Origin of the sequence: Motiliproteus coralliicola, assembly GCF_003345655.1 — a bacterium.
In the GTDB taxonomy this organism is placed as follows: Bacteria; Pseudomonadota; Gammaproteobacteria; order Pseudomonadales; family Balneatricaceae; genus Motiliproteus; species Motiliproteus coralliicola.
On record NZ_QQOH01000001.1, the window covers coordinates 980418 to 1095760 of the forward strand.

The 115343-nt window shown below is 56.6% G+C and carries 96 protein-coding genes (2 of these 96 cut by a window edge); 41 read left to right on the plus strand and 55 right to left on the minus strand.

Features of this window, described 5'->3' with window-relative positions; translation table 11 throughout:
- Positions 1 to 155, minus strand: partial view of an asparagine synthetase B family protein gene (locus DV711_RS04365; protein ID WP_165839998.1) — the 5' end (the start) only. It extends 1591 nt beyond the left edge of the window; 155 of the gene's 1746 nt are visible here — the first part of the coding sequence; its start codon is at positions 153 to 155; its stop codon lies beyond the left edge, outside the window.
- Between the two features lie 229 nt (positions 156 to 384).
- Between DV711_RS04365 and DV711_RS04370 the strand changes: the two genes are divergently transcribed.
- From DV711_RS04370 to DV711_RS04410, 9 genes are all read left to right on the plus strand, one after another.
- Entirely contained in the window at positions 385 to 1419 is a 1035-nt protein-coding gene (locus tag DV711_RS04370; RefSeq protein ID WP_243633725.1) for a FemAB family XrtA/PEP-CTERM system-associated protein, read from the plus strand.
- 10 nt (positions 1420 to 1429) lie between these two features.
- Positions 1430 to 2986 carry an exosortase A gene (gene xrtA / locus DV711_RS04375; protein ID WP_114694415.1) on the plus strand — a complete coding sequence of 519 codons (1557 nt, stop codon included), beginning with the start codon at positions 1430 to 1432 and terminating at the stop codon, positions 2984 to 2986.
- Positions 2987 to 3005: 19 nt separating this feature from the next.
- A complete protein-coding gene (locus tag DV711_RS04380; protein ID WP_114694416.1) occupies positions 3006 to 4595 on the plus strand; it encodes an acyl-CoA ligase (AMP-forming), exosortase A system-associated in 1590 nt (529 codons plus the stop codon).
- A 75-nt stretch (positions 4596 to 4670) separates the two neighbouring features.
- A complete protein-coding gene (locus DV711_RS04385) occupies positions 4671 to 5903 on the plus strand; it encodes a pyridoxal-dependent decarboxylase, exosortase A system-associated (RefSeq protein ID WP_114694417.1) in 1233 nt (410 codons plus the stop codon).
- A gap of 443 nt (positions 5904 to 6346) precedes the next feature.
- Positions 6347 to 7420, plus strand: a complete 1074-nt coding sequence (locus DV711_RS04390) for a TRAP transporter substrate-binding protein (protein ID WP_114694418.1) — start codon at positions 6347 to 6349, stop codon at positions 7418 to 7420.
- Between the two features lie 185 nt (positions 7421 to 7605).
- The gene (locus DV711_RS04395; protein WP_114694419.1) at positions 7606 to 8142 is read left to right on the plus strand and encodes a TRAP transporter small permease subunit; all 537 of its coding nucleotides are present in this window, start codon (positions 7606 to 7608) and stop codon (positions 8140 to 8142) included.
- Between the two features lie 2 nt (positions 8143 to 8144).
- A complete protein-coding gene (locus tag DV711_RS04400; RefSeq protein ID WP_114694420.1) occupies positions 8145 to 9434 on the plus strand; it encodes a TRAP transporter large permease in 1290 nt (429 codons plus the stop codon).
- 90 nt (positions 9435 to 9524) lie between these two features.
- Entirely contained in the window at positions 9525 to 10880 is a 1356-nt protein-coding gene (locus DV711_RS04405) for a cache domain-containing protein (protein WP_114694421.1), read from the plus strand.
- Positions 10881 to 10901: 21 nt separating this feature from the next.
- Complete coding sequence (locus tag DV711_RS04410; RefSeq protein ID WP_114694422.1) at positions 10902 to 11567, plus strand: response regulator transcription factor; 666 nt, start codon at positions 10902 to 10904, stop codon at positions 11565 to 11567.
- Positions 11568 to 11593: 26 nt separating this feature from the next.
- Here the strand turns inward: DV711_RS04410 and DV711_RS04415 are convergent, their stop codons facing one another.
- From DV711_RS04415 to DV711_RS04425, 3 genes are all read right to left on the minus strand, one after another.
- A complete protein-coding gene (locus tag DV711_RS04415) occupies positions 11594 to 14056 on the minus strand; it encodes a putative bifunctional diguanylate cyclase/phosphodiesterase (protein ID WP_114694423.1) in 2463 nt (820 codons plus the stop codon).
- 21 nt (positions 14057 to 14077) lie between these two features.
- Complete coding sequence (locus DV711_RS04420; protein WP_114694424.1) at positions 14078 to 15715, minus strand: FecR family protein; 1638 nt, start codon at positions 15713 to 15715, stop codon at positions 14078 to 14080.
- Between the two features lie 353 nt (positions 15716 to 16068).
- Positions 16069 to 16767: a substrate-binding periplasmic protein gene (locus DV711_RS04425; protein WP_243633726.1), complete on the minus strand. Its 699-nt coding sequence runs from the start codon at positions 16765 to 16767 to the stop codon at positions 16069 to 16071.
- A gap of 149 nt (positions 16768 to 16916) precedes the next feature.
- Here DV711_RS04425 and DV711_RS04430 point away from each other — a divergent pair, with 149 nt between their 5' ends.
- A complete protein-coding gene (locus DV711_RS04430; protein ID WP_114694426.1) occupies positions 16917 to 20036 on the plus strand; it encodes an AraC family transcriptional regulator ligand-binding domain-containing protein in 3120 nt (1039 codons plus the stop codon).
- A gap of 34 nt (positions 20037 to 20070) precedes the next feature.
- Entirely contained in the window at positions 20071 to 21114 is a 1044-nt protein-coding gene (locus DV711_RS04435; RefSeq protein ID WP_114694427.1) for a response regulator, read from the plus strand.
- A gap of 131 nt (positions 21115 to 21245) precedes the next feature.
- Here the strand turns inward: DV711_RS04435 and DV711_RS04440 are convergent, their stop codons facing one another.
- From DV711_RS04440 to DV711_RS04465, 6 genes are all read right to left on the minus strand, one after another.
- A complete protein-coding gene (locus tag DV711_RS04440; RefSeq protein ID WP_165839999.1) occupies positions 21246 to 23429 on the minus strand; it encodes a putative bifunctional diguanylate cyclase/phosphodiesterase in 2184 nt (727 codons plus the stop codon).
- A 309-nt stretch (positions 23430 to 23738) separates the two neighbouring features.
- Positions 23739 to 24119, minus strand: a complete 381-nt coding sequence (locus DV711_RS04445; RefSeq protein WP_114694429.1) for a hypothetical protein — start codon at positions 24117 to 24119, stop codon at positions 23739 to 23741.
- A 201-nt stretch (positions 24120 to 24320) separates the two neighbouring features.
- The gene (locus DV711_RS04450) at positions 24321 to 29117 is read right to left on the minus strand and encodes an NAD-glutamate dehydrogenase (protein ID WP_114694430.1); all 4797 of its coding nucleotides are present in this window, start codon (positions 29115 to 29117) and stop codon (positions 24321 to 24323) included.
- 185 nt (positions 29118 to 29302) lie between these two features.
- Complete coding sequence (locus tag DV711_RS04455) at positions 29303 to 29734, minus strand: universal stress protein (protein WP_114694431.1); 432 nt, start codon at positions 29732 to 29734, stop codon at positions 29303 to 29305.
- A gap of 64 nt (positions 29735 to 29798) precedes the next feature.
- The gene (locus tag DV711_RS04460; protein WP_114694432.1) at positions 29799 to 32426 is read right to left on the minus strand and encodes a TRAP transporter permease; all 2628 of its coding nucleotides are present in this window, start codon (positions 32424 to 32426) and stop codon (positions 29799 to 29801) included.
- 130 nt (positions 32427 to 32556) lie between these two features.
- Positions 32557 to 33549 carry a TAXI family TRAP transporter solute-binding subunit gene (locus DV711_RS04465; RefSeq protein ID WP_114694433.1) on the minus strand — a complete coding sequence of 331 codons (993 nt, stop codon included), beginning with the start codon at positions 33547 to 33549 and terminating at the stop codon, positions 32557 to 32559.
- A 321-nt stretch (positions 33550 to 33870) separates the two neighbouring features.
- Here DV711_RS04465 and DV711_RS04470 point away from each other — a divergent pair, with 321 nt between their 5' ends.
- A complete protein-coding gene (locus DV711_RS04470; RefSeq protein ID WP_114694434.1) occupies positions 33871 to 35490 on the plus strand; it encodes a sensor histidine kinase in 1620 nt (539 codons plus the stop codon).
- On the opposite strand, the gene DV711_RS04475 is transcribed toward DV711_RS04470, so the two are convergent.
- Entirely contained in the window at positions 35487 to 36452 is a 966-nt protein-coding gene (locus DV711_RS04475) for a TAXI family TRAP transporter solute-binding subunit (RefSeq protein ID WP_114694435.1), read from the minus strand. The two genes, DV711_RS04470 and DV711_RS04475, sit on opposite strands and share 4 nt — an antisense overlap.
- Before the next feature lie 329 nt (positions 36453 to 36781).
- Between DV711_RS04475 and DV711_RS04480 the strand changes: the two genes are divergently transcribed.
- Positions 36782 to 38140 carry a diguanylate cyclase domain-containing protein gene (locus tag DV711_RS04480; RefSeq protein WP_114694436.1) on the plus strand — a complete coding sequence of 453 codons (1359 nt, stop codon included), beginning with the start codon at positions 36782 to 36784 and terminating at the stop codon, positions 38138 to 38140.
- Positions 38141 to 38202: 62 nt separating this feature from the next.
- On the opposite strand, the gene DV711_RS04485 is transcribed toward DV711_RS04480, so the two are convergent.
- From DV711_RS04485 to DV711_RS04500, 4 genes are all read right to left on the minus strand, one after another.
- The gene (locus DV711_RS04485) at positions 38203 to 38556 is read right to left on the minus strand and encodes a hypothetical protein (RefSeq protein ID WP_114694437.1); all 354 of its coding nucleotides are present in this window, start codon (positions 38554 to 38556) and stop codon (positions 38203 to 38205) included.
- A 44-nt stretch (positions 38557 to 38600) separates the two neighbouring features.
- Positions 38601 to 39812: an adenylate/guanylate cyclase domain-containing protein gene (locus tag DV711_RS04490; protein ID WP_114694438.1), complete on the minus strand. Its 1212-nt coding sequence runs from the start codon at positions 39810 to 39812 to the stop codon at positions 38601 to 38603.
- 254 nt (positions 39813 to 40066) lie between these two features.
- Positions 40067 to 41065, minus strand: a complete 999-nt coding sequence (locus tag DV711_RS04495; RefSeq protein WP_114694914.1) for an ABC transporter substrate-binding protein — start codon at positions 41063 to 41065, stop codon at positions 40067 to 40069.
- Positions 41066 to 41330: 265 nt separating this feature from the next.
- Positions 41331 to 42257, minus strand: coding sequence for a DMT family transporter (locus DV711_RS04500; RefSeq protein ID WP_114694439.1), 927 nt, complete (start codon positions 42255 to 42257; stop codon positions 41331 to 41333).
- Between the two features lie 195 nt (positions 42258 to 42452).
- Between DV711_RS04500 and DV711_RS04505 the strand changes: the two genes are divergently transcribed.
- Positions 42453 to 43334 (plus strand): LysR family transcriptional regulator, encoded by an 882-nt coding sequence (locus DV711_RS04505; RefSeq protein WP_114694440.1) that lies wholly within the window; start codon positions 42453 to 42455, stop codon positions 43332 to 43334.
- A gap of 157 nt (positions 43335 to 43491) precedes the next feature.
- The gene (locus DV711_RS04510; protein WP_114694441.1) at positions 43492 to 44418 is read left to right on the plus strand and encodes a bestrophin family protein; all 927 of its coding nucleotides are present in this window, start codon (positions 43492 to 43494) and stop codon (positions 44416 to 44418) included.
- Positions 44419 to 44455: 37 nt separating this feature from the next.
- Here the strand turns inward: DV711_RS04510 and DV711_RS04515 are convergent, their stop codons facing one another.
- The 4 genes from DV711_RS04515 to DV711_RS04530 form a co-directional block, all read right to left on the minus strand.
- The gene (locus tag DV711_RS04515; protein WP_114694442.1) at positions 44456 to 45190 is read right to left on the minus strand and encodes a sulfite exporter TauE/SafE family protein; all 735 of its coding nucleotides are present in this window, start codon (positions 45188 to 45190) and stop codon (positions 44456 to 44458) included.
- Positions 45191 to 45447: 257 nt separating this feature from the next.
- Positions 45448 to 46197, minus strand: coding sequence for a DUF3726 domain-containing protein (locus DV711_RS04520; protein WP_114694443.1), 750 nt, complete (start codon positions 46195 to 46197; stop codon positions 45448 to 45450).
- The gene (locus DV711_RS04525) at positions 46197 to 47918 is read right to left on the minus strand and encodes a type 2 periplasmic-binding domain-containing protein (RefSeq protein ID WP_114694444.1); all 1722 of its coding nucleotides are present in this window, start codon (positions 47916 to 47918) and stop codon (positions 46197 to 46199) included. Before DV711_RS04525 ends, DV711_RS04520 begins: the two co-directional genes overlap by 1 nt.
- A gap of 920 nt (positions 47919 to 48838) precedes the next feature.
- Complete coding sequence (locus DV711_RS04530; RefSeq protein ID WP_243633727.1) at positions 48839 to 49825, minus strand: zinc-binding dehydrogenase; 987 nt, start codon at positions 49823 to 49825, stop codon at positions 48839 to 48841.
- Between the two features lie 85 nt (positions 49826 to 49910).
- On the opposite strand from DV711_RS04530, the gene DV711_RS04535 reads away from it, so the two are divergent.
- A complete protein-coding gene (locus DV711_RS04535; RefSeq protein WP_243633728.1) occupies positions 49911 to 50837 on the plus strand; it encodes a LysR family transcriptional regulator in 927 nt (308 codons plus the stop codon).
- A 282-nt stretch (positions 50838 to 51119) separates the two neighbouring features.
- Here DV711_RS04535 and DV711_RS04540 read toward each other — a convergent pair whose 3' ends face one another.
- On the minus strand, positions 51120 to 52025 hold the full coding sequence (locus tag DV711_RS04540; protein ID WP_114694446.1) for a LysR family transcriptional regulator: 906 nt from the start codon (positions 52023 to 52025) through the stop codon (positions 51120 to 51122).
- A 106-nt stretch (positions 52026 to 52131) separates the two neighbouring features.
- Between DV711_RS04540 and DV711_RS04545 the strand changes: the two genes are divergently transcribed.
- From DV711_RS04545 to DV711_RS04565, 5 genes are all read left to right on the plus strand, one after another.
- The gene (locus tag DV711_RS04545; protein ID WP_114694447.1) at positions 52132 to 53577 is read left to right on the plus strand and encodes an aldehyde dehydrogenase family protein; all 1446 of its coding nucleotides are present in this window, start codon (positions 52132 to 52134) and stop codon (positions 53575 to 53577) included.
- 27 nt (positions 53578 to 53604) lie between these two features.
- The gene (locus tag DV711_RS04550) at positions 53605 to 54603 is read left to right on the plus strand and encodes a dipeptidase (protein WP_243633729.1); all 999 of its coding nucleotides are present in this window, start codon (positions 53605 to 53607) and stop codon (positions 54601 to 54603) included.
- Between the two features lie 130 nt (positions 54604 to 54733).
- Positions 54734 to 56323, plus strand: coding sequence for a BCCT family transporter (locus DV711_RS04555; protein ID WP_114694448.1), 1590 nt, complete (start codon positions 54734 to 54736; stop codon positions 56321 to 56323).
- Positions 56324 to 56447: 124 nt separating this feature from the next.
- Positions 56448 to 56825 (plus strand): RidA family protein, encoded by a 378-nt coding sequence (locus tag DV711_RS04560; RefSeq protein ID WP_114694449.1) that lies wholly within the window; start codon positions 56448 to 56450, stop codon positions 56823 to 56825.
- 182 nt (positions 56826 to 57007) lie between these two features.
- The gene (locus tag DV711_RS04565) at positions 57008 to 57721 is read left to right on the plus strand and encodes a DUF599 domain-containing protein (RefSeq protein WP_207802529.1); all 714 of its coding nucleotides are present in this window, start codon (positions 57008 to 57010) and stop codon (positions 57719 to 57721) included.
- Between the two features lie 48 nt (positions 57722 to 57769).
- Here the strand turns inward: DV711_RS04565 and DV711_RS04570 are convergent, their stop codons facing one another.
- On the minus strand, positions 57770 to 59134 hold the full coding sequence (locus tag DV711_RS04570) for an MATE family efflux transporter (protein WP_207802530.1): 1365 nt from the start codon (positions 59132 to 59134) through the stop codon (positions 57770 to 57772).
- Positions 59135 to 59508: 374 nt separating this feature from the next.
- On the opposite strand from DV711_RS04570, the gene DV711_RS04575 reads away from it, so the two are divergent.
- The 3 genes from DV711_RS04575 to DV711_RS04585 all read left to right on the plus strand — a co-directional run bounded on the left by DV711_RS04575 (position 59509) and on the right by DV711_RS04585 (position 62650).
- The gene (locus DV711_RS04575; protein ID WP_114694450.1) at positions 59509 to 60882 is read left to right on the plus strand and encodes a sensor domain-containing diguanylate cyclase; all 1374 of its coding nucleotides are present in this window, start codon (positions 59509 to 59511) and stop codon (positions 60880 to 60882) included.
- A 63-nt stretch (positions 60883 to 60945) separates the two neighbouring features.
- Positions 60946 to 61656, plus strand: a complete 711-nt coding sequence (locus DV711_RS04580; protein ID WP_114694451.1) for an AraC family transcriptional regulator — start codon at positions 60946 to 60948, stop codon at positions 61654 to 61656.
- A gap of 133 nt (positions 61657 to 61789) precedes the next feature.
- The gene (locus DV711_RS04585) at positions 61790 to 62650 is read left to right on the plus strand and encodes a DMT family transporter (RefSeq protein WP_114694452.1); all 861 of its coding nucleotides are present in this window, start codon (positions 61790 to 61792) and stop codon (positions 62648 to 62650) included.
- Positions 62651 to 62689: 39 nt separating this feature from the next.
- Here DV711_RS04585 and pntB read toward each other — a convergent pair whose 3' ends face one another.
- Positions 62690 to 64072, minus strand: coding sequence for a Re/Si-specific NAD(P)(+) transhydrogenase subunit beta (pntB, locus tag DV711_RS04590; protein ID WP_114694453.1), 1383 nt, complete (start codon positions 64070 to 64072; stop codon positions 62690 to 62692).
- A gap of 2 nt (positions 64073 to 64074) precedes the next feature.
- Positions 64075 to 65637, minus strand: coding sequence for a Re/Si-specific NAD(P)(+) transhydrogenase subunit alpha (locus tag DV711_RS04595; protein WP_114694454.1), 1563 nt, complete (start codon positions 65635 to 65637; stop codon positions 64075 to 64077).
- Between the two features lie 454 nt (positions 65638 to 66091).
- On the opposite strand from DV711_RS04595, the gene DV711_RS04600 reads away from it, so the two are divergent.
- Positions 66092 to 68011 (plus strand): sensor domain-containing diguanylate cyclase, encoded by a 1920-nt coding sequence (locus tag DV711_RS04600; RefSeq protein ID WP_165840000.1) that lies wholly within the window; start codon positions 66092 to 66094, stop codon positions 68009 to 68011.
- 93 nt (positions 68012 to 68104) lie between these two features.
- On the opposite strand, the gene DV711_RS04605 is transcribed toward DV711_RS04600, so the two are convergent.
- The 7 genes from DV711_RS04605 to DV711_RS04635 are packed head-to-tail and all read right to left on the minus strand — an operon-like array spanning position 68105 to position 75344.
- Positions 68105 to 68641, minus strand: a complete 537-nt coding sequence (locus DV711_RS04605) for a nuclear transport factor 2 family protein (protein ID WP_165840001.1) — start codon at positions 68639 to 68641, stop codon at positions 68105 to 68107.
- A 2-nt stretch (positions 68642 to 68643) separates the two neighbouring features.
- Positions 68644 to 69483 carry an SDR family NAD(P)-dependent oxidoreductase gene (locus DV711_RS04610; RefSeq protein WP_114694457.1) on the minus strand — a complete coding sequence of 280 codons (840 nt, stop codon included), beginning with the start codon at positions 69481 to 69483 and terminating at the stop codon, positions 68644 to 68646.
- Positions 69480 to 70328, minus strand: a complete 849-nt coding sequence (locus tag DV711_RS04615; protein ID WP_133297396.1) for a DUF6134 family protein — start codon at positions 70326 to 70328, stop codon at positions 69480 to 69482. The genes DV711_RS04610 and DV711_RS04615 overlap by 4 nt, the downstream gene beginning before the upstream one ends.
- Before the next feature lie 23 nt (positions 70329 to 70351).
- Positions 70352 to 71731, minus strand: coding sequence for an MFS transporter (locus tag DV711_RS04620; protein WP_114694459.1), 1380 nt, complete (start codon positions 71729 to 71731; stop codon positions 70352 to 70354).
- The gene (locus tag DV711_RS04625) at positions 71697 to 73097 is read right to left on the minus strand and encodes an SAM-dependent methyltransferase (RefSeq protein WP_165840002.1); all 1401 of its coding nucleotides are present in this window, start codon (positions 73095 to 73097) and stop codon (positions 71697 to 71699) included. Before DV711_RS04625 ends, DV711_RS04620 begins: the two co-directional genes overlap by 35 nt.
- Positions 73078 to 73938: a DUF1365 domain-containing protein gene (locus DV711_RS04630; RefSeq protein WP_114694461.1), complete on the minus strand. Its 861-nt coding sequence runs from the start codon at positions 73936 to 73938 to the stop codon at positions 73078 to 73080. The genes DV711_RS04625 and DV711_RS04630 overlap by 20 nt, the downstream gene beginning before the upstream one ends.
- A complete protein-coding gene (locus DV711_RS04635) occupies positions 73938 to 75344 on the minus strand; it encodes an NAD(P)/FAD-dependent oxidoreductase (RefSeq protein ID WP_114694462.1) in 1407 nt (468 codons plus the stop codon). Before DV711_RS04635 ends, DV711_RS04630 begins: the two co-directional genes overlap by 1 nt.
- A 202-nt stretch (positions 75345 to 75546) precedes the next feature.
- Here DV711_RS04635 and DV711_RS04640 point away from each other — a divergent pair, with 202 nt between their 5' ends.
- Together DV711_RS04640 and DV711_RS04645 are read left to right on the plus strand one after the other, a co-directional pair.
- A complete protein-coding gene (locus tag DV711_RS04640) occupies positions 75547 to 76134 on the plus strand; it encodes a sigma-70 family RNA polymerase sigma factor (RefSeq protein ID WP_114694463.1) in 588 nt (195 codons plus the stop codon).
- Positions 76131 to 76796 (plus strand): ChrR family anti-sigma-E factor, encoded by a 666-nt coding sequence (locus DV711_RS04645; RefSeq protein ID WP_114694464.1) that lies wholly within the window; start codon positions 76131 to 76133, stop codon positions 76794 to 76796. The genes DV711_RS04640 and DV711_RS04645 overlap by 4 nt, the downstream gene beginning before the upstream one ends.
- Positions 76797 to 77011: 215 nt before the next feature.
- Here the strand turns inward: DV711_RS04645 and DV711_RS04650 are convergent, their stop codons facing one another.
- Positions 77012 to 77902 carry a LysR family transcriptional regulator gene (locus tag DV711_RS04650; RefSeq protein WP_114694465.1) on the minus strand — a complete coding sequence of 297 codons (891 nt, stop codon included), beginning with the start codon at positions 77900 to 77902 and terminating at the stop codon, positions 77012 to 77014.
- A gap of 116 nt (positions 77903 to 78018) precedes the next feature.
- On the opposite strand from DV711_RS04650, the gene DV711_RS04655 reads away from it, so the two are divergent.
- Together DV711_RS04655 and DV711_RS04660 are read left to right on the plus strand one after the other, a co-directional pair.
- Positions 78019 to 79206: an acyl-CoA dehydrogenase gene (locus tag DV711_RS04655; protein WP_114694466.1), complete on the plus strand. Its 1188-nt coding sequence runs from the start codon at positions 78019 to 78021 to the stop codon at positions 79204 to 79206.
- Positions 79207 to 79274: 68 nt separating this feature from the next.
- Entirely contained in the window at positions 79275 to 80492 is a 1218-nt protein-coding gene (locus DV711_RS04660) for a CaiB/BaiF CoA transferase family protein (RefSeq protein WP_114694467.1), read from the plus strand.
- Positions 80493 to 80566: 74 nt separating this feature from the next.
- On the opposite strand, the gene DV711_RS04665 is transcribed toward DV711_RS04660, so the two are convergent.
- From DV711_RS04665 to rpoS, 4 genes are all read right to left on the minus strand, one after another.
- The gene (locus DV711_RS04665) at positions 80567 to 81010 is read right to left on the minus strand and encodes a YtoQ family protein (RefSeq protein ID WP_114694468.1); all 444 of its coding nucleotides are present in this window, start codon (positions 81008 to 81010) and stop codon (positions 80567 to 80569) included.
- Between the two features lie 30 nt (positions 81011 to 81040).
- Positions 81041 to 81814 (minus strand): SDR family oxidoreductase, encoded by a 774-nt coding sequence (locus tag DV711_RS04670; RefSeq protein WP_114694469.1) that lies wholly within the window; start codon positions 81812 to 81814, stop codon positions 81041 to 81043.
- A 45-nt stretch (positions 81815 to 81859) separates the two neighbouring features.
- Positions 81860 to 82261 (minus strand): PaaI family thioesterase, encoded by a 402-nt coding sequence (locus DV711_RS04675; RefSeq protein ID WP_114694470.1) that lies wholly within the window; start codon positions 82259 to 82261, stop codon positions 81860 to 81862.
- A 129-nt stretch (positions 82262 to 82390) separates the two neighbouring features.
- Positions 82391 to 83335 (minus strand): RNA polymerase sigma factor RpoS, encoded by a 945-nt coding sequence (gene rpoS, locus DV711_RS04680; RefSeq protein WP_114694471.1) that lies wholly within the window; start codon positions 83333 to 83335, stop codon positions 82391 to 82393.
- Positions 83336 to 83693: 358 nt separating this feature from the next.
- On the opposite strand from rpoS, the gene DV711_RS04685 reads away from it, so the two are divergent.
- On the plus strand, positions 83694 to 84482 hold the full coding sequence (locus DV711_RS04685; RefSeq protein ID WP_114694472.1) for an enoyl-CoA hydratase: 789 nt from the start codon (positions 83694 to 83696) through the stop codon (positions 84480 to 84482).
- 19 nt (positions 84483 to 84501) lie between these two features.
- On the opposite strand, the gene DV711_RS04690 is transcribed toward DV711_RS04685, so the two are convergent.
- Positions 84502 to 84723 carry a hypothetical protein gene (locus tag DV711_RS04690; protein ID WP_114694473.1) on the minus strand — a complete coding sequence of 74 codons (222 nt, stop codon included), beginning with the start codon at positions 84721 to 84723 and terminating at the stop codon, positions 84502 to 84504.
- Between the two features lie 192 nt (positions 84724 to 84915).
- Between DV711_RS04690 and DV711_RS04695 the strand changes: the two genes are divergently transcribed.
- Positions 84916 to 85530, plus strand: a complete 615-nt coding sequence (locus tag DV711_RS04695; protein WP_114694474.1) for a flavin reductase family protein — start codon at positions 84916 to 84918, stop codon at positions 85528 to 85530.
- A gap of 224 nt (positions 85531 to 85754) precedes the next feature.
- On the opposite strand, the gene DV711_RS04700 is transcribed toward DV711_RS04695, so the two are convergent.
- Positions 85755 to 86921, minus strand: coding sequence for a phosphoglycerate dehydrogenase (locus DV711_RS04700; protein WP_114694475.1), 1167 nt, complete (start codon positions 86919 to 86921; stop codon positions 85755 to 85757).
- 115 nt (positions 86922 to 87036) lie between these two features.
- Positions 87037 to 88158, minus strand: a complete 1122-nt coding sequence (locus tag DV711_RS04705; protein ID WP_114694476.1) for a phosphoserine transaminase — start codon at positions 88156 to 88158, stop codon at positions 87037 to 87039.
- 159 nt (positions 88159 to 88317) lie between these two features.
- On the opposite strand from DV711_RS04705, the gene DV711_RS04710 reads away from it, so the two are divergent.
- Positions 88318 to 88545: a hypothetical protein gene (locus DV711_RS04710; RefSeq protein WP_114694477.1), complete on the plus strand. Its 228-nt coding sequence runs from the start codon at positions 88318 to 88320 to the stop codon at positions 88543 to 88545.
- Positions 88546 to 88644: 99 nt separating this feature from the next.
- On the opposite strand, the gene DV711_RS04715 is transcribed toward DV711_RS04710, so the two are convergent.
- Positions 88645 to 90834 carry a malate synthase G gene (locus tag DV711_RS04715; RefSeq protein ID WP_114694478.1) on the minus strand — a complete coding sequence of 730 codons (2190 nt, stop codon included), beginning with the start codon at positions 90832 to 90834 and terminating at the stop codon, positions 88645 to 88647.
- 203 nt (positions 90835 to 91037) lie between these two features.
- The gene (locus DV711_RS04720; RefSeq protein ID WP_114694479.1) at positions 91038 to 91985 is read right to left on the minus strand and encodes a LysR family transcriptional regulator; all 948 of its coding nucleotides are present in this window, start codon (positions 91983 to 91985) and stop codon (positions 91038 to 91040) included.
- Between the two features lie 279 nt (positions 91986 to 92264).
- Between DV711_RS04720 and DV711_RS04725 the strand changes: the two genes are divergently transcribed.
- The 4 genes from DV711_RS04725 to DV711_RS04740 all read left to right on the plus strand — a co-directional run bounded on the left by DV711_RS04725 (position 92265) and on the right by DV711_RS04740 (position 95446).
- Positions 92265 to 93860, plus strand: coding sequence for an isocitrate lyase (locus DV711_RS04725; RefSeq protein WP_114694480.1), 1596 nt, complete (start codon positions 92265 to 92267; stop codon positions 93858 to 93860).
- Positions 93861 to 94018: 158 nt separating this feature from the next.
- Complete coding sequence (locus tag DV711_RS04730) at positions 94019 to 94579, plus strand: hypothetical protein (protein ID WP_207802531.1); 561 nt, start codon at positions 94019 to 94021, stop codon at positions 94577 to 94579.
- A gap of 66 nt (positions 94580 to 94645) precedes the next feature.
- Complete coding sequence (locus tag DV711_RS04735; protein ID WP_114694482.1) at positions 94646 to 94930, plus strand: hypothetical protein; 285 nt, start codon at positions 94646 to 94648, stop codon at positions 94928 to 94930.
- 78 nt (positions 94931 to 95008) lie between these two features.
- Complete coding sequence (locus tag DV711_RS04740) at positions 95009 to 95446, plus strand: hypothetical protein (protein WP_114694483.1); 438 nt, start codon at positions 95009 to 95011, stop codon at positions 95444 to 95446.
- Positions 95447 to 95509: 63 nt separating this feature from the next.
- Here DV711_RS04740 and DV711_RS04745 read toward each other — a convergent pair whose 3' ends face one another.
- Complete coding sequence (locus DV711_RS04745; RefSeq protein WP_424398983.1) at positions 95510 to 95848, minus strand: HopJ type III effector protein; 339 nt, start codon at positions 95846 to 95848, stop codon at positions 95510 to 95512.
- A 412-nt stretch (positions 95849 to 96260) separates the two neighbouring features.
- Between DV711_RS04745 and DV711_RS04750 the strand changes: the two genes are divergently transcribed.
- Entirely contained in the window at positions 96261 to 97586 is a 1326-nt protein-coding gene (locus DV711_RS04750; RefSeq protein ID WP_165840003.1) for a TIGR03013 family XrtA/PEP-CTERM system glycosyltransferase, read from the plus strand.
- A 200-nt stretch (positions 97587 to 97786) separates the two neighbouring features.
- Positions 97787 to 98038, plus strand: a complete 252-nt coding sequence (locus DV711_RS04755; protein WP_114694486.1) for a hypothetical protein — start codon at positions 97787 to 97789, stop codon at positions 98036 to 98038.
- 13 nt (positions 98039 to 98051) lie between these two features.
- Here DV711_RS04755 and DV711_RS04760 read toward each other — a convergent pair whose 3' ends face one another.
- Positions 98052 to 98753: a TIGR01621 family pseudouridine synthase gene (locus tag DV711_RS04760; RefSeq protein ID WP_114694487.1), complete on the minus strand. Its 702-nt coding sequence runs from the start codon at positions 98751 to 98753 to the stop codon at positions 98052 to 98054.
- Positions 98754 to 98834: 81 nt separating this feature from the next.
- A complete protein-coding gene (locus tag DV711_RS04765) occupies positions 98835 to 99125 on the minus strand; it encodes a hypothetical protein (protein WP_133297398.1) in 291 nt (96 codons plus the stop codon).
- Positions 99126 to 99275: 150 nt separating this feature from the next.
- Between DV711_RS04765 and DV711_RS04770 the strand changes: the two genes are divergently transcribed.
- On the plus strand, positions 99276 to 99980 hold the full coding sequence (locus DV711_RS04770; RefSeq protein ID WP_114694489.1) for a type 2 periplasmic-binding domain-containing protein: 705 nt from the start codon (positions 99276 to 99278) through the stop codon (positions 99978 to 99980).
- 42 nt (positions 99981 to 100022) lie between these two features.
- On the opposite strand, the gene DV711_RS04775 is transcribed toward DV711_RS04770, so the two are convergent.
- From DV711_RS04775 to DV711_RS04800, 6 genes are all read right to left on the minus strand, one after another.
- The gene (locus DV711_RS04775) at positions 100023 to 101015 is read right to left on the minus strand and encodes a glycosyl transferase family protein (RefSeq protein ID WP_114694490.1); all 993 of its coding nucleotides are present in this window, start codon (positions 101013 to 101015) and stop codon (positions 100023 to 100025) included.
- A 149-nt stretch (positions 101016 to 101164) separates the two neighbouring features.
- Positions 101165 to 102004 (minus strand): metallophosphoesterase family protein, encoded by an 840-nt coding sequence (locus DV711_RS04780; protein WP_114694491.1) that lies wholly within the window; start codon positions 102002 to 102004, stop codon positions 101165 to 101167.
- Positions 102001 to 103407 carry an SLC5/6 family protein gene (locus DV711_RS04785; RefSeq protein ID WP_243633731.1) on the minus strand — a complete coding sequence of 469 codons (1407 nt, stop codon included), beginning with the start codon at positions 103405 to 103407 and terminating at the stop codon, positions 102001 to 102003. The genes DV711_RS04780 and DV711_RS04785 overlap by 4 nt, the downstream gene beginning before the upstream one ends.
- Before the next feature lie 181 nt (positions 103408 to 103588).
- Positions 103589 to 104245 carry a bactofilin family protein gene (locus DV711_RS04790; RefSeq protein ID WP_114694492.1) on the minus strand — a complete coding sequence of 219 codons (657 nt, stop codon included), beginning with the start codon at positions 104243 to 104245 and terminating at the stop codon, positions 103589 to 103591.
- Entirely contained in the window at positions 104155 to 105123 is a 969-nt protein-coding gene (locus DV711_RS04795; RefSeq protein ID WP_114694493.1) for a M23 family metallopeptidase, read from the minus strand. The genes DV711_RS04790 and DV711_RS04795 overlap by 91 nt, the downstream gene beginning before the upstream one ends.
- A gap of 182 nt (positions 105124 to 105305) precedes the next feature.
- Entirely contained in the window at positions 105306 to 105515 is a 210-nt protein-coding gene (locus tag DV711_RS04800) for a cold-shock protein (protein WP_114694494.1), read from the minus strand.
- Positions 105516 to 106076: 561 nt separating this feature from the next.
- Here DV711_RS04800 and DV711_RS04805 point away from each other — a divergent pair.
- Positions 106077 to 107870, plus strand: a complete 1794-nt coding sequence (locus DV711_RS04805) for a methyl-accepting chemotaxis protein (protein ID WP_114694495.1) — start codon at positions 106077 to 106079, stop codon at positions 107868 to 107870.
- A gap of 69 nt (positions 107871 to 107939) precedes the next feature.
- Here DV711_RS04805 and DV711_RS04810 read toward each other — a convergent pair whose 3' ends face one another.
- The 4 genes from DV711_RS04810 to DV711_RS04825 all read right to left on the minus strand — a co-directional run bounded on the left by DV711_RS04810 (position 107940) and on the right by DV711_RS04825 (position 111599).
- Positions 107940 to 108680: a YebC/PmpR family DNA-binding transcriptional regulator gene (locus DV711_RS04810; protein WP_114694496.1), complete on the minus strand. Its 741-nt coding sequence runs from the start codon at positions 108678 to 108680 to the stop codon at positions 107940 to 107942.
- 103 nt (positions 108681 to 108783) lie between these two features.
- Positions 108784 to 110547: an aspartate--tRNA ligase gene (gene aspS, locus DV711_RS04815; protein ID WP_114694497.1), complete on the minus strand. Its 1764-nt coding sequence runs from the start codon at positions 110545 to 110547 to the stop codon at positions 108784 to 108786.
- Positions 110548 to 110616: 69 nt separating this feature from the next.
- Positions 110617 to 110853 carry an FmdB family zinc ribbon protein gene (locus DV711_RS04820; RefSeq protein ID WP_114694498.1) on the minus strand — a complete coding sequence of 79 codons (237 nt, stop codon included), beginning with the start codon at positions 110851 to 110853 and terminating at the stop codon, positions 110617 to 110619.
- Positions 110854 to 111095: 242 nt separating this feature from the next.
- Positions 111096 to 111599 carry an HIT domain-containing protein gene (locus DV711_RS04825; RefSeq protein WP_114694499.1) on the minus strand — a complete coding sequence of 168 codons (504 nt, stop codon included), beginning with the start codon at positions 111597 to 111599 and terminating at the stop codon, positions 111096 to 111098.
- 404 nt (positions 111600 to 112003) lie between these two features.
- Between DV711_RS04825 and DV711_RS04830 the strand changes: the two genes are divergently transcribed.
- Positions 112004 to 113161 carry a GNAT family N-acetyltransferase gene (locus tag DV711_RS04830; protein WP_114694500.1) on the plus strand — a complete coding sequence of 386 codons (1158 nt, stop codon included), beginning with the start codon at positions 112004 to 112006 and terminating at the stop codon, positions 113159 to 113161.
- 26 nt (positions 113162 to 113187) lie between these two features.
- On the opposite strand, the gene DV711_RS04835 is transcribed toward DV711_RS04830, so the two are convergent.
- Both DV711_RS04835 and gcvP read right to left on the minus strand, forming a co-directional pair.
- Positions 113188 to 114069: a DMT family transporter gene (locus DV711_RS04835; protein ID WP_114694501.1), complete on the minus strand. Its 882-nt coding sequence runs from the start codon at positions 114067 to 114069 to the stop codon at positions 113188 to 113190.
- Between the two features lie 106 nt (positions 114070 to 114175).
- Positions 114176 to 115343, minus strand: the 3' portion of a protein-coding gene (gcvP, locus tag DV711_RS04840; RefSeq protein ID WP_114694502.1) for an aminomethyl-transferring glycine dehydrogenase. Its footprint extends 1727 nt past the window's final position; only the last 1168 of its 2895 coding nucleotides appear in the window; its start codon lies beyond the right edge, outside the window; the stop codon is at positions 114176 to 114178.

Genomic DNA, 115343 nt, shown 5'->3' on the forward strand with positions numbered 1-115343 from the left:
GGCAGGCCAAAGCAGTAAACTTCGATCTCCGGGCGGATACAGACCTGATCCCCCGACAGTGATTCGGCGACCACCACAATCGGACGCTGACCGTGCTGGCTGCCCTTTTTCAGATCGGTCTCTTCGGCTAGTGAATCAGAGTCGTTGTTATTCACTGGTCTGGCCATCCTTATCCTTATTGGGTCGATAAATACACCCTGATCGGCACAAGCTGCGCCGGTTTATGGCTTCGCGGCCGAAAGAAACGATTAAATAGCTTAATGTTTGCGTTACATCAACTACGTTTTTCCGCAGCCGTGCAAAACAAGGCCCCGTTAGCGGCTTGAGTTTGGAACTAATTCTGCTAGGTTTGAAGCTCCTTGAGCACCGTAAAGGGAATTTATTTTGGTTGCCATCCATAACCTGACCGATAAAGCCGCTAACGATTCAGCGCGCTGGGATCGATTCGTCGACGCCAGCGATGCAGCCACCTTTTTTCATCGTGCAGGTTGGATGCGGGTTATCGCGGACAGTATCGGACATCGTCCCCATTATCTATTCGCAGAACAGGATGATGAAATTACCGGCATCCTGCCGCTGTTTGAAGTTAAAAGCCTGCTTTTCGGCCATTCTTTAGTATCAACCCCGTTCTGTGTCTACGGTGGCGTTGTCGCAAGCAACGACGATGCCCGCCGCTCGCTGCTGGGTCATGCACAACAGTTGGCGGAACGGCTCGGGGTCGATTTTCTGGAACTACGCCACCGTACCCCACAGACCGACGGCTGGCCCAGCAAGAGCAAACACTCCACCTTCCGTCGAGAGCTCGATCCGGAGGAGGAGCCAAACCTGATGGCGATGAAGCGTAAGCAGCGCGCGGTGATTCGCCAGAGCATCAAAAATGATCACGAAGCTCGTCTGGAACAAAATCTCGACAATTTCTTTGAGATCTACTCTACCAGCGTCCGAAATCTCGGCACCCCCGTGTTCTCACGTAAGTTCTTCAAGGCTCTGCAACAGGAGTTTGGAAACGACTGCGAGGTGGTCACGGTTTATCAAGATGACCAGCCCCGCTCCAGCCTGATGAGTTTCTATTTCCGTGACGAAGTGCTGCCATACTACGGTGGAGGATTACCGGAATCACGGGGATTGAAGTCGATGGATTTCATGTATTGGGACCAGATCCGCAGAGCCGTCACCAAAGGCCTGAAAACCTACGATTTTGGTCGCAGCAAGAACGACAGCGGGCCCTATAACTATAAGCGTCACTGGGGGTTCACCCCCGAGCCACTGGTATACGAATACCATCTGGTTAAGGCCGATCAGGTACCTGACATCAGCCCCAACAACCCCAAATACAAATACTTCATCAGTGCTTGGCAGAAGCTCCCCTTAAAGCTGTCCCAGCAACTGGGGCCACTGTTGTCCAAGTATCTGGGTTAAAGTAGCGGTTATGAATCAATCCTTGAAGCAGCCGCCGTTAACATCGGACAGCACTCCCCCTGCAACCAGTCCGCAAGGTTTGCGGCCGCTATTGGTATTGCTCGCAACCCTGACAGTCTACGCTTGGGTCTTCTGGCCCAGCCTGAGTTCAATGGCGGCTATCTGGTGGCGTTCTGACACCTTTGCCCACGGTATGTTTATTCCGCTGATCAGCCTGTGGCTGGTGTGGCGCCAGCGAGACCGACTGCCCTCCATTCCACTGGGCAGCTCCTGGCTTGGGTTAACAGCGATCCTGATCGGCTGCCTGGTTTGGCTGTTGGCGTTGGCAACCGACATCGCCGCACTGCATCAGCTGGCCGCCGTCGGCATCTTGATCTGCTTGATCCCAACTCTGCTGGGCTTGAGGTTGTTCTGGGCGCTACTGTTTCCCATTCTCTACCTGCTTTTTATGGTACCGATCGGCGAAGAACTAACCCCGATGCTGCAGCAGGTAACCGCCGATATTACAGTCAAGGCGCTACGACTAAGCGGCATTCCGGTCTATATCAACGGCCTGTTTATCGAGATCCCGACCGGTAAATTTGAGGTAGCCGAGGCCTGCTCCGGCATCCGCTACCTGATCGCTTCGCTTGCGGTTGGCACACTGTACGCCTACCTCAACTATACTCGGGCCAGAACCAGGCTGATCTTTATGCTGGCCTCGCTGCTGATACCGATTCTGGCCAACGGTGTGCGCGCCTACCTGATCGTTATCATCGCCCACCTGTCGGAGATGAAATATGCCACCGGGGTCGATCATCTGGTCTACGGCTGGCTGTTCTTCGGCCTAGTGATGGCGCTGATGTTCTGGCTCGGTAGTTTCTGGCACGACCCCAAGCCCAGCAATGACCTGCAAACGCAAACACCGGTGACTCCGGTAGCCAGCAGCCATTATCTGATTACCGTATTCACCCTGGCACTGTTTATCGGTGTCGGATGGCTTGGTTTCCAACTGCAGCATAGCGATGCCAAAGCCCCCCTTGCCGAGCTGCAACTACCGCAATCTCCCTGGCAGTCAGTCGCCGGATTGAGTAGCCCTTGGAAGCCTGACTATCTGGGCGCCGACGAGGTCGTACATCAGAGCTACAAAGCAGGGAGAGACCCGTCCAATAAGCTCAGCGCCGTTGGGCTCTATATCGCCCGCTATCGCAACGAAAGTCAGGGCAAGGAGCTAATCAACCAAAACAACCGGATCGAAACCGCAGCGGCTTGGACGATGGCAAGCCAACAGGTTCGCCAGGTGCAGATAGACAATCAGCCCTTTGCCGTGGTCGAAACCGAGCTGCGCCACCTGCTCGGCACCCAACGCCGGACCTGGCATTGGTACGGTGCCAACGGCCAAACAGCAACCAACCCTCTGCAGGTCAAATTGCTTCAGGGTATCAACCGCCTTAACGGTAACCAGCACCCGAGCCAGGTCACCCTGATAAGCACCGACTACGAGGACTCGACTCGCGCGGATCAACGGATGCAGCAGTTTGTCGAGCAGTTGGATCGACAGTTACTCAAGCAACCCAAATCTAGTTAACAGCCCGACGGAAACCGGTATGTATTTCTTGTTCCACCACCTGCTGGCTCAACAGGCCCGTCTACGCCCCGATGGGGAAGCCCTGGTACATAAGCAACAGACACTGAGCTACGCTCAGCTATGGCAGCAGACCGAACAGATAGCGCAGGCACTGTTGGCTCAGGATCTGCAGCGCAACGAACGGGTCGCCGTCTATCTGCCCAAGCAACCGGAAACGGTCGTCTCACTGTTCGCTGCCAGCGCTGCCGGTGGCTGCTTCGTACCGGTCAATCCGGTGCTCAAAGCGCCCCAGGTGGGTCATATTCTGGCCGACTGCAATGCCCGTGTTCTGATTACCAACCGAGCCCGGGCTCAGCAACTGCTGCCACAACTGCAGCACTGCCACGATCTACGCCTGATGGTACTGGTTGACGAGGGCGAGCTTGAGCAACCGCAAGCGTTACCCTTCTCGGTATTGAACTGGCCGGCGTTGTTGGATACCGACACAAAACCCGCGGCATACCCGAGCGCCACCGATAGCGACCTTGCGGCCATCCTCTATACCTCAGGAAGCACCGGCAAGCCCAAGGGCGTCGTGTTATCCCATCGTAATCTGGTGGTCGGCGCTCAGAGTGTTGCCAGTTACATCGGCAATCATGAGCAGGACCGGATTCTGGCGGTACTGCCGCTGAGTTTTGATGCCGGTTTAAGCCAGATCACTACCGCCTTTGCCAGCGGCGCCTGCTGCATCCTGCTGGATTACCTGCTACCCAACGATGTGATGAAGCAGGTGGTGAAACATCGGGTCACCGGCATCACCGCGGTACCGCCGCTCTGGCACCAGATCGCCAACCTAAAGTGGACCGAAGAGACCGCCGCCTCGATACGCTATTTCGCCAATACCGGCGGCCATATGCCCCAGTCCCTGCTGGACAAGCTGCGAGCCACCTTTTCCAACGCCGAGCCTTTTCTGATGTACGGGCTGACCGAAGCATTCCGCTCCACCTATCTGCCACCGGAAGATGTCGATCGCAAACCGGGCTCGATCGGCAAAGCGATCCCCAATGCCGAAGTGATGATCCTGCGGCAAGACGGCTCTGAATGTGAGGCCAACGAGATCGGGGAACTGGTCCATCGCGGTCCGCTGGTCAGTCAGGGCTACTGGAACGATCCGGCCCGCACCGCCGAGCGGTTTAAACCGATTCCAAGGCCTGCTGGGGCGGTATTCGAGGATATCGCTGTCTGGTCCGGCGATAGTGCCAAGCGCGACGATGAGGGCTACCTGTACTTCGTCGGGCGCCAGGACGAGATGATCAAGACCTCCGGTTACCGGGTCAGCCCCAGTGAAATTGAAGAGGTGGCCTACAGTTCCGGCCTGGTCGAGGATGCCGTAGCCCTGGGGTTGCCCCACCAGACCCTGGGCCAGGGTATCCTGGTGTTGTTTAGCCCGCAGCCCGACTCGGATAACCCCTGTGCCGAACTGGCTAAACGCTACCGTAGTGAGCTACCAAACTTTATGCATCCTCAAGCGATCATCGAGATTGATGGACCTTTACCACGCAATCCCAATGGCAAGTTTGATCGCAAGCAGCTAGCCGAACGCTACGCCGACCAATTCGATCATGGATAGCACCGGCATCTGAGTTCGTCAGATCGCATCGGTCCAATAACCGAAATAACATCGCTACAACCGCAGAGAAACCTAATGACCACCAGCAAGCCAAGCCATCACAGTACCTGGAATCAGCGCCAAGATGGTGCTCCACTGGTCAACGGCCATACGCTGACACAGGTGGCGGCGATAGCCGGGCAAACTCCCTACTACGTCTACGACCGCAGTCGCATCAACGAAACGGTAGCCAACCTTCGGGCAGCCCTGCCGGATGCTATCAAGCTGCACTACGCCATCAAAGCCAACCCGATGCCAGCACTTGTACAGCACCTGGCTTCACTGGTGGACGGTCTGGATGTGGCCTCTCAACGTGAGCTTCGGGTTGCGTTGGCAACCGGTACCGAACCGGCTGAAATCAGCTTTGCCGGCCCCGGCAAATCCAGCGGCGAAATTGAAGCAGCGGTTGCCGCCGGTATCGTCGTCAACTGCGAATCGATGCAGCAGATCCGCCAAGTTGGCGCCGCTGCCGAACATCTGGGACTGAGTGCCCGCCTGGCACTACGGGTCAACCCGGCGTTTGAACTCAAGGCTTCGGGAATGAAGATGACCGGTGGAGCCAAACCCTTCGGCATCGACACCGAGCAACTGGCTGACGCGATCGCACTGGCCAGAGAGCTTGGCATCGAGCCGGAAGGTCTGCACCTGTTCACCGGCTCACAAAACCTCAAGCCGGAAGCGATCTGTGAGGCCCACAGCGGCGTGATGCGACTGGCCGGCGAACTCATCGAGCAGCATCGGTTAACCCTGAGGTTCGTCAATATTGGGGGCGGTTTGGGCATCCCCTATTTCCCAGGCGAGAAACCGCTCGATCTGGAACCGGTCGCCGCCAACCTGGCATCCGAGCTAGCCAGCTTCCAGGCGATCGCACCCAAAACCGAAATCGTGATGGAGCTGGGCCGCTATCTGGTCGGCGAGGCAGGTCTCTACGTCTGCCAGGTGATCGATAAGAAGGTTTCTCGTGGCACCACCTATCTGATTACCAACGGCGGTCTGCACCACCACCTGTCTAATTCCGGCAACTTCGGCCAGGTGATCCGCAAGAATTACCCGGTCGAGGCGACTTCCATAAACCCGAGCGGTGAGACTGAACTGGTCACCGTGGTCGGCCCACTGTGTACCCCGCTCGATATTGTCGCGGACAAGGTTGAACTTCCTCGTTGCGAGGTGGGTGATCTGATAGTGGTACGCCAGTCTGGCGCCTATGGTTTCAGCGCCAGTCCACAGGGGTTTCTGAGCCACCCTGAAGTGGTTGAGGTCTTTCTCTAACTCACTCCCGTATCCGAGTAGCGTTCGGCGCTCAATACCCGACGTTGAGCGTTAATTCTCTAAGACCGGTGAAGCCGTTTAGTTCGAATTACCGGTGATGAAGGTTGAATCGGTCACCCTTCCCCCTTTATTAGCACATGATATGGCTTAAAACCGTTAAGCCATATCATGTGCTGTGGCCCTTATACCCTGCTAGATAAACGCACTACCGAGACTGTCGCCCACCTCTTCTCAGTAAAACTACGTAGTCAGCTACGTAATAACCCGCAACCCCTGCGCAATTCTACGAATACTTTTTCGCCATGCTTATTGGGACGATAGGCTCACCGAGCTCGATTCAGTACCCACCTGGCTCTGCTCTGACTAAACCTAATTGGGTCGGGCTCGGAATAACAATAAGTTCGCCTAGGCGAATCGTTCGATCCGATGAGGAAATAATCACAATGCTAAAAATGAAACTCACCAAGCTGGTTGCTGCAGCAGCCTGCGCAGCCGTGATCGCACTACCGGCCCAGGCCGCAGACAGGGTCTACCGCCTCAAGCTGGCGGAAACCTGGGGCCCGAACTTCCCGATTTTCGGCGATGCCACCAAAAATATGGCGGCAATGGCCGATAAGATGTCCAACGGTCGTCTCAAGATCACCATCGACTCTTCCAACAAGCACAAAGCCCCGTTCGGGGTTTTCGACATGGTTCGCGCTGGCCAGTACGACATGGGCCACTCCGCGTCCTACTACTGGAAGGGTAAGGTTCCCAATACCCTCTATTTCACCACCATGCCGTTCGGCATGATCGCCCCGGAACAATACGCCTGGTTCTACCACGGTGGCGGTATGGAGCTGATGCAGAAGGTCTACGAGCCGTTCGGACTGATGTCATTCCCAGGGGGTAATACCGGCAACCAGATGGGCGGTTGGTTCCAGAAGGAGATCAACTCGCTGGACGATCTGCAGGGCCTGAAGATGCGTATTCCTGGTTTTGCCGGCGAAATTTTTGCCAAAGTCGGTGCCAGCCCGACCAACATCCCTCCAGCCGAACTTTATACCTCACTGGAACGTCGCACCATCGACGCCCTGGAATGGGTAGGCCCCTCTCTGGACCTGCGGATGGGTTTCCACAAGATCGCCCCGTATTACTACACCGGTTGGCATGAGCCGAGCACCGAACTGCAGTTCCTGATCAACAAGAAGAAGTGGGATCGCCTGCCGGCCGACCTGCAGGAGATTCTGCGTGTCGCCATGCGTACCGCCGCCTACGACATGTATACCCATTCGACCCACGCCAGCAGCGAGAACTGGGCCAAGATGAAGACCGAGTTCCCGAACATCCAGGTGAAGACGTTCCCGGCTGAAGTGATGAACGCCATGCGCAAGGCGAACGACGAACTACTGGCCGAGCATGCCGCCAAGGATGCACTGGCCAAAGAGATTCTGGACTCCCGCAAGGCATACCGTGAGAAGTCACGGGTCTGGTCTGAAATCTCCGATAAGGCTTACCTGGACAGCATGTCCAACTAAGCTGTTTCTAACGACCGAGCCTTAAGGTTCGGCCCCCGCTCCCGCTCGTTCTAAGCCGGGTGGGAGTTGGGGACCAACGAACATGTCTTTTTAAGGGTCGCATGGCCAAGCCTGATAAGCGCAACTGCGCGGTCGAAGAGGCCTGTTCGAACGCTCCCAATTAACCGATCCGAATGAGTACGGTTATGCAATTTCTGTTAAATCTAGAGAACGGTATCAACCGGGTGTGCGACTGGCTCGGCAAACTGACCGCCTTGTTGTTTGTACTGATGCTGTTGAACGTGTTCTGGGATGTCGTCTCCCGCTACCTGTTCAACGAAGTCTCCATCGGCATGCAGGAACTGGAATGGCACCTGCACGCGACTATCTTCCTGCTGGGGGTTCCCTACGCACTGCGTACCGGCGGCCATGTTCGGGTCGACCTGATCTACGAGAACCTCAGTTCAAACAAGAAGGCCTGGGTCGACCTGTTCGGTACCATCGTATTCCTGTTCCCATTCTGCGCCCTGGTGGTCTGGTACGGCTATGACTTCGCCAAAGAGGCCTATGAGCTGGGTGAGCAAAGCGGCGATCCGGGTGGGTTGCCCCATCGCTGGATCATCAAGAGCATGATCCCGATCTCTTTCAGTTTCATGCTACTCAGTGGCCTCGGGTTGCTGCTGACATCCATTAACACCCTGCTGGGACAACACGAGCAGCCCTACAAGCACACGGAGTTGTAATCATGGTTGGTATCTACATGTTCGGTGCAGCGCTGTTGATGCTGCTGCTCGGTTTTCCTGTGGCGTTCACCTTCGGCGGTGTTGCCCTGTTGTTTGGTGTCTGGGCCGAAGGCGCTGAGATCTTCGCGTTCATGCCGTTCCGGATCCAGAGCATCATGGAAAATACGGTGCTGATGGCGGTCCCCCTGTTCGTCTTCATGGGCATCGTGCTGCAGAAGACCCAGCTGGCGGAACAGCTATTGGAAGCAATGGGTAAACTGTTTGGCGGAATCCGTGGCGGTATTGCAATCTCCACTATTCTGGTGGGGGCGCTACTGGCGGCATCCACCGGCGTTGTCGGCGCCAGCGTGGTGGCCATGGGCCTGATCTCGCTACCGGTGATGCTCAAGTATAAGTACGACAAGAGCCTGGCTTGCGGCACCATCTGTGCCTCGGGAACCTTGGGACAGATCATTCCACCATCGATCATTCTGATCATTCTCGGCGACGTTCTGGGGATCCCCGTCGGGGACCTGTTCAAAGCCGCTGTCGGCCCCGGTTTTGTACTGATCGGCCTGTATATCCTGTTTGTCCTGATCTACGCCTGGTTGAAGCCAGAGAAAGCCCCTGCCATCCCGGCAGATCCAGACGCAGGAACCAAAGGCGAGCAGATCGTCGAAGCCCTGAAAGCGATCGTACCGCCACTGGCGCTGATCATCGTGGTATTGGGTTCCATCTTTACCGGCATCGCTACGCCAACCGAATCCTCGGCCCTGGGTGGCGTGGGTGCGCTGATCCTGGCGGCTTGCTACCGCCAGCTGAACTGGAGCGTGATCATCGAAAGTGCCCAGGAAACCGTCAAGGTGACCGCGATGGTCTTCGCTATCCTGCTAGGGGCAACCGCCTTCTCGATGGCCTTCACCTACACCGGCGGCGACTATCTGGTCGAGGAGTGGCTGCTGCAGCTGCCCGGTGAAAAGTGGGGCTTCCTGATTCTGTCGATGGTGATCATCATGATCCTCGGCTTCTTCATCGACTTCGTCGAGATCAGCTTTATCATCGTGCCGATTCTGGCGCCGGTGGCCGAGGCACTGGGAATCAGTATGCTGTGGTTTGCGATTCTGGTGGCGATGAACCTGCAGACCTCGTTCCTGACCCCTCCCTTTGGTTTCAGCCTGTTCTACCTCAAGGGTGTAGCACCGCCGGAAGTCCGCACCAAAGACATCTACCGCGGTGTCATGCCCTACATCGCCATCCAGGCCATAGTCGTGGTTTCGATTCTGCTGCTGCCGGCCTTCTACGGTCTGGACTAACCTCATCGTCCCGAAACGGCCCCGGAAATGGGGCCGTTTTTTTATGGTATAACTGGACGTTCTACGTTGATGCGATTTCATAGCCCGACAATGCAGCTAAAAACAAAAATTCTGCTGCTGGCGATCCTACCGCTGTTGCTGCTCACCGCCGGCGTCACCCTGGTGGCGTTGAACCAGGCTCGAGCACTGGGCGAACAGGAGATCCAGACCTTCGAGCGCAACCTGATCGCCTCCAAAGAGCAGGCTCTGCGTGACTATGTCAGCCTGGCGCTGACCTCCATCAGCCACCTTCACGGTCATCAGGATCTGGATCCGGAAGACGCCCAGGCCCAAGTCAAGGCGATTCTGCGGGACCTGACCTACGGAGATGACGGCTACTTTTTTGTGTACGACGATAACGGGACCAACCTGGTTCACCCGGTACAGCCTGAGCTGGAGGGCCATAACCTGATCGAGCTGACCGACGACAACGGCACCAAGATTATCGTCAGCCTTCTCGATTTGGCCCGCAGTGGTGGAGGCTTCCTCCGCTACCAGTGGCTCAAACCCTCTCTCAATCGCGCCGAGGACAAGCTCAGTTACGTGGTCCAGTTAAAGGACTGGGAGTGGATGCTGGGAACCGGACTCTACCTCGATGACATCGCCCAGGAAGTCACCAAGATCCGTGAGCAGGTCAATCGAAACATCCGCAACACCTTCTTCACGGTGTTGGTATTTACCGCCGTCACCGTCATTCTGATCGTGATGATCGGTATCGCCTTTAACGTCCATGAGCATATGCTCGCCGATGCCAAGCTGCGTGATCTGGCCCGCCGTTCGATGCAGTTTCAGATCAGCGAACGGCGCCGCTTTTCCCGAGAGCTACACGACGGTATCAATCAGCTGATGGTCTCAGTCAAATACCGCCTCGAACTGGCTCAATCGACCCTCAAGAAGCAACAGTCCGGCGCTGAGGAGCACCTGAGTAAAGGCCAGGAGGTCCTGAACGACGCCATCCGCGAAGTCCGGCAGATCTCCCACGATATGCGCCCAACCGTCCTTGATGATCTGGGCTTGCTACCGGCCCTGAAAAGCCTGCTGGGTGAGTTCGCCGAGCGAACTGGCGTGCAGGTGGAGCTTGATGTCGACCTGGCCCAACGCCAACTGACCGAAGAGATCGATATCACCTTCTATCGAGTGGTGCAGGAAGCCCTCACCAATGTCGAGCGCTATGCCGATGCCAGCGTCCTGACCCTGAAGGGTTACTGGAACGGCAATAGCTTTCGGATCGAGATCCGTGACAATGGCTGCGGCTTCGACCTGACCGACAAGATCCGCAGTGACGGTATCGGCCTGCGCAATATGCGCGAGCGGATCGAATTACTGGGGGGGCGTTTCAACATGGAATCCACCCGCGGCGGCGGCACCTGGATTAGCGCACAACTGCCGGTCGAGCTATATAGTTAAGATCATCAAAGGAGCAGCAGTTTGACACCACAACAGCGCGATGGCGCCAACATCAAAGTTCTCCTGGTCGATGACCACCCGCTGGTACTCGATGGCATCCAGGCCCGGCTTGAAGCAGTCCCGGGAATTGAGGTGATCGGCCTGGCGGGCAACGGTCGTGAGGCCCTGGCACTGAGCGCCGAACTCAAGCCGGACGTGGTGCTGATGGATGTCAGTATGCCGGTGATGAACGGCATCGAGGCCAGCAGCCATTTCCAACGCGATTTTCCCGATATCCGGGTACTGATCCTGAGCATGCACGACAGCCGCGAGTACATCATGCAGCTGATGCACAGCGGTGCACGGGGCTATGTACTCAAAGACGTTGGTTGCGAAGAGTTGATCAAAGCGATCGAGACGGTACATCAGGGTAACACCTACTTCAGCCAGGGCGCATCACAGAGCCTGTTCAATCCCGACGCCGAGGCCTCCCCGACTCCGGATCAAAGTCCGTTACTGACCAAACGCGAACAGACCGTACTGCGATCGCTGGCCCAAGGCAGCAGCAACAAACAGATAGCGCGGGAGCTGAATATCAGTGTGCGGACGGTGGAAACTCATCGACAGAACATCAAAACCAAGCTGGGAATCCAGACCGCAGCCGGGTTGGCCCGCTATGCGATCGAAAATAATCTGGCCGGTCCCTGAACCCAAGCACGGTAACGTGGCCCTTACTAACGATTACTTCGCAATAACTGCTCTATTTTTTCAGCATCCATCGGGCGCCCGTACAGATAGCCCTGAAATTCATCACAACCGTGCCAACGTAGGAATTCCGCCTGTTCCTCAGTCTCGACCCCTTCGGCGATCACCTTCAGGCCCAACCGGCGACCCATGGCCAGAATCGTCAACGTAATCTCGGACGAGTCATGACTGTTACCGATCTCCCGGGTAAAGGCCTGGTCGATTTTGAGCCGATCGAGGGGGAAGTTACGCAGATTACTCAACGACGAATACCCGGTACCGAAATCATCGATTGCCAGCTCCATTCCCTGCTGTTTGATCCGCCGCATCACCGTGATCGCCCGGTCCACCTCCGACATCAACGAACTTTCAGTGATCTCCAGTTCCAGATCAGCCGGTTCAATGCCGGCGCGATCCACAATCGCTCGGATACTTAGTTCCAGATTGGGATCAGCAAACTGCAGCGGCGAAACATTGACCGCAATACGCGGCGGGTTAAGCCCCATATCTCGCCATTCCCGCAGTTGGCGACACGCCTTATCCAGAACCCAATAGCCGATATCGATGATCAGGCCAACGTGCTCGGCCACCGGAATAAAGGTCTCCGGTGACACCCAGCCAAGCTGTGGGTTGTTCCATCGCAGCAGCGTTTCAAAGCCCACCAGATCACCACTGCGGGCACAAACCTGGGGTTGGTAATAAAGCGAGAATTCATCCCGTTCCAAGGCGAGAATCAACGACTGTTCCAACTGCGAACGAACCTTCAACTGGCGTCCGATATCATCGGAATAGATACACAGGTTATCGCTATCATCGATTCTGGATTTGAACATCGCCGTATAGGCGTTTCGCAACAGCCCCATGGCATCCTGGCCATCGCTGGGCCACACACTGACCCCGATCTGCGGTGCCAGCAACATTAACTCCTGCTCCATCTGCATCGGCTGACGCAGTTGTTCCAACAGCCTGGAAGCTAACTGACGGACCTGCACCGGCTCATCCAAACCGGTCAGCAAGACCCCGAAATCATCGCCGTTGAGGTGAGCGACAAACTGATCCTCCCCGGCCAACTGACGCAGCCGTTCTCCGATCTTGAACAGCAGCTCATCCCCCAACGGCCGACCCAGGGTGGTACTGGCCGTGCCGGGCCAATCGAAATGGATCACCATCAACCCCGCCACCGGATGCCCGGCCCTGGTGCCGCTCTCCAGACTCTGGAGTCGATCTTCCAACATGGCGTGATTGGGCAAACCGCTGGCCAGATGGTAGTGGGCTTGGTGCTCGAGCTGAGCCTGTAACTGATGGCGCAAGCGTAGATCCACCCCCTGTTGCCAAAGGCTCCACAGCGGCCAGCCGATCAGGCTTACCGCCAATGCCGAGGCTGGGGCAAACCATTGGCGCTCCCAGATCAGCAGTGCCAACGATAACGCCAGGGTCGAAATTGCTGCCAGCGCTGAGAGCAGCAGCCCGATACGCAACGGTGATAGGATCACCGCCAGGGCAATAGCGATGGCGAGGCAGCCGGTGATGACCCCACTGAGCGAGTCTGACAGAGGTTGAATCCTATCGTTCTGCAGCAGGGCATTGAGAATATGGGCGTTGAGCACCACACCCGGCATCAATTCATGATCATCAGCGCCCGGGGTTGCCAGAGCGTCACCCAACCCCGCGGCGGTTGCACCCAGCAACACATATCGGCCACGAATCTGCGCCGGTCGGATACGACCCTCCACCACGTCGATCCAAGAATAGATCTTAGGCGGGCTTGAACGATCGGCAAAAGGGATCAACAGGCTATGTTCGCGGGTCCAGGCTTCGCTGATCATCGGCTCTGCCCGATCGGAAGCTGCGGTTGCCAGCTCCGGAGCCGTTCCGGCCAGCTGCAGCATCGCCAGCGTCAACGCCGGCCAACGCGCATCGCTCAAGCCGCTATACAGAAATACTCGCCGACAGAGTCCGTCCAGGTCCAGCTCGGCATCCACATGCCCGATAGCCGCAGCCTGGGCGGCCAACTCCGGTAGCGGCAGAATCTCTGCAATCAATTGCCCGGGACGATACAAGCCCGGGGCGACGCTGAGCACCGTACGGCCGTTACGGGCCAATGCCTGGCCAAATAACCGATCTGCGTCGGGATCATCACGCTGGGGTTCGGAGAACAGCACATCGAATCCAACCGCCACCGGTTTCATCTCGGTCAACGTATCAAGCATCTCGGCATGGCGCCGCCGCGACCAGGGCCAGCGTCCAAGCTGTTCCAGGCTTGCATCATCGATGGCGATAATGACCACACGATCGCTCATGGAGCCGCTGTGTAACGGCATCAACAGATCGTAGATCAGCAGATCCATCCGCTCCAGGCTACGGCTCTGGTTCAGCCCAACACCGACAGCCAGCAACAGCAGCGATAGCAGCAGCGCATAAACCGCGCTGCGCTGGGATTCGGACAGTTTCATCGTGCTCGCCTTTCGACAAACCTACAGTAGCAACAGCAAGCCGAGGGCTGCGTTGAACAGGATCATCGGCGTCCAGTTCGGTGTCGGCAGCACTCGTTGCACCGCTCCCCAAGGGCCGGCAAAGCCATCCGGCTCCACCGCCCGGACCCTTAGATAGCGAGAACCGCCGCTGAAGGGCTCAAAACGATAGCTGGGAGACTCCAGTAGCTGATCGACGATCAACTGATTGAATTGCGGATCCTGAGCCATCTGCAGTTGATAGCGCTGCCCTTCCAGCCCCGCAGGCCAACTGGCCACCAGTTTACCGTCATCGGTGCTCTGCATCTGGGTATCGACGGCGGCCGGTATCGCTTTGACCTGCCAACTGCGCACCGTTCCCACCGGACCCTGTTCACCGTCGGCGGCAATGCTGGTCAAACGCCAGAAGTAGGTACCGGGTATCGGCAGTTCGGCGGTATCAAAGCGAGTCGCGGCGAGTTGATCCTGGTTGACCAGCAGCTGCTCGAACTGGGCATCCGCCGCGATCTCAAGCCGGTAGTGATCCGCCTCTTGGGAGGCGGTCCAGCGCAACGTCGGTGACTCGCCGCGATAAAGCTGCTGATCGTCGGGTTTAAGCTGAATCGGTGCCTGGGGACGGGCATCAAGCAGTAGTTCCTGGACCGCATTGTGCCCTTCCAGGCCCAGCGAATCGACGGCTCGAATGCGGGCGAAATAGCGGCCATCGGGTAGATCGGGTAACGCCGCACGGTGATGGACGCTAAGCTGCTGCCACAACAGCGTATCAAAACTGCGTTGCTCGGCGATCTCGAGGCGATAGGCATGGGCACCTTCCACGGACTGCCACTGCAGGACCCAGTTGATCGAACGGATCGCGCCTTCAACCGGTTTCAGCGCGGGTGCCGGCAACAGTTTACGGGGCGGTAACGGCGCCTTGCCCTCGGCCACCCGGGTACCGAAACCCGCCTTGATCAGGCTCTGCTGATCCGCACCTTTGACGGCGACCGACCCTTCCAGCACTTCGATACTGGAAACCTGTCCGTTGTCACTAACGGCCGCCCGGTACTCGGTGCCTCGGACCGCGCTGATCGCCGAGGGCGTTTGAATCTGAAAGCGCGAGCCCGGTCCTTTGGCGGGAATCACTCGCGTATCTATCCGCCCTTCGAGCAAGTTCAGGCGCGAGTCCACCATGCCGGTACGGCCATGGGCACTGAGATGATCAAAGCGGATCAGGCTGTCTTCATGAAGAGTCAGGATGGAATCGTCGGCAAAGCGGATCGCCACCGAGCTGCCCCTTGACGTTCGGACCTGGTCGCCCAGGTAGATCAAACTGTCCGGTCCCAGCGGCGCCTTACTACCGTCGGCCCGACGCAGCTCCACATCACCCCGGATCGCCTCAACGGCAGCCGGAACCGGATTACTGCGAATCCATTTCAGCGGTATCCGAAGTCGGGTACCCGGGCGCATCTGCTTGGGGTTCTGGATGCCGTTGATCCGTTGCAGCTGTTTAAACCGCATCACCGAGTCGAGATGCTGCTCGCTCAGGTTCCAGAGATTGTCCCCTTCAACCGTGGTGTAGACCCAGTCTTGCGCCTGAAGAGACTGGGTCATGCCCATCAACAGCAGGCACAATGCCCAACCGGCAAATCTATTTGCATTCATCTCAGCATACCTCCTGTGTGCTCCATTCCATGATACTTTCGGCACCGATACCACTAAACGACACTCCATCGGTCGCAGTACCAACACCTCAGCGAACTGAGACGGCTCTGGCGACAAGACACATAGATCTTGTAGCTAAAAAAATAGCTTATCTTTCAACCAATAGGCAGCATTAAACATAAAATAATTGATGAAATTTTCTATTCCATTAATGGAATATATCGCTACAACGCAGAACCTGCGGATCGAAGAATAGTTGTCAGTGGAGAATCGGTTTGAAGCGTAAATTGCAGCACTCAAAAAGCCGCTGCGATTGACAAAACCGTCACCGGGACGGCAACGACTCCGTTACTTCAGTTATCGGTGTTGACCCCACACAGATACTTACAGACCACCCGCTCCAGCTCACCTTGTTGCTCCAACTTATCGATGCTGGCATTCATACCGGCAAGCAGTTCGCTGCGGCTTCGGTGTAGGCGGAAGGTGACCGGATGACTGACATAGGGTAGCGAGATTTCAAAATTCAACCGGCCTTCGCGTCGATAACGTAGCGCGCTGACCTCCTTCATCAATCCGATCTCGTTCCAGCCCCGGTGGACCCGCTGGGCGATCTGCCACTGGCTGGAAAAATCTTCCCGGATCAGATTATCCGGAACCGAACTTCCCCGCACCGTAGCGACCCGCTTCCCTTTCAGGTCCTTCAGAATAAACACCGGAAACGAGAGTTCGGGACGGTAGATGATCACCTCGTTGACCAGCCCGAAGGGGCGGCTGTAGAGCGACACCTGTTTGAGTGACTCGGAGGTTTCCAGATTTACCGGCACCCCGGCTTCCAGATCGATCTCCCCGGCCACAAAATGACGTCGCAAACGGGCCTGGGATAACGGGATAAACTGCAGCTCCACATCCAAGTCGGCGGCGATCAGGCGCAGGGTGTCGGCATAAATGCCTTCAAATTCCCCCACTTCATTGCGCCATAAATAAGGCACCTGCCCCGGTGAAGGCATTCCGACCCGCAGGATTGGCTGGGATCCCTGATCAGCCTCCGCCATAGGTCCCAGCAGCAATAGCAGACTAAGCAAAGCTGCATTACGGATCCTCGGGTCAGCACGGAATATGGCGGCAATGGCACGCAAGGACAACAACCTCATGACTTTGTGATAACCTGCGTTTTTCTCATCGAGCCCAAAGCACTCTTTTCATGCCAACCCCTACCGTCTCCGCTCGCCTGTTAGAGCCGGTGCTGCAACTGGCACGTCACTTCCGTACCGATGGCGGTCAAAGCCCGCACGCCCAATTGTTGCAGATCGCCGGTTTAACCGAATCGGAGTTTACCAAACCGGGCTCGCGATTTCCGTCGATCAATTACCCCGGGGTGCTGGAGCAGTTAGTACAGCTGAGCAACAATCCGTTGATCAGCCTTAGCCTGGGTGAAGCGACTCAACCCCGCATGCTCGGATCGGTGGGATTTCTGATGTCCACATCCGACAACCTGGAACAGGCTTATCGCAGCTTGATCGACTACCTGCCGTTGCTGCACGAAGAAGCCGTGCTGGAATTGCAGCAGACGTCGCAGGCTACCGTGCTGACGTTGGAGCTAAACCGCAACGACCCGGCCATCATCGATTACCTGCTGGCCTGTCTGATCAACTGGCCGCGCTGGTTAACCGGGCACCAGGTGGCAGTACAGAAAGTTCGGCTGTCCCACCCCGAGCCGGATGATAAGCGTCCCTACCAGCAGTTTTTTGCCGCCGAGACCGAGTTCGGCTCGACCCAAAACCAGCTCTGGCTCAGTAGCGATTATCTCAGTCTGCCCTGCCTCGACGCCAACGCCGAGATGCATCAGCTGCATCGCGAATTTGCCGATGCCCTGTTAAGTCAGAGCGGCCAGCAGGGGGCGCTGATTGCGCAGACCCGCAACCTGGTTCGACAGCAGTTGATTGAACACCAGCTCTCAGTCAGCCGCGAGCAGGTCGCCGAGCAGTTGGGGATGAGCCTGCGCACGCTGCAGCGCAAACTGGGTCAGCTTGAAACTAGCTTTCAGGAGGTTCATGACCAGACCCGACGCGATCTATGCCTGCAGATGATCCAACGTGGCGAACTTAGTTTCGGCGAGATCGCCTATCAGCTCGGTTTCTCCAATCAGTCGGCGTTCCAGAAAGCATTCAAGCGCTGGATGAAGCAACCTCCCAGCGAATACCGAAAACAGGTTCGCCCGCTGCCGCTGGAACCCTCGGCGCACCAGCCTGACAACCCGGTCGATACCGGCTGGCTGCAAGGTTCCGATCACGCTCAGCAGATTCAGCAGCGCCTCAAGCAACTACCGGATCTGAGCCGCGAACTGCTGGACTGGGCCTCGCTGCTGGAGGATCCGTTCAGTCTCGGCGAACTGTCCGATGCCACCGGAAGTCCATTGGCACGACTGGCGATCCATCTGTGGCCGGCGGAACAAGCGGGACTGATCGAAGCCACCAACACTGACAATACCCGCTACCGCTTCACCGATCAGCGTATCCGGCAACAACTCGACACCCGCTTACAGGCCTCGACCAGAAAGCGGATGCACCACCGCTTTGCCGAACTGCTGCAGCACGCTGTCCCCGCTTCGGGCGACGACCTCGAACCATTGCAACAGCTCCAACAGCAGCAACGCTTACTGCGGCATCTTAGCCAGGCAGAAGTCAGCCCAAAACTGATCCATCAGATAACCCTGGCAACCGCCAAGACGGCCGCCTTGTTGGGCGACTTCAACGTCGCAACACAGCTCTTGGATTCAATCTGTCGTCTTACCCAACCCGACTCGCAAAATTACTCACTCTGGTTGCGGACCGCCAGGATGCAGCTGCAGGCCGGCGAACCCGACTCGGTAGAGACCCGATTGAGTGCGCTAAGCGACGTAAGCCTGCCCGTCACGGCTCAGATTGAGATAGCGCTGCTACAGGCTGGAGCCCGCCAGCACCGGGGCGATGAAACCGGAGCTCTCGAGATTTTGTTGCAACAGCTGCAATGCCTGCAGCAGCCGCTACCCGTTCGCCGCGACGAACTTCTGGATCTACTGTTGAACCAACTTCAGCAGATCAGCGATAGCGTCAACAACGGCGAGCTTGACCGCCCACTGCCATCGGCCGGGCAGGAGCGTCTTGGGCTGATGGAACTGCTGCAACGGCTCAGCCTGCTGGCCCGCCACCAGAGCCAGCCCTTACTGGCGGCTTGCGCGATTGGACGCATGGCTCAACTCAGCCTGCGCCAGGGACAATGCCAACAAACCCCGTTCGCCTTTATCAGTTATGCCTGGGTCTGCAGCTGGTTCTGCGCCGACCTGACCCTGGCCCGACGCTTTGCCGATCGCGGTTTGCAGCTGGCCAACGAGGCCGAACTTTTACAACAGCAGCAGCTACAACAACAGCAGGCCTTTACGGCAGTAGACGCAGCCCAGGACCCGCCCTTCTCTGCCGTCGCTGCGCGCCTGGTCCAGTACGCTCAGGTACAGCATTGGTACCAACCGCTGCCACGTCTGGGCAAACAGCTGCAAAGCACCGCCGAACAGGCCGCCGAACAGGGGCTCTGGTTACAGCAGGGCCAGTGCTGTCTGCTGCAGGCGCAACTACAACTGTTTAGCCCTCTACCGCTGCACCAACAGCGCCAACAGTTGCAACAGCAACAACAACAGCTGCGACAGCGCCAGCTAGCTGAACCGGCCGCTCAACTGGATCAATCCAGCGACCTACTGATCGGTCTGTTGTGCGGGGATCGCCCCTGGCCGGAACAACTTGACTATCGACACGGTTGGCACGCCATCGCCATGACCCAGGCCGCGCTGCTGCTCAATCGGCAACCCTTATGGCCGCAGATCTATCGCTGGGAAAGTCGCCTGGAGAATGAGATGCCAGGCTATTTCGGGGTCAGCGAAATGCTGTTCTGCACCGCATTGATGCGGCTGATGCAAGGGCAGCAGCAACGCGGTATGAGTCCCCGTCGTCAACTGGAAACCGAGCAACTGCTGTCACGCTTTGAACTCTGGGCCCGCCACTGTCCGGAGAACTTCGACTGCCAGCGATTGCTGCTGCAAGCCGAGCTTTGTCGCCTGAAGGGGCGTCCGGCCGCCGTACTGTTCGAGCAGGCACTGAGGGCCGCAGAACGACAACAGTTCAGTTACCAGCGTGCTCTGGTACAGGAACGCTACGCCGATCTGTTGCTGGAGCAACAGCAACCGAGCCTGGCGCACTATTGCCTTGAGGCAGCCCGAGCCTTCTATCGCGACTGGGGTGCGCAAGCCAAAGCCAAACAGCTGGAACAGCAACTGGCTTTGCTGGCAGAATAGCCGACTCTATAACGATAATGACCCGTAGTAGTCCATGACCCCCTGGAAAGTTCTGATCGTCGACGATGAGGAAGGCATTCACGGTATCACCCGAATGATCTTCCGTGGTTACGAGTTTGAAAAACGGCCGATCAAGTTAATCAGCGCCATGAGCGGCGCGCAGGCCCGGGAGTTGCTGCAACAACATCCGGATATTGCCGTAGCGCTGCTGGATGTGGTGATGGAGACCGACCATGAAGGTCTGCAACTGGTCAACCATATCCGTGCAGAACTGGACAACCCGGATATGCGAGTCATTCTGCGCACCGGCCACCCCGGCTATGCCCCCGAGGCCCAGGTGATCGTCAATTACGATATCAACGATTACCTCAGCAAAGCCGAACTGTCCGCCTCACGGCTACTGACCTCGGTGGTTGTGGCGTTACGCTCATTCCGTGATATCAAAACCGCCCGCCAGCAGCAGGATCCACAAGCCGAGCCGCAGACGACCGGCCAGCTTGCCGCAGACACGACAAAGCTGCTGCAAACCCAGATCGAACCGATCGTCAAACAGGGACGGCGACTGCAGTCGCTGGAGCTGAATCCGGTCGCCCACGATCTCAGCGGCGAACTGCACGCCCGCCACCAACGACTGGCCAACACCATCACCCTGCTGGACAGCCACCCCCTCAGTGCCAATCAGGAAGCCCTAACCCTGGCGCCGCTGCTGGACTCGGTTCTGAAGGTATTTCTGCCGCTGTCCCGCCAACAGGGTTGGTTGCTCGATTACCGGATCGGGGAACAGGTTCCTTCGCAGATCCAATCAGATCCCGAGTTGCTGCAACGGTTGCTACTCGGCGCAATCGAACTGGTGGCCCGTCAAGCCAACGGCAGTGATCTGAAACTGTCGCTGGATGGAAACCAAGAAACCGGCAAACTGATTGTCGAGATCGCCCCCACCGACGGTCAACCCACCCTGGGCCATGACGACTGGGTCAATCACCTGCGCGGTCAACTGGACCGACTTTGCGATGCCCTGCAGGGACAGCTGCTGGAGGCTGGGGATGAAGGGGTGGTACGTTTCAGCCTCTTAGGCTAATACGCTGAATCGGGGCATACAGCTCTCAGCTAAGTCGAACGCCATTGGATTCCTTATGGGCCGGAGTTTGAAGCTCAGTTCGGTCCTCGCAAGCCGCTGCTCTGCAAACCGAAAAAGCTGCTGACTGTCGCTTAATTCTCAGTTTGAGCCTCCATCTCATCAACCTGAAGAAAATCCAACAAGTCGTTGTATGGCATAGGCTTTCCATAGAAATAGCCTTGAGCATAACCACAGCCATGGGATTGCAGGAACGCATGCTGCTCTTGTTCTTCGACACCCTCGGCAATAATGTCTAATCCGAAGTTTTTCGCCATGGCGATGATGGTCCGTGTCAGCGAAGCATCGTTAGCATTGTTGCCGATACCGCCGATAAAGGAGCGATCAATTTTCAACGTATGCACATTAAATCGTCTCAGATAGCTAAGCGCTGAATAGCCTGTACCAAAGTCATCGATAGAGAATCGAACACCCAACTGACTGAGAATATCGATCATATATTGGGTTTGCGCTTGCTCATCGATAAACAGGCTTTCGGTGATTTCCAGCTCAAGATACTCATGGGCCAATTGCGTCTGAGCCAAGGTGGTGTTGATCAACTCGATAAAGCCTTTATGGCGGAATTGTTGATAAGACACGTTGACAGCCACACGCACGGGGTGACCCAACTGCTGTAACTGCCGAGTGGTGGAACAGGCTTCTTTCAACACCCACTCCCCCAGCGGCAATATCAAACCACTGGCCTCTGCGATCGGAATAAATTTTTCTGGGGAGACCCAGCCCATCTGCGGATGGTTCCAGCGCGCCAACGCTTCAATCCCGACAACTTGTTGTGTTTTAACCTCGACAACCGGCTGGTAATAGACCATCAATTGCTGCTGCTCAATCGCCTGTCGTAGTTCCGCTTCCAGCTCCAAACGCTCCATCAGTTTTGCATTCATCGCCCTCGAGAAGAACTTGAAGTGGTCGCGACCGGCATCTTTGGCCGAATAAAGCGCGGTATCCGCGCTCATCATCAACTCGTTTAGGCTTTCACCATCACGTGGGTAGATTGCGATACCAATACTGGAACTCATTGAGCGCAACTGCTGTTGCTCACTGGTACCTAACACGAATGTGTCCTGAAATGACTTACAGATCCGCTCTGCGACAACCGCAGCATCCTCCTCTTTGCTGATTTCCGGCAATATCACCATAAACTCATCACCGCCAATTCGGGCGACCATGCTTTCACTTTCTTGTTTGGCTACCTCATATGTTTTGGCTTGACGTCGCACAACACTATCGCCGGAACGAATCGATTCCGATAATCGCTTGGCGACTTCTTGCAGCAACTGATCACCCATCCCATGCCCAAGGCTGTCATTCACCTCCTTGAAGTTATCGAGATCGATAAACATCACCGCGGCATGCTGATGATGGCGTTTGGCCTGGTTGATGGATAAGCGCAGAAACTCCAAACCCACCGCGCGATTGGGCAGACGGGTCAGATCGTCAAACTGTGCATCGTGAAGGCTGTCGTCGATATGAGCCAACATCTCGTTAAATGCATCGATAACCCGACCAAGCTCATTTTTCGGAGAGCGATTAACGATTCTCGAACGGTAGTAGTCATGCTCCTTGTTCGCCCGTTTCACATGGGAATAAAGGTCTATCACAGGGCGCAAGACCTGCTGACTAAGCACCAGCATCGTGGCGGCGGTCACAAAAAGACTGATAATGGCTATCAGACCGATGATCCGCATCAGGTATGCATTCTGGGCTTGATCCAGCCCCTCCAGTCCCAAGCGAACCTGAACTTGATAAGGCGCCCACTCGCTCTGGTCGTTCCAATACACATCGAGCACATCGCTAGAACCGGTTGAGGAGCTCCGTTGGACCACTTCGCCTGCAACTAACGGCTCTGGGGGCTCTCCGCCTTGGATCTGCTGGTTACCATCACTAGCGGACCAGCCCCTGATGATGTTTAAAGCGACCAACATATCAAGGCCTTCGCGAACCGTTTCAAGGGATCCGACCTTGCCGTTATAAGGGGCATAAACGACCCGAGTGGAAAACTTCACCTCGTCAATGCGCTGTTGCTGCCAGTCTCTAGAGAAGTTCTGATAGGAGGGGACGAGAATGATCGCCTCGACAACCAGTATCGCTAAGAAAGTGCCAAATGCCACTGTCCAGCAAATCCGGCTGCTAAAGAGTTGTTGGAGGTCTTTTCTTGTCAGTAACAGCTTAGATAGAAAAGTGCTCGGCATGTAATCCCTTAACCCATGATCAGCCCAGTTCACCAGGGCAAAGTCATTCTCGACAGATAGTGGCTGCATTCTGCGTCGCATAAGCGATAGCTAATCAACATGATAGTCGATCGCTAGACAGCGATCATCGATCAGCCCCACACCGGCTAACACCGCGAAGTATCGCTCCCATATCGTCGATAACTGATGCTAGACCAGAGATCGGCCTTTCACCATCTGCACGCAGAAGAGCCTGGTAATGCAACACTTAGAGACCAGCTTATATCGTTGGAAATAAACAAAAAACACCCACTGAGTAACGTTGCCGTATCAATCGAGAGCCAGACTAACAACGTGTAACCAAGTAACTAAACCAGCGTCCCTGCCAACAAATACGGGTTATTCGAATTGCGCTTGAATATAGGACTCGGCTTCCTTCAAGCAGGCATCCAGATCAAACCGTTCCTGTTCGCCGTCGAGGATGTTTTGTAACTCGATAATCCCCGCTAACTCCTCACAATAATCCTCGGCCGCCAGCCCGAGCGTCACCACCGCCCCGACGAAAGGGATCAGCGACCCCGCGGCTTTCTTACCGGCCTTCTTCAGGGACTTTTTCGACAGATTAGCCCGTCGCTGCTCGACGGTGGCTTTGGCTCGATCGACTTTCACCCGTTGCGTTTGATACTGGGTCGCGTGAAAGCTGGGAAGGTCAAGATCAAACTGAAACAGGCCGCCTGAGGCTAGCGCGCCGGTTAGAAATAGGATGCTTGCTCTGATCACTAGGGTGATACCTCATTCCTGTACTCGGGAGCTACTTGGCCTGGTCTTAGTCGGGCTGACTGCAATGACTTGATAGCACAACCTTTCTCTATGACTAACAACGCGGCCAGCCGTTCATCAACAGCATAGGTTAGCGCCCACAAAAAAAGGGAAGCAGATCGCTTCCCTTTTGATTGACCTAGTGGCCTCCAGTGCTCGAACTTACTTGGCCTGCGCCAGCTCCAGCAGTTCTCGGATCGCCACGATGAAGACGGCGAAGTCCTGCTGGGTGCTGCTGCGGATCTCATCCAGCAGCTGTTGCCAGCGTTGCAGCAGGCGATGGTTGCTGTCCAGCCACTGGCTGACCAGGCTCTCACCGGCACTGTCGTCAAGGTCGGTGTCGTTGCCGTTCAGCACCCGCACGGCGATCGCCTGCTGGTGGCTGGTCAGGTCTTCGCGGAAGCTGTCCCGTGCCACCGACTCCCAATGGTTGGAGGTATCCAGTTCCTGGACCTGATGGTCGAACCAGTTCAGCTGCAGGCGATCGCCCAGGCCGAAGTGGATCTGGGCCACCAGCGTCAGCGCCTGGCCGGTCTGCTCGGCAGACTGAATCACGCTGAGCAGGCTGTAGAGGCTGTCGGCAGCAGCAACTTTGGCCGCCAGCTCGGCCGGAATTCCAGCCTCGACCAGCTCGTCGTGCTTGTGCTGCCAGCGTTGCAACGGTTCACCTTCCAGCAGGGTGCCGAACTGGCTGCTGAGTTCCTCAACCGCCGGCTGGAAGCGCTCCACCACCTCACGCACCGAGGCAGCCGAGCGACGGTTACGCAGGAACCAGTAGGTCGCACGGCGTACCATCCGGATCAGGTCTGCCATCATCTGCTGCTGCAGTGTCGCCGGCACCTGGTTATCCAGCGCTTCGATATCGCTCCACAGCTGTTCGATCCCGAACACGTCCCGGGCGATCACGTAGGCGGCCGCCACATCGGCCAAATCGCTGCCACCCATCTGGGAGATACGCTCGGCGAAGGTGATGCCGATGCTGTTTACCATGCCGTTGGCCAATTGGGTCGCGATAATCTCCGGACGCAGACGATGGCTGTCGATCTGCTCGGCATAATCACCGATCAGACGTTGCGGGAACGCCGACATCACCTCCTTGCTGAGATAGTCGTCCTCGGTGATCCAGGAATCGGCCAGCGCTTCCTTGAGTTCGGCCTTGACGTAGGAGATCAGCACCGACAGCTCGGGGCGGGTCAAACCTTGACCGCTGCCCTTGCGCTCCTGCAGCACCTCGTCGGCCGGGATAAATTCCAGCTCCCGGTCCAGCTTGCCATCGGCTTCGAGACGGTTGATCAGACGGGTGTACTCGTCCAGCGCCTTGCGGGCATGGCTGTGGGCCACGCTGATCGCCAACGCCTGCTGGTAGTTATTTTTCAATACCAGATCGGCGACTTCGTCGGTCATCTCCCGCAACAGGTTGTTGCGCTGCTTGACGGTCAGATCACCGTTGGCCACCACTTCGTTGAGCAGGATCTTGATATTGACCTCGTGGTCGGAACAATCGACCCCGCCGGCGTTATCGATAAAGTCGGTGTTGGACTTGCCGCCCAGTGCGCAGAACTCCATCCGCCCCTGCTGAGTGAAGCCCAGGTTACCGCCCTCACCCAACACCTTGCAGCGCAGCTGGTTGCCGTTGACCCGAAGGCTGTCGTTGGCCTTGTCGCCGACATCGCTATGACTTTCGAAGCTGGCCTTGACGTAGGTGCCGATACCGCCGTTCCAGATCAGATCCACCGGCGCTTTTAGCAACGCGCTGATCAGATCATTGGGAGACAGTCGATCCTCGGTAATGGCGAAGCGCTGCTTCATCTGCGGGCTGATCTGGATCCACTTGGCCGCACGGGAGAACACTCCTCCGCCCTTGGAGATCAGCTTTTGATCGTAGTCTTCCCAGGTTGAACGGGGCAGCTCAAACATCCGCTTGCGCTCGCCAAAGCTGGCCGCGCAGTCGGGCTCCGGATCGATAAAGATGTGCATATGGTTAAACGCGGCGCACATCTGGATATGCTCGGACAGCAGCATGCCGTTACCGAACACGTCACCGGCCATATCACCGATCGCGATCACGCTGAACGGTTCGGACTGGGTGTCCAGTCCCAGCTCGCGGAAGTGCAGTTTGACCGACTCCCAGGCGCCTCGAGCGGTGATACCCATGCCCTTGTGGTCGTAGCCCTGCGAACCACCGGAGGCGAACGCATCGCCGAGCCAGAAGCCGCGGGATTCAGCGATCTCGTTGGCGATATCGGAGAAGGTTGCGGTGCCCTTGTCGGCGGCCACTACAAAGTACGGATCATCCTCGTCGTGACGAACCACATCCACCGGCGGCACTACCTCACCGGCAACCAGGTTGTCGGTGATATCCAGCAACGCGCTGATAAAGATCTGGTAGCTGGCGATCCCTTCGGCCAGCCAGGCTTCACGACCACCGTCCTGCGGCAGCTGCTTGGCGACGAAGCCGCCCTTGGCGCCCACCGGCACGATCACCGAGTTCTTCACCTGCTGAGCCTTCACCAGCCCCAGCACTTCGGTACGGTAGTCTTCCAACCGGTCAGACCAGCGCAGTCCACCGCGGGCAACCTTGCCGCCGCGCAGGTGTACCCCTTCGACCCGGGCGGAGTAGACAAACACCTCGAACATCGGCCGCGGCAGTGGGATATCGCTGATATCGCGCGGGCTCAGTTTGAAGGCGAAGTAATCCTTCAGCTCGCCCTGTTCGTCGGTCTGGAAGAAGCTGGTCCGAAGGGTCGCTTTGATCAGTTCCAGGAAACGGCGCAGGATCTTGTCTTCGTTGAGGTTGGCGACCCGATCCAACGCATCAAGCACGCTGTTCTCGATCCGTTCGGCCAGCGCCTCGACCTTGTCGCTCTCCTGGCGCTGCGGCTCGAAGCGGGCCCGGAACAGCGCCACCAACAGGCGGGTAACCTGGATATGGTTCGACAGTGTGGCGGCGATATAGGGCTGCGAGAAACCGAAACGGATCTGCTGGCAGTAGCGGGCGTAGGCACGCAGCATCGCCACCTCACGCCAGTTCAGGTTGGCGCCGATCACCAGCTGGTTGAACTCGTCGTTCTCGGCACGGCCGCTCCAGATGGTCGCAAACGCCTGCTGGAACACCTCCTGAACCTGCTCCAGCACTACCGGCTCGGAGCCCTGGTGAATCAGGGTGAAGTCGTGCATCCAGAAACGCTGGCCATCCTGGCGACGAATCTCGTAAGGGTGCTCGCCGACGACCCGCATACCGAGGTTTTCCAGTACCGGAATCACGTCGGACAGCACCAGGGACTCATCGGAGTTGAACAGCTTGAAGCGCAACTGCTGACTCTGCTCCAGTACCCGATAGAAGCTCATCGTGATCGGGTTGCTCTCGCTCAGAGCCTCGACACGCTGAATATCGTAGACCGCACTGGCCGGAACGAAGTGCTCACGGTAGGCGCTGGTGAAACCGTAACGGTAGTTGCTCAGCAGTCGATTGCCCTGCTCTTCACCGCAGTTTTCGATCAATGCGGCGTGCAGCTCGTCGTTCCAGTCGCGGGAAACATTAACCACCTCCTGCTCCAGCTGCGCCAGGTCAAACTGTGGCGGGTTAGCCGGGTCGGTTCGCAGCACAAACTGTACCCGCGCCAGCACCGACTCGCTGAAGGTGGTAGTAAAGTCGACGGTGCTGGCACCGCAGGCTTTGATCAACAGATCCTGCACCTGCAGCCGCAACTCGGTGGAGAAAACGTCCCGCGGCACGAAGTAGAGGAACGTCATGAACTGGTTGCTGCGATCCTGCCGCATCAACAGTCGCGCCTTGCGGCGCTCGTTGAGGCTGAAGATCCCCATGGCGATCTCGAGCAGCTGCGCCTCGCTCGATAGAATCAGCTCATCACGGGGGAGATCGTTCATGATCTGCAGCAGCTGCTTGCCGTTGTGGCTGCGGCGGTCGAAACCGGTCTGGGTCAGTACTGTCTTGGCCTTGTCGCGTACCACAGGAATGCCGGACATCGGTTCGGAGTATACGGTCGAGGTGTAGAGGCCGTGGAAGCGGCACTTGCCAACGACGTTACCCGCATCATCAAAACGCTTGATCACGATCCGGTCGATATAGGCCGGACGATGTACCAGCGAGAAACGGTTGTCCTTGGCGAACATCAGAGTCGAGGGTTCGAGCAGGAACTCGCGCTCCGCCTCCGGCAAGGCTTCCAGCTTGACGCAAACCGGGCTACGTTCCAGACGGAAAATCCCCAGTTCGCTGTCGTCAACGCTGCAGACCTGACCGTCGGCAATCTCGACCTCGTCGTAACCCAGGAAGGTGAAACGGTCATCCAACAACCACTCCAAGAACTGACCGATCGCCGGATCCTGTTGGCCCAGCTGCTGCGCCGTTTCGGCGGCCTTGTCCTGCATCGCCTGGTAATCGTCCACCGCGATACGCACATGGGCCAGCACCTGCTGCAGATCGGCCAGGATCTCTTTGTGCTCGGTTTCATCGCTGGTGCGGTCGACCTCGAGGTAGATGACCGACTCGGCCTGGAAACCCTCTTCGGCCGAACTGCCGAACTCTTGCAGCCGGCCGGCTTCGCGACGGCAATGCAGGATCGCGTTGTGGATCGTATGGATCGCTAGCCCGCGACGGTTCATCGCCATTCGGACCGAATCGACCAGGAACGGCATATCCGGTTGGATAATTTCGATGACGGTGTGCTGGGCACGCCAGCCATGCTTTTCCAGATCCGGATTATAGAGACGGATCTGGGGCTGGTCAGGATTGAACTCCTGCAACAGCTCCCAACAGGACAGGGTCGCACCATAGAGGTTTTCCAGCGAGCGTTCGCTAAGCTCGTCGTGGGTCGCGGTCTGGTAATAGAGCGGTGCAAATTCATTCACCCGTGCCGCCATGGCCGCATTGAGACGCTGGCTGAACAGCTCGGTCAGGGGAGACAGGAGTGAAAGGTTGTCACGGAATCGGTCGAACATGAGGGTTAATTGGTTAACCTGCAACTGGGCATATGAAAAGGCCTGCCGCGTGCCCGATTTCGGCGACAGGCCAGAAAGGTGTAATTATTTACCAATTCTTCAAATTGGTAGTGTTTGTTTTGGTCTTTTTTGATTGATACAGCTCAATCCAATCAATAAAACCCGTATTACAGCTGCTAATTATGTCAGCTTTTTAGCAATAAAACCGAGCAACCGGCACGTTCTGCCACTCGGGCTGAAACCGAGCCCAACAGGAACTCATCCACTTTAGAGCGGTGGTGAGCCGACATCAGCACCAGGTCCACTTCCTGCTTGCGGATATAGCGCACGATCATCTCTGCCGGCGAGCCTTCGTAGACCTTGAGCACCGGTTTAATCCCCTCCGGTACGATCTCGGAAGCCAACGCCTTAAACTTACGTGCCACTTCGGTCACGGCCTTCTGATGCTCCCGTTCACTGAAGAACGACGCCACCAGCGAATTACCGAATCCAGGGACAACCGTGATCAGGTGAAGTTCGGCGTTGTTTTCGTTGACTTCACGCAACGCCAGCTCCAGAGCCTGCTGGACAAATTCCGGCTCAGACAGGTCGACCGGTACCAGTACTTTTTTAAACATCCCTAATTCCTACAAAAGCGGCCCGACGATTGACGCCGGGCCTGGTTTATCGATTGGCGTCGCTTCAGGCCGAAGCCGAAGCACCCTGCATCGCCTGCTCATCCTGAGCACGGCGACGACGCTGCAGAGTAATCAACACCAGCAACAAGGCCACCGCCGGGATATAGATCAACTGTTTCGGCGGCTGAGCCTGGGGCGCTTCAACGCCGGTGATCACCTGGTCAAACGCCATGCCGGCCTTCTCGGCGGCACTGTCGAAGCCGACAAAGTCCACCAGGGTGCGATCGCCGCTGGCGATCAGCTCCAGGCCGACACTGGCAAGCCGATCGCGTCCGTTATCGCCCTCGCCCAACTCCAGCGTGGCAACGAAGGAGCGGGCATTACCGACCGCGTCTTCGCCATCAACCCAGAATCGCAGTTCGGTGCCCGGCTCGACGGTATCGAGGCTCTGCACCAGCGCACTGGGTTCGATCTGCTGGTAAGGCGCGACGATTCGATCCATCCAGAATCCGGGACGGAACAGCGAGAACGCGATCAGCAGCAGCGCCAGAGTCTCGTACCAGCGATTGCGGGAGAAGAAATAGCCCTGGGTTGCGGCGGTGAAGATCAGCATCGCAATCGTCGCAACGATAAAGATCTGTATCCCCTGCGCCCAGCTGACGTCGATTAGCAGCAGGTCGGTGTTGAAGATAAACAGGAACGGCAGCGCCGCGGTTCGCAGACTGTAGCTAAAGGCCTGGAAACCGGTACGGATCGGGTCACCGCCGGACACCGCCGCCGCGGCAAACGAAGCCAGCCCCACCGGTGGCGTCACGTCGGCCATGATGCCGAAGTAGAACACGAACAGGTGCACGGCGATCAGTGGCACGATCAGGCCGGACTCCTGGCCCAATGAGATCACTACCGGCGCCAGCAGCGACGACACCACGATGTAGTTGGCGGTGGTCGGCAGCCCCATCCCGAGGATCAGACTCAACACGGCGGTGAGCATCAGCATCAGCAGCAGATTACCCATCGACAGCACTTCGACCAGATCGGCCAGCACCGAGCCGACACCGGTCTGGGAGACCGCACCGACGATAATCCCGGCGGTGGCCGTGGCGATGCCGATTCCGATCATGTTGCGGGCACCGACGATCAGACCGTCAATCAGCTCGTTAAAACCCTTGCGCAGTCGACGCGGCAGCTCGTCCTTGCCGCGGAACCAGGCCATCAACGGCCGCTGGGTGACCAGAATGAACATCATCAGCACCGTGGCCCAGAAAGCCGACAGTCCCGGCGACAGGCGCTCGATCATCAGGCACCAGACCAGTACCACCACCGGCAGCAGGTAGTGCAGACCGGATTTAACCGTCGGGCCCACTTCCGGCAGTTGCACCATCGGCGAGTCGGGGTCGTCCAATTCCAGGTCCGGCACCCGCGAGGCAAAGCGAACCAGGAACAGATAAACCACGAACAGCAGCGCCGCGATCACCAGACCAGCGTAGTCGCCGAAGGTAGGTTTGACCCAGCCGATGCCGTAATACACCACCGCCGCAATACCGGCGGTGACCAGGAAACCGGTCAGCATGCCGATCAAGCGCAGCTGCCAGGTTTTGACTTCCATCCGTCGAGGCAGCCCCTGCATATTTTGCTTCAGGGCTTCCAGGTGAACGATATAGATCAGCGCCAGGTAGGAGATCAATGCCGGCAGAAAGGCGTGGGTGATAACCTCAACGTAGGAGATACCCACGTACTCGACCATCAGGAACGCCGCGGCGCCCATCACCGGCGGCATGATCTGACCGTTGACCGAAGACGCAACTTCGACCGCACCGGCCTTTTCGGAGGTAAAGCCGACCCGCTTCATCATCGGGATGGTGAAGGTGCCGGTGGTGACCACGTTGGCGATGGAGGAGCCGGAGATCAGACCGGTCAGACCGGAGGAAACTACCGCGGCCTTGGCCGGGCCGCCACGCATGTGGCCCAGCAGCGAGAACGCCACCTTGATGAAATAGTTACCGGCACCGGCTTTGTCCAACAGCGCGCCGAACAGCACGAACAGGAATACGAAATTGGAGGACACCCCGAGCGCGATACCGAATACCCCTTCGGTGGTCAGCCACTGGTGGTTAACCAGCTCTTTCAGGGTAACGCCCTTGTGGGCGATCAATTCCGGCATCCAGGGCCCGGCCAGCGAATAGGTCAGGAATACGATCGCCACGATCATCAGCGGCGGTCCCAGGGTACGGCGGGTCGCTTCCAACAGCAGGATCAGACCGGTGATGGAGAACACCAGGTCCTGGGTATTGGGCAGCCCCGGACGGGTCACCAGCTGGTCGTAGAACAGGAAAATATAGCTGGCACTAAAGGCGCCCAGTAGGCTCAGGGCAATATCGGTCACCGGGATATGGTGACGCGGTGAACGGGCCAGCGCCGGGTAAGCGGTAAAGGCCAGGAAGGCGGCGAAGCCCAGGTGAATGGCCCGCACTTCGGTGTCGTTGAAGATGCCGAAACTACCGATAATCGGCCAATCGTAAAACGGTAATGGTGATGCTATCCAGAGCTGGAACAGTGACCAGCACAGTGCGGCGGCGAGTAGAATTTTTCCTTGCCAACCTTCGGGGATACGGGCGCCGGTATCGTTGGCGGCCACCATCTCCTGCAGTTCCCTATCATCAGCCTCAGCCTGTCGGTTTTGTAGTTCTGTCATAATCGCTCCGACAATTAAGCGTGAAACAAGCGCCGGCAGAACCTAATAAATCGAGGCGGCAGACGCTCTAAAAAGAACGGTCAACCCAGGCTGGGCTGACCGTGATCCCTAGGGGATGATCGGATCTGGATTACATCCAGCCCTGTTCTTTGTAGTAGCGCACAGCGCCTTCGTGCAGCGGTGCAGACAGGCCGCCGGAGATCATGGTCTTCGGATCCAGGTTGGCGAAGGCCGGGTGCAGACGCTTGAAGCGATCGAAGTTGTCGAATACCGCCTTAACTACCTGGTAGACAGTTTCGTCATCGACGTTGGCAGAGGTCACCATGGTGGCCGCGTTACCGAAGGTGGTCACATCGCTGTCGGTTCCCTTGTACAGGCCGCCCTTGATGGTGGCTTCGGCGTAGTAGTCGTTTTCAGCGATCAGCTTGTTGATCTCTTTGCCGGTAACCGGAACAACGACAGAATCACAGGAAGTAGTGGCTTCCTTGATCGCACCGGACGGGTGACCGACAGAGTAGATCATCACGTCCAGCTTGTTGTCGCACAGCGCCTGAGCCTGCTCGGAAGCCTTCAGCTCGGCCGCCAGCTTGAAGCTGTCACGGGTCCAACCCTTCTCGGCCATGATCACTTCCATGGTGCCGCGGGTACCGGAACCCGGGTTGTTCAGGTTAACGCGCTTGCCAACCAGGTCGTCAAAGCTCTTAACGCCGGAGTCGGCACGGGCAACAACGGTGAAGGGCTCGTTATGGACGGAGAACAGCGCGCGCAGGTTGTCAAACTTACCCTGGTCGATGAAGGTCTGGTGCTTGGTACCGTTCAGAGCGTGGAACTGCCAGTCGGACTGAGCCATACCCATGTCCTGCTGGCCCTGACGGATCGCGTTGATGTTGGCAACAGAACCACCGGTGGACGGCGCGGTGCACTTGATTCCGTGATCGCTGGTGCCACGGTTGACCAGACGACACATGGACTGGCCGACAACATAGTAAACACCGGTTTGACCACCAGTACCGATGGTCACGTAGGTCTGATCCGCCGCCAGCGCGCTGGAGGCGCCGAACGCAGCCGTCAGGCCGACAGTGGAGGAAAGTAGAGTCGTAGCAAGTTTGTTCTTCAGAGACATGTGCATTCCTAGTTATCGTTATCGTTATCGTCCCGCCGGGCGGGCCTTTGTGGTTATCAGCAATTACCCGGGGGCAACCGCCTGCAAAACACCCGCGGCAGTTCGGTTTGGTGTTGCCGCGAGAACAGTCCTTCAAGACTCGGGACAACATAAGCCAACCCAACCGGCGCCCAAACCGCCATTCATGCCAACAAAACCTCCTCGCGTGCCATTCTCGATGAAAAAATGATCTTGGCCCTAAAACCCCCTCGAAACCGGAAACAGAGACTGCGATACGACGAATGCCCCGCTATCATAGGGCGCCAAGCGCCCCGTTGAGGGATGTCGCTTGAAACCCAGAAGCCGATACCCGCTATGAACCTGCTGCAACGACTCAAACAACTCCGCCGCCAAAAACCCCTCGGCATCCGCCTGTTGGCCGCGATACTGCTGTGCAGCTCGCTGATCACCCTGATCGCCACCGGTACCCAGCTTTGGCTCGACTACCGTTACGAGCTATCCGCCATCGACGAGCGCCTGCACCAGATCGAGACCAGCTCGCTCAATAGCCTGTCCAACAGTCTGTGGGAGATCAGTCCGGCTCAGGTACAGGTGCAGCTGGACGGCCTGCACCAGTTGCCGGATGTGCGCTACTTGGAGATCAGCTCTCAGTATGGGGATGACTACCGTGCCGGCACTCGCCCCGATTCCGGCTCAACCCTTGAACGCCGTTATCAACTCGAACACCGCAGCGCCGACGGCAACCTGTTTCAGGTTGGGGAACTGACCCTGATCATCAGCCTGGATGAGGTGTACCAGCGCCTGGCTGACAAGGTGCTGGTGATCCTGGCGTCACAGGGGATCAAGACCTTTCTGGTGTCGATTTTTATCCTGACCATCTTCAGCCGACTGGTCACCCAGCACCTGGGCTCGATGGCCGCTTACGCCCGTCGTTTGAAACTGGATCACCTGGATCAGCCGCTGATTCTAAAGCGCCACCGACGCCATCATGACGACGAGCTCAGCCAGGTGGTAGATGCGATGAACAGCATGCGCGAGTCGATGCTGCAGGACATCAGCAAGCGTGAACAGGCGGAACAGGAGCTGGCCCGTTTGAATACCGAGCTGGAGCAACGGGTGGTCGATCGCACCCAGCAGCTGGAACAGCGCAATCAAGAACTACAGCAGCTGCTGGCCAAACTGCAGACCACCCAGCAGCAGCTGGTGGAGTCGAAAAAGCTGGCCGCACTCGGCGGTCTGGTTGCCGGGGTGGCCCACGAGATCAACACCCCGATCGGGATCGGTTACACCGCCGCCTCCTACCTTTCCGACCAGGCCCGGCTCTATAAACAGCAACGTCCCGACGAGCCGATCACCGACACCCTGATGGAAACCAGCCGGCTGATCTGTCAGAACCTCGAGCGCGCCACCCAATTGATCAGCGCCTTCAAACAGGTCTCGGTTGACCAATCCAGCGAACAACGTCGTCGTTTCGATCTGATTGAGTACCTGGATGAGATCCTGACCTCGCTGCAACCACGCCTGAAACAGTGCCGTCCCGAGATCCGTATCCAGGGACCAACGCAGCTGATGCTGGATAGCTACCCCGGTGGTTACTACCAGATCTTCACCAACCTGATTCTGAATTCGCTACTGCACGGGTTTGATCATCAGCCCGGCGGCGTGATCGAGATCGAGCTGCAACTCCACGGGCAACAACTTCAGATCGATTACCGGGATAACGGTGTCGGTATTGCCGAGGACTGGCATCAGAAACTGTTCGAGCCCTTTATGACCACCAAACGCAGTCAGGGCTGCAGCGGCTTGGGGATGCATATCGTCTTCAACCTGGTGCATCAACTGCTCAATGGCCAGATTCATTGCCTGGTATCAGATCGGGGAGCCCATTTCCGGATCGAGCTGCCGCTGCAGGATACAGCGGCGTTACAAGACGAGGCCTAAGGGATCAACCCGGCTTCTCGGAAGTACCGCAATGCGCCGGGATGCATCGGCGCCGCCAACGGCCCCTCGACCATCGCGCCAGACTCGAGCTGCTTGAACGCCGGATGCATCCGGCGGAAGCTCGGCAAGCGCTCAAACAGGGCTTTGACGATCGCATAGGCATCCTGCTCGGGCAGATCCGCCCGACTGATCACAGTGGCACGCACCCCCGCCGTCTCGATTTCACCCAGGCCTGAGGCGTAATAGCCCCCGTTGAGGTGCTCGGAGCGGTAGTGGGGATTTTTCCCGGATAAGGTCGAGACATCAGCGGATGCCAGCGCCAATAAGCGACTGTCGCAGTCTCGCAACGCCTCCTTGATAGCACCGCTGGGGTGACCGACCACATAGAGGGTCGCGTCGATACGGCCATCGCACAACGCCTGAGCTTGCTGCGCCGGCTCCAGCTGATGGACTTCCGGGAAATCATTCAGGCTCCAGCCCCGCGCCTGCATCAGCAACTGCAAGGTGGCACGCTGACTGCTTCCCTCGGGACCGATATTGATCCGTTTGCCACGTAGGTCATCGAAGCTGTCGATGCCGCTATCCTTGCGCGCGACCACGGTGATGTACTCGGTATAGAGACTAAACAGAGTTCGAAGCTGAGCTAGCGGCTCTGCGAAGCGGCCCTGACCTTGAAGCGCATCATGGAGCTGACCCGCTTCCGCAATTCCCAGATCGAGCTGTTGAGCGTCCACCTGCTGTAGATTGCTGACCGAACCGGGCGTGCTTCGAACGGCGCAACGAATCCCGTGTTCCATTCGGTTTTCATTCACCAACCGGCAAATCGCCCCACCGGCCGGGTAATACAGCCCCGTTACGCCGCCGGTTCCCAATGAAATGATCTTGCTCTGCGCACTGGCATCTGCCAGCAGAAAAGGACTAAGCAGCAGGCAGCCAGCGAGATGTTGATACCACTTTTTCAATCAGCCATCCCGTGTCGAAGTTAAACCGCAGAGTATCAGATAAACGACCGCTCAAAGCTACCTTGCAACAGCGTCATTGGAAGACCAAAAGCAGGCCGCCACCTTAACGCTAATCGCCAGGCATATAGGTTACTCAGTGTTACAAGAATTCATTGAAACACTAAATATCCGTGACCCAATATGAGAACATGCATATACGGTTTATCTAATTTAGCTGCATCACAAGGCTCGAAGGTTTGCCTGACCTGTCGCCACAAGGTCCCTAGCTAGACACAAGGTCCCTAGCTAGACACCAGATAACCGCAAGCGGTAACCGAGGGTACGGTATCATGGAAAGTCCAAGTAACCCCTATCTCAGCGCCACCAATCTTTACGCTGAAGCCTTAGCCAGTAGCGACCTGTTTTCCAACAACAAAACCATCATGCTATTGATCTGCCCGACCACGGGCAGCATCGTTGGAGCCAGTAGCGGCGCCTGCGAGTATTACGGCTACTCGCGTGAGCAGCTGACCTCCATGGCCATTGCAGAGATCAATACCGCCTCGGTCGAAGAGATCAGCAAAGAGATGAACCGGGCCGAGTCAGAATCCCGAAACTTCTTTGTTTTTTCCCATCGGCTCAGCAGTGGTGAAATTCGAAATGTCGAAGTGATCTCGACCCCGATCAGCGTCGGAGAGAACAAGCTGCTCTTTTCCGTGATTAATGACGTCACCGAAAAGCTGATCGCCGAAGAGAAGGCCAAGCGCACCCTGTCGGAACTTGAAACGATCCTGGATAACGCCCACGAAGGTATCGCCTATATCCGAAATCGGGTGTTCGTCCGGGTCAATAACTGGCTGCTGGAACAGACGGGCTACCTGCGGACCGAGCTGGAAGGCAGCGATACCAGCATCATTCATGAAAGCCTGAAAAGTTACCACCAGATCGGTAAGGAAGCCTACTCAGGAATCGAAGGCGGCAATGTCTATCGCGCCGAGATACGCCTGAAGCGCAAAGACGAGTCCCTATTCTGGTGCCGAATTACCGGCCGAGAGATCGATCAGAACGCCGAAGGAGCCGGTTCGATCTGGCTGTTCGATGACATCTCCAAGCAACGGCAGAAGGAACAAGCCCTTCATCAACGGGCCAACTTCGACCATCTGACCGGCCTACCCAACCGCGCCCTGTTCCTGGACCGGCTGACGCAAGCCATCTCCCGGGCTAAACGAAACGGCGAGCGCCTGGCTCTGCTGTTTGCCGATCTGAATGGCTTTAAGGCCATCAACGACTCGCTGGGGCACAGCGCCGGCGATCAGGCACTGATTGAAATTGCGGAACGACTGACCCAAACCATTAGAGCATCGGATACCCTGGCTCGATTCGCCGGTGACGAATTCACCATGGTTCTACCGGGGATTGACTCACAAGCCTCGATCGATCGATTTATCGGCAAGATAAACCAACAATTTGACCAGCCGTTCGTAATCGATGGAATCCCTATTGCACTCTCGCTGAGCATCGGTGCGGCAATCTATCCCGAACAGGGCGAATCCATCAATGAACTGCTCGTTCGTGCCGATGAACAGATGTACCAACAGAAAAGAGCCAGCCGTAAACCCACCAAGAATCTGACCCAGTCTATTGTCGCGGTGAGTCAGTATTTCAGCGGTCCCAATGAAAACCCGGTGCAGAAAAAACCGGATTCTTGAACAGCCGCTGGCAGCCCGGACTAGAGGCTAAGAGCTAACGCAAAAAAAACGATCCGGTTGAATTACAGCCTCAGCGTCAACGTAGCCCGCTGCTGTTTTCGTCCCTTGAGCGCGCAAAACTCCTGCATCTGGCCGTCCTGATAGGTCACTTTGACATTGAACCCCATCGCGGGCCGATGATTCAGCACCAGCAGTCGCTGCTGGCCCGGTTCGATCCTGTATACCTGCAGGCTGGATTGGCTATCGGCACTGCCAAAATCCAACTGTATCGCGTCGATACGCTGGCCACTGGCGTTGTTAAAGGTTACCTCCATGCCGTGAAGTGGCGCGTTACTTCGGCCGACAGCAAAACCGGCGCCAAAGATCAGCACCAGTAACAGCGTTGCTGCCCAGTAAGCCCGGCTGCTGGCCATCATGGTAATACCCCAAGACTTATATAAGAGATAGCTACTATATCAGATCAATCGGCAGCGGGTGACAGGATCTCCATCGGTTCGGCGATGTTCTTCAACCGGTGCTGCCCATGGGAGTTCCAGCCCATCGGATAGCAGTCAGCGAATACCTTGGATGCCAAGATATTTTGCCCCAGTACCGGGCACATCCCCTCCACCCGGGCCGCTTCATTGGCCGCTTCACCGATAACGGTGAACTCCAACCGTGACGGGATACCGATATTGCCGTACAACACCTCGCCCTTGTGCAAGCCGATTCCAAAGTCGATCGCCGTCTCATCCTGCGACCGTCGTTGCCGATTCAATTCGGACAATCGCTGTAACGCCTGACGCGAGGCCTGCATCGCTTTGTCACAGGCGGTTCGCTCGGAATCAAACTCCTGGATCGGGAAGATCGCCAGCGATGCATCACCAATAAATCGCAACAGTTCGCCACCGTGTTCGACCACGGCTCCAGCGGTCACTTCATAGTACTGATTCAGCAACTCGAGGAAGCCACAAGGCGGATACTTCTTGGCCAGAGAGGAGGAACCGCGCAGGTCGCAGAAAAAGATCACCGCATTGATCGGCTCCACATCGCCGCGTTGAATGTTGCCGGCCAGAACCCGTGAACCGGAGTATCCGCCCAGATAGGTATCGAGAATATCCTCGGTCAGCTTGCGGTGCGCCAAGCTTTTAATCAACGCCGCCAGCGGTAAACGTAAACGGGACAAGAATCGAAGCTGCGCCGGACTAAATCCCTGTTTATCGGTCGTCGACCAGGTCAACACCACCCCTTCCTGCTCGTTCGGCGCCAGCGTTCGATCACCGTAGCCGGCCACCTGCAGATAGTATTCGGTTACCCCCTCCTGACACATCTCACGCAACAGCTGATACGGCTCGGCCTCCGGGCTAGGTAACCGGAATAGATGTTCGTTGGCACCGGATTCGTAGGTTGGTCTGAGTGGGCTGCTTAGCCAAGCCTTGCTGAGGCGATCTCCTCGGGTAAAGGCATCCTGAAAACAGCCCTGCCCGCGCTTCCAGTAATAGGTGCCGACCGAGTAAAGCGGATGTAGCATCGGCAAGCCGATATGCATCCGGTAGATGTCGAAACCGATCGACTCCATCCGCTCCATCAGCGCCAGCTGCATCTGTTCAATCTTCCAAGGGTCGAGGGAGCGCTCGTGCAGCCAGTCGACCAGTTGCTCGTACTGTTGCTCCAGTTGCTGTGCATCAGTCACCGTAGTGCTCCTCAGTTCAACCGTTCCGGGTATATACGTTCAGCCTACTGCACAGTTTAAGCCGCAGCCTGCTAAAGCACATCCGATCAGTCGTGTTAACCCAGGCTATCGAGGCGAGAGTTAAGTAATAGAAACAGCTCCGCCTACTTGGATGCGTAGGCGAAGCGGTGGAGCTTCAAAGCGAAATCGAAGCTCTAAGGGGGGCGTCAGGTCGGGACAGAACGCCCCGACCTGGTCATTATCGTACAACCGGGTTAAAGCCGCGCCAGCGCCTGCTTAACCTTGGCGGCCACCGATTCGGACACCCAAGCGCTCCAGAGTGACTCGTACTGGGTCAGGAAGTGCTCCATCGCGATATCGCCATCGGCCTGATTCTCCTCCATCCAGGCCAGCAACTGATTCATCTGGTCGTTGGTGAATGAGCGCATCGATAGGTACTCGTAGGCCCGAGGCGCTTTGCTGGCGAAATCCGCAGTTGTCACGGTGTGGACCGGCAACGACGGCCACATGGTCGCCTGGGTGGGTGGACAGGTTTCCTGGGTGGTGCAGCTCAGAAAGTAGGCTTCATCGACGCCGGTACCAAAATCCACCTTGACCATGTCGTACTTACCCAGCACCGCGGTTGGCGCCCAGTAGTAACCGAACCAGGGCTGCTGGCGCTCATAAGCACGGGCGATGGTACCGGAGAGGCCCGCGCTGGAACCCGGATCAACCAGCTCAAATCCCGCCTCAGCCAGTTTAAGCGCCTCGAAGTTATGCCCGGCGGTGATCTGACAGGTCCAACCCGCCGGACAGCCGATAAAGGCGGAGGTATCGGGATCTTCAGGGTTTTCGAACAACTTGGCGTTGGTCTTGATACCCTCGATGGTAGCCAGGCTCGGATCCTGATCAACCAGGTACTTCGGCACCCAGAAACCCTCCTCCCCGCCGTCGGCAAATGCCTTGCCGGCAATCCGCAGACGGTTTTCGGCAACCCCTTTTTCGATCGCATCCTTGATCGCGTTGGTCCAGAGTTCCGGCACCACATCCGGCTTGCCCTTCTCGATCATCGAGGTACCGGTCGGTACGGTATCGCCGGGGATCAACTCGGCATCGCAGCCGTAGCCATGCTCAAGGATAAAGCGATCGACATTGGCGATCAGAGTGGCCGAGTTCCAGTTCATATCGGCAATAGTCACAGTACCGCATTCGCTGTCAGCCTGGGCTAAACCAGCCGCCGCCAGCATGGGTAGCGCAGCAAGAAGGTGCTTCATCGAGTTCTCCATTGACGAGTTCTCCGTTGACGAGTTCTCAATTGAATAGTCGAGCTGTCCCTGGCCTCAATCTGATTAGCCGCGTAGGAATCTGACCCACACGACGAATTCCAACCCGAAAGAGTACAACCATAGCCAGCCAAATTTTCGGCGAGTTTACTCAGCCGTGAGGCAAGATGAAATACCGATCCGATACAGAAATCGACAAATAGGTTTCTTGATAAGATATGGAGCCAAGGCAGATGTGATTTTGGCGCGTTCGCCGCTACTGGGCTTTTTTGACCACCACCAGTGCAACCCCGATCACCGATAACAGCCCACCGCACATCGCCAGCACACCCAGTCGTTCATCAAACAGTATATAGGCTTCCAATGCTGTTACCGGCGGGACCAGATAGAACAGGCTGGCCACCTGGGAGGCCGCACCGCGACGGATCAATTGCATCAGCAACAGAATCGCACCGACCGACAGCCCCAGCACCAACCAGCCCATTGCCAGGATCAACTGGGTATCCCAGTGCACGACCCGGGTTTCAAAGGCGAACGCCCCAACGGCAAACAGTGCCCCAGCGGCGCAATATTGGATAAAGGCACCGGGAACAAGCTCGACGCCCTGACAGTAACGCTTCTGATAGACAGTGCCGATGGAGATGGCAAACAACGCTATCAGTGCCCAGGCCAGGGTCCACAACGGGAAGCTGGTCATCTGCTCGGTTCCGCCCATCTTTTCCAGCAACACCAGACTGACACCGACCAACCCAAGTACTAACCCCAGCCATTGTTTCCAAACGACGGTTTCGCGTAATACCACCACCGCCGCCAACGCGGTGACCAGCGGCTGCAACCCCACGATCAATGAAACCAGGCCGGCCGGCATTCCGTCCTGAATGGCGTAAAACACACCGCCAAGGTATAAGCCATGCACCAGAACCCCAGTTATCGAGGTATGAAACGCCGCCGTTACCGAGGGCCATTTCGACTTCACCCACATGGCCACCAGTGCCAGCAGCAGCAACGTTACCAGCATCCGATAGAGCAGCAGCGTGAAGGGTTCGGCATAGGGCAAGCCGTACTTGGCGCCGATAAACCCGGTGCTCCAGAGCCATACAAAGACGGCCGGCATCAGTCGGATCGCTAGCCCGTCGGAGGGTTGGAGGTTGCCGATTTCGGCCCGACTGGTTTGAGATGACATATACCCTGCTCCTTTCTGTGCCTGAACCATTGGTGTTGCAACCCGGATCGCCACCCTGCGATCCGAGCATTGAGCCAATCTGCTTTTGCGTTTTTGTTGACCCAACCTAGTGTAGCGATAAAGAATGAGCCCCTAACACCCTAAATTTGGCAAACTGGTTTTGCATAATTGCAACACCAATACAGAAGCAACCTGATGAACTGGGACGACCTCAAGTACTTCCTAGCCGTGGCTCGGTCCAAAAGCCTGAGCGTCTCGGCGCGCAGCCTTCACGTCAGTCCGTCTACGGTTTCCCGTCGGATTGATGCGCTGGAACAGGCCCTGGGAACCCAGTTATTTTCTCGCCGCCAAGATGGCTATGACCTGACCGACGCCGGTGCCAACCTGATATCGACCGCCGAACAGGCCGAGGCCCACCTTCTTTGGCTTGAGCGCGGCGCAGCCCGAAGTGAAACCGAAACCGCAGGAATAGTACGCCTGGCCGTTCCCGAACTACTGGGTCAGTACATTCTGATTCCCCAGCTGGCTGAGCTACAGCGCTCACATCCTGAGATCCAACTCGAAATCATCACCGATGTTCGATCTAGCCCGTTGACCAAGCGTGAAGCCGATATTGCGATTCGATTAACCCGGCCCACCCACGGCGACTACACCGTGCAGCGAATCGGGCAGCTATCGCAGGCGCTCTATGCCAGCGCCGATTACCTGCAACAGAGGGGTCACCCCGCTAGTGCCTCTGATCTTATCGACCATCGCTTTATCGGCTGGGACTCGGAACTCAGCTATCTACCTTTAGCCCACTGGCTGGAAGATCGTCCCGAACTGCCAGAGATCTACCTGCGCACCGGCAGTTACCACTCCCAACTGATGGCGGTCAGGGCGCACCTAGGTATCGCCGCCCTGCCCCGATTTGCCGCCGAGCTATTCGAGCTGCAGCGGGTTCTACCGGATGAACCCAGCCTGGTTTCCGATATCTGGCTGATCAGGCAATCGGATTCGCGCCGCCTGAAACGGGTCAATATCGTGTTTGATCAGGTCAGCCAGATCATCAAAGCGGCTAGCGACCAATTAGTCTGACGGTCAAAACCATGGCTCGCTAAACAGAACAGAGTCGCCGGCAAGAACCCTGGGATAGAAACCCGGTTATTTCCTGCCATTACCCAAAATAGACTTGCAGCGAACAGACGCTCTGCTAACGTCCCAACTCTTAGTCTGCTAGGTTTCAGAGTCTCCTATGGTTGTCCGCGATAAACCCAACGCCTTTCGGCTGTTCTTCACCCTTCGCGGTTCGATCGTGCCGAAGATTCTGCCGCAGATTCTGTTTGTGGCGTTGTTGGGCGCCGGTGTTGCCATTGCCCAGCACTACCTTCCCCCGCTGTTGCCCGACTATTCACCATTCGCGTTTACCGTGTTGGGTGTGGCCCTGTCGTTGTTTCTGGGGTTTCGGAATAACGCCTGCTACGAACGCTGGTGGGAAGCGCGCAAACATTGGGGTCAGTTGCTGGTCGATGGCCGCAGTCTGGCGCGCCAGGCTAACTCTTTTCTCGATGATGAGGTCGAGGGAGCCGCAGAGACCAAAAAACGACTGGTCCATCTGACCATCGCCTTCACCCACGCACTGCGACACCAGCTCCGTCAGACAAATGGTTGGAGCGATATCGAACCCTATATCCAGGCCGAGGATCACGAAAGGTTAAAACGCTCCCAGAACCTGCCCGACTGCCTGCTGCAGCTGCTCGGACAAGAGCTGGGTCGGTGCCGTCGCCAGGGGCTGCTGTCGGATATCCTGATCCAGAACTTTGATGAACGGATCACGTCGATGGCCGGGGTACTGGCCGCCTGCGAGCGGATCCAAAACACCCCGCTGCCGTTCGCCTACATGCTGCTGGTGCATCGCACCGCCTATATCTACTGCCTGCTGTTGCCGTTCGGTGTGGTCGGTGCGCTGGGGGCCTTCACCCCGCTGCTGTGCGCCATCGTCGCCTATACCTTCTTCGGGCTGGATGCGCTCAGTGAAGAGCTGGAGGAGCCCTTTGGGTTGTCGTCCAACGATCTACCACTCAGTGCGATGTCGCGGACTCTGGAGATCAATCTGCTGGAAGCGATCGGCGAGACCGAGCTGCCGCCGGCACTCAAACCCAGCGGTCACTGTCTGCAGTAGGTCGGCTGACCGATTCTGAAGTAAGCCAGCTCAGCGATCAGGCGGCGAGCCAGCCCTGCAGCCCCTTGTACAACACCATCACCGCCGAGGCGGAACACACGGTCAGAATCAGCGGCTTGGCGGATTTGGCTTGGCCGCCGCCGTCCAACACGTTGGCCAGCCAGAAGCCCAGCAACACCCCGGGAAACACCTTCAGGCTCAGTTCAAGACTGAGCAGATCGACCCGGTCCTGTAAGGCCAACATCAGGATCGACGCCGGGGTTCCGATCAGAAAGAAAGCCGCCAGCTCATTGCGGGCCAGGATCCGGTTCTGCTCCTGATAAACCAGCGCGATCGGGGGGCCGCCGACCGAGGTGGCGGTGCCGATCAAGCCGGAGAAGAAGCCGCCAATCATCAGGCTGAGCGGTGTTTTGCTGACCCGGTACGTACGCCAGCTCAGCAGCACCGCCAGTAGCAGCGTGACACCGAACAGCAGACTGAGGCTGTAGGCGGGAATGGAGACCAGTAACAGGGCGCCGAACCAGGAGCCGGGAATCCGAGCCAGGGCCGCCGGCAGGATGCCTCGCCAGCGCAATTGACTGCGCTCTCGGATCACCATCAGCACTGACAGCGAGAAACCCAGAATCAAGATCGGGCCCGGCACATAGGCGGGGTTGATCAGGTACAGCAGCGGCGCGGCCAGCAAGCCGAAACCGAGCCCGCCCCAGGCCTGCAGCATAATGCCAACCATCACGATCGCGATGGCCAGCAGATCGGCTGGGCTATAGATCATCAGGGATGCTATGTCCAAGAACCCGTCTCTCTGTCTCTCTGTCTCTCTGTCACTCTTACAGGGGCTGATTTCATCGCCAGCGATGCAGGCTCGCCGGACACTCATAACGCTTCATGCATCACGGCAGGCCCAAAGATAAGGACGCATGTCTGCACCGCAGACACAAAAAAGCCGACCTTTCCCATCACTGACAGCAGCAACGGAAAGATCGACTTGGGCAACAGCGACTATGGCTTCAAGCGTTTAGCTTCGGGCGTTTAGCGGCCCCCTGCACCCTGACGCGAGAGTTCGCTGTTTTCGACCAGCACACCGGCGCCGATGCGGTTGATCTCGTCCCACAGATCCGGGGCGATCTCGATGCCGGACTCGACACTCTGCTGTTTGTTCTTTTCGACCTGCTCGGCACTGATATGACGTGCGTTACGGTTGCCTTTGGACGCCTGCAGCGACACCGCCAGATCCACCCGCGAGCTGCAGATGATCGTCAGCGCCTGCTTGTCGTCGGTGCTGGCCGGCAGATCGGTGGTGGCTTCGCTGTAGCTCGGATAGCGCTCGCCGGCCTTGATCGCCGCCGCATGCTCGGTCACCGGTCCACTACCATTCTGCCAGTAGGCGGCGACACTGATGCCGCAACGACCGCGGTCGGTCAGCGCCTTAAGGATAAACTTGCGGTTATGGCAGTTATGCACGGTCACTGTCGCTATGCCGTTTTCCAGTGCCTTGGCGTGGGCCAGGTCAACCGAAGCGGCGATGCAGTTCAACGCACTGCGACCGTGGCTGTCGATGATGGCCGAGGTGCTGTCTTCGTAGATCACGCTACTGAGCGCCTTTTCGCGATCTTCATCGATATAGGGCAAGCCGCGTTGCAGTTCGCCCAAGCCATTCAGGCCGTGTTTTTCCAGCCACAGAATCATGTTGGCCGCATCTTCGTAGTTACCGACAAAGTACTGCGAGGCTTCAAAGCAACGCCGCAGCGCCGCCTTCAGTTCATTCATGGAGATATTCATTAGTGCTGTCCCGATTGAAGAGGCGCTAAGGGCATAAACCAGTCGTCGCTGAACGGCTTACCGATATCTTCCAGCAGCGGTGCGCCCTGGAACATGGTGTTGCGGACCCAAAGCCGCGAGCGGGGATCAAACTTACCCACCCCGAAGAACGCCAGTTTGCAGCGCAACAGGTGCATCGGCAGGATATTGCGATCCAGCAGGTTGGCCTGGATATCGCCGTAGACGCAGCGGCTCATGCTCTGAATCCGACGCACGATGCCGCGCATCTTCGGTCGCGCCACCATAAAGCGGGCGGTCGTGTGTTCGGGGTGCTCGGCGATATAGCCGCACAGCTGCTCGTAACATTTGCTGACCGCATAACCGACCCCCAGCGCCATCTGTTTCTGCTTCGCTTCGGCATCGGCAACGCTGCCCAGTCGGGGCTCCATCTTCTCTTCGGAACGGTACCAGCAGGTCTCACGAGCCCCTTCCGCGGTGAAGTCGATCTCCAGTGCCCAGGCGTAGCGGGTCTCGATAATCTGCTTGAGCTCTTGCAGCGGCATCAGCGGATCGAGATCCAGGTTCTCTTCGGCGGAATGGAAGTCTTCCAGCTCATCCACCAGCTCCGGGTAGATCTCCAGCGCGATCGACACCAGCATCTCCTGGCCCTGCAGCGAACAGTTGGCTTCGCTCCAGCCTAGCAGTGCATCCCAGTTGTCGAAACCGGCAGCCGTGTGCTGCTGCAGCGCGGCCAGATCCTCCAGCACCTGGCGGTTGTTGTCGGTCTGCCAGTCGTCTTCGGTGACGGTGTCGCGGGTATGCTGGGCGCAGCGCTCGATCAGGCTGCTCAGTTCCTGTTGCACCCGGCTGTTGACGCAACCCAGCGCACGGATACGGGCCAGCGCCAGCTCACGCATCTCAACCCATTGGTTGATCAACAACGGATGGTTGACCAGATAGGGCGCCATTCCCAGACCGGTCGAGTTACCGATACCGAAGTAGCGCTTGATCTCGTCTTGCATCGGTTGGAAGCGCTGCGGGGATCTGTGGCGGGCGATGTGCTCGGCCTGCAGCAGGCTGAAGTTACGCAGCATCAGGCAGACGAACATCTCACCGGCAAACGGGCGGGCGAAGTCCAGGTGCTTGGTCCGCACCTTCTCCCAGTCGGCCATGCCCAGCTTACCGCTGCCGTAGACCGCGGTGGTGCGGTAGAGGTAACCGACATTCTTGATCCGCTCGATATCCGGCTGCTGCCCGTTGGCCAGTTGTTCGACCACGTAATCGAAGTTACGCGCACTGCGGTTGGCCCGCGACAGAACGAAGACCCGAGCGTCGACGCGTCCGGCTTCCTGCTTGGGCACATTCTGACGCAGCTGCTCCAGATAGTCGGCCTCGACACGCCCCTCGACCAGCGCCATTGTTAGGTCCCACTTGGTGGCGATAACCCGGTCGTTCCGCTCTTCCGGTGACAGATAGTCGGAGAACAGCACAAAACTGTACAAGCCGTTGGGGGCCTGTACCTCGTAGATCACGGTACCGTAGCCATCGGCATCGAGCTCAAACTTAATCGGCTCGATGGCCCAGCGCTCACGCATGATCCGGCGGATCAGAGTACGCATAAAGCTCAAGCGACTCTGGTGCATCGCCCCCAGCCGCTCCAGATCCATAACTTGACTCGGCGGCCTTAAAGGCAGCGCATGCTCACCCCGCATGGAGGCTTGGATGGCAGTGGTAGTCGTCATTATTGTTATCCTCTTAAGCTACACATCAGTATGGATAAGCCTGCGAATCTCAGCATCGTTTTCGGGTGGCTATTACTTCATGACAGCCATCGCTAGGGTAGAAACCATCATGCAACGACAGTTGCATTGATCGGCTGCTAAGCTGCGATTCCGATGTTGTACACCAGACGCGTCTTGCTTGTGTTGTGTGACTCATTGTTGACCGGAAATCTAATTCCACTCAAATCAAAAGGATAAATCATTCGATAATTGAAACTTATCGGATGCTGTTTTGTAATTATTTTTCCTTAGCGGAAGTAATAATTTACCGGCTGATAGCATTCAATGGCTTGAGTGACATGACCTACTGCCGAGCTAGAGCGGCAGTAGGTTGGATATCACTGGAGGTGATCAGGAAAACCAATTCAAATTCTGGCTGATTGGGTAAGGTTCTTGGTCTGCTGACAAAGCTGTCGGCCAGTATTGTCAACACAGCGCCCGCTCCTGGGCAGACACGGAAATCAGATTTCGACTGAGTAGGCGGCAGCTATCAACACAAAGAAGCCCCTGACGACCTATCGGCCTGTGTCTGGGGCACCAATTTACACAGCATCATGTCGTTAATAAGGCGCTGGCGTAACGGGCTGATGGGGGAGTTGGAAGTGTTCATGATACAGCTCCTATGAAGAAGCAGAGGGAAAAGTCCCTCCACTTCTCATAGGACAGTGCAGCCGGGGGCTGCGGTGGCGAGGCACTTGTTACGAGGATACGTGGTGGCACCCCTACCGCGCGAGCGGTTTAGTCCAAGGGGCCATTTAGAGCTCCGCATTGGTTAAAATTAATTTAGGAAAGAGGACATTAGATTATTGCTGGAGGCGTAAACGCCCAATCCTGGCCCTCTTTCTCTTAAGGAAGCGAAGTACGGCAATCCCTGATCGCAGTTAAGGCGCAGCGGTTAGCACCACCTTGCCAATCGCCTTACCCGATGACAACCGATCGTGGGCCTCGGCCACCTGCCACAGGCTGAACTGACTATCATCGATCAGCGGGATAATTTTTCCCTGATCCACCAGTTCGGCAACCTTAGTCAAGATCTCCCCGTGGTGGGCCTGGCCCTGACGGTGCACCATGGGGATGAGCATTAACACACTATGAAAACTCAAGCCCTTTAGCGCAACCGGAACTGCATCATCGATAGGTAAAATAGTAGCGACTGCACCGTTGTAACGGGCGGCATCGAAACTGTTTTTAATGTTATCACCGGCGACGGTATCGAAGACCGCATCGAAGCCCTTACCTGCGGTGCACTGCTCAACATAATCGGCCACCGACTGCTGCTCAACATTCACCGTATGATCGGCGCCCAACAGCCGCGCCTGTTGCTCTGTTCTCGACCGTGTTGTAACCGTCACTGTTGCCCCCAAGTGCTTGCCGAGTTGCAGCGCAACATGACCGACGCCGCCAGTTGCAGCGTGAACGAGTAAGCTATCGCCTTGCTGAATGCGCAGCTTATCAACCAGCGCCTCCCAAGCCGTAATCGATACCAACGGCAGCGCCGCGGCTTCGGCCATACTGAGGCGCTTGGGCTTGTGCGCTACCAGGTCTGCATCGACCAACATATATTCGGCCAAGGCACCGTCGATACCGGCAATCCCACCGGCACAGCCATAGATCTCATCACCGACGCTAAACTTGCTAACACCCTCGCCAACGGCAACCACGACACCGGCGACATCGCCGTGTAACACCTCTGGCAGGTTGGCTGACCATGGCGTCTCTGCCGAGCGCAGCATGATATCGAGCGGGTTAACACTGCTCGCCTTCACCTCGACAACGAGATGTCCCGCCACGACCTCGGGCTTTGCACGCTCCACCTGCTGGAACACACTGCTATCGCCGAGTTTATTAATAATCATTGCCTTCATCATTGATGCCTCTTTTTTCGGTTGCTGAATGAGGCATATCATAATCATTGTCTTTTTCGCTATACATGCATCAATATAGAAAATATATTTGCTTTTTAGGCAAAATAAAATCGCAAGGGAGAACCCGGTGCTAACCCGATTGCAGTACTTTAACGCTATTGTTGAGCTGGGAAGCATTTCGGCGGCAAGCCAGTATTTTGATATTCAGCCCTCATCTATCTCACGGCAACTGGCCAACCTAGAGCGTGAACTCGGTGTCAGGCTGCTTAACAGAACAACCCGCAATCTCGGCTTAACCGAGGCAGGCCAGCAGTACTACGCCTACTCGCGTCGCATCGTCGCTGAGCTGGACGAGGCCAAGCGAGCGGTTAACGACATGCAGCAGCAAGCCAAGGGGCGACTCAAGGTCAGCATGACCGTCGGCTTTGGCGAGGCGGTGGTTCTGCCGTCGATGGCGACATTTAAACAGCAATACCCGGAGGTAGAATTAGAGCTGGAGCTGACCGAGAGGGTCGTCGACATGGTGGAGGAGAATGTCGATGTGGCGATTCGTAGCGGCATCCTGCCCGATTCCAGCCTAGTGGCCAAAAAGCTGATGGCCAACGATTTTATCCTCTGCGCCAGCCCCGAGTTCATCAAGCAACACGGCAGCCCCGCCACAGTCGCAGAGATCACCCAGTTTCCCTGTATTCAATATGGCTACAGCGGCTGGAAAAACTGGTACTTGATCGACAATAAAGGCGCCGAAAAAATAGCCCTCACTTCCCATATCGTGGTCAATACCGTGCAAGGGCAAAAACAGCTCATCATTAATCACGCCGGTTTGGCATTGATTCCTCGCTGGGCTGTCTCCAAGGAGTTATCCCGGGGGCAGCTCTGTCGAGTACTCAGCGAAGATGAATTTAGTCCACAGGAAAGTCCGAGCTCGACCTATGCTATTTATTTAAAACGCGATTTAGTGGCCCCCAAAGTTAAAGTCTTTGTTGATTTCATTGCCGGCCTGAAAGCAGGCTGAAAATGTCTGCTGAGGGGCCAGAAGCCACAACTCAGAGACATCGCGTTGATGTCCGCTCGTGGACAGCTCCTGTCCTGACTAGGCGCTAAGAGCTGCAAAATAGGCGTCCGCTTTCATGCTTCTGGCGAGCTGGGATGGTTGCAGTGGCGAGAGGTTATAAGTGGCTGCAATGGGGCGTAAGCTGCCGTTCTGATAAAACACGCTAAGCATCCGTCTTTCTCGTAGCTGTCCAACCAAACTAGCCAACTGATGCCGCTATCTCATCGGGCTCGATCAATCCTGCTATGTCTGATCACCCTGCTGACTTCTGGCAAGGATAAAGTCGACCAGCGCTTTGGCTGGCGGTGTCAGCGATCGGCTATTGAGGGTCACGATGCCGATTCGTCGTATTACCGTCGGCGTCTTCAGCGGAATAAACGTCAGCGTCTTGCTCTCTTGCGGGAAGGCGTACCAGGGTAGCGTGGTGACCCCAAAGCCCGCCTCCAGCATCGCAATCAACGAGATCATGTTGGAGATATAGAACTGGGAGGCGCCCAAAAGCGGACGGGCTTCGCTGTCTTCCAGCAGACGCGAGGTGCCGTTGCCGATCAAGCGGTGCTTTCGCAGCTCCTTCCAGTGCAGCTCGGTACTGTCGGCCAATGGGTGGTCGTTGGGGCAGACTACGCCGATCCGGTCTTCCCAAATCGGGATAAAGGTTTTATCGGTGTGCTCTTGTTCGTGGAACAGGTGGGCGATGCCGAAGTCGACCTTCTGCTCCTCGACCATCTTCAGCACCGCGTTGGAATTGTCGTCGAAGAAGCTGACATGCAGGTCCGGGGTTTCGCCGACAAACTCCGACAACAGCGCCGGCAGAACCCGGCTGGCGATCGACGGTACCGAAGCCAAACGCAGATGGCCGGTCTTGTTCTCTGCCAGCAACACCATGTCCTCGACGACGCGATCGTGGTGGGCGATCAGTTCCTTGGCCTGGAGCAGAAACTGTTGCCCGAAGGGGGTCAACTCGGCCCGGGTGGTTTTCTGGTTCAGCTTTTCAAACAGCGCCTCGCCCAGCTTGCCTTCCAGATCCTTAATCGACAGCGAGATCGCCGGTTGCGAGCGGTGGGCTTTCTCGGCCGCGGCATGAAATCCCTTTAATTCGGCGACCCAAACGAAGTGGCGGAGTTGAGCAATCTTGAATTCGGGCAGCATGTTACCGGCTCCTGGTAAGTAAACCTTATCGTCGAATAGAGATTATTAATTTTTATTATTACAGCACGACTCCTATGATGGATCCATCACTAATCGGGAGGTCAATATGTCTGATTCTGTTTTTCGTAATTTCATCGCAGGCGAGTGGGTAGAGGGTAATAACGGAAGTGTCGCCAACGTTAGCCCCGCGGATACCAGCGATGTCATCGGTCATTACGCCCAAGCCGATAGCGCCCAAACCGAAGCCGCTATCGCCGCCGCAGCCGCCGGCCAAGTCGAGTGGGCCAAGAGCGGTCTGGAACAACGTTACTCCGTGCTGATGGCGATCGGCGACGAGCTGATCGAACGTAAAAACGAGCTGGGTGAGATCCTGGCCCGTGAAGAGGGCAAGACCCTGGCCGAGGGTGTCGGTGAGACTTACCGCTCCGGTCAGTTCTTCCACTACTACGCCGCCGAAGTGCTGCGTCAGATGGGTGAAACCGCCGATTCGGTCCGTCCCGGCATCGAGATCGAGACCCGCCGTGAACCGGTCGGTGTCGTCGGCATCATCACACCCTGGAACTTCCCCACCGCCACCGGTGCCTGGAAGATCGCCCCGGCGCTGGCGTTCGGTAACGCCGTGGTCTGGAAACCGGCCAACCAGGTCCCGGCCTCAGCCTGGGCACTGACCGAGATCATCTCCCGTCAGAATCTACCTGCTGGTACTTTCAACCTGGTCATGGGCCCGGGCTCGCAGGTTGGCGACGTGCTGATCAATTCCCGTGGTATCAACGCCCTGACCTTCACCGGCTCGCTGGAGACCGGTCGCAAGGTGGCCGCCGCAACCGCCGTCAACCTGGTCAAATGCCAGTTGGAGATGGGAAGCAAGAACGCCCTGGTGGTACTGGATGACGCCGATCTGGCCAATGCCGTCGAGTGTGCCGTCGGTGGCGCCTACGGCGGTACCGGTCAGAAGTGCACCGCCTCTTCCCGCCTGATCGTCACCGAAGGGATCCACGATCGCTTCGTCGACGCGATGGTGGAGCGGATGAAGAAGCTGGTGGTAGGTCACCCGCTCAAGGAAGGCGTCCATATCGGTGCGGTTGCCGATGCACGCCAGATGGAGCAGAACCTGGAGTACCTGGAGCTGGCCAAGAAAGAAGGCGGCAAGCTGGTCTACGGCGGTGAGGTATTGAGCGAAGAGAAAGAAGGCTACTACCTGCAGCCGGCGCTGTTCACCGAGACCACCAACGCCATGACCATCAACCGCGAAGAGGCCTTCGCGCCGATCGCCTGCGTCATCAAGGTGAAGGATTACGACGAGGCCCTGGCGACCCTGAACGATACCAACTTCGGTCTGACCGGCGGTATCTGCACCCAGTCGCTGAAATACGCCTCCGACTTCAAGCGCAACGCCAAGACCGGCTGCGTGATGGTCAACCTGCCGACCGCGGGTACCGACTACCACGTACCGTTCGGCGGCCGTAAGGATTCCAGCTTTGGCCCACGTGAACAGGGAACCTACGCCAAAGAGTTTTACACCGTTGTGAAGACAACCTACATCAGCGCCTGATTCGACTCAGTGCCTGGAGGTATTGCCATGCATAACGAACTGCACAATGAAATGATCGTGATCGACGGACTCCAGTACTCCAACTGGAACCGTTCGATCTTCGAACAGCTGCGCCAAGGCGGTGTCACGATGGTCCACGCGACCATCGTGTACCACGAGCAGATCCGTGAAACGCTGATGCGGATCGCCGAGTGGAACCGTCACTTCGAGCAGCACGGCGATCTGATCATGCCGATCAAGAGTGCCGAGGATATCCGGGTCGCCAAGCGGCTCGGCAAGGTCGGCATCATGTTCGGGGCGCAGAACTGCTCCCCGATCGAAGACGACATCGGCATGGTCGAGGTGATGCGCGAGCTGAACCTGATGATCATGCAGCTGACCTACAACAACCAGAGCCTGCTGGCCTGCGGCTGCTACGAAGCCGAAGACAGCGGCGTCACCCGCTTCGGTCGCCAGGCGATCAAGGAGATGAACCGGGTCGGCATGGTGGTGGACATGAGCCACAGCGGCGAGCGCAGCACCCTGGAGGCGATCGAAATTTCCGAACGTCCGATCGTGATCTCCCACGCCAACCCGCTGAGCTTCCACGAAGCCAAGCGCAACAAGTCCGACAAGGTCCTGAAGGCGCTGGGTGAATCCGGTGGATTGCTGGGCTTCAGCCTCTACCCGTTCCACCTCAAGAATGGCCCGGACTGCAGCCTGGATGATTTCTGCGACATGGTCGCCAGCACTGCCGACCTGATGGGAATCGACCGGATCGGCATCGGTACCGACCTGTGCCAGGAGCAACCGCTGTCAGTACTGGAGTGGATGCGAAACGGTCGCTGGTCCAAAGAGATGGACTACGGCGAGGGCTCCAAGAGCAACGCCGACTGGCCGCGCCCGCTGTCCTGGTTCCGTGACAGTCGGGACTTTCCCAACATCACCAACGGTCTGCTGGCCCGGGGATTCAGCCCCGAGGATGTGGCCAAGGTGATGGGAATGAACTGGCTCAACTTCCTCGACGATGGGTTAAAACCCGGCTAGCTCACCCCGGCTAAATCGACCCGAACTGCTCGTTCTACCTAACCCCGATAGCGCGGACCGAACCGGCCCCGCGCCGTCAAAGTAATGCCCTGATAAACCTATAAAAATTAAGATCCATCAGGAGACTATAATGAGTAACTCAACCCAAACCGCCATGCCCGCAGGCGAGGCCACCATGCCCAAGAACGGTTGGCTGGGGGGCGTCGACCTCCCGGTATTTCTGATCAGCGGCGGTGTACTCGTACTGTTCGCCGTCTTCGCCCTCTACGACATCGACATGGTGTCCGGCTGGGTCAACAGCGGCTTTGCCGCCTCCACCAAAGTCTTTGGCGCCTATTGGCAGGTGCTGCTGCTACTGACCTTCATCATCGGCATCCTGTTGGCCGTCAGCCATACCGGTGCCGTGGTACTGGGCGGGCTGAAGATGCCCGAGATTTCCACCTTCAAGTGGATCTCGATCATCATGTGTACCCTGCTGGCCGGTGGTGGCGTGTTCTGGGCCGCCGCCGAACCGATGGCCCACTTCACCTCGCCGCCGCCGTTGTTCAGTGGCATGCCGAGCAGTGAAACGGGTACCGCCCAGGCGGCCTATAACGCGCTGGCGCAGAGCTTCATGCACTGGGGTTTCCTGGCCTGGGCGATCCTCGGCAGCCTGACCGGCATCGTGTTCATGTACCTGCATTACGAGAAAGGTCTGCCGCTCAAGCCGCGTACCCTGCTCTACCCGGTGTTCGGTGACCGTGTCATGACCGGCCCACTGGGCACCCTGGTGGATGCCAGCTGCGTGTTGGCCGTGGTCGCCGGTACCGTCGGCCCGATCGGTTTTCTCGGTCTGCAGGTCAGCTTCGGTCTGGAAAAACTGTTCGGTATCCCCAACACCTACGGCACTCAGGTCACCATCCTGGTGGGTTTGATCGCCCTGTACACCCTGTCTGCCGTCAGCGGTGTGACCAAGGGGATCCAGATCCTCAGCCGTGCCAATGTGATCATGGCCGTGGCGCTGATGGCCTTTATCCTGCTGTTCGGCCCGACCGCGTTCATCATCGATGGTTACCTGCACGGCTTCGGTCTGTACCTGGATCAATTCATCCCGATGGCGACCTTCCGCGCCAGCCCGGGTTGGTTGGACTGGTGGACCGTGTTCTTCTGGGGCTGGTTCCTGGGTTACGGTCCGCTGATGGCGATGTTCGTGGCCCGTATCTCCCGCGGTCGGACTATTCGTGAAATGGTCCTGCTGATTTCCGTCATCGCACCGATCATCACCTGCTTCTGGTTCACCATCGTCGGCGGTAGCGGCCTTGCCTTCGAGCTGGCCACCCCGGGTGTGATCTCCGAGCCGTTCACCGGTTTCAACCTGCCGGCGGCGCTGTTGGCGATCACCGAACAACTGCCGATGGGCTTCTTTATCTCGGTGCTGTTCCTGATCCTGACCACCATCTTCGTGGCCACCACCGGTGACTCCATGACCTACGCGGTCTCGATGGTCATGACCGGTACCGATCACCCGAAGCCGACCATCCGGGTGTTCTGGGGCGCGATGATGGGTATTGTTGCCGCGCTGTTGATCTCGATCGGTTCCGGCGGTATCTCGGCGCTGCAGTCCTTTATCGTGATCACCGCGGTTCCGGTTTCCCTGGTGCTGTTGCCGTCACTGTGGACCGCCCCGCGGATCGCGCTGAAGATGGCCAAAGAACAGGGCCTGTCGCCGCTGTCTCGCTAAGGCTCGACACCCTTTCTGCCGGTAACCCTAACCCTCAAAGAGCGGTCTGATGACCGCTCTTTTTCTTCTCTTCCCAATTCATTCTTTTACAAACTCTTTAATCAAAATTAGCCAGGTCCTGACTATGAAAAAAGCTGTCAAAACTGAACTCTTTGCGTCCAAGGCTCCGCTGGAATGGGCTGTTATCGCCAACGGCCAGCTCTCTACCGCTCAGATTCCGATCGACGCCGAAGGCAAGGTGGTCGAAGGCGGTATCGAAGCCCAGGCGCGCCAGACCATGGAGAACTTCAAGCACACTATCGAAGCCGCGGAACTGACCATGGCCGATGTGACCCAGGTGCTGATCTACGTCACCGACCGTGATCAACTGCCGGTCTTCAACAAGGTCTACGCCGACTACTTCGAAGCCCCCTACCCGAACCGGGCCGCGATGATCGTCGCCGGTCTGGCCCGTGAAGAGATGCTGTGTGAAATCGTCGCCTACGCCGCGGTTCCGCAGTAAATCCCGCTTCCAATCCCCCCTGGGCCTGAGCAGACCTGTCTGCCGTTATCAGGCCCGCTCTCATCTCAAATCAACGATACCGCCCAGCAGAGTCTGCCTGCAGCTCAAAGTCGTTGGGTAGCGCCCCCTGATTGTGTTTCAATTGGCAGCTCTTCTCGCCGACCTTAACCTGATGCAATCCTATGGACCAGCTACTGACTTTCATCGCTGACAACTGGACCAACCTGCTGGCCATCGCCTGGTTTCTGGCCTGTTTCAAGGGTTACAACAACTATACCCACAAGAAGGCAAGAAACAGCTACTGCCTGGCCCACCTGATGCACCAGTATCGGTTAGCCTGGATGAACAACCTGTTGAGTCGGGATAACCGCATTCCGGATACGGCGGTGATCGCCAATTTGGAGCGCAGCGTCTCATTCTTTGCCTCGTCGACCATGCTGATCTTGGCGGGCCTGATGACAGTACTGGGCTCAACCGAAAAGGCGATCGATATCGTCCGCGATATTCCGCTGGCAACCGAGGCCACCAAGGGTGAGTGGGAGCTGAAGTTGCTGCTGCTGATCGGGCTGTTCGTTTATGCGTTTTTCAAATTCACCTGGAGTCTGCGCCAATACGGGTTTACCTCGGTGATGATGGGTGCGGCGCCTAATCCGCAGGACGAACCCAGCGAACAGGAGGTCAAGGCCCATTCCAATCGCTTGGCGGCAATGAGTTCGATGGCGGCCCACAACTTCAACCTCGGGCTACGCACCTACTATTTCAGCATGGCGGTGCTGGGCTGGTTCATCAATTCCTGGCTGTTTATGGTGTTAACGGCGGGTGTGGTGTTCGTGCTCTACCGACGCGAATTCAAATCCTCGACACTGCGCCAGCTGGTGATCAGCAAAACGGACTGAGTACCCGATTTCGGGCGTTAGAAGCCCGCCAATCGCGACCCGGCAACCTTACTCTTGGGACAGCGGTACTCGGTCGGCAATCGGCGTACTCTCCGATTGCAGCCGTGCCCGCATCTGGTTAAATCGGCGTTTGTACAGTTGCCAGCCCACCAAACCGGCCAGCAGGTTGCCCGCCATGGCGCCAAAGAACAGCCCTGTCAGCCCGCCGATCTGCGAACCGATCCAAAGTCCCGGGATATAGCAAACCAGCAAACGCAGCATGGAGATGAGCAACGCCAGATTCGGCGTTCCCAGTGCACTACAGACCGAAACCATGATCATACAGACGCCCAGCGCACTGAAGCTGATCGGTACGATCCACAGATATTGGTTGAGCACCGCGGCAATGTTGTCATCGGTGGTCAACAGATCACTAATCGGATTGGACACGAAGGCGATTATCAGCGCCGTCGTCAGTTGCGAAACCAGCACGAAGCGAACCGCAATACGAACCAACTGGTGGATTTGATCCAGCTCGTTATTACCTCGCAGGCGACCGATGATCGGTGGCATCGACATCGTCAACGACAAGACCAGGATGATGCTAAACAGCTCGATTCGGGTGCCTAGCCCCCAGGCGGCGATCGCAAAATCACCGTAAAAAGCCACGATACTGGTGGCCAGCATTGCCGAAATCGGCGGCATAAACTGGCTCATCATCGCCGGCGCCATAAAGGCCAGCAAACGGTGCAGCCCGTCACGAATCATGCCGCCACCGGCCGGCCAGGCGATCAGGCCTCGACTCAGAATCCTGCTGAAGATAATCCAACATCCGATACCGAAGGCGATCACCGTGGCCCAGGCTGCACCCGCAATCCCCATCTCCAGCACGAAGATCAGAATCGGATCGAGCACCATGTTGATGACACTGGTCAGCACCATCACCATCCCCGGCAACCAGGTTTCGCCGTGGGCGCGAAAGATGCTGTAGCCAAAGTACAGCATCGCCCCCATCCAGGTGCTGATCAGCCAGGGGAACCAGTATTCTCGAAGCAGCGGGAACAGTTCAGGTTGGGCGCCCAGGGTTGACACTACCTGTTGCTGAAAGACCCAAAGCAGCAAGCAAAGGGCCAGGATCAACACCAACCCGGTGCCGATCACCATCGCACCCAGCTGTTTGGCCCAATCGGTCTGCCCCGCTCCCAGCGCGGTGGAGATAATGGTCGTGGTGGCGATGCCGAGGCCCACCTGAGTACCGATAATCAACTGGTAAACCGGAATAGTGAAACCGACCACTACCAGCGGCTGGGCACCCAGCTGGCCGATAAAGGCACTATCAACCAGCTGACAGCTCATGATCGCCAGCAAGCCAATCAGCATCGGCCAGGTCATACGGTACAACTGACGGCCCAACGAGCCCTGATCCTGCCCCATCGATTACCTACTTTCGGTTGTTAATACTGACAAACGTCTAACAGCGTGGTTTGAACGCTTAACCTTAACGGATGGTTTCAACATTGATAATCCCCGCTCCCCGACAAACAGTTTTTCCAATCCATTGATAATCCCCGTTCGGCGCCACAGGGTTACTGCTGGGGAACCGGGTTAATACCAGTCTGGGGTGACTAAATTCACGAGTCATTAATTAGAAACTTGGTTTTCATCAAATACTGATATTCAGACAGAGCCTAGAATAGGCATGAGTAAGTCATTCTTAGCTGAGAGACTGACTGACCTTGTACTTAGAACCTCTTGAGTAACTCACTCAACAACCCTACCAATTTGATTCCCAGCAGGTGGTCAGAGGTATGTGGAATCTATCCGACAGTTTCGGCGGTCATCGCACATCGGTTCTGGCATTGGTTATAGGATTCGTCACTGTTCTCCTGTTGATTGCCATCACCACAACGTCGCTGGGACTGCACCGAAACAATCTGATTGTCGATCATCAGACCCGACTGGCAATGCTCAATGGCCATATTGGCCAGCAGGTTGCACAGTCGATCTCCGGGGCACAGCAGCTACTGAAGGGCATTGCCAGCACATTGCCCCTCGTCGACGCCAAAGCGAGCGAAATTAACGAGAGATTGGTCGCGCTGAAATCCAATGATCCTCAGCTGATGGATCTACTGATACTCGATCGCAATGGCGAGATCGCTTATTGGACCGGCACTGGAACCCCGCCTTCGGTTAAAGACCGTCCCTACTCGTCGATCTATCGAGAACAACCCAGTACTCAGGTCTGGGTTGGCGAGCCCAAGTTGTCCCGCGTTCACCAAGACCAATGGTTTTTTGCCGTTAGCATCCCCGTGCGTTCTCCCAGCAACGATGTGGTAGCCATTATGGTGGCCATCATCAAGACCGATTATCTACGCGATGTACTGATGCAACTGGTCGATGATCCCAATATCAGCGCATCGATCCATCACAGCAACGACAAGGTCTATGCCCAGATCAACCGCAACGCCAACACGGGCCCGAAGCTGAGCCTGACCCAGGAGCTTCGCTCCCACCCGCTCAAAGTCACTACCGAGTGCGAATACCAAACGGTGTTATCGAGCTATCAGGACATTCAGCTATGGGCTTCACTGGCCACGCTGGTACTGATTTTTTGTGTTTGCTGCCTGACCCTGCTGCTGTTAATCCGTATTCGTAAGCAGGCCCGCCTCTCAATCGAAGATCCGCTGACCAAGACCTTGAACCGGCGTGAGTTTATGCGCAGGGGTGATGAAGAACTGACGGCCTGCCAACGCTATGATCGAAGTTTCTCGATCATCATGCTCGACATTGACAACTTTAAAGCCGTCAACGACACCCGAGGACATCACATCGGAGATCTGGTGATCCAAGCCATCGGAAAGATCCTCAACAATCAGTCACGGAAAAACGATATCGTGGCCCGGTATGGCGGCGAAGAGTTCGTCATCCTGTTGCCCGAAGCCACTGCCGAAGAAGCCGGCATGGCTGCTGAGAAACTGTGCAAAGTGATCCGAACACTAAAAACCAGAGCGAACAAACAAGTTCTCCAGGTCACAGCCAGCCTGGGTGTGGCCCAATGGCACGCCCCCGGCGAAGAGTTGGCCTCGGTGATCGAACGAGCCGACCGGGCACTCTATCAAGCCAAAGCGCTTGGCAAGGACCAGGTAGTCAGATGCGATAAGAATATAGAAGGCGATGCCTGAACTTTGCTGTCATGGCGTCGACGCGGTATAAGAACCTGACCGTCTTCTGAAGAACTTCATAGCATGAGTGCACGACTGTCGATTCGCTCCTACAGCTTTCACTCGGATAAGCACCAGCACGACTATCATCAACTGGTATTACCGATGGCAGGTAGTATCGACATCGAAACGCTGGGGCAACGTGGTCGTGCCGCCCCCGGTAGCTGTGTGATCATTCCTGCGGGACAGCCCCACTGGTTTGCTCCCGACCCGGAAGCCAGCTTTCTGGTTGCAGACCTGACCCTGCTACCGGCCAACCTGCTCTGTTCAGATCAGGCGATCATCCGTATCAGCCCACCGATGCAGGCGTTCTGCACGTTCGTTCAACAACAGCTGGAGCATCAGGTCAGCCCTGAGTTGGAGCAACAGCTAGGCGACTGGTTTATTCGACTACTCAGCGAACAAAACTTTCTCTACAGCCATGACAGCCGCATTACCCGTGTCCTCAATCATCTGGAGCAGGACCTGAGCCAGTCTCCGTCACTGGCCGAACTGGCCGATATCGCCTGTCTGAGCCTGAGCCAACTGAAAACGCTGTTCAAAAAACAGACCGGGCGCACGGTCGGACAACAGCTGCTTCGGTTGCGAATGGAAAAAGCCCGCGCCTTGTTGCTGCACACCGACTACCCGATCGGTATCATCGCCCAGCAAGTCGGCTACCAGGATTTCTCCACCTTCAGTCATCGGTTCTCTTGCCATTACGGCCACCCACCCAGCCAACTTCGATTGGGTTGAGTCGCTAAATCAAGCTTCAGACCATAACAAACCGGCTTTTAACCAAACAACATTAACTTGTTTGTAGTTACCATACTGCAACTGGTTGGCTTATTTCTAAATTGCTGGATTCGTTATTCCTGAGGTAAACACCGTGCCCTATTTTTTTGCGATCGCTGCGATCACCCTCTGGAGCTCGCTGGCTCTGCTGGCGACCCGCCTGAACCATCTGCCGCCGTTTCTGGTACTCGGCGTGGCGTTACTGCTCGGTGGACTAATGTCTTTGCCCAAGTACCGCCAATGGCATCCAAAAAGATCGATCCTGCAGATGGGTGTGTTTGGCATCTTCGGTTACCACTTCGCGCTGTTTATGGCCTATCGCCACGCCCCAGCCGTGGAAGCCAATCTGCTCAATTATCTTTGGCCGTTGCTGATCGTGCTGTTCTCACCGCTGTATCTTCCCGGTTTCCATCTGAATCGGAACCATATTCTCGGAGGTCTGCTGGGCTTTAGCGGAGCGGCCACTGTGATCCTTGGCGGTAACAGTGCCAGCTTTAATTCGGACCATAGTTTGGGCTATGCACTGGGAATTGCCGCCGCCGTTATCTGGGCTCGTTACTCACTGCTGACTCGTCGCAGCGGAGACTTCAGCTCTGCCACCGTGGGGTTGTTTTGTCTGCTAGCCGGCCTGCTGGCGCTGCTCTGTCATGGTCTGTTCGAGACAACTCCAAGCATGAATCAACAGGACCTGATCACCATGGCACTGCTGGGCCTGGGCCCGATGGGAATCTCTTTCTACTGTTGGGACGCGGCGATGAAGCGTGGCGACCCGCGCACGATCGGGGCGCTGTCCTACTTTACTCCCCTGATGTCGACCGGGCTGTTGATTCTGTTCGGGGATGACCCGCTCAGCAGTAACGTCATCATCGCCCTGGCCCTGATCAGCGGTGGCGCTGTGCTCGGTACCCTGAAAGCCAGACCCAAGAAGCTCGACCCACAAAAAAGCCCGGCTTGAAGCCGGGCTTTGCTACACCTTAAGAAACCTAAAGTTCGATTACAGCTGTTTGAAGATACCGTCGACACTCTCGCGGGCATCGCCGAACAGCATCCGGGTGTTCTCCTTGAAGAACAGCGGGTTCTCCACCCCAGAGTAGCCGGTCGCCATCGAGCGCTTGAACACCACCACGGTAGTGGCTTTCCAGACTTCGATAACCGGCATCCCGGCGATCGGGCTGCTCGGGTCTTCAGCCGCCATCGGGTTGACGGTGTCGTTGGCGCCGATTACCAGCACCACATCGGTATCCGGCAGATCATCATTGATCTCATCCATCTCCAGTACCAGGTCGTAGGGCACCTTGGCCTCGGCCAGCAACACGTTCATATGCCCCGGCATCCGTCCGGCAACAGGGTGAATCGCAAAGCGCACATTCACCCCTTTGGTCCGCAACGCCTGGGTGATCTCCGACACCGGATGCTGCGCATGGGCCACCGCCATACCGTAGCCGGGCACGATCACCACGCTGTCGGCATTGCTGAGCATCTCGGCAACCTCATCGGCACTGGTGGGCGTTACCTCACCCTGCTCTTCACCTTCGGCCGAGCTGGAGCTGGTGGTAGTACCAAAGCCACCGAGAATAACGTTGACGAACTTGCGGTTCATCGCCCGACACATGATGTAACTCAGAATCGCGCCGCTGGAGCCAACCAGAGCCCCCACCACGATCAACAGATCGTTGGACAACATGAAGCCGGCTGCGGCTGCGGCCCAACCGGAGTAGCTGTTGAGCATCGACACCACCACCGGCATGTCGGCACCACCGATCGCCATCACCATATGTACGCCGAAGGCCAACGCGATCAGGGTCATCAGGAACAGCGCCCAGAAGGCACCATTTTCGGCCCCGACAAAGCTCATGCCCAGGATGATCGACAGAATCAGCGCACCGAGATTGAGGTAGTGACGCCCCGGCAACAATAGCGGTTTGCTCTGCACCAGCCCACGCAGCTTACCAAACGCAATCAGCGAGCCGGAGAAGGTCGCCGCACCGATCAGCACCCCGAGGTAGATCTCCACCTCATGGATGGTTTTCTCGGCTCCCTCGAAATGGGCACTGGGATCGAGATAGCTGGCGTAGCCGACCAGCACCGCGGCCAGGCCGACGAAGCTGTGCATCATCGCAACCAGTTCAGGCATCTCGGTCATCTGCACCTTAACGGCGAAGTAGATCCCGATCGCCCCGCCGATCAGCATCGCAATCATGATCCATCCGAGGCCGGAAACCTGATCACTACCGATGGTCGCCAGAATCGCCAGCGCCATACCGGCGATACCGTAGACATTACCGCGACGCGCGGTCTCCTGATGACTCAAGCCGCCGAGGCTGAGAATAAACAGGATGCTAGCGCCGATGTAGGCTGAAGTTACTAATCCGCTCATGCTCAGTCCTCCCTGACAAACATCTTCAGCATCCGCTGGGTGACGTAGAAACCACCGGCGATATTAATGCTGGCGATCAGAATCGCGACAAAGGCCAGGAAGCCCACCACACTGCTGGACGATCCGGCTTGCAGCAACGCACCGATAATGATGATGCCACTAATGGCGTTGGTCACACTCATCAACGGCGTATGCAATGCCGGGGTCACCGCCCAGACCACCTGCCAGCCGACAAAGCAGCTGAGCACAAACACGATCAGGTGGGACATAAAGGCCGCCGGGGCCACCGAGCCCAGCATCAACAGCAACAGCATAGCCACGCCCATACTGCCGAATGTGATCGCCGCACGCTTACCGGCTGACATCGGTTCCGGCTCAGGCACCGGCTCGGGCGCAGCCTTGGGTGGCGGCGCCACGGATAGTTCCGGCGGGGGCGGCGGCCAGATCACCTCACCCTCATGGATCACGGTGGTGCCGCGGATAATGGTGTCTTCCATGTTGAAGTCGGGTTTACCATCTTTCTCCGGGGTCAGCTCCGACAGCACGTTGCGCACGTTGGTGGCATACAGTTGGCTGGACTGGGTCGGCAATCGGCTGGGCAGGTCGGTGAAACCGATGATGGAGACCCCGTGACGAACCACCACCTCGCCCGGAACGGTCAGCTCACAGTTACCACCCTGTTCGGCGGCCAGATCGACGATGACACTACCCTCGGCCATCATCTCGACCATATCTTCGAGGATCAGCTTAGGCGCCGGTTTTCCTGGAATCAGCGCGGTGGTGATAATGATATCGACCTCTCTGGCCTGCTCACGGAACAGCGCCATCTCGGCGTCGATAAATTCTTTCGACATCTCTTTGGCGTAACCGCCGCCACCGCTACCGTCCTCTTCGATCTCGACGGTGAGGAACTCGGCGTCCATCGACTCCACCTGCTCCTTCACCACCGGACGGGTATCGAAGGCACGAACGATGGCTCCCATGCGTCCGGCACAACCGATAGCGGCCAGACCCGCCACCCCGGCACCGATAATCAGCACCTTGGCCGGCTGCACCTTACCAGCGGCAGTAATCTGACCGTTGAGGAAACGTCCAAAGTGATTCGAGGCCTCGACCACGGCGCGATAACCGGCGATGTTGGCCATCGAACTCAGCGCATCACAACGTTGTGAGCGGCTGATCCGGGGCACCGAATCCATCGCCAGCACATTGGCCTTGCGGGCGGTGAGCCGTTCCATCAACTCCGGATTCTGGGCTGGCCAGATAAAGCTGGTCAAAATCGCGCCTTCGTTGAGCAGGTCCGCCTCATGCTTGCCCAGGGCTTCATTCTGTTCCGGGGGCCGAACCTTAAGAACGATATCGGAAGCCGACCACAGCGCCTCGGCGCCGTCGATCACCTCAACGCCCGCATCGACATAGGCCTGATCGGTGAAATTTGAGTCCAGCCCAGCACCGGCCTCAATCGCCACGTCATAGCCCATCTGTTGCAGCTGTTTAACCAGCGGCGGGGTCAAAGCTACCCTTTTTTCCCCGGAATGGATCTCCTTAGGTACACCTATTTTCATACGCCTCTCCACGTCTGACAGGACGCTATCTGGGAATCGATAGATAGATTCCTTAAATGAAACCGGTTGAGAAGTTATAGACCAAACACCTTGATAACAGCTTAGTTTTACTAGAAATCCAGTATGGATAGAAGCCGAAAATCGACAGACGCCCAAGGTAGCGTCGCACCGCTTCCAAAGTGCTATTGCAGTCATTGCTGAGCGGTTCGAGGTACCATCAGGCTTTCTAGGAATAGCAGACACGCCAAGGTGTTAGACCAACATTTTCGCCGTCGTCGGGGGTAGCCTGAGCGGCCTCCGCCCGAGAAGTGAGCCTATTTGCGTCACTATGAGTGAATTTAGCTTGACCTAAACGTCAAACAGGAACAGATTACCCTGTCTTAGCGCGCTCGAACGAAAAACCCGCCACGGCCGGATGCCGTCAGTGAAGGTTTGAGCAAGCCGGAAGGAAATGATGGATCGACTCGACTCTGGTGACTCTTTTGGCCGTTCATGGGGCCGAACCTTTCTGATATCGGTGCTTTGCTTTATCGGCTTTGGCGCCGCCGTGGCTATTGTGACCTCAATCGCCCACTACCAGCTGCAACAGACTACCCACCTCTATCAAGTTCAACAGCAGTTCCGCATCGAGCATGATCGGATTATCGAACGGTTGCGGTACCGCCTGCGGGGACTGGATGATCAACTGGCGTCGCTGGCAAATAACCCGATCACCCACCGCTATTTAGAGAATAAAACCACGGCGTCGACCCAGGCCTTGCGCAATCTCTATCTGGCCACCACCGGACCCAACACCCTCTATCGACAGCTGTGTTATCTGGACAGTCAGGGGCAGCCACAACTTTGCGTGAATCGTGGCGACGACTATAGCCGCTCGGGGAATTCTGCCTCACTCCAACATAACCCCCTAGCCCGGCAACAACTTCATAGCGCCACCGACAGCTCAGAATCGGATAACCAGCAAGCTACCCTGTTCAACAGCGCCCGCTTGCTCGCTCACGGCGATGTAAAACACTCTCTGTTACAGATTGCCGCGGACGGGGAGATGGTACGCCCCAGTTTTCAGAGTGCCACACCGGTGTACGTTGAGGGCCGACTCAATGGCATCTTGGTCGCCACCCTCGACGTTCGGCATCTGTTAAGGGAGTTGATCAACTCGAACAACTTCGTGGTTCAACTGGTCGAAGGCGATAAGGCAGATCCCAGAGGGTTCAACGTGACCAACCCCGAGAGTCGGCAAAGGCCATCGGCCAGCATCACATTGACCACCCCATCCGGTATCCCTGTCGCCGACGCTGATCAGGCGTATCGGTTACCATTAGGCGAACTTCTTCAGAACGACCAATCTCTCTACCTGATCTTAACGCCGAAACGGTTTCTTCCGCCCGATTTAGCCGATGACACCCAGTTCAACACCCTGCTGATCGCGCTACTGGTGACACTGGTGGCATTACCGCTGGCATGGTTCAGCACACGAATACCGGATCAGCTGCATCGCCACCTGCACCGGACGCTGTTAAAACTACGCCGAAGCAATCGTCTGCTCGACCAAAACGTCATCAGTTCAAGAACCGATACCGAGGGTAACTTTACCCATGTCAGCCAAGCATTTTGCGAGCTCAGTGGTTACACGCGACAGGAACTGATTGGCCAGCCCTATAGCCTGGTCTGCAACCCGGACAGTTCACCGAAAATCTACGAAGAGATTTTGCGTACCCTCAGCAGCGGACGCCGCTGGCAAGGAGAACTCTGTAACCGCGACAAGCAGGGACATGACTGTTGGGTCAGCACCAGCATCGCACCAGACTTTGACCGCCATGGCACCATCATCGGCTACACCCAGATTTCAAGGGATATCACTGACCACAAACTACTGCAGAAGCTATCGACCATCGATGCTCAAACCCAGCTGCTTAACCGCCGCCATCTAGATGCCATGCTGGAACAACAGATCGGTCTGTTTCAGCGTTATCCGGAACTGCTGTTCTCGGTCGTCTTGATCCGTCTCGACAGTCCTGTCGATGCTGAGAGATTGGAACGGGAAGTCATTCTCAGCCGCTTCGGGGAGCTGCTCAGCAGCAACGTACGTACCGTCGATCTGCTTGGCCGTTGGGATGAGCAGCGCTTCTTGATCATCTGTCCGTGCACAGCGATAGAGAAGGCCGCGATCCTGGCCAATAAACTACAGCAGCGATCGCAGAACCCGCCTCGGCATGAGATCGGTTTCAATATCTCCATCGGACTGGTACAAAGCCAGATCGGCGATAACCGCCGATTGCTGATAGGCCGCGCCGCGCAAGCGTTGCAGCTGGCGCTGGAAAAACCCGACAAGCTGGTTGTACTCTCGAGTGGTGGTAACGGCAGCGACGGCTAACCGGCAACTATTGCCGGGTTCCCTCCTACGACGCTCATAGTCTTAGGCCAAGACTAGGACCTTCATATAGTCTTCGAGCGTTGCCCTGCTGCGTCAGCCGCTATGAATACGTCGCTTCACCCAACGGATAACAGCCCCCAGGATGGGAAGTTTTTGGTAGACGCAGGTACCCGAATCCCAGTAATCGATATGACGACTGATTTTGTCTCCGGCATCAAAATAGAGCACGGATACACCTTCAAATCGCCAGATTCCATCGGCATCACCAAACTGGGGATTAACACCGCTGAAGCTCCACAGCAGCATGCAGGAGTTGTCATCCCAGGCCTGCTGGAGCAGTTCGAATCGCCCCTCCTCGACCTGCTCGGCAAATCGCATCAAGTAGTCGGCCAGCGCCTGGCGGCCTTCGACGGCACCGAACGGATCCTCAAAACAGACCGACTCACTGACCAGCACCCCCAGTTCGGCCATCAACTGCGAGCGGCCACTGGAGGTATCTGTCTGATAACGGCTCAGGCGATTAAACAGTTCGAAGTAGTTACGCGCGCAGCGCTGCCGCGAAGACGCTTCCATCGAGTGCGGCATCGGGCGCACTGCGGCCTTATTCTCTGTGGATTGAATCGGTTCCATCATCAGACTCCTGTTAAACGCCGGACTAACGGAAAGTACAGTCCGTACGGCAACTGCCGCAGCAGCGCCATTACCCAGCCGAACAGGCCTGGCAAACGAATTTCAAACCGCTCGGTTTCCAATCCATCGGCGATCTCCCGAGCCGCCTGCTCAGCCTCGATTAAAAACGGCATCCGGAACTCGTTGCGATCAGTCAGCGGGGTTTTGACAAATCCCGGATTGATCAGCTGCAGTCGCACCGAGGTATCCGCCAACTCCAAGCGCAGGGCTTCGCAGAGGTTGATCAGTGCCGCTTTGCTGGCGCCATAAGCGGCGGCGTTGGGCAACCCACGGTAACCGGCCAGGGAAGCGACCACCGCGATGGTACCGCGGTAACCATCGGATCCATGATGTGTCGCCCCGTTGGCATCCGAAGCCGTCTTGGCTGGCGATCGGCTCAGCATCCGCTGGATCAGCACTTCCAATCCGTTCGCCACCCCCATCAGATTCAACTCCATCAACTCCCGGACCAGATGACTGTCAAACTCGAGGGCCGATTGGGGCCGATGACTACCCGCGTTCAGAATCGCTAACCGGATCGGGCCAAAGCGCTCCTCGATCTGTTCCAGTACCAGCTGATGCTGATCGTGCTCGCGCACATCCAATGGGAAGGGTTCGACGGAACCTGCTAGAGGCAGGGCTCTACGCTGAACCTGTTGAAGCCGCGCCCGGTTGCGGGCACTGGCGGCAACACGCCAGCCCCTGGCCGCATACTCCAGCGCCAGAGCGGCGCCAATGCCCTGGCTGGCACCGGTGATCCATACCAGCGGCTGCTCTGCGGCTACCGCAATCGACTGATTCATAGCTGCCACCGCAGATTCAACGATCCCGGCGATTGAGAAGGGTTAAGGACGCGCCCCGACGGCGGCCTCACCCACTCCCCTGTCGATGGCGATTGCATCAGGCGGTTATCGCTGGAGCGATCTCTGCCGCAGCGTTGACAGCGAAATTCCACCGTTGCCCCCCGCCGATCTTTAAATCGCAGTCCGACCCAGCGATTCCGGTTGTCGTACCAGACCTCGGTATCATGCAGCTCGCCCCGATAACGATATCCCCTGGCTTCTATCTGGCCCTGAGCCGAGGCGATCCTCATTGCCCCAAGCGGCTCGATCTCAAATCGATTGACCTGACCAGTAAGGGTGTTGAGCACACGCCCCTGGTGCAGAACGGCGATGTCGTAGTGATGGCTAGCCAGCACCGGCAAGGGCACCGAAGCAGCCCCGCCAGACTCGACGGGCGCCATCGAGGCATCGGTTTCTACCAGCCAATCCCCCTGGCGAGAAAAATGGTGCTGAACCAACTCTCCGTTATCGTCGATACGAGAGCTCAACCTGCTCAGATGTCCCTGCCGCCAGAGCTCTACCGCTTGATACTGATAGCGATAGCGCCACCACAGCCAGCTCAGCTCCAGCTCCATCTCCGCTTCCACCCTGAATTGCTCAGAACCGCCGCCGAATCGGGTTTGATAGCTGCCAACCGGCTCGCCATCTCGCCAGACTTCGAACTTGATCGAATCACCGTAAAGCCGTTGCCAGTGCTGACTGCGATCAGCAAGCCGATCCGCTCCCTCTAGGGAAGCCAAGGCATGGGGGCTGTGTACCAGCAACAAGGCCAGCAACAGCGCTCCTATTACTCTGAGCCAATACATCTCAACCTCCCGGGCCCTGCGGCCTATGCTGGGGACTGTCGCTGCAGTCGCATAGTGATCATTCGATGGCGCCGTCGACTCAGTGGATAACGCCATAACAATGCGACTGCCGATAGTTTTAATACGCACGGCAGCCAGGCGTAGATCACCAGCAGTTCAAAACGTCTGCTCGGATCAACCGACCGGGCTAGATCCTCCCCGTCCGCCAACAGCCACAGCAGTGCCGGCGCCAATGCCGCAGCGGCTCCCAGCGACAGTTTCATCACCATCGAATGGCCGGCAAAGCAAGCCAGCGCCCGCTCCTTGCCAAAACGCCAACGATCCCAGTCGACCAGATTGGCCTGCATCACCGGCGGCAGTGCCAAATCCGCTCCCAACACCACACCGGTCAATACGCAGACCAGAGCAAATCCCCAAAGTCCGGCAACATGATCGGCCGGCAGCAACGGCACCAGTAGAAAGACCAGCGCCGCCATCATCATCGCCCCACCCCAAAGCCGATGCAGCTCTAACCGGCTACGGCTCCAAAGCGGCAACGCGATCAGGGCCGCGCCGAAATAGAGCAGCAGCAGCCATACCCGGATTCGGTCATCCCCGCCGAAACCGATGCTGACCGCCAGCGGAAACAGTACCGCCGCGATGCCGTTTGCCAGGGTATTGAGCCCCCAGGCTGCGAGCAGTCGCAGCCAGAGTCGGTTTAACCGTAATTGCCACAGATCGCGCCAGCTGTGAGTCGGCTCGCCGACCGGACACTTGGGTTCGGGCAGTCGTGACAGCAGCAACGCGCATGGCAGCGCCAACACCAGGGCAGCTAGGGCCAATGTGGTCAGGGCTTGGCGAAGCGTGGCACCGTTCTCCAACAACACCACCGGTAAAGCCGCCGACAACAGCAGCCCCAGCAAACCAGCACCCTCACGCCAACCACAGAGCCTCAACCGACGGGAACTATCCGGGCACAGGTCAACCAGCCAGGCCTGCCAGGGGATCTGTATCAGGGTCCAACCGACATAGAGCAACGACGCCAGCAGCAGCAATCTCGGCCACCCCGCCTCGGAGGGAGGATCAAACAGCATCAACAGCGCCGGGCTGGCCAGCAACAGTCCCAGCAGCATCCACCCCCGTCGACGGGGAAGCCCTAAGATCGAACGATCGCAGTAACGTCCGGCAGCCAGATCGCTGAGCAGATCAAGCAACCGGGCCAGCAACAACGCCGTACCGGCCTGCAGTAGCGTCAGCTGGGTCTGTTCGGCATAGAAGGTTGGCAGCCAGATATAGACCGCCAAGGTGGGCAACGCCATCGGCACCGCCGGCAGTGCGTAACTCAGCTGCTGTGCGGTGCTAAGAACGTTGGGTCCAGAGCGATCAGCCTCAATTGGCGTGTCGGAGGCGATAGAGCTGGACATCGATGGAGCCGGATTTGAAGCCGCTTTCACAGTAGGCGAGGTAATAGCGCCACATACGGTAGAATCGCTGATCGAACCCCAACCGCTGCAGTTCCGGCCACGCCCGCTCGAAGTGATCGGCCCAGATATTCAGCGTACTGCCGTAGTCCGGACCGAAACTCAACTGCCGATCAATCTGCAATCCGGCTCGCTCGACCTGCTGCGCAAACACGCAAGGGCTGGGCAACATACCTCCCGGGAAGATGTAGCGCTGGATAAAGTCGGCACCGCGTCGGTAGGAAGCGAAGCGCTGATCCGCGATGGTGATCACCTGAATCACCGCACAACCGTCATCGCTCAAGCGCTGCTTCAGTTGGTTAAAATAGGTCGGCCAGTTCGCTTCACCAACGGCCTCTAGCATTTCAATCGAAACGATCCGATCGTAGCGCTGCTGCAGATGTCGGTAATCGCAAAGCTCAAACGCAACGTTCTGTTGATGGGCAATTGGCCGCTGCCGACACCAAGCCAACTGCTCTTCGGACAGCGTGACCCCCAGATAGTTGATCCCATCTATGGCGTTATCGCTGAGCTGCTGGGCCAGCCCTCCCCAACCACAGCCGATCTCCAACACCCGATCACCGGGGCCGGGCTCCAACCACTCGATCACCTTTGCATTTTTGGCATGCTGAGCCTGCTCCAGCGAAAGACCCGGCTGATCGAACAATGCCGCGGAATAGGTCATGCTGGGATCGAGCCAGCGACGGTAGAATTCATTCCCCAGGTCATAGTGGCTGGCGATATTGCGCCTGGACCCTCGCAGACTATTGGGACGAAGCCGATGAACCAACCGGTGCAAGGCAGCGGCCAATCCGGTTCCTCCGAAGGCCTGCTCCAGGGCTTGCTCATTAGCCATCGCCCAATCGGTTAAGCGCAACAGTCGCCGACAACTCCAGTCACCGGCCATGTAGCCTTCGGCCCAGCCCATCAAGCCCCCAAACCAGCCTCGGACCAAGGCTTGTGGATGCTTGAGTTCAACTAAAGGGACCGGCTGTTCAGCACGCAGTTGTCCCAGATGAAGACGGCTGCCACCGGGCAGTAGAATCTCTATTCGAGAGATCTGGGCCTGCTGCAAGCGGCGCTCTAGCCGCGGCAGTAATAGACGCCAGATCCAGGATTCAGATCGACGCAGATCGTTCTGATTGATCGGATCCTGGCGAATAGTACTGCCCCCTTGAGGCCCCGGCACCCACGCCTGGGCAGGACGATTCAGTGACGAGATCTGTGTACTCTGCGGTCGCTGATTCGGATTGCGCATCTGCTGCGGGGTTGACGAGTTCTCGCGTCGCAACAGCACGGTTGCACTCTGCTTACTGCGCAGGGTTTCCATCGACATTCTCCTGACTGAAGGGACCGCTAGGACGGCCCGAAGATGGCGGGTGTTGGTCGGCTTCCTTGAAGCCAGAGCCGACGCTGGTGGCATAGGGATCGGTTTTTTGCGGCGAGATGAACGGAATCCGTTTGAACCACAGCTTTAAAGCCTGCCAGTGGATCAGCACTAACGTCTTGAGTCCCATTGGAGGGCGAAGCAACTCCCGCAGCATAACCTTGCGCTGCAGTGGCACTCGGCGACCTCGCCAACGGGCCAACAGCAACGGCCCCTCGGCATCCTGATAATGGATCAACACCGAAAAATGTTGGCCTGGCGGCTGCAACCGGAATCGATACTCGCCATCGAGGGCGATAAAGGGAGAGACCGACATCCGCTTATCCGCCCGCTGACGAAGTGGAACTCCCTCAGGGCCGGTATTTTCGATCACGTAGGTATGACGCTCGCCGAAGGTGTTGCTGACCTCGTAGAGCGTGGCAAAGCAGGTCTCGTCGGCGTGATAGCAAAAGTAGACCGCCAACGAATTGAATCCGAAGCCGAGACAGCGCGGCTGACACAACAATCGGATATGGCTGGCCCTTGGCATGCCCTTCTCGGCCAGGAGTTGCTGGCATTGCTGCTTGAGCCCCCGATCACTACCGTCACCGTGGTCACGTTCGTAGAAGCTGAATAAGCCGGGACGGTTGAAATTGAGTAGCCCGAGACGATCGAGCTGGTCCAGTTCGTCCAGATCGATCAGCCAGCTGCTGATCCGGTAGTCAAACCGATGTGAGCGCGGTCGTAGCCGCTGATGCATCACTTCGGCGCGGTAGAGAGCGCTGTTTAGACTGGGCGCGTCCATCAGGCGGCCTCCCCTCCGGCCTGTTTCGCGGCAGCAGCTCTTTCCACCTCAAACCAGTTCTCCGGCAGTGGAATCCGATCGTACATACCGTCGACCTGCCAAGGACGACGCCGACTTCCCAGCGCTTCGGCTACCGCCAAGCCGGCCTGCAACCCGTCCTCATGGAAACCGTAGCCGCACCAGGCACCGCAATACCAAGTATTGTTATGCCCCTGCAGATGCCAGAGTTCGCGCTGGGCTTGTAGTGCGGCCGCATCGAAGGTCGGATGATCATACAGAAAAGCGGCATGAACCCGTTCCGGATCGGGCTCCGTCAAAGGATTGAGGGTGACGAACAGCGGCCGCTCCTGTGGCAATCCCTGCAGGCGGTTCATCCAATAGCTGACACTGAGCGCCGTGTCGGTTTCGGATTGACGCTGGCAAAGGTAGTTCCAACTTGCCCAGGCCCGTTGCCGCAACGGCATCAAGCTCACGTCGCTGTGCAGCAATGCCCGGTTGCGTTCGAACTTGAAGGCCTGCAGTAACGACTGTTCTTGTTGATCAGCATCGCTGAGTAACTTCAACGACTGGTCCGCATGGCAGGCCAGCACCAACTGATCAAATTGCCAGTATTGCCCCTGCCAATCGGTCAGCAGGACCTGATCACCGCTGCGCTGGATACTCCGCACCCCGCGATTGACCACCGCCCGCTCACCCAGTTGATCCACCAGCCGCCCGACGTATTCCCGACTTCCTCCCTCGACCGTCATCCACTGGGGACGATCTCGCAGTTGAAGCAGGCCATGGTTGGCGCAGAAGCGAAGAAAGGTTTTGGCCGGGTACTCCAGCATCTGACTGGCCGGTGTCGACCAGATCGCTGCGCCCATCGGCAGCAGATGGTCATCACGAAAACGACGACCGTACCCATAACGTTCGATCAGCTGTCCTAAAGAGGTCTGATCGTCAAGTTCGTTGAGTAGCTGCGGCGCCTGACGGTAGAACCTCAGAATATCGCTCAGCATCTGCCAGAAGCCGGGACGGAACAGGTTCGAAGCTTGAGCCAACAGGCCGGCCAGATCGCTTCCGGCATACTCCATCTGCCCCTGATTGATGGAGACAGAGAATGACATATCGGTCGCCCGTACCGGCACCTTCAAGTGCTCGAACAATGACACCAGGTTGGGGTAGGACAGGGGATTGAACACGATAAAGCCGGTGTCTACCGCTACGGGGGGCTGATCGTCGATAGCATCCAGCAACACCGTATTCGAGTGACCGCCGAACCGATCGTCCTTTTCAAACAGTGTCACGTCATGCTGCTGGGCCAGCAGCCAGGCACAGCTCAAACCGGCGATACCGGATCCCACCACGGCGATACGTTGCGGTTCGGTTGAGGGCGAGGTTGCGGCAAAGCGGGTTGGGGACATCGACGGTTTCCTCATATTAGCGGGCTCGAACTGAGCCTAGTTTGAAAGGGTTACGTTCGACATAAAAAAACGGATCACTGCAGAAAACCTAAATAGCCAACAAAATTGACAAATTGCCGCCCATAACCGCGTCTATAGTGATTTTTGAGGTCTTAGTTACCTGGGAGGTGATCCAAACCCCTGGGTGGTTCGTATTACCGGTATGAATGAGATCAGCAGCAAGCTAATGGATGGAATCGAGACACAGCAGGACTGGTCCAAGGTGTTGGATCGAATCGCCGCCGAGCGTGACCGGCAGCAGTTTTCCGCTTTGTATGACCACTTTGCGCCGCTACTCAAGAGTTATCTGATCAGCCGGGGCGCTGGAGCGGCAATTGCGGAAGAGCTTCTGCAGGAAACACTGCTGCAGGTTTGGCACCGCGCCCATCAATTCAATGCCCAGCGGGGCAACGCGGCTACCTGGATCTATCGTGTGGCCCGGAACAAGTACTATGACTATCTTCGGCATCAGCGGTTGGCCGACCGCCCTCCTCCTGAGCCCGAGCTTTCGGAGCCGGATAGCGCGCCAAAGGCCGAACGAGAACTGGAGTCAGAACTGGATGGACAGCTACTTAACAACACCCTGCAGCAACTGCCTTCACGACAAGCCCAGGTGCTTTACATGAGTTATTACCAAGGCAAGAGCCACGCAGAGATCGCCCAATCGATGGAGATCCCATTGGGCAGTGTTAAATCGACCCTACGCTTGGCCTTCGAAAAGTTACGCAGCTGCTTGGGAGGTGCCCGATGAAGATGCAATACCATCCGGATGACGCCACCCTGCTCGGTTTTGCCAATGCCACTCTGGAACGAAACTTCGCCGTCCTGGTCGCCTGTCACCTGCGCCACTGCCCTCGCTGTCGTCAACGCCTGCGTCAGGCCGAACAATTAGGGGCCGAGCTGATGCAACGGCTGCAACCGGCTGAAGTCAGCGCCGACTGCAAACAAGCGCTGTTTGATCGACTGGACGAGTCCACCAAACTGGATCCAGCGGAGCGCTCTGCTACTGTCACAGCACAGCAGCACGAACCGTTGATACCGGCGCTGTTACAACATTGGCCTGAGCAAGATTTCGATACGGTGCCATGGAAGCGGATCGCGCCGGGGATCCAGCAACATAAAATCGACCTGGGAAGTTCCAATCTGAGTCTGTTGCGGATCGCCCCGGGAACCTGCATGCCATCCCATGGCCACGAAGGCAGCGAACTGACGATGATCCTGCGCGGCTCCTACAGCGATGAGATCGGCCGTTTTCAACCAGGCGACGTTGCCGACCTGGATGATGAGATTGAGCATCAACCGATCGCCGATCGCGACGAACCCTGCATCTGTCTGGTCGCGACCGATGCCCCGTTGCGGTTCAACAGCTGGGTACCTCGTTTGATGCAGGGCTTGGTCTTCAGTTTCGACTAAGTAGCCAAAACAAACGGCCAGCCTGACAGCCACAACGCCCGATTACCTGTTTATCCGTTATCGCCGCACTAACCTGTAGGGCTGATCAATCCAAGCATCGAAGATAACGGTATAAATTATACTAGCTATGCTGATATCCGCCGCGAACGGATACTAGGGACTATCCTTATGCGGCTGAAGAAAAACCTCAAACCAACCGCAAAACTATTAATAATTCAATCATCTAGCTGGGAGTCTTCAACTCCTCCACAAAGATGTTCCAGCAGCGCTCTGCCGGCACGGGAAAGGTAACGCTTGCGGTGCCAGCCGATACCAAGATTGAGGTAGACCGGCTCGTCAAACGACAGTGCAACCAAACCCGGTTCATGTTCCAGCACATCTCGTAAACAGATACTGATCCCGCTCCCCTGCCTTACCAACGACAACATCAAGCGCAGCAGGTTGGTTTCCAGCCCGATTCTGAGCGGTTGTCCCTGATCACGGGCGGTCTGCTCCAGCAGCTCACGCAGATAATACCCCGGCTCGTAGACTACCAGATCCCGTTGAACAAACTGCTCGAAAGTGATCGATGGATAGCGTGCCAGAGGATCGTCTTCGGCAACGCAGACCACCACCTCCTGACAGGCAAATGGCCGGGCTTCCAACGTCGGAGAGACCTTATCCAGATGCAACACACCCAGCTCCGCCTCACCGGCTTCAATCATCTCAGCCGCCCGTTGGGTACCCTCACTACTGACCCGAACCCTGACCCTCGGGAAGTCGCGTCGAAACGAGGCCAGCTGTTCGGGTAGTAGATAGGAGCCCAGCATCGCCGAAGTCAGTAGCCTAACTTCACCGCCTACCACCCCGCTAAGCTCCGACATCGCCATGCCGGCTTGGTGAAACTGGTCCAGAATCCGATCGGCATGGCCCAGTAGTACCCTGCCCTCCGCCGTCAGCTCGATCTGTTTCTCGCTGCGATCGAACAGCATCAAGCCAAACTCCTGCTCGAGCTTCTTGATCGCGATGCTGACGGCCGGCTGGGCCATATGCAGCGATTTCGATGCCTTGGTGAAACCGCCGCAGCGGGCCACGGTCTGGAAGATCTGTAACTGACGTTTGTCCATGGCGCAAATCCATAATCAACAAATATTCACTGGATATAAAACATATATTATTTTTATCGAAAAACAAGTGATACCTTTTGTTACATCAATCAAACATCCCAACACAGGAAGCCAACATGTCCTCACAACCGAGCTGGGCCAAATTCAACTGGGAAGACCCGTTTCTGTTCGAAGATCAACTGACCGAAGAAGAGCGGATGATCCGTGATGCCGCACGTGCTTACTGTCAGGAGCAACTGCAGCCGCGTGTTCGTGAAGCGTTCCAGAACGAGCACACCGATCCGGCCATCTTCCGTGAGATGGGTGAAATGGGTCTGCTGGGTCCGCAACTGGAAGGCTATGGCTGCCCCGGCATCAACTACGTCGGCTACGGCCTGATCGCCCGCGAAGTTGAGCGTGTCGACTCCGGCTACCGCTCGATGATGAGCGTTCAGTCCAGCCTGGTAATGTTCCCGATCTACGCTTACGGCTCCGAAGAGCAGAAGCAGAAGTACCTGCCGAAGCTGGCTACCGGTGAGTGGATCGGTTGCTTTGGTCTGACCGAGCCTGACCACGGCTCTGACCCCGGTTCCATGGTGACCCGTGCCCGTAGCGTTGACGGCGGTTACAAGCTCAGCGGTGCCAAGATGTGGATCACCAACTCCCCGATCGCCGATGTCTTCATCGTCTGGGGCAAGACCGACGACGGTAAGATCCGCGGCTTTATCCTCGAGAAAGGCATGCCGGGTCTGAGCGCGCCGAAGATCGAAGGCAAGCTGGCACTGCGCAGCTCCATCACCGGTGAGATCGTGATGGACGAAGTGTTCGTTCCGGAAGAGAACCTGCTGCCCAACGTTGAAGGCCTGAAAGGTCCGTTCGGCTGCCTGAACAGCGCCCGTCTGGGTATCTCCTGGGGTGCACTGGGTGCTGCCGAAGCCTGCTGGCACTCCGCCCTGAACTACACCCTGGAGCGCAAGCAGTTCGGTCGTCCGCTGGCTCAGAACCAGCTGATCCAGAAGAAGCTGGCAATCATGCAAACCGACATCAGCCTGGGTCTGCAGGGCAGTCTGCGCGCCGCCCGCCTGAAAGACGAAGGCAAACTGGCACCTGAACTGATCTCGATGATGAAGCGCAACAACTGTGTTAAAGCGTTGGAGATCGCCCGTGAAGCCCGTGACATGCACGGCGGCAACGGCATCTCCGATGAATTCCCGGTCATGCGTCACATGGTTAACCTGGAGGTGGTCAACACCTACGAAGGAACCCAGGATATCCATGCACTGATTCTGGGTCGTGCCCAGACAGGTCTGCAGGCATTCTTCTAAGCGCCTGCTCTTACGCCGGATGCTGTCTCAGCATCCGGTTTTTTTATCCATTCTGTGTGAGGGTTACCATGAACGCACCACTTCAAGGCATTCGCGTACTGGACATGAGCCGGATTTTGGCTGGCCCTTGGGCAGGTCAGAGCCTGGCCGATCTGGGTGCCGAGGTGATCAAGATCGAACGCCCCGGATGTGGCGACGATACGCGCCACTGGGGCCCTCCCTATCTCAAGGATGCTGACGGCAACGACACCGCCGAAGCCGCCTACTACATGGCGGCCAACCGCGGTAAACGCTCGGTCACCGTCGACATCACCACGGAAGCCGGACAGAAGATCATCCGCGACCTTGCCGCACGTTCCGACGTGCTGCTGGAGAACTACAAGGTCGGCGGACTGAAAAAGTACGGTCTGGACTACGACAGCCTCAAAGCGGTCAACCCGAAGCTGGTTTACTGCTCGATCACCGGTTTTGGCCAGGACGGTCCTTACGCGCACCGTGCCGGCTACGACTTCATGATCCAGGGAATGGGCGGTCTGATGAGCATCACCGGCGAGCCCGACGAAAAGCCCGGCGGCGGTCCGGTCAAAGTCGGTGTCGCGGTTACCGATCTGTTCACCGGCCTGTACGCCACCATTGCGGTCCAGGGTGCCCTGCTTGAGCGTCAGCGCTCCGGACTGGGTCAGCATATCGATCTGGCACTGTTCGACGTTCAGGCGGCTGTGCTGGCCAACCAGGCCACCAACTACCTGGTCGGCGGCAAAGTGCCGCAACGACTCGGCAATGCACACCCGAATATCGTTCCCTACCAGGCATTTGCCACCAGGGATGGTCATATCATCCTGGCGGTCGGCAACGACTCCCAGTTCCGGGCCTTCTGCGAGCTGGCCGATCAGAACTGGGCCGATGATCCGCTGTACGCCACCAACCGTGCCCGGGTCGAGAATCGCGAACCGCTATGTGCGGCGATTGCCGAACTGATCGCCACCCAAACCAGCCAGTACTGGCTCGATGGTCTGGAAGCGCGTAGCGTACCCTGCGGTCCGATCAACCGGATCGACCAACTGTTCGAAGATCCCCAGTTGCTAGCCCGCGGCATGAAACAGACCCTGCAGCACCCGGATAACGACAACTTGAACCTGGTCAACAATCCGATCCGCTTCTCCCGCACCCCGGTCAGCACCGACCAGGCGCCACCGAAGCTTGGGGATGCCACCGAGCAGACCCTGCAGGAGCTGGGTTACAGCGACGAGCAGATTGCCGCATTGCGGCAGCAGCAGTGCATCTAATCTGACAAGCCCAATAAAAAGGCCGGCGATTGCCGGCCTTTTTTGTCTTCGCCCTATGACAGGGCCAAAATCTATTACTTCTCTCGACAGATATACTTCAGTACCTGGACGACCTGCTCCGGGGTTTGAGCCCAAGCCATCGCCGCCCCGTCGACCTCTTTCAGCGGGTGGATGATATCTTCGCTATGCAGCGTGATATAGGGCTTGCCCAGCGCCGCGCAGAAGCCGGCATCAAAGGCCGCATTCCACTGCTTGTACTTGTCACCGAAACGAACCACCGCCAGATCACACTGCTCCAGCTGGGTCTTGGTACGGATCGCATTAACCTTGGCCGACTTGTGATCACGCCAGAAACCGTTCTGCTCTTCACCCAGCACATCGCCGGCGGCATCGCTGGCACCATGATCGGTTACCGCCGAGCTGAATTCGATCGGCAGTCCAGCCGCACCGGCCGCTTTGATGATCTGCTCGCGCCAATCGGTGTGGATCTCACCGGACAGGTATACCTTCCAGGACATGATGCTCTCCTAAATTCTTATCAGTTATGGCTAGCGACCACCGGCCGCGTCAATAAAGTTGCCGGTTATATAGGAAGCCTGCTCCGACAGCAACCATAACACCGCTTCGGCGACCTCTTCGGGCCGACCTCCCCGCTGCATAGGCAGGCTAGGACCTAACCGATCGACCCGACCCGGTTCGCCACCATCGGCATGGATATCGGTGTAGATGATGCCTGGACGCACCGCATTGACGCGGATACCTTCGGCCGCCACCTCTTTCGACAGCCCCAGAGTCATCGTATCGATCGCCCCCTTGGTTGCCGCGTAATCGATATACTCACCAGGGGCGCCCAGACGTGCGGCCACCGAAGAGAGGTTAACGATAGCGCCGCCCTCTCCTCCATAGCGAGTCGACATCCGCTTTACCGCTTGCTTGGCACACAAAAAGCTACCGACAACGTTGACTTGAAACAGTCGCTGTAGACGCGCCGCATCTAACTCATCCAACCGAGCTTGACGGTCCAGGATACCGGCGTTATTCACCAGTCCATACAACTTGCCAAACTGATCGGCTTGTTGAAACAGGGTTTCAACCTCGGCTTCGTTGGCCACATCGGCGCAGATTGCCTTAGCCTGCCCACCCCTATGGATAATCTGATCTACCAGCTGTAAGGCCTTGTCAGCTTGCTGGCGATAGTTGACTACGACTCGGTAGCCTCGATCGGCAATCAATCGAGCACAGGCCGCGCCGATACCCCGGGAAGCACCGGTAATGATGATGACCTGTTCAGAGATGGCTGCCTTGTTGAGTCGATCCGTCATGCGCTGCTCTCCATCCAAAAGGAAACGTTGAATCTAGCTAACACTCTAGCCCGCAGGTAGTGCGTAAGTCCCGACCGCATGGGCAACTGGCTCTTCTGAGCCATCCGAGAAGATACTCACTTCGCCCACCACCAGCGTGCGTCCCACCTTATGTAGCCGACACTCACCAATAATATCTTTATCGGCCACCGGTTTACGCAGGAAGTTAATATTCAAGTTGGTGGTGACCGCCATCTCGACCTTACCCAACTCGCCCAGAATTGCGGTATAGAGCGCCACGTCCACGACCATCATCATGGTTGGGCCTGATACGGTGCCGCCTGGTCGAAGGTGCTGGGCCGAGATCGGTTGGCGGATGACTGCGCGTTTATCGCCTACAGATTCCACCTTAAAGTCAGCGTAGGGGAAGGCTTCAGCCAAGAAGCCGTTGATCTGGTCAACTTTCATCGCTTATTCCTACTGCGTTGCAGCACTCAGGTCACGCCGGCCAAGCACGATCCCTGTCACTGTTCGTCATACATAAAAAACCGGCGGCTCAAGGCCGCCGGTAGATGGGATTAAGGGGCGTTTTGCAGTTTACTGCATCAAATCCTGGCTGCACAAACCGTTCTTTTCCATGGTTTCACGCAGCATTTTGAGGGCTTCGATTTGAATCTGTCGGACCCGTTCGCGGGTCAGCCCTACTTCGGCACCGACCTGCTCTAGGGTGCAGAGCTCGTAGCCATTCAGGCCAAAGCGTCGTTGCAGAATCTCACGGTGCTTGCCCGGCAGCTCCTGCAGCCAGTCATCGAGACGGCCAAATAGATTGGTGTTCTGCAACCACTGTTCGGGACTCTCGGACTGGGTATCGGCAATGATCTCCTGCAACGGGGTTTTCTTGTCGTTGCCGACCATCGTATCGATGGAGGTGGTACTGTCCTTAAGCTCCATCATCCGCTTGACCTTCTCCAGCGGCTTATTGACCTTGGCTGCGATCGCTTCGCAGCTCGGATCATGGTCCAGCTCTTGGGCCAGTTCCCGTTCGGCCTTGAGGTAGGTGTTGAGCTCTTTGGTGACATGGACCGGCAGCCGAATCGTACGGGTTTGATTCATGATCCCGCGTTCGATGTTCTGACGAATCCACCAGGTGGCATAGGTGGAGAAACGGAAACCCCGATCGGGGTCGAATTTTTCTACCGCTCGAATCAGGCCTAGATTACCCTCTTCGATCAGATCCAGCATCGACAGACCACGATGCAGGTAGCGCCGGGCAATCTTGACCACCAGCCGTAGATTGCTCTCAATCATACGCTGTTTGGCCGCCATATCGCCGGCATGGAAACGGCGTGAGAAGTAGACCTCCTCTTCGGCGGTCAATAACTTGGCTGCACCTATCTCATTGAGGTACAGCTGGGTTGCATCCGGACTGCCCTTATCATCTGCTGCCCAGTCACGGTTGTTCAATTTAGAACCCGAACCCCGACTACCAGCAGTCTCAGCCGACTGCTCTAAGTTTTCGGTAACCGCTTCATCAACAACCATAGCTAATTCCTTCCATCTCACTAGCAGGGATACTGCTTTATTCAATTCTGCCTGTTAGTAACCGACTAAAACAGTAAAGAATAAGATAGCTCAGCTTCGGCCTAGCGCAAGTAATTGTTTCATTGCAACATATTCTCTAAATTTACATATGTCAATTAGCCCGAACCTATAAATCTATGAACACAAAAAACGTCTTTTGTTACTTTTTTCTCAGCAAAGATTGATCACCATATCACGACAGCCCATACAGGACGGGGATCCCACGTTAGTCATTGGTCGCGTTAGCAGTCTCCATACGCCGCAGTATACTCGAGCAAAAAATAACAACCGCAGCACCAAGTTGCCGAGGAGAAGATCAATGTTCGATAGCAGCACCAAGCCCTTAGTCAGCCTCAAGGTTGAGCAAGGGGTTGCCTGGATAACGATGGAACGGGGCCAAGCCTATAACGCTTTGTCGGACGAGCTGATGGATCAACTGACCCACCAACTCCAGCGACTGGCACAGCAGCCGCAGGCTAAGGTAGTGGTTATCCGGGGGGCCGGACGGGGGTTTTGCGCCGGCCATGACCTTAAACAGCTGACACAGGATCAGGACAAGCAACGGCAGCAACGCACTTTTGAGCGCTGCGCCACCCTGATGCAGACCTTGGTCAACCTACCGCAACCGGTAATCGCCCAGGTACACGGGATTGCCACGGCGGCCGGCTGCCAACTGGTCGCCAGCTGCGATCTCGCTGTCGCCGAAGATAGCGCCCGCTTTGCCACCCCCGGGGTCAACATCGGCCTGTTCTGTTCGACCCCGATGGTTGCGCTAACACGATCGCTGGCACCCAAGCATGCGATGGAGATGCTGCTGACCGGGGAGATGATCGATGCCGAACGGGCTCACCAGATCGGCCTGATCAATCGGGTTGTCGAAGCCGAACAGCTACAAGCCACCGTTGCCGAACTGGCTCAGAGCATCGCGGCAAAGTCGGGTTATTGCGTTCAGACCGGCAAGCAAGCTTTCTACCGCCAGCTGAACCAGCCCCTGGCTAACGCTTATGAGGACTGCTCCCAGGTAATGAGCTGTAACCTGCAACACCAGGATGCGATCGAAGGAATCGATGCCTTTTTAGCCAAACGCAAACCAACTTGGAGTAGTTGAACAAGATGGGGAGCGGGTATCAGTGACGCTGTACCCGAACGTTGTCGAATCCGATCAGATGGGCCAGCTCGGCGGCCGGCCCAAGGCTGTCAAACAGGCAGGCCCTTCCGCCCCAGGTTAAGGGCAGCAAGCCATCGTCTTCGTCACGTAGCAGCATGATCCAACCGTCTGGCTTCGGCTGCAGAATGACCTCTTTCAAGGCCCCCATCTTTTGACCCAGATAAACTTCGGAGAACTCCACGCTCTAACCTCACGTAAAATGAGCTCTACCTCTTCACGGGACTGCAAGCACCGTAATTAAGGCTCTTGGATAGACACAACCGCAACGATCTGACACGCTGCCCTAAAGCATAGCAGCTGCCCTAGCGGCGAATTTTCAGGTCTGGCAGGATTGCCGGACTGCAGGAAAATTTTTCAATACGGACTCTTTGATATGTACATCGATCTCGCCGAACTGAACCCGAGCCAGGTTTATTTCAATATGATCCAGACTCTGGTTCCGCGCCCTATCGCCTGGGTAATGTCGGAGCATGCCAACGGCAAATTCAATCTGGCCCCCTTCTCCTATTTCAGTGCTGTTTGCAGCGATCCGCCGCTGTTGATGATCTCGGTGGGGAAAAAGCCCGACGGCAGCCACAAGGATACTCGCGTCAATATTGAGCAACGCCAGCGCTTCGTGGTCCATATCACCAGCGCCGAACAACTCGAAGTAATGAACCAGAGTTCGATGACCCTGCCGGCTGAGATTTCTGAAGTTGATGAATTAAATCTGGAAACCGTTCCCTTCGACGGATTCCCTCTGCCCAGGCTCAAGGGCAGCCGGGTCGCCTTCGGTTGCGAGCTGTACCGGGTTGACGAGATCGGCAACAGCGCACAGTCGCTGATCTTTGGTGAAATTAAACAGATCTACATCGACGATCAGGTCGCAACCAGAGATGCCAAGGGACGCTTGAAGGTCGATACCGCACAGCTCGATCCGGTGGCTCGACTGGGTGCGTCGGAGTATATGGGATGCGGCGAGATCATCAGCCTGAAGCGCCCACTTTAATACAGCTCCCAAGCCCGGGCCCCGCCCGATTGTCAAACGGGCGTTCGAACGAGCACCCGTTTGAGCAGCGATGCAACTGAAAAAGTTTCAGCCGCAGGAAGCCGGGAATATCACCTCTGTCTGAATACAAGCCGGTCTCGGTCCGATTCAGAGGCCAGCTTAGGCCGAACCAACAACAAGGGCGGCTTGTCTGCCGCCCCTTACTAACTCGCGTAAACGATCAATCAGTGGCTGATCATGCGTAAGTTAATCACCTCCTCGATAGCGCTTAGCGCATCGATCGAGGCCTGACAGGGCACCTCTTCCAGGTCGATGATGTTATAAGCCAACTCATCACGACTCTTGTTCAACATATCGACGATGTTGAGGTTGTACTCGGCGATGATGGCGGTGATCTGACCCAACACCTTAGGGACATTACGGTTAGTGATCGTCAAACGTACCGGAGTGGTCCGCGCCAGTTCGATCGGGGGGAAATTGACCGAGTTGCGGATATTGCCGTTCTCGAGAAAATCGATCAGCTGATCGGCCACCATGATGGCACAGTTCTCCTCCGCCTCGGCGGTGCTGGCGCCGATATGGGGCATCTGCAGCATCTTCGGATGACCGAGAGTTTCATTGGCCGGGAAGTCACAGACATAGCGATGCAAGCGCTCTTCATTCAGCGCATCCAGTATCGCCTGTTTATCGACGATCTCACCACGGGCGAAATTCAGCAACACCGCGTTGGGCTTTGCTCCGGCCAGCAGAGACTCGTTAATCAGCCCCTTAGTTGCTTCAATTGCCGGCAGGTGCAGGCTGATGTAGTCACACTTGGCAAACAGGCTGTTGAGGTTGTCCATTTTCTGGACCCGGCTCGACAAACGCCACGCTGCTTCGACCGAAATCGCCGGATCATAACCGCAGACCTGCATCCCAAGATCCAATCCCATATTGGCCACCAGCGAACCGATATTACCCAGCCCGACCACACCCAGGGTCTTGCCGCGCAGCTCTGAGCCGGCAAAGCGCTTCTTCTCTTTCTCCAGCAGCGGATCGAGTCCTTCCTGCGGTTCCAGCTCGTCGACAAAGCGCATTCCCTGGTAGATATCCCGCGAACCCAGCAGCAGCCCCGCCAGGACCAACTCCTTCACCGCATTGGCATTGGCTCCGGGGGCATTGAACACCACGATACCCTGCTCGGTGCAGCGGGCCAATGGAACATTATTGACCCCGGCGCCGGCGCGGGCGATCGCTTTGAGAGTCTCTGGAAATTCAACGTCGTGCAGCTTCTGGGAACGAAGCAAGAAGGCATCCGGATTCGGCAGTTCACTGGCAATTTCGTAACTATCGCGAGGGAAGCGATCCAGACCTTTGACAGAAATACTGTTGTATGTGCGAATTTGATACATAGTGGGCCTTATTTGGAATAATTATGTATTGGATATCGTTATTATTGTTCGAACTCGCTGGCCTTATAGGGCAGAAAGCAAAACGGCCCTGAAGCGGGCCGTTTAAAATCATGGTTTAGCTGTTCTTGACTTGGTGGTAACCCCACTCAAGCCAGGGCAGCAAGGCTTCAACATCGGCGGTGTTTACCGTGGCTCCGCACCAGAGCCGCAGACCGGCAGGTGCATCCCGGTAAGCACCGATATCGTAAGCGACCCCTTCGGAGTCGAGCAACTTGACCAACGCCTTGACCTGCTCATCGCTCAGATCCAAGGTCAAGCAGACACTGGTGTTGGAACGCTGAGCCGGATTCTGGGCCAGGAATTGAATCCAGTCACGACTGTCGACAAAGGCTTCGATCGCCTTCAGGCTGGCGTTGCTGATCTGGATCGCTTGGTCGACGCCGCCGATCTCACGAACCCAATTCAACGCATCCTGGTAATCGGCCACGGCTAGCATCGACGGGGTGTTGATCGTGGCCCCTTTAAAGATACCTTCGATCAGTTTACCGCCCTTAGTCATACGGAAGATCTTCGGCAGCGGCCATGCCGGGGTATAGCTCTCCAGTCGCTCGACTGCGCGCGGGCTCAGGATCAGCATCCCGTGTGCGCCTTCGCCGCCCAGTACTTTCTGCCAGCTGAAGGTGACCACATCGAGTTTTTCCCAGGGCATCTCCATCGCAAACACGGCAGAGGTCGCATCACAGAGGGTCAAGCCCTGACGCTCATCACTGATCCAATCGGCGTTGTCGACCTTGACGCCGGAGGTGGTGCCATTCCAGGTGAAAACGATATCGTGATCGGGGTTGGTCTGGCTCAGGTCCGGCAACAGACCGTAGTCGGCGCTGATATGGTTGACCTCCAGCTTCAACTGCTTGGTGATATCACCATGCCAACCTGCGCCGAAAGATTCCCAAGAGCAGACATCAATCGGGCGGGCACCCAGCAAGCTCCACAGCGCCATCTCCACCGCGCCGGTGTCTGATGCCGGTACGATACCGACCCGGTAGCCCTCGGGCAGGCCGAGCAGTTCAGCGGTATCGTTGATCGCCTGTTGCAGTGCAGCTTTACCCAACGAAGAACGGTGTGAACGACCCAAGGTAGCGGTATCCAGTTGCGCCACCGAGTAACCGGGACGTTTACTGCAGGGACCGGATGAGAAATTAGGGTTTTGGGGTTTGACGGCAGGACGTGCTTCCACGGTAGTTCCTCACTGAGTTGCTATTGCGCATCGCAAAAAATGGTAGCCCGATAGTACCGAAAAACGCCCGCTACTCAAAGTCAGCGAGGGGTCGGAAACGGCTAAAATCAATACCTTGAGCTAGGCTTGGGTTTTTAGCCATTATCAAAGGAGAGAACCATGGCTCGACTGCTATTGCTCAGTGGCAACGGCGCCGCCATTCTGGGCGTTTTGATCTGTGCGCTGGCCGGGTTGTTTCGACTGTCGGGAAACCACTATCTGCCTGGCGGTGTCGAGGCATTCAGCGCTTTCACCTTCGGCACCGGTCTGATGGTTTTTGCCTGCTTGGCCAAACTGGAGCTGCTTTACTGCCGCTGCCTGCCCGGCACGGATGGCGTTGATTCATAGCCAGCACCCCCAAGCGCCCCTGACGAAACCAACAAAAAAGAGAGCCCAAAGGCTCTCTTTCTTTGTCTAACCCGTTTTATTAACCCAACGGGTTAATGGTTACTGGGCCTTAACCGCCTGACGGTGGGCATGCAGTAGCGGTTCGGTGTAGCCGCTGGGCTGCTCGCATCCCTTCAACACCAGGTCACAAGCCGCTTCAAACGCGATACCGTCGAAGTTAGGCGCCATGGCTCGGTAGGTAGGATCGGCAGCATTTTGCTGATCAACCACGGCGGCCATCTTCTTCAGCGTTGCCATCACCTGCTCTTCGGTGCAGATGCCGTGACGCAACCAGTTGGCGATATGCTGGCTGGAGATCCGCAGGGTGGCACGGTCTTCCATCAGGCCTACATCGTTGATATCCGGTACCTTGGAGCAACCAACACCGCTGTCGACCCAACGAACCACATAACCGAGAATACCCTGGGCGTTGTTGTCGAGCTCCTTCTGGATCTCGTCGGCGCTGAGCTGACGATCGCCCAACAGCGGAATTGTCAGGATATCGTCTACATTGGCGCGAGCGCGGCTGCGCAGCTCCTGCTGACGGCTCGGCACGCTGACCTTGTGGTAGTGCAGCGCGTGCAGAGTAGCGGCGGTCGGGGACGGAACCCAGGCGGTGTTGGCACCGGCCATCGGATGACCGATCTTGGCTTCCATCATGTCGGCCATGTTGTCCGGTACCGGCCACATGCCCTTACCGATCTGGGCTTTACCCGGCAGGCCGCAAGCCAAACCGATATCCACGTTCTGATCTTCGTAGGCCAGGATCCACGGTAGGGTCTTCAGATCACCCTTGGGCGCGAAAGCGCCGGCTTCCATGCTGGTATGGATCTCGTCACCGGTGCGATCAAGGAAACCGGTGTTAATGAACACAACACGATCCTTGGCGGCACGGATACACTCTTTCAGGTTGACCGAAGTACGACGCTCTTCGTCCATGATGCCAACCTTCATGGTGAAACGAGGCAGGCCAAGCGCATCTTCGATACGACCGAACAGTTCATTGGTAAACGCAACCTCTTCCGGTCCGTGCATCTTCGGCTTAACGATATTGATGCTGCCCGCGTTGGAGTTACGAATATTGTTACCGTTGAGCTGGCCGTTGCCGTTCAGGTCCTGCATCGCGATCAGGGCGGTAACCAAACCGTCCATGATGCCTTCCGGCACCTCGTTACCGTCTTTGTCGATGATTGCCGGGTTGGTCATCAGGTGGCCAACGTTGCGAATAAACAGCATCGAACGGCCCTTGAGCACCAGCTCGGAACCATCGGTGGTGGTGTAGCGACGATCATCGTTGAGACGGCGAGTAATGGTCTTACCCCCCTTCTCCATCACCTCTTCCAGATCACCGCGCATCAAGCCCAGCCAGTTGCTGTAAGCCAGAACTTTATCATCAGCATCCACTGCAGCGACGGAATCTTCGCAGTCCATGATAGTGGTCAGGGCGGATTCCAGAACCAGATCCTTAACACCGGCGGCATCGGTCTTACCGATCGGATGCTCACGATCGATCTGGATCTCGATATGCAGATTGTTGTGTACCAGCAGAATTGCGGTCGGGTTGGCGGCTTCACCTTGATAGCCCACCAGCTGAGACGGATCGCTGAGCGCGCTCTGCTCGCCGCCTTTCAGGGTGACCTGCAGCTGACCATCAACAATCGCATAACCACTGGACTGGCTGTGGTCGCCAACGCTGAGCGGCGCGGCTTGGTTCAACACGCCACGGGCATACTCAACAACTTTGGCACCACGTACCGGGTTGAATTGCGCGGTTTTCTCGGCGCCATCGGTTTCGGGCAGGATGTCGGTGCCGTAGAGGGCATCGTACAGGCTACCCCAGCGCGCATTGGCCGCGTTCAGGGCAAAGCGGGCGTTCATGATCGGCACCACCAACTGAGGACCGGCCTGGTTGGCGATCTCCGGCTCGACACCTTCGGTACTGATTTCAAAATCGGGGCCTTCCGGAACCAGGTAGCCGATATGCTGCAAAAACGCCTTGTAATCGGCAAAATCACCGGCGCCCCCTTGGCCATTATTTTGATTGCGGTGCCAGTCGTCGATCTGCTCCTGCAGCTGATCGCGCTTCGCCAACAAAGCTCGATTCTTCGGCGCCAGGTCGGTAAGGATTTCCTCGAAAGCGGTCCAGAACGCCTGCGGCTCAACACCGGTCCCCGGCGCTACCTTGTCGGCAATCAGGTCATGCAGAACGGTTGCTATCTGAAGTCCACCTACTTGGGTGCGCGTGGTCATAGGAATCCCTCTAAGGTTCAGTGGGTTATATAATTTGGCTCGACGCGCCCGAAGTTCAATTCGGTGGCGCATGGGCCAATCGTTATCGCCCGATTGTAAAGCGGGCGCAACAATTTCCCTAGATTATCAAAATAATCCCCGGTATTTACCAGATGAATACCAAAGCAGTACCATCGGCTCGACTCAGAATCGGTACGAATGGGTTAAACCACCTCGGGTACCGATTCCGCCGCCTCGCTGATCACATTGCGCAACCATTGATGGCCGGGGTTGTGCTGCAGCAGCGGACTCCAGGCCATCTTTAACTCGATCTCCGGAATCGGGAATGGCGGCGTCTTGATAACCATCCCCTTGGAATGCTGGCGCAAGTTTGCCGCGCGCGTAGGAAGCGTAACCACCAGATCTTCCTGCTCGGCCAACAGCATCGCGGTCTGATAATGGCGGGTAAAGACGGTGATATTACGTTTCTTGTCCAGCTTATTCAGGGCGCCATCCACCCAGCCTAGGCGCTGAACATCCTGCGGGTTGATCCCCACGCCGGCACCGAAACCGGTCTTACTGACCCAGATATGGTTAGCTTCTATATAGTGGTCGAGATCGAACTGATCGCAGATCGGATTATTGCTGCTCAGCACACAGGAAAAGCCATCATGCCAGATGGTTTTCTGATGAAAGGATTGGGGCATCGCATCAAAACGGTTGATCACCATATCGACCTTGCCCTGCTCTACGTCCAGGAAGCTGACATCACTGGGGGTCATGATATCCAGCACGACCCCTGGCGCGACATCACGAATCCGCTTCAGCACCGCCGGAAACAATGTCGCTTCGGCGTAATCGCTGGCCATGATCCGAAATACCCGCTCGGTCTGACCGGCATCGAACGGCTGCTTGGGTTGTAACGCCTTTTCTAATTGGGCCAAGGCCTCACGAACCAGCGGCTGAAGTTCATTAGCCCTTTCGGTGGGAGTCATACCATCACTGGTACGAACCAGCAGCGGATCCCCCAGCAAGTCACGCAGCCGTCGCAATCCATTACTCATGGCCGGCTGACTTAACCCGAGTTGATTCGCCGCATTGGTGACACTGCGTTCACGCAGCAGCACATCAAGATAAACAAGCAGGTTCAGATCGATACGGTCGAGATTCATGGCAACTCAGTTCTATTCAGCAAATGGATACCCACTATAAGGGTGATAAACAGGATAAATTATTTAGCCGCCAACTACCTCCTTTTCTATCACCAAACCGACACCGGGCAGTCACAACTCCTCACGAACCGACACAACCATTCACAAAAAGAATAGCAAGCATATGCAATATAAATTTCAATGATGAAAATCCCAGGGTTATAGTCAACTCAGCTCTACACAGTAGTGCACAACTTAAAACATGAACTGATGCGACAATAACGCAAGTGAGGAGAGACCATGTCATCACTGAGCAAAGACATCGAATCCATCGCCGCCCTGTGCGACACCAACGGCAGCCCTTGGGATGCAATCAGCCCTGAATCCGCAGCCCGTATGCGTGCGCAGAACAAGTTCAAGACCGGCCTTGATATTGCCAAGTACACCGCTGGCATCATGCGTCGCGACATGGCTGAGTTCGACAAAGACAAGACCAAGTACACCCAGTCACTGGGTTGCTGGCACGGTTTTGTTGGTCAGCAGAAGCTGATCTCCATCAAGAAGCACTTCGGCACTACTGAGCGTAAGTACCTGTACCTGTCTGGTTGGATGGTTGCGGCGCTGCGCTCTGAATTCGGCCCGCTGCCGGATCAGTCCATGCACGAGAAGACCACGGTCGCTGGCCTGGTAAAAGAACTGTACACCTTCCTGCGTCAGGCTGACGCCCGTGAACTGGGCCTGCTGTTCCGCGAACTGGACAAGGCTCGCGAAGCTGGCGACGCTGCCAAAGAAGCAGAAGTTCAGGCTCAGATCGACAATCACGAGACTCATGTTGTGCCGATCGTAGCTGACATCGATGCCGGTTTCGGTAACGCTGAAGCGACCTACCTGATGGCCAAGCAGATGATCGAAGCGGGTGCTTGTGCTCTGCAGATCGAAAACCAGGTTGCTGACGAGAAGCAGTGTGGTCACCAGGACGGTAAAGTTACCGTTCCTCACGCCGACTTCCACGCCAAGCTGCGCGCCCTGCGTTACGCTTTCCTGGAGCTGGGTGTTGATGACGGTGTTATCGTTGCCCGTACCGACTCCGAAGGTGCTGGTCTGACCAAAGAGATCGCAGTAGTTAAAGAGCCGGGCGATCAAGGCGACGTCTACAACTCTTACCTGGACTGCGAAGAAGTTAAGCCTGAAGATACCGCTGAAGGCGACGTACTGATCAGCCGCGACGGCAAGCTGGTTCGTCCGAAGCGTCTGCCTTCCGGTCTGTACCAATTCCGTCAGGGCACTGGCCACGAGCGTTGCGTGTTCGACTGTATCGAAGCGATCAATGCCGGTGCTGACCTGCTGTGGATCGAGACCGCTGTTCCGACTGTTCACGAAATCAAGGACATGATGGACGAAGTTCGCAAGGTACACCCGGATGCGAAGCTGGTTTACAACAACTCTCCGTCATTCAACTGGACTCTGAACTTCCGTCAGCAGGCGTATGACGCTTGGGTTGAAGCTGGTAAGGATGTTTCTGCCTACGACCGTAACAACCTGATGAGCGCCGAGTACGACGACTCTGAACTGTCTGCCGAAGCTGATGCTCGCGTTAAGACTTTCCAGGCTGACACTTCTCGTGAAGCGAACGTATTCCACCACCTGATCACTCTGCCGACTTACCACACGACTGCACTGTCTGTTGATAACCTGGCCAAAGAGTACTTCGGTGAAGCAGGTATGCTGGGCTACGTTGCCGGCGTACAGCGTAAGGAAATCCGTCAGGGTATCGCCTGTGTTAAGCACCAGAACATGTCTGGTTCCGACATCGGTGACGATCACAAAGAGTACTACGCGGGTGAGAACGCGCTGAAGGCTGGTGGTGCGAAGAACACTTCCAACCAGTTCAGCTAAGCACTGAATCTCGGGCGGGCTTACCCCGGCCTGCCCAAACAGAGATAACCCTCTTTAGCCCCGCTTAACCGCGGGGCTTTTTTTTATTACCATTCTCTCCATAGCCTACGTCGCCACATCAGCGTGGCGCACACCTAGATTCAATTGTGAGAATTTTCATGACCCAGACCCCCGAACACCTTCAGGATGCTGAACAGATTCTAAGCCAGAGCGGATTCGCTACCGGCCAGGTTTGGTATCACGGCACCTCATCGGCCCTGGTCGACTCGATTGTTGAAAACGGCCTGAAGCGCTCCGGTGACCAAGCCATGAAACAAGCCGCCAAGCAGACCATGGCCACCATTGGTAATAGCTACACCGAATCGATCGAACCGGTTTTCCTGACCCAAAGCAAAGAGCTGGCCTACTACTGGGCGGAACGCACCGTTCGCGACCGCAGTGTCCGTTTCGAAGGGGAAGAACAACCGGTGGTGATCGCGATCAATCTACCGGACGAGATTAACGCCAAAGTTAGACCCGACGTCGGCGCCGCCAGCCTGCTGCTGATCGAAGGGGAAAAATACCTCCCCTTCGTGGCTGCGATTTATGAACGTTGCGGCCTCGCAGCCCCTGATATCGACCTGCGCAGCGCCGATCGGATGGCATACCTCAACATTCTCGGAATGGCCTATCTGGATCAGGATGTGGCGCCCGAACAGCTCCAACCCATCACCTCCTGATCAAACAGCGGCAGTAACGCTGAGATCGTTACTGCCGCCCCCTCCTGAAGACAACATCAATCGTCCATGAAACCGGATTGTCACACCGCGATGCGACTCTTGCTGGGGCAAATTCGCCAGGCGCTTCCGTTTGAGATGGACGAGGCGCAGTTGTGTCGCGGCCCCTGCCAAGGCTGTTCAAAAAAGCTATTGGAGTTCATCGACATGGAGCTTGAAGAGTGGCAAACCCGACTCGACCGTGGTGAACAGCCCAGCTTGGGAGATATTCACAAACTGACCAAGCGGGCACGTAAGGTTTATCAGGTGATGCAGAACAACGGCTTGATTGAGGTCGTCAACCTAGACCAATAGCCCTAGCATTCGTCTGGTTAATCCAGTAGAGTAGCGCCCCAAAATAACACCCAGAATAACAACAACGAGGCTTTAAGGATGCCGCATCAACACGCGACGGATTTCGCCCTGGCCACCGATGGCTACTTCTTCTCCACCGAACCTTTTCATCAACACGACCAGATTGAGGCCATCCAACTGGCCTGTTTACTGGCTAGCGATACCGATCATCAGTTCGAAGTTATCTTGGAGGCTGATGCCCTGGACAGCCGCTATCAGCTCGCGTTAACCGGTGAACTGCGGATCGAAGATCAAAATCACCGTGCCATTGACCAGCAACTGTTGCGAGAGTTACCCATTGAGGAGCTACGCGCTGACAAGCTGCAACAGAGAGGCTACAGACTGGTCAAGCAACCCCGTTTCTGCTGGATGAAACAGCAGCAGCCTATCGGGCAGCCTCAGGATAGCATTTCGGTCTGTGCTGCAGCAGCTTTGGACAGCCTGCGTCAGCTCCTGAGCCAGAATCGAGCAGCCTAATTCGTTGCAAACAAAAAAGGCCCGCTTGATCGGCGGGCCTCCAGATTAAGCCGACATCATCGACTAAGCACGCAGCCGCAATGGCTCGGCAGCAAAGCTAACACCTTCCCAACCACTACGCATAAACGCCCGAATATTCCCATGGGCGCTACCCTGCGGATCGCCCAGCACTTCCTGATGATAATAATCTCCAAATAGATTCAGGGTCTGCTCTACGCTCAATTGGTGCTGTAGGGCAAAAGCCAGCAGTTTGCAGGAACCCTGATTCTGATCTTCCGAATTGGATAACTCACCGTTACGGAATGCGGTTGGAGTAAACTCATAGTATTGCTCTATCACATCCATCAGCTCGCTAAACTGAATCGGCTCCAACGCCCGCGCGCGCTCTAACAACTGCTCCACCTGCATAGCAACTCCTACCTTCATTCAATCTTTTGTGATGCACCAGCTTGGGTGGCGCAAGCATAAAGGAGCGGACCCACCCCTATCAATCATTGATTATGAAGTTACTTGCTCAACCTGAAATCAGCTCTGTTCCTGCTTGATTCGGCCATACTCTGGTTAGGTCGCCGGTTTCTAGCGGTTTATGGCATTAAATGTGGCATAAACTTCAAGTTGTAAAATAAATTGACAACTGTCACTGCTATACTCCCATCGCTGCATCGAATATCATCGCTTTTTTCTTGTTGTCCCGTTGTCTCAAGAAAGGGGAATCTGGCGTTAAGGAAAGGAGAGCATGTCCAACATTTCCAGGGTTCGAAAGCCTTCTGTAAAGCATACTTATTTTGGACTTGCGGTATTCGAATCCGTTGCGATGCTGTCTTGCCTCTTCTTGGGGATCAACTTCTCCGGAACCAACTACACCGGCTTTTTTGACCACCTGCTCTGCGCCGACTGTATCACCTTCGTGTTGGTGGTAACCCTGTCGATGGCAGGCATGGGGCTTTACCATGCACGCCAGCGCGGCGAACCCCACGAACAGCTGGCACGTATTTTTATCAGCTTTGCGTTGGCCTCGGTGGCCCAGGCGGTCTTCTTCTACTTTATTCCGTTTCTCGAGATTGCCCCTAAGGCGATCATCATCTCGCTGGTACTGTCGTTCTTTATCGTCTGCCTCATCCGTTACTGCTTCAGCAAACTAGCCAAGACCGCTTTTATCCGCCGTCGGGTCCTGGTTCTTGGCGCCGGCGAGAAAGCCCAGATCATCGAACAGCGCCTGCGTCGCGCCAACGACAGACGTGGCTTTAACCTGCTGGGGTTCGTCCCCATGTCGCAGATTGAAACCGCCATTCCGGAAGACAAGCGGCGTAATGTGAATATGGATCGGTTGTGTGAATACGCCCAGAGAAACCATATCGACGAGATCGTTATTGCCGCCGATCAACGCCGTGGCGCCCTGCCGATGGACGAACTCTATCGCTGCCGTGTCGGCGGGACCTATGTCACCGATGTCACCACCTTTATCGAGAAAGAGTGCGGTAAAATTCCTTTGAATCTGCTCAACCCTAGCTGGATCATCTACTCCCGGGGTTACAAAACCAATGACGCAGTAATCCGGGCTTTCAAGCGACTCTTTGATGTCTGTATCAGCATTGCCATGCTGGTGGCCACCCTGCCCTTAACCCTGATCACCACCTTGCTGATCATGCTGGAAAGCGGCCCTCGAGCCCCAATCTTCTACTCCCAGACTCGCGTCGGGCTGAATGGTGAGCCCTTCCAGATATTCAAGTTCCGCAGCATGCGGGTCGATGCCGAATCCAATGGCGCCGTATGGGCGCGTAAGAATGATGATCGGGTAACCGTAGTCGGCGCTTTTATCCGCAAATACCGAATCGATGAGCTGCCACAGCTGCTCAATGTCCTGCTCGGTGATATGAGTTTCGTCGGCCCCCGCCCGGAGCGGCCCGAATTTGTAGAAAAACTGACCGAAGAGATCCCCTATTACGGCGATCGCCATATGGTTAAACCCGGCCTGACCGGCTGGGCTCAGATCTGCTACTCCTATGGTGGATCAACCGAAGATGCGCAGGAAAAGCTGCAGTACGACCTCTACTACATCAAGAACTTCAGTTTCCTGCTCGACACCATGATACTGATTGAAACGATGGAAGTGGTACTGTTCGGCAAAGGGGCTCGCTGAGCCCCGGTATCAGCATAACAGTACAGCAGAGGCGCCTGTGTTTATGGGATGCCTGCAGTTCTGTCTTAACAGGATTTAGCGTTTCAGCACTCTCCTCTCCTTAGGCAACCGATCTTCGCTTCAGCACCACTCGCGCAACCCCGGTGCTATAGTTTTCTCAAGCGACAGCCATAACCACCACATCAGTCTAGGGGGGCACCATGACCACAGGACTCTACCTGCTGCTGCAGGTGCTGCGATTAGATTGGAGTTCCGGCCGATGGAACTGGTTGCTGACAGAATCAAGTGCAGCGACCAAAACTCCCCGCTACCGAGCCAAAAAGAAGATTGTCCGCGCCCTGTGGATCGCCTGCGGTATCCTGATGCTACTTTTCCCGCTAGCCCACTTCATCATCACCCTTGGGCTGTTCACGACCTTCTTGTCCTTCACCATCCTTGATGAATCCCTTTAGCAGGCACTGAGCCTCAATCTGGCCAGGCAAGCTGATCGGGGTCACCCAGCCGTTGCAGCTGGTCGACAACGAGCTCACTCTGGAACCAGCCTCCCTGCCGGGGTAGTAGCCGATAGCGGTGATGTTCACCGTCAAATTCAAAACCGATGGCATAGGCGTGCAGATAACCACGATCAGGCCGGAGTGTTTGCTGGTTTGCATCTAACGGGTAGTAACGCCGATCCCCTAGAATAGGTGCCCCGATACTCTTCAATGCAACACGTATCTGGTGTGTTTTACCGGTCAACGGTTTCAGCAGATAGAGTCGCAAGCCATCTCCGAGCCCGACACTGAAAAACCGGGTTCTTGCCGGATTTTGCTTCGATTTCAGCAAACGCCAGCTGCCTCGACGTCCTTTGGCCATATCGCCGCTGATAAGCCCCTGCTTCTTTTTCGGCTTACGGTCCGAAAGCGCCAGATAGTACTTTTGAACCGTACCCTGGCGGAACTGCCGATTAAGCTGCTCGGCCGCCTCCGCACTGGTTGCCAACAACAACAATCCTGACGTCATACGATCCAGTCGATGGACGGGATACAGTTTCTCCACCCCCAGCTGGGTTTCGACCTCCGTTACCAGACCCGGCTGCTCCGCTTCTGAATGAAAGCTCACCTCGGCGGACTTATCGATGACAACAAAACCGGGCTGAATATCGACGACTTCGAATCGTTTCGACATCATTGACTCCTGCAAAATTCGGCCGGCAGTCTAGCAGAGTTTCGGACAAACCCTCAGTCTAATGCGGTCTTTTGAACCACTTCAGTCGGTATTGGAAGCAGGGTGACATTGCCCCTCGAACAGCTGTAATCGATCAGGTTGAGGCAACAGGCTCAACTGAGTGATGCGCAGGAATTTCAACGATTGGCGCGATACCGTAGCCAGCGTCAACCCTCCCATCAGGGCATAAACATCATAGCTTTTAGAACGATATATTTGCTGCTCCGGATAGAGTAGAAAACGATCATCACTTCCCTTAACATCACAGACCAATGGTTGCGACGCTTGGGCCGAACAGACCCCTACGAGCAGTATCAGTATGGAGTACCTCATATAGCCTCCAGCAAAGGCTAAGAGCGCTGCCCAAGTATAGCCCGACAAGGTGTTCCATGCGGGTTTCAACGCCCTCGGATACACCAGAGCGCCCAACAGTTCTGTCTGCTAGGGCAGCCTACCAACGGACGAACAGAGCAGTCTCGTTCTATGAAGCATCGACTACCGATATTTGCCCTCTTACTTCTGGGGCTACACAGCCTGCAGGTCAGCGCAACGGACTGTAGCGACACTCCCATTCGAGTAGGGTTCTTCGAATTTCCTCCGTTCTATAGCGAAACGGAAACCGGGGCGGCCGAGGGTATCCTGATTGACGAGCTGGACCGGGTGATGGCTAAGCTGGGCTGCCGCTGGCAGGGGCGGTTCGACCCCACCGGCAAGTTACTGGAACGAAATATCAACGGCGAGACCGACCTGCTGATGCTAATCCAGCATCCCTTGTTGCTCGAGCGCGCCCGCTACAGCATCAACCCGGTAGGCAATTTACAACTCAACAGCTACTGGATCGGCGATAAACCCGCCGTATCCAATATCGAAGAGCTGCGTGGTAAGAAGGTGGTTGTCATTCGGGGCTACGGCTATGGTGGACTATTCCGTCAACTCAGCGACCCCGCCAATCAGATCAAATTGCAGATGGCTAAAGATCACCTGCAGGCCTTTGAGATGCTGTCGCAGCAGCAAGGGGATTATATGCTCGGCTACCGGCGTCCGGCTGAAACCGCCCTGCGACAGGCGCCGATTAATGGACTTGGTGTTCAGAACGTCAAGGACTGGGATATCTATTTTGTTCTGTCACCCAAGTACACCGACCAGGCCCTGATTCAGCGCCTGGACGAGGTACTTGCCGACCGCTGATCCAATCCAGGGCCCGCGGTCAATCAGGCTAAGCTGGACGGCTTAACCATAACGCTGTCGATTTCGCTGCTGCCATAGGGACACTGACTGCTCTCGAGCAGCGTCAATGGAAGCGGCCTTACCCATCAGCACTAAGCACACGGCCAGCGTTTCGGTAACCGCGTGTTCGCCGTATTCGCAGCTCTGCTCACCCTTCCAGATACTCAGTAGATCGCTGGGGTCTAGATTGTCGGGGCGGGTCAGTCGCTTGCTTAACAAGCGCGGCCATACCTGGTCTTCATATTCCCCCTGTTTAACCCACTGCAGGGTACAGTCGGCATCGGGTCGAATCTCAGCTTCACCTCCGTCACCGCGAATCGTGACGCTGTTACTTTGGCCCAGTAACTGAGCGGTCTGCTGGTGCATCGGGCCATAGGCGGGATGAAACACCCCGTCGATCCGATAAGGAGCATCCAGCGGATTGATCAGCCGGCTCAGAGTATGTACCGGCGAACGCAGACCGAGGATCGGACGAAGGTTGATGATCCGTGAAAGCTCCGGGCTGATCAGCTCCAACGGTAGATAACAGATTCCGGTTTCATTCAGATCCAGCTCTGCATCGAACCAACTGCGCGCGGCCTTAAGACCGAACTGCCCCAGCATATCTTCGATATAGATACGTCCCGCCGTATGACCACGGGCACCGTGCATGCATACATTGACGCCGCTGTCTGCCAACGTCAGCGCGGCCAGGAAATACCACGGCAGGTGACGCTTTTTACCCGCATAGGTCGACCAATCCAGATCAGCCTTGAGCGGAAGCGGCTTACTCATCTGCTCGCGCACCGCATTAACAAAGCCGCAAAGCTCCTCTGGGCTCTCCTCCTTGACCCTTAGCAGCATCAGAAATGCACCTAGTTGTTCCGGAGTTACCTGATGATCGAGGATCATCGTCATCGCTTGCTGCGCTTCTTCTGCGGTCAGTGATCGCGACCCCTTCTTACCTTTGCCCAGAATTCGGACAAAGGGGGCAAATGGATGTTCGGTATTCGTCATAGATCAGCGTCTTATTAATGGCTAACGAGCGCAGCCAGGTTGCCCCTGCAACAGATTCGACTGCAATACAGCGCTGATTCTATCGACTCCGTTGACCAGATGTCAGTAGTCAGGACTAAAACAATCACTTACGAGGGACAGCTGGCCCATTAGAAATGTAGGGATGAGAGGGTCAAACGCTGCCCCTGAAGCACTTTAAGTGCCTGGGGTAGCACATCGTTGCTGGGCCAAACACCACTGATCAGGGCTTGGGCATAGCCATTATCCAACCCCTGAAGTCGCATCCGCTGGGCCGCCAGCTCAGCGTCATACGCCAACCGATGCCAGCTGGCCTTCAAGCCAGCGCCTTCCAGAGGCTGCAGCAACAGATACCAGCCATCGCGGCTACCGTCGTTGGCCGGCATACCGATCACACCGCTATTGAGCCAATGCCTTCCCGCTACCGTTCGTCCAAACGGAATGCCGCAGTGTCCACCGACAATCAGCTCGGCATCGGTCAGTTTCAACTCTTCGGTAAACGCCTGCTCATCGGTGTCCGAGAACAAAAAGCGGTTGTTTCGGCTCAAGCCCCCATGGATGACCAGGCACTTTCTTCCTGCCAGTTCGAATCGTAACTGCCCTGCCAAGGTTCCCATCCAGGCACGGGTTGACGCATCCGTATGCTCCATACAGAAGCGATACCACTGCTGTGACAGCAGACTGCAGGTTGAGCCCTGCTCAAAACCACAGCCACAGTCGATCGCCCCCTCCGCCAACGATTGCTCGCAGTTTCCCTGCATCAGGGTCACACCCCAGTCGCGCAGGAAGTCGACCGTCGGCTGCGGCTCAGCGCAGTAGGCAACCAGATCCCCGTTGCAGATAACCTGCGCCGGACTCAGCCCCAGACGTTCCGACTCTCGTCGAAGCGCCTGGGTTGCCTGTAGGTTGCCGTATGGTCCGCCAAAGATCAGTAACGGTCCCGACAGAGATCCAAGATCCAGTGTCTTCATCCGGCAGCGGATCCCAACGCGCTGCTACGTGACTTAGGCGGCTGGTTGGCCGGTGTCAGCAAACCGCCGAGCCAGAATGCCAGACAGCCTCCCACCAATACGGTCGCAGAGATCCACAACAGCTTGGTGTACTTGTGACTGTCACCCATGAGCACGCTGTAGCCGGAGGACTCGGTGAAGTAGAGCACCGCACCACCCAGTGCCAGCACAAAGCTGACCAGGTAGCTCCAAACCGGGATATCCCGACGCTTACCCCACAGCGAGAAGAAGATAACCGGTGCCAGGTACATCGAGGCGGTACCGCTGACCGCCACGGCACTGAACAGGTCCTTGTTGCCCAGGAAGACGAAACCCAGCCCCAGCGCCATAAACAGCGCCATTACGGTACGCCCATTGCGAACTTCCGGCTTCAGTACACCCATGTCCACGGCTACCAGCTTTGCCGAGCTGGACAGGGTGCTGTCGAGGGTCGACATCGCAGAGATCACCAATGCCATGTTGAACACCAGCATCGGCACCTCACCCAACAGGCGGGTCAGCACCTCGTTCATGGCTTCACCGCTGGCCTGGTGTGCACCGGCCAGAATCCCCAGCGCACCGAAGGCCAGAATGCAGAAGCTACTGATCCAGGCCGCATGCAGAAAACTGCTGCTGGTGGTTTTGCGGTCAGCCAGAAACCCACGGTCCATCATCACCGGATCATGCATCGGGTATGACCACACCTGCAGTAGCGCCACCAGCAACAGGATCGGTCCCGGCTCACTGATCTCAAATGGCTTAAACATCAGGTCGGCAACGGCGAAATGTCCGCTGCTGAAGGTCAATGCCAGCAGCAGCACCAGCACCAGCAGGAAAATCATCATCTGGTACAGATCGGTACGCAGCGAGGCCCGCAGCCCGCCCAGCATCGAATAGAACAGGGTCACCAGCGCAAAACCGACGATAGCCAGTACATAACTCTGACTACCGGCCACCCCGAACAGCAGACCGATGACCAACAGGTTGGCGAATACCTCGCTGATCAGCCGGACTCCGACCACCACGTTGTAACAGCCGGTACCCCAACGTCCGAAGCGAGCCCGAAGAAAGTCCTGCACACTGTCAAAGCCATGTTCGAAGCGCAGGCTATCGATGATCCGTCCCCCGGTCAGAAATGACAGGTAGTAAGCCGCGTAAGCCAGCGTGCCCCACAGACCGTAATAAAAGCCGAGAATCGCCGCATTCATCAGCGAACGGGCAAACACCCAGGTTGTCACCTGCGAAAAAATTAACGTCAACAATCCCGGCGCCTGACCATCGGCGGACTGCCCCCGAAAGAAAGCCCCCTGATGACGGGCGTTGGCGCTCAACATCACTGACCCTAAAGCCAGCACAGCGACCAGCAACGGTAACGCGTAATCCATAGGTTCCCCTTACTATCTGGATAAGTTCTGCTGTCCTGAATGAACAGATTTGAGTCTAGACGCGATGGCCTGGCTTACGTTACAAAGAAAAACGAAAACTCTTTGAAAAGCGGAAGGAAAATGGCGGAAAGAAAATGAGTTGGTGCTAGCTACGATCTGAACCAGCAGCACTAGAACACAACTAGTTTTCGGACTCGCTACTCGGGTCAGCCTTATCGGCCTTGGTGGCTTTCGATTGTTTCGGCGCAGCTCCCATATCACCAACCGTCGGAACTTCACCCAGCATCTGCTCCAGCATCTGGGTCAACTGTCCCTCTTTGCTCGGGGCCGACTCCTGATCGGGCTTGGAAGAAGAGCTATCTCCTTCGGGTAAAGGCGGGGCCGCAGGCAACTCGATGATCGCCGTATCACTCACCGTCGACGGAGTAACCGACACGCTGTCCGGATGTAGCTGCTCCAGCTGACCCGGGGTCATTAGCGATGAATCCGCCGTCAGCGCCCGCTCACCAATAAAGCAGCCCCGTTTATGGATCGTCATCTGTCGACTATGCACCACACCCCGGACGCGACCGTCGCGCTCGACGTTCAGCTCATCGCAATGAATCTCAGCATCAAGCAAACCACTGACACTGATCTGCCGCGCCTGCACCACGCCCCTGACCTCACCTCGACGACCGATGGTAATACTGTCCTGGGAGCGAAGCTGGCCCTCGAAACAGCCATCGATGTGGAGTTTACCGTCAAGATTTACTTGGCCGCTGAGCTTTTGCCCTCGGGCGATGATAGTAACGGCAGCGCCAGCTGATTCAGCGGCTGCATCTCTTTTAAACCATCCCATGCGACGGCCTTTTCCTGTGTCATGATCTGGTCGTAATTATGCAAACTCCAGTTCAGAAACGGAACCGGATTCAGCGGCTTGAACAGATAGCGAACTTCGTAGTGAAGGTGAGGCCCAGTGGACTTACCTGAATTACCACTCTGGCCGATCTGCTCCCCTTTGCGCACCAACTGACCACTGCGCACTTTGGGCCGCTTTTTCATATGGGCATAGTAGGACTTGAACCCGAAGTTGTGGTTGATGATGACCAGATAGCCGAAACCACTCTTCTTATGATAACCGGCATATTCCACTGCACCATCAGCGGTAGCATAGATCGGCGTGCCAGTATCCACCGGAAAGTCGACCCCGTTGTGGTGCTTTCGCTGACCGGTCAAAGGATGGTTGCGCATACCGAATCCGTCGCTGAGCCGCTTCATCTTGACCGGGTAGCCATTGGGTATGCCGTGCAACATAAACAGGCGTTCGTTAGCCATCTGCTGCAACAGCTGGCTTCGCTCGATGGTCATCTTTTCCGCCGGCTCAAGCCCCATCGCCAGTTCGAGCTGCCGTAGTGGCTGACTCCAAGCCTGATTGACCTGTTCCAGGCTGTTTCGCTCCTGCTCCAGACTGGCCAGGTTGAGAGACAGCTTATCCAACTCGGTCCGGACCGTTTCATGACTGCCCAGCACACCGCTATAGAGGCTGCCCAGTTTCTGATAATCGGCCGTCAGACTGTGGAGTTCATCGGAAGTTTTAACCAGCAGCGCATTGCTGATAAAGAAGCTGGCCAGCAGCATCAACACAAACAGCAGCAACAAACAGCGGGCTATCAGATTCAACGACAGCTGGCGGGAGCCCCGGGCCGTGGTCAAGGTAATGAGAAGGCGTTTACGCACTAGGGGATTCCCGTCTCAAGAGTTCAAAACGGAGTCTCGTTCATCTAAGCCCAGCGTCGATCTACTCGACCCGGCCGCTCCAAATAGCAGGCAAAAAAAAGCAGGCCGAAACCTGCTTTTTCAAGTCTTAGCGGCAATCTACAAGATTATGAAACCGCCAACACCGGGGTTATCAAAGTATCTTACAGGACAGTAACTTGGTCTGCCTGAGGGCCTTTCTGGCCTTCTACTTCGATAAAGCTAACAGCTTGGCCTTCGTGCAGAGTGCGACGACCTTCAGCGAGGATGGAGCGGAAGTGTACGAACAGGTCCTTACCGTTTTCACGCTCGATGAAGCCGAAGCCTTTCTCGTCGTTAAACCACTTAACTGTTCCGGTTTGCTTGTCTGACATAGTCTTTCTTTCTCGATAAAAATAGTGCTTAGGGCCAAGCCGGCGTATCCGGTTCAGCACCGTTTCGTTAACGCAGAGGGCAAACAAGGATGGATCAGAAAGCTCGCATAGAACGGTCGACCGATACTGATTCGCACGTCTTCGTGACAAAACAACCCGACTATACCGTTACTATCGCAATCTTCCCACCCTTTTTCCGTCCGATGATCACGAAAGGGGACGAATATCTGACGCTTCAATCAACCGATCATCGGTTTTATCGGATCGAAGGTGCCGCTGACCCTCGCCTGCGATGGCAATCGGGACACCCACTGGTTAGTCAGGTTTGAGCCGGCGGGATTGGATTGACAACATGCCAAACCGCGAACCTCCTTGACCACAACGACGACGATTAAAGTTTTTTGACCCTGTCCCGATGACTCATTAGTCATATCCTTAAGTCGTAAATAGGCAAAAACCCTCTTGATTTAAAGGAAATATCATCAGAAGCTCAAAGCTGCCCGAAAAGGGCGCTTTCCATGCAGCAGCGCAGTCGCTGGAAAATAATAATCAGGAAGCAGAATGAGCCTTTATAAGAATATCGAAAAAAGCCTTTTCTTTACGCTAACTCGGAAAATCGTCGGTAATGTGGTTTTCCTACTACTGATGCAGTTGCTGATTCTTTGGTTATTTTTCAGTAATAACAGCGCCATCCAAGATGCGCTTGAAAAATACCCCGCAGACAATGTGCTAGCCCAACAGGTACAGGCCATTGCCGATGACAGCAGCATCTATATCAGTGTTTTGGCCGTGCTCAGCTTGGGTGCCTGCCTGTTCCTGATTTTCTTTATGCGCCACCTGTTTCTCCGCCCGATCAGAACAATCACCGAAATTCTACGGGCGATTAGCGAACAGAATGGCGACATCTCACGCACCCTGCCAGTTGATACCCATGATGAGATCGCCGACCTATCAACCGGTTATAACGAGTTTGCCACCAACCTGCGCGGGATTATCGCCAAGATCCGACGTCGCAGCGTCAAGGTTGCACTGGGCTCAACTCAACTTAGCCAGGTGATTGCACAGGCTCATAAAAACGTCACAGAACAGGAAGAGCACGCCAAATTTGTGTTCGAGTCCAGCTCTCAGGCCACCGTCGCCATCGATGGCATCGCCCAGCACACCAGCACGATTGCCGATCAAAACAGCCAGAACCTGCAGGAGGCGCAGGCTTCGGTTAAAGAGCTGGAACACGTGGTAGAGCAAATACAACAAGTCACAGCCCTGGTTGGCAGCTTCCACGAAACCGTGGTTCAGCTGTCCACCAATTCAGACAACATCGCCAATATCGTCGGTATGGTGCAGGAGTTTTCGGAGCAGACCAATCTGCTGGCACTCAATGCGGCGATCGAAGCCGCCCGGGCCGGCGAGCATGGTCGCGGCTTTGCCGTAGTCGCCGACGAAGTTCGAAACCTGTCGCAGAAAGTGAGTAAGGCAACCGACGAGATCGGCACCAACATTACCCAGATGACGTCGCTGGTGGCCAACACCAAACAGGGTACCGAAGAGATTCAGGAATTTACCAACAGCACCCAGAGCGTGGTCGAATCCACCTCGACCCAGTTCCACAAAATGGTGTCAGACTTCGAAACCGTTAACAGTCAGTTGACCGAAATCAGCGCCGCTATCGAGGAGTTGTCCGCCACCAATCGGGAGTCCCACCAGCACGTCACTCGCATCAGCGAGCTTAGCCAACAGGTCAGCGCCAATATCGATCGTTCTCAAAGCTTTTCCGATGAGCTAGAGCTGTCGACCGAACAAATTCAGGAGCTGCTATCGCGGTTTATTATCGGCTACGGTGGTTTCGAGCGTATTATTCTGCAGGCTCGCGAATGGAGTGATCAGGTATCCAACGCCTTCGAAGAACTTGGCAATCAGGGCATCAACCTTTTCGACCACAACTACAAACCGGTTCCCAACACCAATCCGCAAAAGTACAGCATCGGTAATCTGGACACGATAGAGCGTAAAATGCAGCCCCTGTACGATAGCTTTATCAAACAGTGTCCGGAGTTTATCTATGCAGTTGCCATCGACAAGAACTGCTACCTGCCGGTTCACCACAGTCATGTCTCTCAGCCGCTGAGCGGTGACTTCAACACCGATAACATGAAGAGCCGTCACCAGCGGATCTTCAAAGGTAACCGTGCAGAGCAGCGCCGTGCGGTCAATACCGAGCCTTTCCTGCTACAAACATTTATTCGTGATACAGGCGAGATTCTCAACGACTTGGCAGTGCCCATTTATGTCAAAGGCCAGCACTGGGGTAACCTGATTATGGGATTCAAACCCGAGTGTCTGTTAGACGACAAGTAACTTTCGAGGCACAAAAAACCGCGGTCAGTGCCGCGGTTTTTATATTCTGAAAGATCCAAGGCTAGATGATTACTCTTCCATCGCCTCTTCGGGGATTTCGGCGTTGTGGTAAACGTTCTGAACGTCATCCAGGTCTTCCAGCACATCGACCAGGCGAATCAGCTTCTGCGCCGCTTCAACGTCCAGCTCATTAGTGGTCGACGGGATCATTGAAACCTCAGCGAATACCGGGGTTAATCCACCCTCTTCCAGTGCGGCTTTAACACTCAGGAACTCGGCGCGGTCGGTAAACACGTCGATAGAGCCGTCCTCATTGCTGACCACATCGTCGGCACCGGATTCGAGCGCGATCTCCATGATCTGATCTTCGTCGGCACCCTCTTCAAAGCTGATCTGGCCTTTCTTGTCGAATAGGTAGGCAACGGAGCCGGAAGTTCCCAGGTTACCGCCAGCCTTGGAGAACGCAGCCCGCACTTCAGACACGGTACGGTTGACGTTGTCGGTCATGGTCTCGACCAGGATTGCGGTACCACCGGGCGCGTAACCCTCGTAGGTCAGCTCATCGTAGTTTTCGCCTTCACCACCACCGGCACCCCGTGCGATCGCCTTCTCGATGGTGTCCTTCTTCATGTTGGCGCCGAGCGCCTTATCAACCGCCAGTCGCAAACGCGGGTTGTCGGCGACCTCGCCACCGCCCTCTTTGGCGGCAACAACCAGCTCGCGGATCAGTTTAGTGAAAATCTTGCCCCGCTTGGCATCCTGTGCCGCCTTACGGTGCTTGATGTTGGCCCATTTACTGTGACCTGCCATAGAAACTGTCCTCTGTCAGCGGGCGACGCCTGCCGCCCGGTGTCTCTTGTTATGGCCTGCGGAACCCCGTTCCGCAGGCTCGACCCTAGTACCGAGTATCGGATTAGGGTGTCTTGCGGATGCGGATGTTAAGCTCGCGCAGCTGGGTGGCGCTGACTTCACCCGGTGCGGCGGTCATGACGCAGGCTGCACTCTGGGTTTTCGGGAACGCGATCACTTCACGGATCGAGTTAGCACCGGTCATCAGCATCACCAGACGGTCCAGACCGAAGGCCAGACCACCATGGGGCGGCGCACCAAACTTCAGCGCGTCGAGCAGGAAGCCAAATTTCTCCTGCTGTTCCTCGGCGGAAATCTGCAGCACTTCGAATACGGTTTCCTGCATCGCCTGATCGTGGATACGGACCGAACCACCGCCCAGCTCACAACCATTCAGCACCATGTCGTAGGCACGGGATAGAGCCGCTTCGGGATCGGCTTTCAGCTCATCGGCCGAGCAGCTAGGTGCGGTGAACGGGTGGTGCAGCGCGGTCAGTGAACCATCGCTGTTCTCTTCGAACATCGGGAAGTCGACAACCCACAGCGGTGCCCACTCGCAGGTGTACAGATCCAAGTCTTCACCCAGCTTGCAGCGCAGCGCACCCAGGGCTTCGGTAACCACTTTGCCACTGTCAGCGCCGAAGAACACGATGTCGCCGTCTTTCGCTTCAACCCGCTCCATCAGCGCCAGCGAAACGTCAGCACCCAGGAATTTAACGATCGGTGACTGCAGCCCTTCAACACCCTTGGCCAGTTCGTTGACCTTGATCCAGGCCAGTCCCTTGGCACCGTAGATACCAACGAACTTGGTGTACTCGTCGATCTGCTTACGGGTCAGGGTGGCACCACCCGGAACCTTCAGCGCAGTCACGCGACCTTTCGGGTCTTTGGCGGGACCAGCGAAGACTTTGAAGTCAACGGTTGCCATCAGGTCCTTAACGTCAACCAGCTCCAGCGGAATTCGCAGGTCAGGTTTGTCGGAACCGTACTTTTCCATCGCTTCGGAGTAAGGCATCTGCGGGAAGTCGCCCAGGTCAACTCTCAGCACGTCTTGGAACAGTTCGCGGATCATGCCCTCGGTCAGGCCCATGATCTGTTCTTCGTCAAGGAAGCTGGTTTCAATATCGATCTGGGTGAATTCCGGCTGACGGTCGGCGCGCAGGTCCTCGTCACGGAAGCACTTAGCAATCTGGTAGTAACGGTCCATGCCAGACACCATCAGCAGCTGCTTGAACAGCTGCGGCGACTGCGGCAGTGCAAAGAAGCTACCTTCGTGGGTACGGCTGGGTACCAGATAGTCGCGGGCACCTTCCGGCGTGGCGCGGGTCAGGATCGGAGTTTCGATATCCAGGAAGCCGTTATCGTCGAGGTAGTTACGGATCTTATTAGTGATCCGCGAACGCAGACGCAGCTTGCTCAGCATTTCGGGGCGGCGCAGGTCGACGTAACGATATTTCAGGCGCACGTCTTCGCCAACGGTCTGGTGATCATCCAACTGGAACGGAGGCGTCTCGGCCTTGTTCAGGATGACCAGTTCCTTACCCAGTACTTCGATCTTGCCGGTAACCATCTCGGCGTTCTCGGTACCTTCAGGACGGGCACGAACACGGCCAGTCACCTGAATCACAAATTCGTTGCGAACACTGTCGGCCAGCTCGAAATGCTCTTCGGTATCCGGATCGAATACCACCTGGGCGATACCATCACGGTCACGCAGGTCGAGGAAAATAACCCCACCATGATCCCGGCGACGATGTACCCAACCACAGATAGTAACCGTCTGGTCGATTAGAGTTTCGTTCAAGCTGCCACAGTAATGGCTACGCATAATGCTGTCCTGTTCTCAAAATGAATCAATCTATCTGGCGTCAATCAGAACGCCGAATTCTAAAGTTGCTCAGCTGTCAGCGCTGGGTGCACTCTCGGAGCCACCGGCCAGGTTCTTCTTGGAGCCGGTCTTAAAGTCGGTCTCGTACCATCCCTTGCCCGCCAACCGGAAACCGGCGGCCGAAATCTGCTTCGTCAGAGCGGGTTTACCGCAGCTGGGACAATCGGTCAGCGCGTCATCGCTGATCTTCTGAAGTGCTTCAAGTTGGTGACCACAATCCGCACACTGGTATTCGTAGATGGGCATATCGGGAGTTAATCGCTGTCAAACAAACGCGCGATTATAACTGCTTCGACGAGGTCTGGCATCCCCTGCCGGGTTGGAATCTGGCCGGATTGATGTCGAGGAATTTCATGATCGATATTTCATCGTATCCAGCGCCGTCAATCAGATCCGAATAGAGACGCCAGACTAGGCGTTGATAGGTTGCGTTGAGGCCGGATACACAGAATACCCGGCGTCACATGGAGATGATTTATTGGCCTGAATCAGTCTTGGGTCACCGCTTCGTATTCGCTGTCATCGGCCAACATACTGTTAACCCGCTCACGAATATCGGCGATCTGCTCAACGCTGTAAGGCTGGCTTGGCAGCCTTCCCCAGACCGGCGCAGGCCAGGCGGGGTCTTCAGGCTGGCGCACCACATGGTGGACGTGCAACTGACGCACCATATTCCCCAACGCCGCCACATTCATCTTATGGGCATTGAAAATATCGGCCAGATTGGACGACAACCGGCTCGACTCAGCCATTAGCTGCTGCTGATCTTCCGCCGACAGATGGTAGATCTCGCCGATATCCGAGCGCTGCGGCACTAGGATAAACCAGGGATAGTTGGCATCGTTCATCAACAACAGTTCGCACAATGAGAAACGCCCCAGCCGAATACAGTCCTGCTCAAGCTGCGGATCCAGGCTGTAGGGATGGAGCTCCGGATCCAGATCCCGGGCCGGGTCATAATCGATATCGGCGCTGGCTTCCAGTTCGGTCATACTTGTCTCCTTACGGGGTTTTATCTGAGTATAAGCCAGTTGACATCAACCAACGCGAATTAATCGCCGAGCAGGGCTGAGCAAAGTGTCTATGCTTGGGAACCTACGAATAAGTCCTGGCGAGCTTCTGACTTTCAGTTTGGTTCGCAATCCAGGCGCAGTTTTGAAGCAATGTCTAGACCTTGCGAAAAATTGCAACGCAGAGTGCGGATCAAGCTGAAAGTCCCCCTTTATCAAAAACGGAGCAAGGCCTGAAGCACACAATTCCGTCGTTGCAACCTTTACTAAGGGCGACGGCCATTAGCTGCAGCTTGCGCATAGAACTTGCGCACTTCAGGCGCTTGCAGAAGCCGCAGGGACTTGTTCGCAGGTTCCTTTGTGTCTCGCACCCAGGCGGATGTTTTATGCCAGCAGCAAACTACGACTTGATCGACCAACTGCAGCCGACCACCCTCCCCGTTGAACAACAGACGCTGTTTAGCGCAGCTTTTCTGGAGGCGTTTGAAAGCAGCGGCTGCCTGAATCCACAAAGCGGCTGGCTGACTCAACACCTGACAGCAAGATCATTGAACGGTGCTCAGGAAGCTTTTCTGCCGCTCTATCTGAAACAGCACTCCTACGGCGAATACGTCTTCGACTGGCTCTGGGCCGATGCCTCTGAACGTGCCGGACTGCGCTACTATCCGAAGCTGATCAGCGCCATCCCCTATACCCCCTGCCCCGGCCCCAGACTCGGCTTGTCAGAACCTGACGCGGCGTCTCTGGTACCCGCACTGCTGGAACAACTGCTCGATCACATCGATCAACAACAGGCTTCATCCTGGCACCTGCTGTTTGCCGATCGCCAAAGTCGTGAACTGATCCAACAACACTGGCCTGCACCGCAAACATTGCTGGAGCGGTTTGATTGCCAATACCACTGGTTTAATCGCGACTATACGAGTTTCGATGATTTTCTTGCCCAATTACGGTCTCAGAAGCGCAAGAGCCTGAAACGAGAGAGGCGAAAAATCGAGCAACAGGGCCTCAACCTCCACCGTCTTAGCGGTGCACAGATCAGCGATAAGCTGATCGATGCTTTCTATGACTTCTACGCCCTGACCTATCACCAGCGGGGCCGACAGCCGTACCTGAATCGCCGCTTTTTTGAGCACCTGCGTCAGCGGCTGGCGGATAAAATGTTACTGGTCGCCGCCGTCGATGACAGCCGAACCAACAGCCCATTGGTGGGCTGCGCGCTATTTCTGTTCGACCAGAACACTCTCTACGGCCGCTGGTGGGGCGGACTGCCCGGCTACGACTGCCTGCACTTCGAAGCCTGTTATTACCAGGGAATAGAATTCGCTATTGAGCGAGGACTACAGCGCTTCGATCCGGGCACTCAGGGCGAGCACAAGCTGATTCGTGGCTTCGAGCCGATCAGGACCTGTTCATTGCACTGGCTAAGACACCCGGGATTGCACCAAGGCGTAGAAAGATGGCTGGCCCAGGAGCGCCGCCAGGTCGAGGCCTATATCGAGCAGGCCCGAGGACTACTCCCCTACCGTCAATCGAATTGCTGATCGTACCGGGATCTAGATTCGACGCGTTAGGTGCCACGACGCTCGTTTAGCAGCAACACCCCACCGGCCATAATCACCGCAGCCCCGACCCACAGCATCATGGCCGGCACCTCATCGAAAAAGAAGTAGCCCACCGCGGCGGCGGCGATCAGCTCAAGATAAACCAGCGGTGCCAGCAACGACGCTTCGGCATAGCGGAACGCCTGGATTGACAACAGATGGCTCAGCGAGGACAACACCCCAATTGCCATAAAGAACAGCAACTCGGACGGCTGCGGCACCGACCAAGCCCAGATCGCCTGCGGGGTCAAAATCAGCGAGCCCACCAGGCACTGAAAGGTCAGCGTCTTCAACGGATCGTTATTTTTCGACGCCAAACGGGTGGCGATCAGATAAAACGCGAAAAACAGTCCACTACCCAGCGCGTAGAGGATCCCCGGTTCGATCTCGCCCGCCGGATCCAGAATGATCAGTGTGCCCACAAACCCGCAGACCAGCGCCATGATCTTTCGCGGTGTCAGCCGCTCGTTGAGAAAGAAAACCGCCAGTACCGCGGTGATTATCGGTCCCACAAAGTAGGCGGTGATGGCCGATGCCATCTGAACCTTGGACAGCGCGACGAAGTAGAGCGTCATCGCGATTACCAGAAACAGGGTCCGATTGAAATGAGCGCCCAGGTTTTCCGTCGGCAAACATTGGCGACCGTGGACCGCCAAAGCGATAGGAAGCACCACCAGACTGGCCGCAGCATAGCGCGCCCAACTAACATACAGCGGCGAGTGGGTTTCGCTGAGATATTTAGCCAGCCCGTCCACAAATGGGATCAACAACATGGCTGCCGCCATCAGAGCCAGACCCACACCTTGGGTGGGATATTGCAGAGTTCGCTGAATACTCAATGGTTGCATCCCTTTTGCCAACACCTGACCAAAACTCGACTATGCATTCCTAACGCCGTCGACAAAGAAAAGGCCGCATCATTGCGGCCTTTCAACTAGCAATACCGCACCCGAATTAACGGTACTCGTCGATCGATGGGCAGCTACAAACAAAGTTACGGTCACCGTAAACGTTGTCGATCCGGTTGCTGGACGGCCAGAACTTGCTGTGTTTCAGACTCGGAACCGGGAACACCGCCTGTTCGCGTGAGTACGGACGATCCCAGTCACCCTCAACAATATCGGCCTGGGTATGGGGCGCGTTCTTGAGCGGGTTGTTATCCGCATCCAGCTCGCCTTCCTGCACCTGACGGATCTCTTCACGGATCGTCAGCATCGCTTCGATAAAGCGATCCAGCTCCGCCTTGGACTCGGACTCGGTCGGCTCAACCATCAGCGTGCCGGCAACCGGGAAGCTCATGGTCGGGGCGTGGAAACCGAAGTCCATCAGACGCTTGGCGATATCCTCTTCGGAGATGCCGGAAGCTTCTTTGAGCGGACGGATGTCAACGATGCACTCGTGAGCGACGCGATCGTTACGGCCGCGGTACAGAATCGGGTAGTGCGCCGACAGTTTCTCGGTCAGGTAGTTGGCGTTCAGAATCGCCACCTCGGTGGACTTCTGCAGACCCTGGGCACCCAGCAGGGCACAGTAGGCCCAGGAGATGGTCAGGATCGAGGCGCTACCAAACGGGGTCGCGGAGACCGCACCCATGGAGGCCAGCGGGCCTTCGATCGGGCTGACGGCGTGGTTCGGCAGGAACGGCGCCAAATGGCTCTTCACACCGATCGGACCCATGCCCGGGCCACCACCGCCGTGTGGGATGGCGAAAGTCTTGTGCAGGTTCAGGTGGGAGACGTCGGAGCCGATCAGGCCCGGCTTGGACAGACCCACCTGGGCGTTCATGTTGGCGCCGTCCATGTAGACCTGGCCACCGTTGTCGTGAACGATATCGCAGATCTGCTTGATGCCTTCCTCGTACACCCCGTGGGTGGACGGGTAGGTGATCATCAGGCAGGACAGATCATCTTTGTGGGCTTCGGCCTGGGCCTTCAGGTCGTCGATATCGACGTTACCCAGCTCGTCACACTCAACCACAACCACCTTCATCGCGGCCATCGCGGCAGATGCCGGGTTGGTGCCGTGGGCGGAGCTTGGGATCAGGCAGATGTCGCGGTGACCTTCACCGATGCTTTCCTGGTACTTGCGGATCGCCAGCAGACCGGCGTATTCGCCCTGAGCA

Excerpts from the sequence above, each read along its gene's own strand:
- xrtA (WP_114694415.1), top strand. The coding sequence starts at position 1,430 with ATGAATCAATCCTTGAAGCAGCCGCCGTTAACATCGGACAGCACTCCC.
- DV711_RS04380 (WP_114694416.1), top strand. The coding sequence starts at position 3,006 with ATGTATTTCTTGTTCCACCACCTGCTGGCTCAACAGGCCCGTCTACGC.
- DV711_RS04385 (WP_114694417.1), top strand. The coding sequence starts at position 4,671 with ATGACCACCAGCAAGCCAAGCCATCACAGTACCTGGAATCAGCGCCAA.
- DV711_RS04390 (WP_114694418.1), top strand. The coding sequence starts at position 6,347 with ATGCTAAAAATGAAACTCACCAAGCTGGTTGCTGCAGCAGCCTGCGCA.
- DV711_RS04395 (WP_114694419.1), top strand. The coding sequence starts at position 7,606 with ATGCAATTTCTGTTAAATCTAGAGAACGGTATCAACCGGGTGTGCGAC.
- DV711_RS04400 (WP_114694420.1), top strand. The coding sequence starts at position 8,145 with ATGGTTGGTATCTACATGTTCGGTGCAGCGCTGTTGATGCTGCTGCTC.
- DV711_RS04405 (WP_114694421.1), top strand. The coding sequence starts at position 9,525 with ATGCAGCTAAAAACAAAAATTCTGCTGCTGGCGATCCTACCGCTGTTG.
- DV711_RS04415 (WP_114694423.1), bottom strand. The coding sequence starts at position 14,056 with ATGAAACTGTCCGAATCCCAGCGCAGCGCGGTTTATGCGCTGCTGCTA.
- DV711_RS04420 (WP_114694424.1), bottom strand. The coding sequence starts at position 15,715 with ATGAATGCAAATAGATTTGCCGGTTGGGCATTGTGCCTGCTGTTGATG.
- DV711_RS04425 (WP_243633726.1), bottom strand. The coding sequence starts at position 16,767 with ATGGCGGAGGCTGATCAGGGATCCCAGCCAATCCTGCGGGTCGGAATG.
- DV711_RS04430 (WP_114694426.1), top strand. The coding sequence starts at position 16,917 with ATGCCAACCCCTACCGTCTCCGCTCGCCTGTTAGAGCCGGTGCTGCAA.
- DV711_RS04435 (WP_114694427.1), top strand. The coding sequence starts at position 20,071 with ATGACCCCCTGGAAAGTTCTGATCGTCGACGATGAGGAAGGCATTCAC.
- DV711_RS04440 (WP_165839999.1), bottom strand. The coding sequence starts at position 23,429 with ATGCAGCCACTATCTGTCGAGAATGACTTTGCCCTGGTGAACTGGGCT.
- DV711_RS04450 (WP_114694430.1), bottom strand. The coding sequence starts at position 29,117 with ATGTTCGACCGATTCCGTGACAACCTTTCACTCCTGTCTCCCCTGACC.
- DV711_RS04455 (WP_114694431.1), bottom strand. The coding sequence starts at position 29,734 with ATGTTTAAAAAAGTACTGGTACCGGTCGACCTGTCTGAGCCGGAATTT.
- DV711_RS04460 (WP_114694432.1), bottom strand. The coding sequence starts at position 32,426 with ATGACAGAACTACAAAACCGACAGGCTGAGGCTGATGATAGGGAACTG.
- DV711_RS04465 (WP_114694433.1), bottom strand. The coding sequence starts at position 33,549 with ATGTCTCTGAAGAACAAACTTGCTACGACTCTACTTTCCTCCACTGTC.
- DV711_RS04470 (WP_114694434.1), top strand. The coding sequence starts at position 33,871 with ATGTCGCTTGAAACCCAGAAGCCGATACCCGCTATGAACCTGCTGCAA.
- DV711_RS04480 (WP_114694436.1), top strand. The coding sequence starts at position 36,782 with ATGGAAAGTCCAAGTAACCCCTATCTCAGCGCCACCAATCTTTACGCT.
- DV711_RS04485 (WP_114694437.1), bottom strand. The coding sequence starts at position 38,556 with ATGATGGCCAGCAGCCGGGCTTACTGGGCAGCAACGCTGTTACTGGTG.
- DV711_RS04495 (WP_114694914.1), bottom strand. The coding sequence starts at position 41,065 with ATGAAGCACCTTCTTGCTGCGCTACCCATGCTGGCGGCGGCTGGTTTA.
- DV711_RS04500 (WP_114694439.1), bottom strand. The coding sequence starts at position 42,257 with ATGTCATCTCAAACCAGTCGGGCCGAAATCGGCAACCTCCAACCCTCC.
- DV711_RS04505 (WP_114694440.1), top strand. The coding sequence starts at position 42,453 with ATGAACTGGGACGACCTCAAGTACTTCCTAGCCGTGGCTCGGTCCAAA.
- DV711_RS04510 (WP_114694441.1), top strand. The coding sequence starts at position 43,492 with ATGGTTGTCCGCGATAAACCCAACGCCTTTCGGCTGTTCTTCACCCTT.
- DV711_RS04515 (WP_114694442.1), bottom strand. The coding sequence starts at position 45,190 with ATGATCTATAGCCCAGCCGATCTGCTGGCCATCGCGATCGTGATGGTT.
- DV711_RS04520 (WP_114694443.1), bottom strand. The coding sequence starts at position 46,197 with ATGAATATCTCCATGAATGAACTGAAGGCGGCGCTGCGGCGTTGCTTT.
- DV711_RS04525 (WP_114694444.1), bottom strand. The coding sequence starts at position 47,918 with ATGACGACTACCACTGCCATCCAAGCCTCCATGCGGGGTGAGCATGCG.
- DV711_RS04530 (WP_243633727.1), bottom strand. The coding sequence starts at position 49,825 with ATGATGAAGGCAATGATTATTAATAAACTCGGCGATAGCAGTGTGTTC.
- DV711_RS04540 (WP_114694446.1), bottom strand. The coding sequence starts at position 52,025 with ATGCTGCCCGAATTCAAGATTGCTCAACTCCGCCACTTCGTTTGGGTC.
- DV711_RS04545 (WP_114694447.1), top strand. The coding sequence starts at position 52,132 with ATGTCTGATTCTGTTTTTCGTAATTTCATCGCAGGCGAGTGGGTAGAG.
- DV711_RS04550 (WP_243633729.1), top strand. The coding sequence starts at position 53,605 with ATGCATAACGAACTGCACAATGAAATGATCGTGATCGACGGACTCCAG.
- DV711_RS04555 (WP_114694448.1), top strand. The coding sequence starts at position 54,734 with ATGAGTAACTCAACCCAAACCGCCATGCCCGCAGGCGAGGCCACCATG.
- DV711_RS04560 (WP_114694449.1), top strand. The coding sequence starts at position 56,448 with ATGAAAAAAGCTGTCAAAACTGAACTCTTTGCGTCCAAGGCTCCGCTG.
- DV711_RS04565 (WP_207802529.1), top strand. The coding sequence starts at position 57,008 with ATGGACCAGCTACTGACTTTCATCGCTGACAACTGGACCAACCTGCTG.
- DV711_RS04570 (WP_207802530.1), bottom strand. The coding sequence starts at position 59,134 with ATGGGGCAGGATCAGGGCTCGTTGGGCCGTCAGTTGTACCGTATGACC.
- DV711_RS04575 (WP_114694450.1), top strand. The coding sequence starts at position 59,509 with ATGTGGAATCTATCCGACAGTTTCGGCGGTCATCGCACATCGGTTCTG.
- DV711_RS04580 (WP_114694451.1), top strand. The coding sequence starts at position 60,946 with ATGAGTGCACGACTGTCGATTCGCTCCTACAGCTTTCACTCGGATAAG.
- pntB (WP_114694453.1), bottom strand. The coding sequence starts at position 64,072 with ATGAGCGGATTAGTAACTTCAGCCTACATCGGCGCTAGCATCCTGTTT.
- DV711_RS04595 (WP_114694454.1), bottom strand. The coding sequence starts at position 65,637 with ATGAAAATAGGTGTACCTAAGGAGATCCATTCCGGGGAAAAAAGGGTA.
- DV711_RS04600 (WP_165840000.1), top strand. The coding sequence starts at position 66,092 with ATGGATCGACTCGACTCTGGTGACTCTTTTGGCCGTTCATGGGGCCGA.
- DV711_RS04605 (WP_165840001.1), bottom strand. The coding sequence starts at position 68,641 with ATGGAACCGATTCAATCCACAGAGAATAAGGCCGCAGTGCGCCCGATG.
- DV711_RS04610 (WP_114694457.1), bottom strand. The coding sequence starts at position 69,483 with ATGAATCAGTCGATTGCGGTAGCCGCAGAGCAGCCGCTGGTATGGATC.
- DV711_RS04615 (WP_133297396.1), bottom strand. The coding sequence starts at position 70,328 with ATGTATTGGCTCAGAGTAATAGGAGCGCTGTTGCTGGCCTTGTTGCTG.
- DV711_RS04620 (WP_114694459.1), bottom strand. The coding sequence starts at position 71,731 with ATGTCCAGCTCTATCGCCTCCGACACGCCAATTGAGGCTGATCGCTCT.
- DV711_RS04625 (WP_165840002.1), bottom strand. The coding sequence starts at position 73,097 with ATGGAAACCCTGCGCAGTAAGCAGAGTGCAACCGTGCTGTTGCGACGC.
- DV711_RS04630 (WP_114694461.1), bottom strand. The coding sequence starts at position 73,938 with ATGGACGCGCCCAGTCTAAACAGCGCTCTCTACCGCGCCGAAGTGATG.
- DV711_RS04635 (WP_114694462.1), bottom strand. The coding sequence starts at position 75,344 with ATGTCCCCAACCCGCTTTGCCGCAACCTCGCCCTCAACCGAACCGCAA.
- DV711_RS04640 (WP_114694463.1), top strand. The coding sequence starts at position 75,547 with ATGAATGAGATCAGCAGCAAGCTAATGGATGGAATCGAGACACAGCAG.
- DV711_RS04645 (WP_114694464.1), top strand. The coding sequence starts at position 76,131 with ATGAAGATGCAATACCATCCGGATGACGCCACCCTGCTCGGTTTTGCC.
- DV711_RS04650 (WP_114694465.1), bottom strand. The coding sequence starts at position 77,902 with ATGGACAAACGTCAGTTACAGATCTTCCAGACCGTGGCCCGCTGCGGC.
- DV711_RS04655 (WP_114694466.1), top strand. The coding sequence starts at position 78,019 with ATGTCCTCACAACCGAGCTGGGCCAAATTCAACTGGGAAGACCCGTTT.
- DV711_RS04660 (WP_114694467.1), top strand. The coding sequence starts at position 79,275 with ATGAACGCACCACTTCAAGGCATTCGCGTACTGGACATGAGCCGGATT.
- DV711_RS04665 (WP_114694468.1), bottom strand. The coding sequence starts at position 81,010 with ATGTCCTGGAAGGTATACCTGTCCGGTGAGATCCACACCGATTGGCGC.
- DV711_RS04670 (WP_114694469.1), bottom strand. The coding sequence starts at position 81,814 with ATGACGGATCGACTCAACAAGGCAGCCATCTCTGAACAGGTCATCATC.
- DV711_RS04675 (WP_114694470.1), bottom strand. The coding sequence starts at position 82,261 with ATGAAAGTTGACCAGATCAACGGCTTCTTGGCTGAAGCCTTCCCCTAC.
- rpoS (WP_114694471.1), bottom strand. The coding sequence starts at position 83,335 with ATGGTTGTTGATGAAGCGGTTACCGAAAACTTAGAGCAGTCGGCTGAG.
- DV711_RS04685 (WP_114694472.1), top strand. The coding sequence starts at position 83,694 with ATGTTCGATAGCAGCACCAAGCCCTTAGTCAGCCTCAAGGTTGAGCAA.
- DV711_RS04695 (WP_114694474.1), top strand. The coding sequence starts at position 84,916 with ATGTACATCGATCTCGCCGAACTGAACCCGAGCCAGGTTTATTTCAAT.
- DV711_RS04700 (WP_114694475.1), bottom strand. The coding sequence starts at position 86,921 with ATGTATCAAATTCGCACATACAACAGTATTTCTGTCAAAGGTCTGGAT.
- DV711_RS04710 (WP_114694477.1), top strand. The coding sequence starts at position 88,318 with ATGGCTCGACTGCTATTGCTCAGTGGCAACGGCGCCGCCATTCTGGGC.
- DV711_RS04715 (WP_114694478.1), bottom strand. The coding sequence starts at position 90,834 with ATGACCACGCGCACCCAAGTAGGTGGACTTCAGATAGCAACCGTTCTG.
- DV711_RS04720 (WP_114694479.1), bottom strand. The coding sequence starts at position 91,985 with ATGAATCTCGACCGTATCGATCTGAACCTGCTTGTTTATCTTGATGTG.
- DV711_RS04725 (WP_114694480.1), top strand. The coding sequence starts at position 92,265 with ATGTCATCACTGAGCAAAGACATCGAATCCATCGCCGCCCTGTGCGAC.
- DV711_RS04730 (WP_207802531.1), top strand. The coding sequence starts at position 94,019 with ATGACCCAGACCCCCGAACACCTTCAGGATGCTGAACAGATTCTAAGC.
- DV711_RS04735 (WP_114694482.1), top strand. The coding sequence starts at position 94,646 with ATGAAACCGGATTGTCACACCGCGATGCGACTCTTGCTGGGGCAAATT.
- DV711_RS04740 (WP_114694483.1), top strand. The coding sequence starts at position 95,009 with ATGCCGCATCAACACGCGACGGATTTCGCCCTGGCCACCGATGGCTAC.
- DV711_RS04750 (WP_165840003.1), top strand. The coding sequence starts at position 96,261 with ATGCTGTCTTGCCTCTTCTTGGGGATCAACTTCTCCGGAACCAACTAC.
- DV711_RS04755 (WP_114694486.1), top strand. The coding sequence starts at position 97,787 with ATGACCACAGGACTCTACCTGCTGCTGCAGGTGCTGCGATTAGATTGG.
- DV711_RS04760 (WP_114694487.1), bottom strand. The coding sequence starts at position 98,753 with ATGTCGAAACGATTCGAAGTCGTCGATATTCAGCCCGGTTTTGTTGTC.
- DV711_RS04765 (WP_133297398.1), bottom strand. The coding sequence starts at position 99,125 with ATGAGGTACTCCATACTGATACTGCTCGTAGGGGTCTGTTCGGCCCAA.
- DV711_RS04770 (WP_114694489.1), top strand. The coding sequence starts at position 99,276 with ATGAAGCATCGACTACCGATATTTGCCCTCTTACTTCTGGGGCTACAC.
- DV711_RS04775 (WP_114694490.1), bottom strand. The coding sequence starts at position 101,015 with ATGACGAATACCGAACATCCATTTGCCCCCTTTGTCCGAATTCTGGGC.
- DV711_RS04780 (WP_114694491.1), bottom strand. The coding sequence starts at position 102,004 with ATGAAGACACTGGATCTTGGATCTCTGTCGGGACCGTTACTGATCTTT.
- DV711_RS04785 (WP_243633731.1), bottom strand. The coding sequence starts at position 103,407 with ATGGATTACGCGTTACCGTTGCTGGTCGCTGTGCTGGCTTTAGGGTCA.
- DV711_RS04790 (WP_114694492.1), bottom strand. The coding sequence starts at position 104,245 with ATGGGATGGTTTAAAAGAGATGCAGCCGCTGAATCAGCTGGCGCTGCC.
- DV711_RS04800 (WP_114694494.1), bottom strand. The coding sequence starts at position 105,515 with ATGTCAGACAAGCAAACCGGAACAGTTAAGTGGTTTAACGACGAGAAA.
- DV711_RS04805 (WP_114694495.1), top strand. The coding sequence starts at position 106,077 with ATGAGCCTTTATAAGAATATCGAAAAAAGCCTTTTCTTTACGCTAACT.
- DV711_RS04810 (WP_114694496.1), bottom strand. The coding sequence starts at position 108,680 with ATGGCAGGTCACAGTAAATGGGCCAACATCAAGCACCGTAAGGCGGCA.
- aspS (WP_114694497.1), bottom strand. The coding sequence starts at position 110,547 with ATGCGTAGCCATTACTGTGGCAGCTTGAACGAAACTCTAATCGACCAG.
- DV711_RS04820 (WP_114694498.1), bottom strand. The coding sequence starts at position 110,853 with ATGCCCATCTACGAATACCAGTGTGCGGATTGTGGTCACCAACTTGAA.
- DV711_RS04825 (WP_114694499.1), bottom strand. The coding sequence starts at position 111,599 with ATGACCGAACTGGAAGCCAGCGCCGATATCGATTATGACCCGGCCCGG.
- DV711_RS04830 (WP_114694500.1), top strand. The coding sequence starts at position 112,004 with ATGCCAGCAGCAAACTACGACTTGATCGACCAACTGCAGCCGACCACC.
- DV711_RS04835 (WP_114694501.1), bottom strand. The coding sequence starts at position 114,069 with ATGCAACCATTGAGTATTCAGCGAACTCTGCAATATCCCACCCAAGGT.